Here is a 115,343-nt window from a genome sequence, read left to right as displayed (position 1 = left end):
TTGCAGGCCACGGGAGTGAGGCTGCCGCAGGCCCCACTGTAGAGCTCAATGATAGAGTCGCTGAATGGGCTGCCGCTTACCGAGCTGGTTGTCACGGTCAGGCCGCCGCCGGTGGGCACCACGATGCTGTACCAGATGTCGTTGAGGACCGTACTGGCACACGACGAAGTGGGTACGCCCGTGCTGGTCGTAGCGCCCACGTTGCTGACCGTAGTAGGCGTGCAGGTGGCGCTGGGGGTAAGGGCAATGGCACCGCTGCAGTTGTCGTTGGCCGGAACTGCGGGCCGGGCCACGGCGCAGAGTCCGAAGCTGCCCGCCGGACTACCGGCGAAGCTGAACACCCGCGCGTAGATGGTGCTGCCCACGGGCAGGTTGGCAACGGTCGTGCTGGAAAAGCCGTCGGGGCCGGCATCGTCGCTGCAGGCCAGGGGTGTGAGGCTGCCGCAGCTGCCCGCGTAGAGCTCCAGAATAGAATCGACGAAGGGACTGCCGCTGACCTGGCTGGTCGTGACGATAACCCCGCCGCTGGCCGGTACCACGATGCTGTACCACACGTCGTTGGTAACGGTGCCCCCGCACGGCGAAGTAGGTGCCCCGGTGCTGGCTGTGGCCCCCAGGTTGGTCGTCGTCGTGGGCGTGCAGGTGGCCGTAATTGGCAGGGCAATGGCGCCCGCGCAGTCGTCGTTGGCGGGGGCCTGGGCCCAGGCTGCCGGAGCCAGCAGCAGGACGGTAGCCAGCGCCGCCAGCCGGGCCCGGACCTTACCGAAAAGCCTGGAGGTAGTTGCGTAGATTGTTGTGCTCATGCGTACGGGAAAGGCTGTGGATGAATCAGTTAAAAGAAGGATTGAGTGAATCGGCAAAGCAAAAAAGAGGCTGGTAGCAGCTAGAGCCAGGTTGCCTGAGCTGCCAAACGGGGCATTAAAGCCGGCCTGACTGCGCTTCTCTGGCCGGCACTCGGGCTGCCTTGCTCAACCGTTGGGGGCAGTTACAACAAGGCCTTTCGCCGGAACCGGTGCGGCGCGGGTACGGCTAGCAGGCCTGCCAAGTGCGGCAGGTAGCTTGGGTTATCAGGAAATGAGAGCGACCTGGCGGTGGGGAATAGGGCCAGGAGGAGCAGGACGCAGAGCAGGGAGAATTGCCAGCCGGGGTGGCCCGGGACCGACTTCGGCCGCAGTTGCTGCCCGGAGTCGGTAGCTACTGGCAACTGGCCAAGTAGCTGAGCATTTGTAATAGCCCAAAATTGGCGGGGAAAACCGCCGCCTGCATAACAACAAACAAACAGATGCTTATAATAATCAAACCAGCTGTTGTTTAACTAACAAGGATTAGTACAAAAGCAGGACCAGCGCCGTTGGCCGGTGGCCCGAGCAGCTCCTTAGCTGCGGTAGGCCAGCGGGTTAACGCCGGTCTGCTTTTTGAAAAACGTGTTGAAATACGTTGGGTACTGAAAGCCGAGGCAATAAGCAATTTCGGCCACGTTGTGGCGGGTATTGCTCAAGAGCAGAATAGCCTCGCTGATCAGCTTTTCGGTAATGTGCTGGCTCGTGGTTTTGCCCGTGGCCGTACGCACCGCCCGGTTCAGGTGATTTACGTGCACGGAGAGCTCCTGGGCATAGTCGCTGGGCGTTTTCAGCTTCAGCGAGTACAGGGACGTGTCGACGGGAAACTGGCTGGCCAGCAACTCCAGAAACAGGGCCGCCAGCCGGGCTGCCGCGGAACTGTCGCCGTGCAGGGTTTCGCCGCGGGGCGGGCTGCCGGCTTCGGGGGCGGCGGCCGGCCCGGCTGCAGGCGTCACCGGTGGCGTCGTCAGAAAGCGGTGGTAGGCAATTTCGAGCGTCACCAGCACATCCTGCGGTCGAAATGGCTTGACCAGGTAGCCCTGGGGCCGGGTGGCCTTGGCTTCCTCAATAAGGGAGGCATTGGCAAAGGCGGAAATGAAAACAAAGGGAATGTTGTGTTCGTCCAGGTGCCGGGCCAGGTCCAGGCCGGTTTGCTCGCCCTGCAGGTAGATGTCGAGCAGCACGATGTCGGGCCTTTCGTGCTGCAGCAGCTCCCGGGCCTCGGCCACGGAAAACGCCTGCCCACAGACGCGGTACCGGGCCTGCTCCAGAATCATCTGCAGCTCGTGGGCTACCAGAAACTCATCTTCTACGACCAGCACGCTGGCAGTTGTCGGTACTACGGGGGAAAGCATGGCCGATAGGGGTCAGGTAAGCGCCAGGGAAGGTTTGGGGTGTTTGACGGGCGTAAACTGCAGGCTGATCTGCACGCCGCCGGTGTGCTGAATCTGCAGCCGCCCGCCGATTTGCCGGCTCAGCCCCCGAATCATGTGCAGGCCCAGGGTAGAGCTCTTGTGCAGGTCAAAGCCGGCGGGCAGACCGATGCCGGTGTCTTGAATGGTCAGCCTGCATTGCCCCTCGTGCAGCTGCAGGCTGACCGCCACCGGGCCGGGCTGCCCGGCCGGGTAGGCGTATTTAAGGGCATTGGTCAGCGCCTCATTGAGGATGAGCCCCACGGGCACGGCCAGGGAGGCATCCAGGCTCAGGGGCGCCACGTTCAGTTCCAGGCGCACCGAATCCTGGCGGTTGAAGGAATGCACCAGGTGGCGGGCCAGCTCCGGAATGTAGGCCTGCATGGCCACCAGCGAGGGCCCGGCCGACTGGTACAGGTTCTGGTGAATCAGGCCCATGGTGTGCACCCGGTTCTGGCTTTCGCGCACGGCCGTCAGCGCGGCCGGGTCCTGCAGGTACACGGCCTGAGAGGAAAGCAGGCTGCTGATAATCTGCAGGTTATTTTTGACCCGGTGGTGAATTTCCTTCAGCATCCATTCCTTTTCTTCCAGCAGCGTGTCTTTGTCGCGCAGCAGGCCTTCCTTGTCGCGCAGGACCTGCTCGAGAAACGCGTTTTTGCCGTTGATTTCGGTTTGCTTGGCTTCCAGCAGCCGGTTGCTGCGCTGCTTGAGCCGGTAGCGGTTATACACGGTCCCGCTGAGCAGCAGCAGCAGCAAAGTGCCGCCCAGCGTCGCGTTGCGCTGAAACTCCTTCTGCTGAATGCTGACCTGCTGCACGCGGTTTTGCTTGGTGAGCAGGGCAATGTTCTGCTCCTTTTCCTTCGTGGCGTACTGAATCTGCAAACTGGCAATCTGCAGGCTTTTCTTCTCGTTGAAAACCGAGTCGTGCAGGGCCTTGTAGCGCTGGTAGTGGGCCAGGGCCTGCCGGTAGCGGTGCTGGGCCGAGTCGACTTTGAATAGCAGCAGATGCAGGTTCCCGTTGCGGCGCAACGAGCCGCCCTGCTTGTTCAGGGCCAAGGCCTGATTGAGGTAGTGCCGGGCTTTGTGGTACTGCTGCACCGTCATGTAGTAGTTCCCGATTTTCTGGTAGGCCATAAACCGGTTCCGGTAGCTTTCCCCCATTTCTGCTTCCAGGGCCAATATCTTCAGGTACTGCCGCTCGGCTAGGTCGTAGCGCCTGAGGGCCATGTAGCACTCGGCCAGGGCAAGGGCGGCATCCAACTCGACCCGGGCCGTAGCCGGCGGGTACTGGCGCAGCACGTCCGAGTAAAACGCCAGGGCTTGCCGGGCCTGGCCCTGGGCTAGACGCGTAGAAACAATGTGCCGGGCCGCATTTAGTACCTGATCCACCTTGTTCTCCCGTTGGGCATGAAGCAGGGCCTGTTCAAAGTAGGCAGTTGCCTCCGGCAGCTGGTTTATTTCCTGATTGGCAATGCCGAGCCGGGCATAAAACAGGGGCAGGTCCGTCGTGTCGTGGCTGCGCCGGGCCGCTTCCACGGTGGCTAGCCCGTAGCGGATGGCTTCCCGGTAGTTGCCCATGCTGCAGTTGACCGAAGCCAGTAAGTCGTAGGTGTAGTGCAGGCGGGGATGCCCGATGGCGCGGTACGTGGCCAGGACCTGCAGCAGCTCGCGCAGGGCCAGCGCATAGTTGCCCTGGGTATAGTGCACGTCGGCCACGGTTTTGAGCAAGTAGGCGTCCTTTTCCCGGTTGCCCAGCTTCTGGTAAAGCCGCCGGGCCCGCTGGTAGCATCTGATTCGGCCCGCCAAATCGTGGTTGGGGCCGGTGTAGGCCTCCGCGGCATAGTACCAGCCCTCGGCCTCAAGCTGCCCGTAGCCGCAGCGCCTGCTCAGATTGATGGCCGCCGACAGCAGGCGCTGCGCTTCCGCGGGCTGGCCCGAGTCGAACAGCAGGTAGCTCAGCAGATAGCGGCTGCGGATTTGCCCGGGCTTATAACCCAGGGTCGTACTCAGCGCCTCCGCCCGGCGGCTGCAGGCGTAGGCGCTGTCTTTATCCGCGGGGCCACCCGGCCCGTTATACTGATGCAGATAGTACTCGCCCAGGCCCTGAAGGCGCTGTACCTGATGGGTATCCGCGGGGCTTTTTCGCACCAGGGCCCGCAGCCGGGCAACGGCCGCCGGGTGCAGGATTGGGTAGATGGGCTCGGCGTGCAAACCACTGCCTAGGTGCAGAAAAAGTACAAAAGCTGCCAGATAGCCACGGTGCATACGAAATCCGGTAAAAGGCTGCCTGCCAGGTAGCTGGCCCCGCCATTCTGTTTGGGCATAAACTCAGCCCCGGCACCAAGGCCGTGGGGGACTACATCCGCCCCGGCAAGGGGAGCAGGGTACTATGGGCGAAGCTGAATATACACTATTTGCCATAAACCCCTGCAACAGCCGGTATAATTTCGCAGCAAAAAAAGCTGCACTACCGGCAGCGCGACCTGGCCGGGCCCGCGTAGCGCGGCAATCTTACCCGGTCATGCGGTGCCCGTCGGCTGGCCGTGTATCTTCGGCACGGTTTCTATCCGCTACCGGCCTGGCGGTGCTTTTTGCCCGTTGAGCATGCCGCAGCCGGCTGGGCGGGTCTTTTAACGTTTTCGAAAAATAGCCGGCCAGGCTCATCAGCTCCATTCGCATGTCCTCCGACCTCCGCCTTTTCGGTATTCGTCACCACGGCCCGGGCAGTGCCGCCAGCTTGCTCAAGGCCCTGGACGAGTTCCAGCCCGACATTGTGCTCCTGGAATGCCCGGCCGACGCGGAAAAGGTGCTGGCCCTGGCTGCCACGCCCGATTTGGTTCCGCCGGTAGCCCTGCTTGTTTACAACCCCAAGCAGCACCAGCAGGCCTCGTTTCTGCCCTTTGCCGAGTTTTCGCCCGAGTGGCAGGCCGTCCGCTGGTGCCGGCAGCACGCGGCTCACCTGCGCTGCTTCGATCTGCCCATGGCCTTGCGCTTTGCCTTGCCCGCCGCCATTGAGCACGAACCGGCGCCGCAAACCGAAAGCCCCCCGGATGCGGCACCTGAAGCCGCAGATTCCGCCGAAAATACCGCCGAGTTGTCCCTGGAAGATACCCCGCTGCGCCTGGACCCCATTGCCCACCTGGCCCGCCTCGACGGCTACCTGGACGGGGAGCGGTGGTGGGAAGCCCGCATCGAGCACAGCGCTGGCCGCGCCGATGCGTTTGACGTAGTGCTGCAGATGATGACGGCCCTGCGCGAGGAACTGGCCCAACCCGAGTCGGAGGAAACCCTGCTGCGCGAAGCCTACATGCGCGAAACCCTGCGCGCCACGGGCAAGCAGGGCTACCAGCGCGTGGCCGTGGTCTGCGGAGCCTGGCACGCGCCCGTGCTCCGGGCCGAAACCTTGCCCGACTACGCCAAAGCCGACAAAGCCCGGCTTAAGGGCCTGAAAAAAGTGCCCACCCAGGCCACTTGGGTTCCCTGGACCTACGAGCGGCTGGCCTGGCAGTCGGGCTACGGGGCGGGGGTACTCTCGCCGGCCTGGTACGAACTGCTCTTTACCCAGCCCCACGACCGGGTCGTGACGCACTGGATGGTGCGGGCAGCCCACGTGCTGCGCGAGCAGCAACTGGATGCTTCCTCGGCCCACGCCATTGAGGGCGTGCGGCTGGCCGAGGCCCTGGCCGCCGTGCGCGGCTTGGCTTTGCCCGGCATCGAGGAGCTGGAAGAAGCCGCCGTGAGCATCTTTGGGGGCGGCTACGCCGAAGCTCTGAGTCTGGTACACGAACAGCTGGTAATCGGGCAGAAGCTAGGTGAGGTGCCCGAGGAGCTGCCTGCCTCGCCCTTGCAGCAGGATCTGGCCTTACAGCAGAAAACCTGGCGCCTCAAGCCCGAGGCGGCCCGCAAGCCCCTGGCCCTGGATGTGCGCAAAGACCTGGATTTGGGCCGCAGCCACCTCCTGCACCGTCTGGCGCTGCTGGGCATCCGTTGGGGCAAGCCCCAGCGCGTGAGCGGCAAAAGCGGCACCTTTCACGAGGTGTGGGACCTGCAGTGGAAGCCTGAAATGGTGCTGCAGCTGCTCGAAGCGGGCCGCTGGGGCAATACTGTCTTGGAAGCCGCCAGCGGCGCGGCCCGGCACCGGGCCGCCCAGGCCGGTCATCTGGGCCAGATCGGGGAGTTGCTGGAAGAAGCCCTGCGCGCCGATATTGGCCCGGCCTTGCCGGCTCTGGTGGCCCGCCTCGAAACGCTCAGCGCCGACACCCGCGACGTAGTGCACCTGCTCACGGCTTTGCCGCCGCTAGTCAATGTGCTGCGCTACGGCAACGTGCGGCGCACCGAAACCGCCCAGGTGGCCCAGGTGGTGCAGCATCTGGTGCCCCGTCTGTGCATTTCTCTGCCCCGGGCCACCACCGGCCTCGACGCGGGTGCCGCCGCCCAGCTGTTGGAGCAAGTGGAAGCCGCCCACCAAGCCGTGCGGCTCTTGCCCGACCCCGCTGCGCAGGCCGACTGGTACGCCGCCCTGCACGTCATCAGTCGGCAACCCGGCAGCAGCGGCTTGCTAGCCGGCGCCGCCACCCGCTTGCTCTTCGACGGGCAGCAGCTCGGCGCCGAAGACACCGCTACGGCGCTGGGTCTGGCGTTGGCGCCGGCCCAGGCCACCGAGTACGCCACAGCTTGGATTGAAGGTTTTTTGCGCGGTAGCGGCCTGCTGCTGATTCACCACCGCCCTTTGTTCGACTTGCTCGACGTCTGGCTTTCGGACCTCGACGAAGCCGTGTTTCAGGAAGTAGTACCGCTGTTGCGCCGCTCCTTCGCCGATTTCACCCAGCCCGAGCGCCAGCAGGTGCTGGCCCTGGCCGGCGGCTCGGCGGGCCGCAAAGCCGCGCCGGCCGCCGATATCGACCTGGAGCGGGGCCTTTACAGTCTGGCCGGGCTGCGGGAGCTGCTGGGCCTGGAAGCCTGAGCTGGAGTAGCGGGCAAGCCCACCCGAGTGGGCAGCTGATGGGCTGGTGAGAAAAGGCCGCGGCGGGTACCAAATAGGCTTTTATCGGCTACCTTCCGGCTCCGCTCTTGCTTTCCTTGTCGCATGAAATTTCGCCTCTTCTGCCTGACCAGTGCCCTGGCGGCCGTTTTCTTTGGTTTCACCGGGCCGAGGGTCCAGCGCTACGACCTCATTATTGCCCACGCCAACGTGGTGGACGTGGAAACCGGCCGGGTGCGCCCCGACCAAACCCTGGGAATCCGGGACGGGCGCATCGCCTACCTGGGCAAGGCCCGCCCCATGGCGGCTCCCAAAACCGTGGACGCCCGGGGCCGCTACCTGATTCCGGGCCTCTGGGACATGCACGTGCACTTTCGCGGCGGCGACTCCCTGGCTGCGGCCAACCGCAATCTGCTGCCGCTCTACCTGGCCCACGGCATCACGACGGTGCGCGACGCGGGCGGCGACCTGACCCCGCACATTTTCCGCTGGCGCGAGCAACTGGCGGCCGGGCAGCTGGCCGGGCCCCGTATTTTTACCTCCGGACCCAAGCTCGACGGGCCCAAGGCCTTCTGGGCCGGCTCCCTGGAAATCGAAACGCCCGCTCAGATAAACCGGGCCCTAGACTCGTTGCAGAAGCTGCGCGTCGACTACGTCAAGCTCTACGAAAGCACCATCTCGCGGGAGGCGTTTTTGGGTGCCATTGCTGAAGCCGAAAAACGGGGCCTGACTACCACCGGCCACATGCCCTACACCGTGACCCTGCGCGAAGCCGCCGAGCAGGGCCTCGACGCCACCGAACATTTGTACTACCTTCTTAAAGCCTGCTCCAACCGGGAAGACAGCATCACGGCGGCCGTGCAGGCCAGCCTCAAAACGAGCAAGCCCCTGGGCCTGTTTGCCGTGTTGCCCGCCGTGTACCGCACCTACGACCCGGCCGTGGCCGCCCAGACCTACCGCCTGCTCAAGCAGCGGCGCACGGCTGTGGTGCCCACGCTCTTCATCCAGAAGCTGCTCACCGAGCTGCCCTCCACCGACCATGCCCGCGACACCATGCTGGCCTACATTGCGCCCAGTATTCAGCGCACGTACGCCCGCCGTTTGGCCGGGGCCCGGGCCCAAAGTCCCGCCACCCGGGCTTTCAACCAGCAGCTCGGAGCCCGGTTTACGAGCTTGGTGCCCCAACTGCAGGCCGCTGGCGTGACGCTGCTGGCCGGCTCCGACAGCGGCGCTTCCAACTCCTACGTGTACCCGGGCACGTCTTTGCTGGGCGAGCTGGAGCTCATGGTAGCAGCCGGCCTGACGCCCACTCAGGCCCTGCAGGCGGCCACCATCAACGGAGCCCGGTTTCTAAAAGCCGACCAACGCTCCGGCACTATAACCGTGGGCAAGGAGGCTGACGTGGTGCTGCTTGATAAGAATCCGCTGGAAAATATCAGCCATCTGCGCCGGGTGCAGGCAGTCGTTTCCCGCGGCCGGCTCTACACCGCGCCGGAGCTGCGCCGCCTGGTGCAGGCCGTCAAGAATCCCTAACGTTTCGAGCCATGCCCGTTCGTACTATTCTCCAGCTGGGCCACCCGCTGCTGCGCCAAGTAGCCGCGCCCGTAGCCGACCCCACCGCACCCGAAGTGGCGGATATTGTAACCGACCTGACCGACACCGTGGCCCATTGGCGCGCAACGACTGGGTACGGCCGCGCCATTGCCGCCCCGCAGATCGGGGTGCTACAGCGCGTAATTCTGCTGCGCCTGCCGGGCCAGCCAGTCTGGCCGCTGATTAACCCCAGCATTATCGACCACAGCCCCGACACGATGGAAGTCTGGGATGCCTGCCTCTCGTTTCTGTCGATTTTTATGCGCGTCCGGCGCTACCCCTGGATTCAGGTGCGCTACCAGGACCTGCAGGGGCACTGGCACGAAGCCCACGCTGGGGCGGAAGACGACCTGGCCGAACTGCTCCAGCACGAAATGGACCACCTGGACGGCATTCTGGCCCTGGACCGCCTCACCGACGTGAATAGCATTTGCTCCCGCCAGGAGTTTGAGCGGCAGTTTAAGGCCGATAGCCCATACGGGCGGTAAATGAGGATCTTACCTCAGTAGTTTAACTTGGGTAGCCAGTGTTTCGGCTGGCATTCTGAGCAAACACTCACCGTCAATTAAGGCGTTTGGGCCAGCTTTTCAGCCCGAAACAAATCATCAGCCGCCTGCAGAATCTTGGCTTTGAGCTTGGGGTTGTACTGCGGGTGGGCGGCCAGAAACTCGCGCACGGTGCGGGCAGCCGTGGGCGTCTGGTAGCTGCTGAGCGTGGCCTGCAGCCAGGAGTAGGGAAAGAAAATGTCGCCGGTCTGCTGAATTTCCTCCAGTAGGGCCAGGCTCTGGGGTAGGTACTTTTCTGAGGTAGTTGCGCGCAGGGGGTGGTGCAGATACCCTAGGGCCGTGACAACCCAGGCCTCTTTTTCACGGTTCCGTTCCTGCGCCAGGGAGGCAAAAAATGCGTCGCGGGTACTGGCCTCGGGCGCCAGGGCCGGCATCAGGAACTGCAGGCGCTGTTGCCGGTCGGGATTCGGAATGCGGGCCAGCTGCGCGGGTAAAATGGGTTGAGCAGCGGGGTAGTCGCGCACGGCCAAGGCCAGGGCCAGGGCGGTGTAGTCGTCCTCGGTCAGCTTTACCCCGACGGGTGCTTGTTGCGCTTGCCAGATTTGGTAGAGCCGGTTTTGGGCCTCCTTGGTCAGGGCCACCGACTGATACGTTTTGAATAGCTGCTTCTTGGAATTGGGTACCGGGTTTTTCTGTATAGCCGCCCACAGGTCCTGCTCCAGGCCTGGCCCTACGGCCCGACGCTGTGCCGGGCTGAGGAATTGCCAGAAGATGACGCTGGCCTGGCCCGTGAGCAGCTTCAGATTTAACTCTTCCGGCTCACGGGTCAGGACCTGGCGGTAGGCGTCCAGCAGTTCCATGGGCTTGACAACCACGCCGCGAAGCATGTTCTCGTACAGGTTCACGTAGGTGGCAGCACGCGTCACGGGACTAGTCAGCTTGGTGAGTTCGGGCAGAAGGTCCGGCTCAACCGGAAATACGCCGTAGCCTACGCCCGTGCTGTTGAACACAATACGACGCGGTACAAACGGGAGCCAGACACGCTTTTCTCTGTCATCCATTTTCACGCTTAGCTGCCGCTGCTTGCCACTCGCCGATTCAATCAGGACTTCAAACTCCTGCGGCCAGAGTCGTTCTGAGCCGTCTTCGGCTTGTTGAGAGATAGTCAGAAGAGGCTTAAGCCGGTCACTGCCCTCATTCCTTAAGATACGGTAGTCGAATACGGGCCGGCCGGGCTGATTCACCCATACCTGGTTCCAGGCCTGCAGATCGGCCGGGGTGCGGGCGTCCAGGATGCGGATCAGGTCGGGCCAGGTAGCATTGCCGTAGGCGTAGGTTTTCAAGTACTCGCGCAGCCCGTCCCGGAAGGCGGCTTCGCCCATGAGCCGCTCCAGCTGCCGCATCATGATGGGGGCCTTATGATAGATAATGTTGCCGTAGAGCGAGCCGGCATCCTGCAGGTTGGCCAGCTCCTGCCGGATGGGGTTAGCTCCCTGGGTGCGGTCCACGCCGTAGGCGGCAGGGTAGTGGTCGACCACGAATTTGAGGTCGTAGTTGGAGCCAGCCACGGCCACCTGGGTGATTTTGTCGGCCATGAAGTTGGCAAATACCTCCTTCATCCACACGTCGTTAAACCACTGCATGGTTACCAAATCACCGAACCACATGTGGGCCGTTTCGTGGGCAATGAGGTTGGAGCGGGCCAGCAGCTGGTCCTGGGTGGCACCTTCGTCCAGAAACAGGGTGCTAGCCTTGTAGTCGATGGCGCCTACGTGCTCCATGCCGCCGTACTGGAAGTCGGGCAGCGCCGCGAAGTCGAACTTGCGGAAGGGGTAGGGCAGGCCGGTGTAATCCTGCAAAAACGTCAGCGCGTCGGCGTGAATCTGGAAGATGGGGTTCAGGCTTAGGCGCAGCTTGTCGGCGTCGGTTTCGCGGTGCAGCAGCTGCATCGGGCGGCCGTTTAGGGTTTTATTTACCGGGGTGAACCGGCCCGCCGCAAACGAGAACAGGTAGGTGCTGATGGTGTCGGAAGGGGCGAAACGGTAGGTTTTGCTCTCGGCCCTTACGGTCGAATCCTGCAGGGGGCCATTGGCTATTGCGTGCCAGGTTCTAGGCAAGGTCAGGCTTAGCGTAAACGTGGCCTTGAGGTTGGGCTGGTCGAATACCGGAAACACCGTGCGGGCCCGGTCGGGCACGAGCAGGGTGTAGAGAAATTCCTCGTTGCGGTTCAGGCTCTGGTTGCCGGCCACGAAGTCAATTCGAACTTCATTCCGGCCCGCTTGCAAGCAGGCCGCCGGCAAAATCAGGTGCTCGTCGTGGTGCTCAATGGCCACCGGTTTTCCATTAACCGTCAGGGTGCGCAGCGCCGCCGTTTGCTCCTTGAAGTCGAGCTGCACGGGCTGGGAGGCGTCGCCCAGCTGAAACCCGACGGTTTCGGTCGCCAGAACCGGCTCGGCCTTCCGGGCCGGAATGGTCAGCTGCAGCGCGTACGTGACCCGGGAAATACGCCGGGCCCGGTCCTGGGCCAGCTCCAGGCTCACGCCGGGCGCCACGGCGACGGGCGTGGTGGCGGCAGTCGGCGGGGCCAGCTTTGCGGTGCAGCCCAGCAGGCCGAGCAGCAGGCCGAAGCTGGCCCCGCGCGCCGTCGTGCTGTATAGCTGGCGGTTTGCCAGTAGGGGCCGGAGTAGGGTGATTTTTGGTGCTTTCACGCAGTTTTTGCCGGTAATTGGTCGGGACAGTGACTCTTTCCCAATCACCGGCAAAATAACACCGAAAGAAGGGTGGAAAGGAATAGTGTAGCGGGCATCAGCGCCCTGAAATGCCCGTCATTACGCTTCGGCTCACTAGTAGAGCCTACGCAAAAAGCCCTGACCGGCGGGGGTAGGGCTTTCTTGCAATAGCGGTCGGGGGGTGGGCTCCGGCGGCGAAAAGTTGCCAAGCTCCTTGAGCAAGAGGTGCTTATCCTTCGGCAGCAGGCGGGTTGCAGAGGTGATTCGATAGCACGGCAATTGTTGCCCCGCCTGTTACCACACTTTCGGGAAAAAGACTTTGTTGTAGAGGCTGGTTATGGGAGTGGTATGCACATCACCCCCGTTGAGCCAACCCACCAGGTCGAAGCGCGGCAAGGAGCGCTCAAACAGCTTAAGACCGTCTTCTACATAATCAGGTACCACAACGGCCGATTGAATGCCGGGCTGGGGGGCCCGCAATAAGGTTAGCCGGGGAAATTTGATTTGGTCAAACTGTTGCACCAACTCCGGAGTTGCCTGGTCTTTGCTGCCATCAAACTTGAAAAAGACGTTGTTCCAGTCTATACGCTGCGCCCGCCGGGTCCATTTGTCCCGGGCTTCCTCATCGGAGTGATAGTGCAGAAATTGAATTTCTACCTCCCCGCCCAGGGTGGCAATCGGAATATAGTGCGGCCATCGGGCCCGTAAGGCGGTTATGGATTCATAGCGTGACTCGGCCTGAAATTCCAGGGGCTGCGCCAGGTAATACTGCGGGTTGGATACGAGCTTCAAGTAGCAGGGGGCCGCCAGCATCAGCCCAATGAAAGGCGTATTGAAGGGCAGGTTAAAGTGCTTGTATACTTCAGCACCCCAGCAGTCATTGGAGATAATCGTAAAGGTTTTGTTTTTAAGGCGGCGACGGTTGATAATACGGCCCAGCCGCTCCCGGCGCTGGTCGATGAAGTAACTCATGAAGCTTACTTTGTAGGGGTGTAATGCTGCTCTTGTATCCTGGGCGAGTACTCGCCATTCTCACAATCACACTGGTTGATCAAACTCGGTTCGCCGCCAACTATACGTAAGCTCTAGGAAGTAGATGGTATGAATGTGCTTCAAACCGCCCCATGAACATAGCGGGCGGCAATTAGGGGTGGCAAATATAGGTATAACAGGTGCTTAAAATGTCGAGTATTTATTCAATCAGAATAGAGGCGTTAGGTTTGACGGCGGCCGTTGGCCGGCTGAATCAGTCCTCACGTTCAGGCTAGGAGATAAAACAAAGTAAAAAGCCCCGGTCTGCGGCAGGGCTTTTACTTTGCCGTTGGTAAGAGCGTTGTCCTGCGATTACGAAGCGTCTTGACGTAGTCAAAAACGCCAATACCTGCTAGTGCGGTAGTTCATCCGTACTTTCAAGGGCCCGTTTCGGTGAAGAGCCGGAAGTACCGCCAATCCGCCACTGCCAGTTCCCTCTTTTTCTCATGAGCAACGCCGCCCGCTGGAAGCTCGTGCTCGGCTCCCCTGCCGACGCCGACAACGACATCCCGCTTTCCCCCGACTACGGCCACATGGACCAGGTGCTGACCGCCCTCTACGACAGCGAGCAGGCCGAGCGCAAGGCCGGACTGGGCGGTTCGGCCCCCAAAGTCAGTCGCTGGCTGGGCGACATCCGCCGCTATTTTCCTTCCTCGGTGGTGGCCGTGATGCAAAAGGACGCCATGGAGCGCCTGGGTTTGCAGCAGCTGTTGCTGGAGCCCGAAGTGTTGCGCACCGTCCAGCCCGACGTGCACCTGGTGGGCTTGCTCATGTCCTTGGGCCGGGTGATGCCCGCCAAAGTCAAGCACACGGCCCGGGAAGTGGTGCAGCGCGTCGTCCACGACCTGGAGCAGCGCCTAGCCAACCCCCTGCGGCAGGCCGTGCAGGGCGCCTTGAGCCGGGCCGTGCGCAACCCACGCCCCCGCTACCAGGAAATCAACTGGGCGGCCACGATTCGGGCCAATCTTAAGCACTACCAGCCGGCTTACAAAACCGTGATTCCCGAGAAGCTGGTGGGTTTCGGCCGGCGCGGGCAGGCCCTGAAGGAAATCGTGCTCTGCGTAGACCAGAGTGGGTCTATGGCCGCCTCGGTGGTGTATGCCGGGGTGTTCGGGGCAGTGCTGGCCTCGCTCAAGGCCGTCAAAACCCACATGGTGGTCTTCGATACCAGCGTAGCCGACCTCACCCAGGAGTTGCAGGATCCGGTGGATTTGCTCTTTGGTATTCAGCTCGGCGGCGGCACCGACATCAACCGCGCCCTGACGTATTGCCAGCAGCTCATTACCCGGCCCGCCGATACGATTATGGTGCTCATCAGCGACTTGTACGAAGGCGGCAACGAGGCCGAAATGCTCCGGCGAGCCGCCGCCCTCAAGGCTGCGGGCGTCACGCTGGTGGCTCTGCTGGCCCTCAGCGACGAAGGCTCCCCCGGCTTCGACCGGCGTATGGCCGAACAACTGGCCGCCCTCGGGGTTCCTTCCTTTGCCTGCACGCCCGACCAGTTTCCGGCCCTGATGGCCGCCGCTATCCAGGGCCGCGACCTGGGCACGTTTGTGCGCTAAGCGGCCCGGGGGCTAATCCCCGGCCGGTTTTTGGTCGTATGCTCCAGCAACTCATTCGTAACGCTTATACTCCAATGGAATTTTCCTCTTCCCGCCCCGAAGACCTGCTGTTTGATGCGGCCCGCCGCGGCGACGTTGCCCAGCTGCAGCAGCTGCTCACCCAGGTCGACGTCAACACCCAGAACGGCAAAGGCTTTACCGCGCTGATTGTGGCCGCCTACGACGAGCACCTCGAAGCCACCCGCGTGCTGCTCGAAGCCGGCGCCGACCCCAATGTGCAGGACGTGAGCGGCAACACAGCCCTGATGGGCGTCTGCTTTAAGGGCTACCCCGACATTGCCCGCCTGCTGCTAGAGCACGGTGCCAACCTGGATTTGCAGAACGGCAACGGCGGCACGGCCCTGATGTTTGCCACCTTGTTTGGCCGCAACCAGCTCGTCAAGCTCGTGCTTGAGGCCGGCGCCGATACCAGCATCCGCGACGTGCGCGGCCTGACGGCCCTGGATTTGGCTGTGCAGCAGGGCAATGAGGAGGCCTTCCAGCTGCTGCAGGCCCAGCAGGCCTGAAGCCTGTATAGATTCTGCATCCTGCTACAAACAAAAAAGCCCGACCAGATGGCCGGGCTTTTTGCTGGAGTTCTTATGCCGCGCTGCTTAGTCGCTCGCGGGTGAGGATGGCCTGAATGGCCGGGGACTTCTGCACTTCCGGGGAGTAGGGCAGCTGGGCAATCTGCTCGATTGTCAGCTCCCCGTCGATATAGCGCTGCAGCTCGTGCAGCAGTTCTGGCTTGGGGCCGGCTCCTCCCATGGAGGCCACCGCAATACCCCATTCGGCGTGACGCTGGCGCTTGAGGCGGGCAGCAGCTTCCGTTTCGGGTAAGTCGGCAGGGATGGGTTTAAAATAAGGAGATTCCATCAGCTTACGCGGTTGGTGTTAGTAGCTATACGGTTCGGGCCCGGAAGGGGTAATGGAAAAGATGCTTTTACGGTTTCAGGCTTTCGAGTTGCTGTTCAGGTTACTAAACGGTTATGCGGTAGGACGTTGCCAGTAAAATAGGAGTTTAGGATGGCAACAGGCCGCTGCTGGGTATACAAGGAGAGCTCCGGTGGAAAATTTTCATTATTCCTTTACCTTTGTATCCTGGTTATCTTTAAATAGATTTAGAGGAAACAAATTACTTCGTTGTCCTGCCTAGGCCGAAGTATCCCGCTTTTATTCCGCGTTATGTCTGCTTCCTGTCCTGCCGAACCCCGCCTATTGACTTGTGCCATCCTGGATGATGAAGAAATCAACCGCTTTACTCTGGAACACTATGTAGCTATGAGCGGGCAGCTGCAGCTGGAAGCTTCTCTATCGGGCAGCGTGGAGGGCCTCAGTTTCTTCAGCACCGGCCGCCGCGTCGACGTCCTGTTTCTGGACGTGGAAATGCCCGACCTCAGCGGCCTGGATATGCTGCGCCTGCTGCCCGAACCCCCGCAGGTAGTTCTCACCACGGCCCACGAAACCTTCGCCTGGGATGCCTTCGAGCTGCGCGTGGCCGATTACCTGGTCAAGCCCTTCGACTACGAGCGGTTTCTGCAGGCCGTAGAGCGGGTGCGAGCCGTGGTGCTGGCCGACCCTAAGCAGGCCAACCGCACGTCGATGCGGCCTTTGGTATAATGTTCTGAATAAACCAGCAGCGGCCCGCTCCCAAGATTTCGGGAGCGGGCCGCTGCTGTTTCTGAGCTTTGGCGCTGTGCCCTTACGCCGGGTTTAGGGGCGGGTTGCTCACGTAGTGCTGAAGCTGCCATAAGAGCTGGGGCAACAGCTGCAGCAGCTGCTGAGCCGCCGCTTCCCGGGCATCGGGGGCCACGGCCGGGTCTTCGAGCGTGGCAATGCCGGGCAGCAGCTCCTGGGCCATGAGCAGCTTTAGGGAAGGCTTGATGCGGTGCGCCAGGGCACTGGCCCGGGGCCAGTCGGCGGCAGCGGCGGCATCCTGTAGCTGGCTGACGACGGCCGGCGTATGCGTCAGAAACGACTCCAGGATGCGTTGCACAAAGGCCGCGTTGCCGCGGGCCGTGCGCTCCAGGTCGGTCAGGGCAAACAGCGGGTGGGCGGGCCGGGCATCGGCGCGGTGCAGGGCCAGAATCTTGCGCACCAGCTCGGCCGCATCGAAGGGCTTGGCCAGGCAGTCGTTCATGCCCGCAGCCAGGTACTTTTCGTTATCGGCCAGGAAGGCGTTGGCCGTCAGGGCAATAATGGGCGTCTGGGCCCGGGCTACGTCGGGGTGTTGGCGGATGCGGGCCGTGGCCTCCAGGCCGTTCATGCCCGGCATCTGGATGTCCATCAGAATCACGTCGTACACGTTGCGCTCAAACAAAGCCAGGGCCGAGGCGCCGTCGGCAGCCGTTTCCACCACCGCCTCGTAGCTTTCCAGCACCAGCTGGGCCAGCTGCCGGTTCACGTCGTGGTCTTCCACCAGCAGCACCCGTAGGCCCCGCACGCTTTCCACGGCCGCCGCCAGATCCTCCTCAACGGTGGCCTGCTGCAGCGCCCGGATTTCCTCGGCCCCGGCCTTGGCAAAGGTCAGTGTGAAGCCAAAGGACGTGCCCTGGCCCGGCTCACTGCACATGAGCAGGTGGCCGCCGAGCTGCTCGACCAGGCTGCTGCTGATGCTCAGGCCCAGGCCCGAGCCGCCAAAGCGGCGGCTGGTGTCGGCGTAGGCCTGGGTAAAGGTCGAGAAGATGCTTTCCTGCTTGTCGAGGGCCACGCCCAGGCCGGTGTCGGTTACCAAAAAGCTCACGGTCAGGTCCTGGGCCGAGTCGGTGAGCACCTTGCCAGTGAGCGTGATGCCGCCGTGCTCGGTAAATTTGAGGCTGTTGCTGAGCAGGTTGAGCAGGACCTGGCTTAGGCGCTGCGGGTCGCTGAGTACCACTGGCTCGGCTGCCGTGGCCACGGCCTCGATGCTGAAGCTCAGGCCCTTGCTGGCCGCCTGGAAGCTGATGGTCTGGCCTACGGCCTGCAGGGTCTGGTTCAGGTTGAAGGGAATCCGCTCCAGCTCCAGCTTGCCTGACGTGATTTTGGCCACGTCCAGAATGTCGTTGAGCAGGCCCAGCAGGTGAGTGCCCGAGTTACGGATAATGTTCACGTATTCGAGCTGCTGCTCGGTCAGGGGCGTGCGGGTGAGCAGGCCGGCCATGCCCAGCACTCCGTTCATGGGCGTGCGAATCTCGTGGCTCATGTTGGCCAGGAAGTTTTCCCGGGCCGTGGCCGCCGCTTCCGCCTCGCGCTTGGCCCGCTTCAGCTCCGTAATATCGGTGCACACGGTCAGGACTTCCATCTCGCCGTGGGGGCGCCGCAAGGGGCGCTTCACCACCTGCAGCTGCAGCACCTGGCCATTGGCCAGGGTAAAGGGCAGTTCCCCCGAAATTTCGTCGCCGGTAGCCAGTACCACCCGGTTCCACTCGGTGAGCTGGCGCAGCTCCTGGGCTTCGGGCGTATCATCGGCTTCGCGCACCTGACGGTGGTTGCTGCGAGTCAGGATATCGGCAAAGCTGACGTTGCTGAATACAGCCTGGCCCTGCTCATTGGTCACGTAAAGCAGGTTGGGCGAGGTATCCACGACTTGGCGGATAAATTCCTGCTGCTCCTGTAGGCGCACCTCGGCCTGGTGGCGCTCCGTAATATCGAGGCCGTAGGCTACAATCAGGCGCACGGCTCCGTCGGGTCCGAACACGGGCTGCATCAGGCGCAGCATGTGGCGCGGCCCCTGGGGCGTCTGAATCGTTTCTTCCTGCGTGACGTGGCGCCGCTCGTCAATGACCTGGTCAAACATCTGCTTGCGCTGCAGGGCCAGCTCGATGGGGCGCTGCCGGTAGGCGCAGTATTCGAAGTGGTCCTTGCCGATAATCCAGGCCCGCACCTCCGGATTCTTGATGCCCACCGGATTGACGTAGAGGTAGCGGTGCTGGGTGTCAAAGACGCCGATGTCGGCGGGCAGCTCATTGAGGATGGTTTCGTAGAATTCGCGCTGCCGGGCCAGCTGCTGCTCGGCCTGGCGCCGCTCGGTCACATCCAGCCCGTAGGCTACCATCATGCGTAGGCTGCCGTCGGGATTGAACACCGGGTGAAACCGGCGCAGCACGTAGCTCGTGCCATTTTGGTCTTCCACCGTTTCTTCCCAGTGCACGTCGCGGTGGCTGGTCAGGGCCAGCTCAAACTGGCGCTGCCGCTCTTCGGCCAGAGCCCGGGGGCGCTGCCGGTACGCGGTTACCTCGTAGTTGTCCTTACCGATCAGCCACTGGCGCAGCTCCTCGTTCTGGGTCACGTTGGGGTTGGCAAACAGGTAGCGGTGCTGGGCATCAAACACGGAAACACCCACCGGCAGCTCCTTGAGAATGGCTTCGTAGAACTCCCGCTGCTCGGCCAGCTGCTGCTCGGCCTGGCGGCGAGCCGTAATATCGACCAGGTAGAGGGTGGCGTACTGCTCCCGGGGCACGGGGGCTACCTGCAACAGGTAATGCTGGGCGCCCACAGCTATTTCCTGGCGCTGGGTGCCGGCCGTGGCCAGGGCCGTCGTGACCAGGCTCAGCAATTGGGGGCGCAGCTCGGGCTCCGTATCGAGGGCCGCTACCAGCCCGACTGCCGCTGGGTTGGCGTAAATCAGCTCCCCGGTGGCCGTGAGGCGCACTACCGGGTTCGGGTTCTGCTCGGCAATCAGCGAGACGGTGCGCAGCTGGGCCTCGCGCTGGTAACGCTCGGTCACGTCGCGGTAGCACACCAGGCGCCCGGCCATCACGTTGTCGAGCACCAGATAGTCGCGCTCCAGCACCCGGCCGTCGGCCAGCTCTAGTTCCTCGTTCAGCACCGACTCGCCCCGCTGCCGAATGGCGCCGGCCTGGGCCAGGTAGTAAGCAGGGTCTTTGAAGTTGTGGCAAATGCGGGCCGCCACGGCCATGCCGGTGGTCTGGTGCAGCTCGCCGGGCACTTCGCTCAGGCCAAACAGCTCGCAGTAGCGCTGGTTGACCAGCTCCACCCGCCCGCTGTCGTCGACCAGCATAAAGCCCAGGCGCATGTTTTGCACCACGGCCGCCAGCTGGGTGCGGGAGCGGTGGGCCGTGGCTTGGCTGTCGGCCAGCTGCCGTTCCAGCTCGGCCACGCGGGCTTCGGCCCGCTGGCGGCGGGCCCGTTCCTGTTCTAGTTCGGCGGCAAGGGAATCGGGAGGAGCAGAAAGGGCAGACATAGAGCGGCGGGAGCGGAAGGAGAAAGGCGCAATAAAAGATAAATATACAAGGCAACAAATGCAGCAGCCAACTTCAAGAGACCAGTAGGCCCCTCGGAGCCAGGAACCGGCCAAAAGCGCGGGACCGAGTACGGCTAAACAATATTTTGCCGGCAAATGCAGTTTACCTCTTACACCAACCTTTTCTGTGATGAATAAAGTGCTGCTGCTGATTGGCGTTGTGTTGTTTCTGCTGACTGGGCAAGCCGAGGCCGCCCGACCCAGCGCCTATGCCCGGGCCAAGGCCCGGGGCCGGATGTACGTGCACCGGCCCAACTATAAACTCTACCGCGGGGCCAAGCGCCACCGGAGCAAGAAGGTATTTCGCCTGCCCCAGCTCACGCGCAAAGCCAACGGCAGCCGGAGCCGCTTCTAACCCCCAAAACGAGGCAAAGCGGGTACCTGCGCCGGCCGGCGAAACGGAGTTGGCTCTCTATATTTGGCAGAAGTTATATTCTGTCACCGGTTCCTGCCTGCGCCGCTTTGCCTCGTTTTCCCTCTTTCGTACTTACAAGCTGCCTGTCAGCCCTACTGACGGCTTCCTGTTCCCAACCCGCGGAGCACACTTCTGCCCCGAACCCGACGGCCCCCACTGCGGCGCAACCAACGCCTGAGCCTGCTGCCCCGGTACCAGCCCCGGCCCTCGATACGCTGGCAACCTACGTTTGGGAGTCCGACGTTTGCCGGTATACGGGGCAGTATGACCCACGCCGCTACACGCCGGCCCAGCTCCGGGGCACCTGGGACGTGCTCAACAACGAGGCGCTGCTAACTTACTATTCAACCGTCTTTAGGCCCGCTAGCCTGGGAAACCTGCGCCTGGATTCGCTGGAGGCCAACTACGCCAAGCGGCGCCGGCACTACCTAGCGCTAGAAGTAGTGCCGCAGCCGGTGTGGCAGCAACTCAAACAGGCCCGCCTGCGCGAGTTGGAGGCCGATTACCGCAAAACCCGCCTCTACATCCAGGGCTTTACCGAGCCGGAGCTGCTGCTGGGGGCCCCGTATCCGGCGGCTTGCCACCAGTTTGTGCGCGGTCTGGCGGCCCACAACGACAGCCTGATCCGCCACGACTGGCAAGAGCTGGTGGAGCAGAAACTCCGGAACAATGCGGACCCGGAGGCACTCAAGGCCACCTACCTGGCCCACGCCGCTGCCGCCGACTGGCTTACGTATGCCAAGATTGACCTGCTGACTTTCGGCTGGTCGAACTGCGCGAATCAATCGGTGCCCCGCGTGGAAGTTAGTGCCCGGCAGCACCGGCTATTCGACCAGCTTTTCGTGCGCATCGCCTCGGAGTGCGACGAGGTGTAGTTGCTTGCTCCCGGCTGCGGGCTAAGGGAGGGAGCAGCCGGACGGGTTCTTCGGGGCGGCCTTCGGGGCGCACCTTGGGTGCTTCGGGTGGGTTTCGGGCTGAACCCGGAGCTGCTTTCCGGGTTTCCAATGTGGGCCCGATGTCGTAAGTTGCTCGCCGGCCGCGGCGGTGCGGTGGCCCCTTGTGTATCCTAGCTGCTCTTCTATGTCTGTTTCCGCTTTCCTTTCCTGGCGTCAGCTGCTGCCTGCCAGCCTCCTGGCCTTGGCCCTGACCAACTGCCAGACTCGCCCAGCCGCCACGTCCATGCTGCCTTCGTCTACGGCCGGCTCTCAGCTCCCCGCCGAGGCGGCCGCTACATCTGGTACGGCCGCACCCGCCATTTCGGCCGCTACCATTGGCCAGTACCTGCAGGCCGTATCCTCCGACGAGATGCAGGGCCGCAAGCCGTTTACGGTCGGGGAGGAGCGCATCACGGCCTACCTGGCCCAGGAGTTCAAGAAGCTCGGGCTGCAGCCCGGGCCCGATGGCAGCTACTTCCAGGCCGTGCCCATGGTGGAGGTTACCGGCACGCCTTCCAGCACTCTGCAAATCAAGGGCAAGGGCCAAAGTCTGAGCTTCCAGTATAAGACCGACTTTGTGGCCTTTACTCAGCAGGAGAAGGAAAAAGTAACCGTCACGAACTCCCCGCTGGTGTTTGCCGGCTACGGCGTGACGGCCCCCGAGTACGGCTGGGACGATTACGCCGGCCTTGACGTGAAAGGCAAGACGGTCGTCATTCTGGTGAATGACCCCGGCAACGCGGGCAACGACACCACGATGTTTAAGGGCAAAGCCATGACCTACTACGGCCGCTGGACCTATAAATACGAGGAGGCCGCCCGCCACGGAGCCGCCGGGGTGCTCATCGTCCACGATACCAAGCCCGCGGCCTACCCCTGGAGCGTGGTGCTCAGCGGGGCCACCAGCCCCAAGCTACGCGCCCAGACCCCGAACAAAGGGGCCGACAAATGCGCCCTGGAAGGCTGGCTCACGATGGACGCGGCCAAAAAGCTGTTTGCGGCGGCCGGCCAGGACTACGACCAGCTCTATGCCGCTGCCAATAAGAAAGGCTTCAAGCCCCGGGCTTTGGGTGGCCTGACCCTTTCGGGTAGCATTCAGAACAAGCTGCGCCGCCAGACCAGCAAGAACGTGCTGGCCGTGCTGCCCGGCACTACCCGGGCCTCAGAGTACATCATCTATTCGGCTCACTGGGACCATTTTGGAGTTGGCAAAGCTATTGCCGGCGACTCTATCTACAACGGAGCCGTGGACGACGGTACTGGTCTGGCCGCCTTGCTCAGCATTGCCCAGGCGTTTCAGCAGGCTCCCACCAAGCCCCAGCGCAGCATCGTGTTTCTGGCCGTGACCGGGGAGGAGCAGGGCCTGCTCGGCTCGGCCTACTACGCCCAGCACCCGCCTTACCCGCTGAACAAAACCGTGGCCGACCTGAACATGGACATGCTCTGGCCCTACGGCCCGATGAAGGACCTCACCGTTATCGGCTACGGGCAGTCGGAGCTGGAGGACTACGCCCGCGCCGCGGCCAAGGAGCAGGACCGCTACGTGCTGCCCGACCAGACGCCCGAAACCGGCATGTTCTACCGCTCCGACCACTTCAACTTTGCCCACGTGGGTGTGCCCTCGCTCTACGCCAGCGGCGGTTTCGAGAGTCGCAGCGGCGGCAAGGAAGCCATTGCCAAGCAGCGCCAGAACTACACCACCAACATGTACCACAAGCCCGCCGACCAGATGGACCCCAGCTGGGACCTCTCGGGCATTGCCCAGGACGCCGAGCTGTATTGGCGCGTGGGGCAGCGCCTGGCCGCCGAGGCTACGTTCCCGCAGTGGAAAGCCGGTTCAGAGTTTAAAGCCGCGCGGGACAAGAGTATGGGGAAGTAGTGAAGTCGCTGCTGCTTATCCTGCTGCTGAGTTTGCCCGGCTTGGTTAAAGGCCAGCATAAAGGATATAAGAAGCCACAAAAGGTCACCCTCTTACGCATCGATGTGTTTGCCTATCTGGGAACGGAGCAGCACTACACCATTACGGCTGACTCATTGGTTGTAAAAGACCTTTCAATGGGAGCAACAGATACATTGTACACAAGAAGGCTGACCCCAACTGAACGAAATTGGCTTTTGGCACCCTTCGACCAAATCTATCTGTCCTCCATTCGGGATAAGTACGAACCTGCCCGCATCAGCAATTTGCATGACATCAGCTACCGTGTCGTGCTATATAAAGGTGAGTTCATGCGGGTGACGGATATCTACAAGAAGAAGGTCAGGTTCTTTGACACCTTCGTGCAGCGTTTCAATAGGCTGGTGCCGACGCCTTACCAGATGTATTATACGGCTGAGTATTTCAAGTAGGAAGAGAAGTTGTCAGCTAGTCCTTACAACTCAGGTACGCGCCCTTCTTTAATCCTTGTTGTCGGTACCGCCGCGCTTTTCCTCCGGGAAGGGCGCGGCGGTTTGCGTATCGGGCAGCCTCTACCTGGCAAGCTAGCCCCCCGTTTGAAGTTGACTTTCCTGCCCTGGTGCCGGAGAGTAATCTGCTTGATACTTGCTACGTATTCTCTGACAACGTTCCCGGCAACGTTTGCATTGATTTATAGTGGTATTCGCGGATTTAGTGTGGTTGTAAAGGCGTACGTTGATGGAATATTTTACATGTAGTTGGATTTGAGTAGGATACCGCGGCGCTGCGTTCCGGCCGGACAGCCCGAGGGAATTTCTAGCCAAGGTCAATCCGTGTGAAATGCCTATTGCCTCGCCCTGAGTACCCGCCATGACCGTGGCGGGCTTCCACCAACCACCAAAATTCCCCATGAAAACCAACACGTTCCTCGCGTCCGCGCTTTTATCCTTTTCCGGGCTGCTGGCCGGCTGCGACACGAGCAGCCCCACTCCGGCTGCTCCCGCTGCTGCCCCAGTCTCCTCCTCAGCCGATGTAGAAGCCACCTGCACGGCCAAAGGCTGGGCGGCCCAAAACGGCGGCACCAACGGCGGCGGTACCGCCACGCCCACCATCGTGACGACCTACGACCAGCTCAAAGCCGCCATTACCAACTCGGCCGTGAAGGTGGTGCAGGTCAACGGTACGATTACCATTCCCTCGGGCGGACGGATCTCCTTCCAGGACCAGACCAACAAAACCCTCTTCGGCTCGGCCGGGGCCCGGCTCGTATCGGCCGACCAGACCAAGGACGGGTCGGGCATCATCTACGTAAAGCGCTGCTCCAACATCGTGATTCGCAACCTGGTCTTTGAAGGGCCCGGGGCTTATGACGTCGACGGCTGGGACAATGCCACCGTCGACGCCTGCACCCGCGTCTGGATTGACCACTGCGAGTTCCGCGACGGGGTGGACGGCAACCTCGACTTCAAAAACACAGCCGACTTCATCACCGTCTCCTGGACCAAGTTTGCCTATCTGAAATCCCCCCGCCCGGATGGTCCCGGCGGCTCCGATGACCACCGCTTCTCCAACCTGATTGGCTCCTCTGATACCTCCACCGGCGACCGGGGCAAGCTGAGCATCACCTTCGCCCGCTGCTGGTGGGCCCAGGGCTGCGTGGCCCGTATGCCCCGCGTGCGGTTTGGCAAAGTTCACGTAGTGAATAACCTGTTTGGCAGCTCGGTGAGCACCTCGGGGGTAATGGCCGGCTTCGAGGCCAACCTGCTGGTGCAGAACAACGTGTTCGAGAACATGAACCGCCCCATCGACCTGATGGCTAATAATGCCACGGCCGTGCAGGTCACCGGCAACGTCTTTACCAACGTGACGGGCAACACTGCCGGCAACGGCAAAACGGCCTTCACTCCGCCCTATACCCTGTCGGTACTGGCGGCTTCGAACGTGAAGTCGGCCGTCACGGCTTCGAATGGCGCTGGCGCTACCGTGGGGGGCAATACCTGCGTCAACAGCGGTATCTAGGCTGAGGCCAGCTAGGGCGGTTGCCGCCTTCTGCCTAGCTCGTGAGAAAGATCTTCAGGCCGTCGGCGCAGTAGTTCGCCGGCGGCCTGAATGGCTGTTGGGCCCTGGCCGCTCCGGCCGGAACGAAGGAATAGTGCGCCGTTTGGTCTTTTTCTGCAACTTACGGCGGCCCGGCTGTAGTCGGCTCCTTACCCCACGGCTACCTTCCTGATATGAAGTTTCCTGTGCTCCTGCGCGTCAGTCTGCTGCTGCTACCTTCGCCCGGGCTGGCGGCCAAGCCCACCGACTACCTGGAAAAGTGCTGGCAGCAACAGGGCGCCGGCCTCAAGGACAAGTACGCCGCGTTTTCCTACCGCGAAACGACCAACGAGCTAGAGCACAAGCAGTACCCCTGGCAAGCCACGACGTACGACAAGAAGGGTACGGCCTGGCTGAGTGGCCAACGCTTCCTGCGCCAGGATACCCTGACCCAAGGCACCAAAACGTACTACTCCCGGACCCAGGTGGGAGCCGGGGAAGTGCTGTTTCAGGACTACGGGGAAAAGGATGTGGCCCCCGCCACGCCCGAGCGGCTGGCCGCCCAGCTGGTAAGCTCGGCCCGCTACTCACCGGTGCTGCTGCTGGGTTATTTGCGCGAGCACCACGCCCACGCCGAAGCTACGGCCCCCGCCGGCCTAGCAGCCTACCGCACAACTCTACCGGGCGCCCAGGTTACGGTCCTGATCCGTAAGGCCGACCAGCTGGTGGAGCGCGTGCAGGTACTCAGCCACGACGAGCTATTTGGCGACGTGCTCACCACCTTTACCTACCAGGACTATACCCCGAGCAGACCACTGCGCTTTGCCCGCACGGTAGCTGTGGCCAAAATCAACGGCAAGGTGCTGGACACGGTAACGGTACGCAATGTGACTGCCGTAGCAGCGGCCCCAGGGTTGCTAGAGCGGCCCGCCGGGTATCAGGTGGCCGCCGTGAAGCCCCCGCTGCCTATGAGCACCCTGGAGCACTTCCGGCCCAATCTGCACCTGCTCAACCTTGCCCACACGGATGACAGAGTGCTCATCGTGGAGTTTCGGGACTTTCTGGTGGTGGCCGAAGCGCCGTTGAGCAGCGAAAATGGAGAGTATATCATCCAGCAGGCCCGCAAAATTGCTCCCAGCAAGCCCATCAAGTACTTCGTGTTTGGGCACTACCACCCGCATTACCTAGGCGGGTTGCGGGCCTTTGTGGCCCAGGGCGCTACTATCCTCGGCGGACCCGGCACGGCCGATTACGCCCGCTACCTAGCCGGGGCCCCGCACACCCTGCAGCCCGACAGCCTGCAGCGCCGCCCCCGGCCCCTGGCTTTCGAGGAAGTCACGACCAGTAAAACTATTACCGACGGCCAGTTTACGATGCAGATTCACTGCATCGGCCAGCAGTCGGCCCACACCAACGACTACCTGATCTACTACTTTCCCAGCGAGAAGCTCTTATTCGAAGACGACCTGGTCTGGATCAAGCGGGAGGGCGGCCCGCGCAAGGCCAGCGCCCGGCAGGCGGGCCTTTACCAGGCCTTGCAGGCCCTGAAGCTGCCCGTCGAAACCGTGGTGCAGTCCTGGCCCGTCGCTGATTATGGGGTGAAGACCGTTATTCCCTTCGCCGAGCTGGAGCAGGCCATGCAGGTAAAGTAAGTAGTCCGACACTCCGCGCTACGGGCGCACTGCCGCAGTACGCGCGAAGCACGGCTGCCCGTCCTTGTAGGTTTCGGTCAGGCGGGGCTGGAGCTTGCCCCAGTACGTCAGCAGCTTGCCTTTGGGGTCTTTGTGCAGGCGGAAAAGCACGGCGCCGGGCTTGAGTTGCTCATAGCCGGTGCCCTCCAGGCCGCGCACGAAAATCACCTGGGCATCCTGGGGTGTGCCGCTTACCCGCACCTGCAGCTTCATAAACGTCTGCTGGCCTTTTACTTCCAGGTTGCCGCCGAGGCTGCCAGCCTGGGGCCGCAGCGTCAGGTTCCAGCTCATGGCCATGCTGTAATCGGCCAGGGCTTTCACCGGCTTTTCCTCGTAGGTGTAGGTTCCGGCCCAGCTCGGCAGACCTTGGTCCGGCGCAGGGGCAGCAATGAAGGGTAACCAGACGACCAAGCGCAGCAGGAAGGGCAGCATAAACAAAGCGGTGAGGTGAACTACCTCCAACGAAAAACCGCCGCCGTTGGCCGGGTTTAGCCCGGCTTTTACGACCAGTGCAAGTCCTTGCTCCTAGTGGTAAATCTACCGAAACCGGCCCTAGCTACCTCGGCCAGGGGCTTTCCTATTTAGCGCAGGCCCGTCACCCGGACTTCCACGCGGCGGTTGAGCTGGCGGGTGGCTTCGCGGGCGTTGCTGGCCCGGGGTTGAGCCCCACCCAGCCCGATACCCGTGATACGCGGGGACCCGACACCGTGCTCTACCAGATAGGTCTTGACGGCGGCCACGCGTTCCTGGCTGAGCACCACGTTTTTCTGCGGGTCGCCCTGGTTGTCGGTGTGGCCCCGCAGCTCGATGGTCATCGTCGGGTTCTTGCCCATGAGCGTCACCAGCTGGTCGAGAGCGGGGAAGGACGAGGGCAGCAGCACGGCCTGGCCCTGGGTGAACTGCACGTTGTCGAGCGGCAAGGTCGAGCCCACGGCCAGCGGATACAGCAGCACGTCCTGCACGTAGGGTCCGGCCGGGGGCGTGTAGGTGCTGTCGAGGGCCAGGTAGCCGGGCAGCTGAATGTGGGCCGAGTACGTCAGGCCGGGCTCGGCGGTAATGGCAAACGTGCCCTGGGGCGTGAGCGGTACCTTGATTTCACCCCCATCGGGCCGGCCCAGCCGCACCTGGGCCTGGGCCAGGGGCTGAAAGGTAATGCCATTGAGCACCCGCCCCCGCCAGATGGCCAGTGCCGGGGCGGACGGGGCCGGGGCTGCGGCAGTGCTGGGTGCTGCACTGGCCTTAAACAGGTTGCAGCCGGCCAGGTCGGTATAGGTACCGCGCCGTACCAAACGCACCTGCCGGCGTTCCTGATCCACCTGGTACAGGGCTTTGGGGCCGGCCAGGTAGAGGCGGCGGTTGCCCTGCTCGTCTTGTTGGAGCAGCAGGTCACTGTAGCCGCCACGCTTGGGCAGGCCCTGCAGGGCAATGGGCTCGGCGGCGGGCTGCAAGGTCTTTCCATCCACGCGCAGCAGGCTGCCGTCGGTGCTGTATACCAGCAGGATGTTGCCCGTATCATCGAGGCAGAAGTTGCCGTGGGAGCCCGCGCCGGCAAACCCGATTTGGGGATAATACGCGGCCTTGCGCAGCGGGTCCGATTCCCACACGACCGTTATCGTGCCGGTGCTCGGGTCAATCTTAACGAGCTTGCCCGCGTCGGCGGTGCTGAAGTAGAGGTTGCCCTGTTCGTCGGTGGCTCCGGATATCCAGACGGTTTCGGGGCCCTGGGCCGGCAGCTGCCAGGTGGTGTACTGGCCCTGGCGGGTGGCCGGGTTGTAGCGGTACACGTACTCGGGCGCGTCGGTGGGGGCCTTGGTTACCGAGTAGAGGCAGTTGTCGAAGCCCTTAGCCAGGGCATAGGACTGAAAGGGCAGCACGTTGCGGTGAATTCTGGGCGGCGCGCTCAGGTCGTTGGATCTAAACTCGTGAATCGTGCGGCAGTCATCTTCCCACAGGTCGCCGCGAATGCGCAGGGCCGCAATGCCGTACATCTTGTCGTCGCACTGCCCGGTAGGGGAAGCCGCGGCCGGGGCGGCTTGGGTAAAGTCGAAGGACTCAACCAGCTCCTCGGCCTCGGTCAAGTACCGGTTGTCCTGGTCGGCGGCCCGGTACTCCAGGTCAAACTCGGTTCCGTTGTGCCAGAGCCGGCGGCCCAGCACCCGGGTCCGGTCGGCCGAGCTCTGGTCGGGCGCGAAGGTGTAGTGGTAGCGGACCTCGGCGTAGTCGGTGGCCTCGTGCTGTTCGAGGCGCAGCACCTGGGCCCGGGAAAGGTGCTGAATGCGGCTCCACACCGAATCCTGACGGCCCAGTAGGGCGGCGGGCGGCCCGTCGGGGCGTATGGTGAGCGTTACGATGGGGTGCTGCCGGGCACTGCCGGCGTAAAAGGCCACCTGACGTCGGTCCTCGCTGCGCTGCCGCTGCCAGGCCGTGGGGTAGCTGAGCTGGAAGCGGCCTTTCCCGTCGGTATACGTCTGCCGGGATTCCGGAGCCTCCTGCGCCAACAGCTTCAGCCAGCCTACGGTCAGTACCAGCGTCAGCAAAAACTTCATAGGCAGGCAGAGAAAGGCCGAAGCCGGAGGAATGCAGGAGAAGAACCAATGGAAACCACAAAAGTAAGCAAGGTTACGCTACTTTACTTGCTGCTCTCCGGCTATAATCCTCTTTCCTAGCTGCTGATATTCTTTTTATACGGTATGCGTCCCGGATTATTTCAATGTGCAGCGGAGTTTACCCCCAGCAAGGCCAGCCTGGAAAACCGGTTTTGCCAACGCACTACGCCACGTTGGGTACAGCCGCAGCTTCGGGTACGCTGGGAGCCGGGTGCCCGTCTTCTCCCGTGTGCATGATGCGGTGGCGGTGCAGCTGGCCCCAGTTGTGCAGGGCCCCGATGACGGGGTAGAGCGTTGTGCCGTAGGGCGCCAGGGTGTAGGTCACGGCCACGGGCACCGTGTCGGCCTGGACGTGGCGGGTGAGCAGGCCGTTCATTTCCAGTTCTTTGAGTTCCTTGCTGAGCATTTTGGCCGTGATGCCCGTTACGTCGCGCTGCAATTGTTTGAAGCGCTTGGGGCCCTCGCTCAACCCCAGGATGATGGGCAGCTTCCACTTGCCGCCAAGTAAGTCGAGGGCGTCGCGCACGGAGCGCATGGCCGTGGTGCAGGTAGCGGCTGAGGTGTGGGGCGGAGGGTAAACCATGAGCGAAAGGTCGTTAGAAATCAGGTAGGTAGCTTCCAAGATACCGGTATCCTTTGGGAAACCACTATCCGGATTATACCCGGCTGGCGCCATCTTTACACTACTTCCCCGGCCATCGACGGCCGGAGACAACCGGGCATCTGCTGCCCTTTACTGCTATGCCACTCAACAAGAAAGCCCTGCTTACTGGCCTGGTTACGGCCGTACCCGCCCTGATGATTATTGCCAGCGGTATCATGAAGCTCACCGGCGCCGAAGAAGTGCGCCAAGGCCTCACCGCAGCCCACATGGTGGAGTACATGCCCGTGCTGGGTTTGATGGAGCTCATATTTACGGCCCTGTTTATCTACCCCAAAACCATGAAGCTGGGCTTGCTGCTGCTCACCAGCTACTTCGCCGGGGCCATTGCCGTCGACCTCTCGCACGCCCACACCGCCGTGCCCGCGGCCGTTATCCTGAGCCTGGTCTGGATTGCCGCCTTCGTGCGCGACCGGTCGGCGTTTCTGCCGGTGAGCGAGGCAGCGGTTTAAGGCAGTAAGCGCAAGCAGGCCGGCGGACAGCAGGAAAAAAGCCGGAGTCACGGTACACGAGGCCAGACAAGGCGGGTGGGGCCGGGGCAACTTTTGCTATGTTTGCGGCCTAGTTGGCCCCTATGCTCCCGCCCCGAATCCTTGTTGTTCTCGCTATCGTGCTTGGCCTGGTCAACTGCGAGTCCGGCGGCCGGAATGAGAGCTTCAGTGCGCCCCCAACTGTGCCGAAGCCCGCCGACCGGCGGGCTCCGGTCAACCCCCAAATTCCGCCGGGCCCCGGCGCGGCGGTGCGGGAGGTGTCCTTGCCGGATGGCTTGTGCCTGCAGCTGCGGAAGGCCGAAGAGCTGGAGGACTTTGTCCTATTCTCCTCGCTCACGCTGCTCAAGGATGGCCGGGTGCTGGTGCGGGATACCAGCGCCGATTACGAGCTCAACGAGAAATTCTACCCGATTCTGCTTCGCAACCCAGCCGGCGGCCACGACCTGCTGGTCGAAGTGAACGGCCGGCCGGGCATGAGCCGGGGCCGGGTTTTCCGAATCCGGGGCGGCAAGCTGGCGGGCCAGCACGACGTGCCGGTGTTTGTGGCCCCGGCCGCCAACCTTGACCAGGACCCCGCCCTGGAATTTGCCGGCTACGGAAGCTTTTTCGAAACCTGGGAGGAACCCTCGGGGCAGCCCGTGACCAGCTACAACCCGCTGCTGTTCTACGAGCACACTGCCCGCGGCCTGCAGCTGGATTCGGCCCTGACCCGGGAAGTCAACCAGCGCATTTACGGGCAGTTTCACGGCTTCGCCTTTCGCGAAGACCTGCCCCAGCCCGTCAGCATCGTGGGGCGGCTCGATGACGAGGTAGCCCAGGTCAAGCACCGGGCCGCCCGGCCCCAACCCCCTACAAAGCAATAGTGCGGGCCACGCCGATATCGGCCAGAAACGCCGCGTCGTGCGAGACGACCAGCAGGGTGCCGGCGTATTCGTTGAGGGCTGCGGTGAGAATGGCAATGTTCTGTAAGTCCAGGTTATTGGTGGGCTCGTCGAGCACAATCAAATCGGGAGCCTGCTGGCTCAGGGTGAGGCCGCACAAGGCCAGCCGCATTTTCTCACCCCCGCTCAGGCTCTGGCCGGGCTGGTCCCAGGTGTCCTTGCCAAACAGGAAGCGGGCCAGCCGGATCTTGACTTCATGCTCGGGCATGGCCGCTTGGTTGAAGTGCTGGGCCAGCTCGTAGAGTGTGCCTTGGGCGGGCAGTAGAGAGTAATCCTGGTCGATATACACAGCCCGGCAGGCGGCGCGCTGCACCGTGCCCTGGGTGGGCGCGGCCGGGCCCAGCAGTAGCCGGATCAGGGTGGTTTTGCCCGCGCCGTTGGAGCCCCGCAGCGCAATTCGCTCCCCGCTCCGAATCTGTAAGCTTAGTGGCTGGGGCCAGAGCGGCGGGCCGACAGGATACGTGAAGTTGACCGCTTCGGCCGTCACCAGCACTTTGCCCGCGTGCAAGGCCGAGTTGTCGAAGCCAAACTTCATTTTATCTGCGGCGGGCAGCTCCCGGCGCAGGTCGGTGAGTTCCTGGGCCAACTGGCCGGTTTTCTCGGTGTGCTGCCCCTGCAACCGGGCCGTGCTGTTCTCGGCGTTATTGCGCATGGTGTTGAGCACAATGGCGGGCAGGCCGGCCTTGTCCTGATTTTTGCGGCCCCGGGCATCCTGCTTCTGCTTGCGCTCCAGCGCCTGGCGCGCCACTTCCCGGGCCTTGCGCAGCTGCTTTTCCCGGCTGTGCACTTCCTGGGCCAGGGCCTGGTTTTCGAGCTGCTTCTGCTCGGCATAAAAGTCGTAGTTGCCGCCGTAGAGCGTCAGGCCGCGCGGGCTGAGCTCGTATACCGAGTCGAGCAGGTTGAGCAGCTGCCGGTCGTGGCTTACCACCAGCAGGGTGCTGCTAGTCGTTTGGATGTAGTCGTAGAGCAGCTGGCGGCCGGCCGTGTCGAGGTGGTTGCTGGGCTCGTCGAGCAAGACCAGCTCGGGCCGGTGAATGTTCAGGCCCGCCAGGAAAACCTTGGTTTTCTGCCCGCCGCTGAGCTCGGCCAGGGGCTGAGTCAGGGGCAAGGCCGCGAGCTGCCAATAAGCCAGGGCTTCGTGGCAGCGTTCCTCCAGCGTCCAATCGTCGTCGAGCACGGCCATAGCAGCCTCGGTGGCCTCGCCGGCCAGAATCTGGTGCAGGGCCGTAAGCTTGTCGGCCACGCCCAGGGCCTGGGCCAGGGTCAGATGGTTGTACTGGCCGAAGTGCTGGGGCACGTAATATGGCGCACTATCGGTGCTGATGCGCCCGGCCGTGGGCGGCAGCAGGCCGGCCAGGAGGCGGAGCAGCGTCGACTTGCCGGCGCCGTTGTTGCCCACTAGGGCACTCTTGTGGTGGGGTTCGAGGGCCAGCTGCAGGCCGTCGAAGAGCACATCCTGATTTGGATGGCTGTAGCTAAGATTCTGTAATACCAGCACGGTTTTCTTCGAAGGAGTACACGGATATAGCGCGGCCACAAAGGGCGGGCTACTCGGGTTGCGGCGGAAGAAACGGGCTATTACAAGTGCGAATCGTAGGTGGTTAACGGGCCAAAAGTAACTTTTTTCCGGAAATGCGGCACGGGCGTACTTAGCCGCAGGGTTTGAGGTGGACAGAGCGCAGGGCCTGCTTGGCCACTTGCCAGTCGGGCATAAACTGGTCCATCAACCCCCAGAAGCGGGCGTTGTGCAACCGCTCGTGCAAATGCACCAGCTCGTGCACTACCACGTAATCGAGGCAGTGCGGGGGCTGCTTAATGAGTTCCAGATTGAGCCAGATGCGGCGGGCCCGGATGCTGCAGGTGCCCCAGCGGGTGCGCATCAGCTTGATGCCCCACTCCGCCGCCTGCTTGCCCACCACCGGCTCCCAGCGGGCCGCCAGGGCGGGGAGCTGCTCTTTCAGGCGGGCCCGGTACCAGCTGTGCAGGGCTTTTTCGCGCTGCTCCCGCGTGCTGCCGGCCGGGGCAAATAAGTCCAGAAAGCCGTCTTCCAGCAGCTTTACCCGCAGCGGCCCGGCCGCCGTTTCGTGCACACGCAATTCGTAGGGCTGGCCCTGGTAGAAGTGGGTTTCGCCCGATACGTATTCCAGTTCGGCGGGCTGTTCCCGGGCGGCAAACTGCTCCTGATGCTTGCGAATCCAGGCACGGCGGGCCGATACGAAAGCGTGAATGGCGGCATCGGCTGTGCGCAGCGGGGCGGCTACCCGCACCCGCCCGTCGGGGGCGTATACGGTCAGGCGCAGGCTGCGAATATTCTTGCGGACGACCTCGATACGCAGGTCGTCGATAAGCAACTGGGGCATTCGGAAAAGAAGGAAACCAACAAAACGTAGCGCAGCCCAGGTGGTTGGCTGCGGCAACACACAAGTAAAAGTACGGCGGCAAACCCAGCCGGCGAAACTGCCGGGCCCGGTTTGCCGCCGTACGTGCTATGCGCTATGTTCTATGTTTACTCGACCCGCACCTGCTTGCTGGCGCTGCGGCCGAAGCGGGTGGGAAAGTACATGAGCTCGGCCTTGGCGGGATTGAGGGTGTAGCGGCCCCGGTAGCGCGGCTGCAGGGCAATGCGGAAGGTGTGCTTTCCCACGGGCAGCCGGTCGATGAAAATGCCGGTTTGGTGGCGCAAATACTCGCGGTGCACCTCGAAGTAGTTGCCGGCTTTGTTGTCGCCGTAGGAGCAGCCGGCCGGAATGGGTACTTCCAGCAGCACGTAGCGGGCCTCGGCTTGCACGTTTACCGTCACGACCAGCTCGGCGGGCTGCCCGGCCCGCAGGTTTACGCGCTGCCCGCTCTGGCCCGCCAGCTCGGTTTTCACCGTGAAGGGCGCGGCCGTAGCCTCGGGTGCCGGGTTCCAGCGCGTCTGGTAGGCTGTGGCGTACACCGGCAGCAGGCCGGTTTTGCGCAGCGTGAGTGGGTCGGCAGTGGCGGGCAGGGTCAATTGCTGGGGGAAGGTGCTGAGTTGCTGAGTGGTGGCCCCGGTGAGCTCCACCTTCGCTAAAGTAGCCGGTTGGCCGGCGGCCAGCAGGTCGGGCCCGATGGTTTCCAGAATCTGGGCCGCCTCGTAGGTGCTGGTCCAGTGGTCGGTGCGGCGCAGGTTGAGCAGGTAGAGGCGGATGCGGGTCAGCTCGGGCTCGTGGCCGCCCTGGGCGCGTAGCAGGCGGTAGGCCAGCAAGGTCGAGCCCACGCTGGTGCGCAGCAAGTAGCGGTAGTAGGAGCTCTGGTGCAGGGTATCGGCATAAAAGACCCCACCGAGCTGGGTGCGCAGGCGGTAGCGCCGCAGCGAGTCGAGCTGGTAGGGCAGCTGCAGCTGCTGGCGCAATTGGGTTAAAGCCAGGTAGCGGTCCAGGGGCTGACGGCCTTTGTAGGAGCGTTCCAGGCGGGTTACGTAGGTGCGGTAGTCGGTTGTCGTGCCCAGCTGGTGCAGCACCCGCAGCAGCCGGATCAGGTCGTCGTCCGACTGGTAGTACCACGTGCGGCGCAGCAGCTCGGGCGTGGGCTTGGCGGTCAGGTGGTTGTCCAGCTCCTGTAAGAGGTACTGCTGGAGCTTGTCGCGCTCCAGGCGCACCTTGTAGCCGGCCTGTTCGGCGGCCAGCAAGGCTTCCAGCACGTGCGTAGTAGCCCACGGACTCACCTCCGACTTAGCCCAGGTGCCCCAGAGCAGGTTCTCGGGCTGGTGGCGGCCGTCGAGCAGCTTGCGAATCAGGAAGTTGATGCTCCGTTCGCCCTTAAACGGCTCCTGGCGGACCGTCCGGATTTGCTTTTCCAGCAGCAGGGCCTTGAGCTTGGAGGCGGCCTGCTCGTTGCACAAATAGGCGTAGGCCTGCAGGTGCTGAATTTCGGACAAGAGCACCGGCAGCGCGTCACTTTCCAGGCGCACCGTCACGGGGCCCAGCTTCGGGTCGAAGGGCAGGGTCAGGGTCGTGTCGTTGGCCGCGAGAATAGCGAAGGCGCCGATATTTTCCCGGGTTCCGGCCCGCAGCACCGGAATCGGGCGTTGCTCCCCGTCGGCGTAGCCGCCGGCCTGGCGCAGGTCGTAGCTCACCAGGAGGGAATCCTGGCCGGTGGGCGCGGTCAGGCTGAGCGTATCCAGAATGGCGCTGCTTACCACGTGGCTGCGACGGGGGCGGGCCACGCCGGCTACCGAGAAGCCGGTGCTGACCTGGGTGGAATCGGGCGCGTAGTTCAGGGTTTTGCCCAGCACCTGGGTCTGGTCGCCCTCGATGAGGAAGCGCGGCACGGCCAGCCCGGCCAGCAGAGCCTTGAAGGAGCGCAGCAGCTGAGTAGCCGAGCCCACGCGGCCGTGGTTGTCGGAGCCCAGCACGAAGGTGTCCCAGCCGGTTATGTCGTCGGGCAACTGTACCTCGGTGCTGGCCCGGCCCTGGGCGTCGGTGACGAGCGTAGGCCGCCACCAGGCGTAGTCGCGGAAGTTGCGGCGCAGGGCCAGGCGCGTGTCCCGGCCGGCGGGGTCGTTGCCGGCGCTGCTGGCTTTGGTGGTAATGAAGAGGACGCCATTAGCGGCCTGGGCCCCGTAAGTGGCTGTAGCCGCCGGGCCTTTCAAGAGCTTAACAGCCGCAATATTATCAGGACTCACGTCTTCCAGCCGGCCGTTGAAAGGCAGACCGTCGAGAATAATCAGGGGCTGAGCTCCGGCCGGTTGCGCCACTATGCCCCGGATAGTGACGGTCGGGGAGTCGCCCGGCGCGGCTCGTCCAGGATGTACCCCGGCCGCCTTGCCCGCCAACTGATTCGACATCGTGGCTACCGAGTAGCTCACGCTCCGACGCTGCGTTTCGGTGCCGTAGCCTACCACTACCACTTCCGAAAGTTGCTTGGTATCCCCCGTCAGGCCCACATTCACTTCGTTGTAGGTAGCAGGTCTTTCAGCCGTGATATAACCAACGGAGCTAAAGGTCAGGATGCTGCTTTCATTCGGAACTTGCAGGGCGTACGTGCCGTCGGCATCGGTCGAGACGCCAAGGGTAGTACCCTTCACCAGCACCGTTACCCCGGGCAGCCCTTCCCCCGAGCTGCGGTCCGTGACCTGCCCGTGCACCGTGCGCCAGCCCGGCTGCGGCTGGCTGTACTGGGTTACGGCAATGGTGCGCTTCGCCTTTTTGAGCTCCTCCTCGGATGTTACCAAGCTCCAGTCTTTGACCTCAAAACCGGGCAGCAGGCGGCTGATACGCCGCCGCAGGGCCGCGCCGGGCTGGCGGTCGGTGAGGCGCAGCTGGAAGTAGGTCACGCCATCGGGCCTGATGGTTACGTCCTCGGCGGGGAGCAGACTGGTGCTGTCTTCGAGCAGCACGGCCACCCGGTAGCGGCCCGCGGCCAGGGCGTGTACCAGGCTCAGGTTGGGCTGCAAGCGGTAGAATGTGGCATTGCCGGGCCGGGTGAGCAGCAAATAGGCCACGTTGGGAAACCGGTAACTGGGTCCGGCGTCGGCGGGGCGCGGGGGCAGGCGAACTTCCAGGCGGCCCTGCGCGGCGGGCGTTGTCAGCGGGGTTTGGAAATTGTAGCGCGGCAGGCGCGGGGCGGGTGTCCAGGTCGTGTTGGCGGGCAGGTAGCGGGCCTTGAAGGCGGCTTCGGTCAGGGCAAAATCGGCCAGGGGCAGGACCCCGGGAAAGCCGGCGCTGTGCAGGGAATTAAACAGTCGGGAGTGCGTATTGGGGTCCAGGCTAGTCATTTTTACCAGACCGGGCGCGAAGTAATAGTGGTAGAGCGGCTCAAACAGGAAGCTGCGCCGCAGCCCGTCGGAGCGCCGCAGTAGCACCGAGTCGGGCCGAAACGGGCCGCTCAGGCTGTAGGAGTCCACGGAATGGTAGGAGTTGCGGCTGACGGGCCGCAGCACGTTGCCCTGGCGCAGGCTGCCGTAGCTGTAGGCAGCATCCATCACCAGCAGGGAGCGGGTCAGGGCCAGCTTTTCCTCCGGTGTCAGCAGCGGCCGGCGCTTTTCCACGGTCAGCTCGGCGCAGGGCTGGTTGAGGTCGATGCTGAGCGTGAGCTTGTGCAAATGGCGCACATACACATCGTGCATAGTCACAAGGCGGGTGGCGGTCCGGATGCTGAGCGTGTGGAACCCCGGCTCGGCTACCAGGGCGTAGGGCTCGTGCTGGTTGACCTCGTGCACGTACACCGGCACGCCATCCAGGTACACGGCCACCGGGGGCTGCACCCGGCCCGAGTCCACGACGAAAGGGGCCAGCTGGGTCAGGCCGCCGGGCGCGGGCTCATACTGGTAAAACGCGCCCGACTCGGGGTAGAGAAACTGGTAGAACCGCAGCGAGTCGAGGCCCAGCTGGTGCCGCCACTGGGCCCAGGGCAACAGCTGCCGCCCGGCGGCCGACGACGAGTTTTCGAACCCGTCTTTCAGGGCAAACCGGCGCTTGGACCGGCGACCCACTACCCGCGGCTCGAAGCTGGGTATTTCCTGCTCAATCTTGGCCTGCCCAAACTTGCTGGTATAGGCGTAGGAAGTCAAATCAACGCCGGAAAGGGGCCGCCCGCCGCCATCGGTGACGGTGTACTGCAACCGGATTTTCTGGCCGGGGTACGCTACTTCGGGCTGCTCGGCGCGTACTACCAGCTGACGCTGGGGCAGGGGGATGCTATACTCGGCCGTGCGCAGCTTTTCGCCCCAGAGGTAATGCACTGACACCGACCAGGCCTCCGGGCCGGGGGCGGTGGTGTTTAGCTGCAAATCCGTGCCGTAGCCGCGCCGGGCCAGCGTATTGCCGCGGTATACAAAATACCAGAACGGCAGCCGGCGCGGATTCTCCACGCTGATAAAAATGGAGTCGTGGGTCCGGTCGGAGCGCACCGCCAGGCCGGCGTTGATTTCGTCCAGGGTAAGCTCAGTCGAGCGGTTTTCGGCATCGGTTAGCTCGTAGGTATCGGCCCGCGGGTCGACGGGCAGCAGCAGCGGCAGTTGCACGGAACCGGCAAACAAGCTGCCGGACCCCAGCTCCCGGCCATTGCTAATCTCCAAGTGGGCCGGGTGGGGAACCGATTTTCCCTGGACGAGGTAGGTCATCCGCACCGAGTCGCCGACCAGCTCTACGTGCAGCTTGCCCGGGTCGAGGCCGTAGGGCACGGTCGTGGTTTCGACGCGCCGCTCGTTGTCGGCGTTCAGGAACACGGCCCGCACGGCGTAGGAGAATTCGGCGGCGGGAAAAATGGTGGCCGGCAGGTTCAAACGGGTTTCGCCGGTGGCGTCCAGGGCCTGGCTGCGGGTCCAGAGCGTGTCGGGCAGAAAGGCCTGGCGCTGGGGGAAGGGGCCGAGCGGCGAGCTGGGCGTCACGCTCAGACGCACCCGGGCGTCGAGCAGGTTGAGCTCGTTGGAGTCGGTGCCGCGCAGAAACACGGCCTGCGGCTGGCCCCGGCGGTGCTCTTTCTCGGCCAGGCGCAGGGTGTAGCGGGTGCTTTTGAGCTCATAGTCTTCCAACTGAAAGTTGCCGCTGGCCAGGGTTTGTTCCCGGCGGTTTTCCAGCCGGAAGCCCACCCGTGTGTCGGCCCGCAACCCCAGCGTATCGGTCAGGGGCAGCGTGTATTCGTAAGAGCCGGGCCGCCCGGGCCGCAGCAGGGCTATTTTTTTCTCTGGTTGCCCGTAGCCGCCGCCCAGCCACAGCGTAAGCGCCTCCCGGCCGGGCCGACCGTGGGGGCGGCGCAACAGGCGCACCTTCAGGCGCAGCGTGTCGCCGGTGGGGCGATATTTGGGCTTGCTCAGGGCCACGTAGCTGGTCCAGCGCTGCTCCTCCTGCTCGTCGCGCCGGCGCTGCCGCTCGTCGCGCACGTCTTCGCTAAAGGCCGAGCGCAGCAAACCCACCGGCCCGAAATACGCATGGGAAGCATGTTTCAAATCCCGCCCCAGGCTCCAGACGGGCTTGGTGAGGTAGCCCAGCGGAAAGCCGAACACGATGCGCTGACTCCGCCACCAGATTCGGCGGGCCAGGGGCTGTTGTTGCTGCCAGTAGCTGCTCGTGCTGGCCTGATTTTCCACCACGTGAAAGGTGGTGCGCCCGGCCTGGGTGACGGCCAGCAGGCCGCTGCGGCGGGTATTGGCCAGGCGGTAGGCGCGGGTGGCGGGGTCGTAGGGCACCGGGCGGCAGGCCAGCTCCACGCGGGCATCGTCGAGCAGGCGGCCCAGGGAGTCGCGCACCACCAGGGTCAGGTCAATTTGGTTGTCGACTACTACCACTTCCCGGTCGGTTTCGGCGCGCAGCCAGTAGACCAGCTGCGCGCCTTCGGTGTGGGCCACCAGGTAGTAGCCCGGGGCCAAAGGGCGCGCCTGCCGGGCCGAGTCCGAGGGAAAGGAGTCGACGGGCTGGGTGAAAAAGTCGGGCCGGGCTGCCGCTAGGCTGTGGGTGTAGAGGTGGCGGGTTTGCTCGTCGGTCAGCCGGAATACCTTAGTCAGGTAACTGCGCTGCCGGGCGGTGGCCAGGCGCTGTTGGGCCTGGGCGGCAATAGGCAGCAGGAAATAAAGCGCGAAAAGTAGCAAACGAGGCATAGGCGGATGGAATAAGAAGCACGGTATACTAGCTGGATGCAGCAGGGCCACCGGATTCCACACGGCGCACTGGAAAATTCCGGGCGGCTTGGACGCAATGGGGCCCGCACAGCGCCGGCCAAGTCCCGGCTGCTTACCTTCGCGCCAGGTTGGGCCGAGTAAAAGCTCTTTTTTCACCGCCCTGGTTTCACCTGCTAGTTCCTGTTTAGCCAACTTGCTCATGCCCGACGGCACCCTGCTGCTCATCGACGACGAAGGCCCCCTACGCCAGGCCATTGCCCGCATGCTGGAGCTGGAAGGCTACACCGTGCTGCAAGCCCAGGATGCCCGGCGCGGCCTGGAAACCCTGCAGCAGCACGCCGACGACATCCTGGTCATCTTATCCGACGTGAAGTTGCCCGACGGCTTCGGCCTCGATTTGCTGCCCCGCTACCAGGCCAAGGCCCCGCTGGCTGAAGTCATCCTGCTCACCGCCTTCGGCACCATTGCCGATGGGGTGCAGGCCATGAAGCAGGGCGCCTTCGACTACCTGACCAAGGGCGACTCCGATGACCAGCTCGTGGTGGTCGTCGACCGGGCTGTGACCAAAGCCCGGTTACAGCGGCGGGTGGCCGAGCTGGAAAAGAGAGTCGGAGCCCAGTACAGCTTCGAGAGCATGATTGGCCAGGCCCCGGCCCTGGAGCAGGCCAAGCGCACGGCCCGCCAAGTAGCCCAGACCGACGCGACGGTGCTGCTGGAAGGCCCCACGGGCGCGGGTAAGGAGCTGTTTGCCCAGGCCATTCACTACGGCAGCCCCCGCCGGAGTAAGCCGTTTGTGGCCCTGAACTGCTCGGCCTTTCCCAAGGATTTGCTGGAAAGTGAGCTATTTGGCTACCGGAAAGGCGCCTTTACCGGGGCCCAAACCGACAAGAAAGGCTTGCTGGAAGAAGCCTCGGGCGGCACGCTGTTCCTGGACGAAATCGGGGAACTCGACGTGATGCTGCAAGCCAAGCTGCTGCGGGTGCTCGAAACCCAGGAATTCACCAAAATCGGGGATACCCGGCCCACCCGCGTCAACGTGCGCGTAGTGGCCGCTACCAACCGCAACCTGCGCCAGGAAGCCGAGCAGGGCCATTTCCGGGCCGACTTGTACTACCGCCTCTCGGTGGTCGTAGTAGCCGTGCCCCCACTCAGTGCCCGCCGCAGTGACGTGCCCCTGCTGACCCGGTTTTTCCTGCAGCACTTTGCCGCCAAGCTGCGCCGCCGGCCTCTGGAGCTCATGCCCGAAGCCCTGCAGGCCCTGGAAAATTACGGCTGGCCCGGCAACGTGCGGGAGCTCAAGAACGTGTTGGAGCGGGCCTCCATCCTGACTCCACCCGACCAGCCCCTGACCGTCGACGACCTGCCCGTGGAGCTGCAGCTGGCGGCTTTGAACAGTGCTAGTCCCGATGCGCCTCCGCTCGATGAGCGCAACCTGCGCAGCGCCGAAAAGCAGCACATTCAGCGCGTGCTGCTGGAAGAGCACGGCAACAAAACCGAAACCGCCCGGGTGCTCGGCATTGCCCTGACCACGCTCTACCGCAAAATCCAGGATTACGGCCTCTAGCTGACGCCTACACCTAGCTGTTACCCGACGACCCCGCCCATCCAGCGGGGTCGTCAGCGTTTCGGGGTCTAGTGTTTTGCGAAACACCCTAGCGTTTCGCTAGGGTCGGCTCCAGGTCATGCAGGGCTGAAAGAACGTGAATGAAAATTATTGGCGCTGACTGGTAGTGGTTTACATAAAAGGTGAGCAGGAGAGAGGCGCTTAGGGTCCGGGCTTGCTAGGGCTGGGGCGCACCGCAAGTGCTTCACCTTTTACCCGCTTTTATGACTGCTCTGATGATTCCCCTGCTTACGGGTGCCGGCCTGGCCGGCTTCTGGCTTTTTTACAAGTCCGTGGACTTTTTCGACCACATCTAAGCCCGCCCCGAAGATGATGTTTGCCTTGTTTCTGCTGTCCCTGGCCACGTTTGGCTACCTGAGCTACGTGCTGCTGCGCCCGGAAAAATTCTAACCAATGAACCACGAACTTCTCAGCATTCTCGTCATTTTCTTTGCGACGCTGCTGCTGGCCCTGCCCCTGGGCCGCTACCTGGCCACCATCTACCGCGGCGACCCCAGCTGGAGCGACTTTCTGGCTCCCCTGGAGCGCCTGATATACCGCTTCGGCGGCATCGACCCCGGCAAGGGCATGAGCTGGCAGCAGCACTTGGTGGCCTTGCTGACCATCAACCTGGCCTGGTTTGTCTGGGCCATGCTGATTCTCTGCACCCAGGGCAGTTTGCCGCTCAACCCCGACCACAACCCCAGCATGACGCCCGATCTGGCCTTTAACACGGCCATTTCCTTTCTGGTCAACTGCAACCTGCAGCACTACTCGGGTGAGTCGGGGGCCACGTATTTCTCCCAGCTCTTCGTCATTACCTTCCTGCAATTCGTGACGGCCGCTACTGGTATGGCTGCCTGCGTGGTTGTATTCAATGCCCTCAAAGAAGGCACGACCGAGAAGCTGGGCAACTTTTACCAGTACTTCGTCAAAAGCATTACCCGGGTGCTGCTGCCCATCGGGCTGGTCGTGGCCCTGCTGCTCGTGTTTCAGGGCACGCCCATGAGCTGGGCCGGCAAGGCCAGTATCGTGACCGTGCAGGGCGACTCGGTAAGCGTGAGCCGGGGCCCGGCCGCGGCCATGATTGCCATCAAGGAGCTGGGCACCAACGGGGGCGGCTTCTTCGGGGCCAACTCGGCCCACCCGCTCGAAAACCCGACCTTCCTCAGCAACGCCGTCGAGAACATTGCCCTGGTGCTGATTCCGCTGGCCCTGGTCTTTGCCCTGGGCCACTACCTGCGGCGGCCCAAGCTGTCCTACATGGTGTTTGGGGTGATGACGGCGGGCTTCCTCATGCTGCTGGCCCCGACGGTGTATTACGAGATGCACGGCAACCCCGCCATTACGGAGCTGGGCGCCGACCAGCATCTGGGCGCGATGGAAGGCAAGGAAGTGCGCTTCGGGGCGGCGGCCTCGGCCTACTGGGGCATTACCAACACCGTTATCAGCTGCGGCTCGGTCAATTCCATGCACGATTCGCACATGCCGATTTCGGGCATGGCCGAGCTGCTGGGCATGATGACCAATGCCTTCTACGGCGGCGTGGGCGTGGGCTTCCTCAACTTCTTCGTCTTCGTCATCATTGCCGTGTTCATCTCGGGCCTGATGGTGGGCCGCACCCCGGAGCTGCTGGGCAAGAAAATCGAGGCCCGGGAAATGAAGATTGCCGTGCTGGTGGCCCTGCTGCACCCGTTGCTGATTCTGGCCGGCACGGCTATGTCGGCCCACCTCTACGCCAATAACCCCACCGAATACGCCGGCTGGCTGGCCAACCCCGGCTACCACGGCTTCTCGGAAATGCTCTACGAATTCACTTCCTCGGCCGCCAACAACGGTTCGGGCTTCGAGGGCCTGGGCGACAATACGCCGTGGTGGAACATCAGCACGGGCCTGGTAATGCTGCTGGCCCGCTACCTGCCCATTATCGGCCCGGTGGCCATTGCCGGGTTGCTGGCCCGCAAAAAGTTCATTCCCGAATCGGCCGGTACCCTGCGCGTCGACACGGCCACCTTCGGTATCATGGTCTTCTTCGTGATTTGGATTATTGCCGCCCTGGCCTTCTTCCCAGCCCTGGCCCTGGGGCCCCTGGCCGAGTATTTCACGCTGTACTAGAAGGTAGGACTCGGAGGTAAGAAGTTAGAGATAAGGCTTTTCCTGGTTTGGCCAGTCTCGTTCTAAAACCTGCACCTCGAGCTCCTAATGGCCTTTTTACTCCTTCTTCTAAGCTCTGAGCTCTCACCTCTAAGCTCTATATCCATACCCTTCTAAGTTCTGAGCTCTGAGCTCTAAGTTCTACATCATGCCTTCTCAATCCCAATCTTTGTTTCAACCCGCGCTGGTGGGCCAGGCCGTGAAGCAGGCCTTCGTCAAGCTCGACCCGCGGGTGATGTTCCGTAATCCGGTCATGTTTACCGTGGAAATCGGCACGGTGGTGATGCTCTTCGTCACGCTGGGGCTGCTGGTCCGGCCCGACGCGGCCCAGGGCAGCTTCGGCTACAACTGCACCGTGTTCGTGGTGCTGTTTCTGACCCTGCTCTTCGCCAACTTCGCCGAGGCCATTGCCGAGGCCCGCGGCAAGGCTCAGGCCGATTCGCTGCGCAAAACCCGCCAGGACACCCCCGCCCGCCTGCGCACTGCCGAGGGCAGCTTCGAGGAAGTCAGCTCGGCCCAGCTCCAGAAAGGCGACGTATTCGTAGTTGAGGCCGGCGAAATCATTGCCACCGACGGCGAAATCATCGAGGGCCTGGCCACCATTGATGAGTCGGCCATCACGGGCGAATCGGCCCCGGTTATCCGCGAAGCCGGCGGCGACAAATCCAGCGTCACGGGCGGCACCAAGGTCTTGTCCGACCGCATCGTGGTGCAAGTGACCACGGCCCCCGGCGAGTCGTTTCTCGACAAGATGATTGCCCTGGTGGAAGGCGCCTCGCGCCAGAAAACGCCCAACGAAATTGCCCTCACCATCCTGCTGGCGGGCTTCACGCTGGTCTTCGTGATTGTGTGCGTGACGCTGGCACCCTTCGCGGCCTATGCCAAGACGCCCATTGCCATTGCCGCCTTCATTGCCTTGTTCGTGTGTCTGATTCCGACTACCATTGGCGGCTTGCTCTCCGCCATCGGCATTGCCGGCATGGACCGGGCCCTGCGCGCCAACGTCATTACCAAGAGCGGCAAGGCCGTGGAAACCGCCGGCGACATCGACGTGCTCCTGCTCGACAAAACCGGCACCATCACCATCGGCAACCGCAAAGCCACCCACTTCTGGCCCGCCCCGGGCGTGCCCATCAGCCAGTTTATCGAGGCCGCCACGCTTAGCTCCCTCACCGACGAAACGCCCGAGGGCAAGAGCATCGTGGAACTGGCCCGGGACAACAAAGTAAGCCCCGAGCAGCTTCAGGCCCGGTTGCAGGGCGCCGAGCTCATCAAGTTCACGGCCGAAACCCGCAGCAGCGGCGTGACCCTCTCGGACGGCACCCGCCTGCGCAAGGGCGCCGCCGACGCCATCCGGCAGCTGGCCGAGCAAACTGGCAACGCTTATCCTGCCGAAGTAGCCGAGCGGGTAAAAACCGTGGCCAGCAACGGCGGCACCCCGCTGGTGCTCAGCCACAACGACCGGGTGCTGGGCGTAGTCGAGCTGCAGGACATCATTAAACCTGGCATTCAGGAGCGGTTTGCCCGTCTGCGCAACATGGGCATCAAGACGGTGATGGTAACGGGTGATAATCCGCTGACGGCCAAGTTTATTGCCGAAAAAGCCGGAGTCGACGACTTCATTGCCGAGGCCAAGCCCGAGGACAAGATGCACTACATCCGCCGCGAGCAGGAGCAGGGCAAGCTGGTGGCCATGATGGGCGACGGCACCAACGACGCCCCGGCCCTGGCCCAGGCCGACGTGGGAGTAGCCATGAACTCGGGCACCCAGGCCGCCAAGGAAGCCGGCAACATGGTCGACCTCGACAACGACCCCACCAAGCTCATCGAGGTGGTCGAAATCGGCAAGCAGCTGCTCATGACCCGCGGCACGCTCACCACCTTCAGCATTGCCAACGACGTGGCCAAGTACTTCGCCATCGTGCCGGCCCTGTTCATGGTGGGCATTCCGGCCCTGGGCGCGCTGAATATCATGGGCCTGAAGTCGCCGCAGTCGGCTATTCTCTCGGCCGTCATTTTCAACGCTATTATTATTCCGGCCCTGGTGCCGCTGGCCCTGAAAGGCGTGGCTTACCAGCCGGTGGGTGCCTCGGCACTACTGCGCCGCAACCTACTCATCTACGGCCTGGGCGGGGTGCTGGTGCCCTTCGTGGGCATCAAGGTCATTGACCTGCTTGTGGGAGTGTTTTTGTAGGCTTCAAAGCTCTACGAAACGAAAGTCCTGCGCAATGACATATCCCTTGTCACCGACGAGAAGCAAGTGAAACGTAGGGCTTGCCAGTGGAGAATTCTCAATCTCGCCAAGAAAATAAGCCGATACACCGTGTTCGGTACACGCATTCATAACGGCTTGAGCAACAGAAAGTGGCGCGCCCGACAAAAGTAATCCGGACCCATCGAGCAGGTTTCGTCGGAGGTGACTTTCACCGAATGCCCCTCTTCCAAATAACACGCAACGCCAATCGCGCCACTCCTGAAACACAAGCTGAATTCGCTTACGAATCTCAGCAAGCAGTTGCCGCGGGTTTTGAGGCCGGGAAGTGATGTATACATCAACCAAGCGGCTATTGAGGCTTAGCAGCAAGGGATGCTCTGAGCAACTCATGGATTCTCCCCGCATTCCCGGCTTAAGACGCGCCTCGGCTTTTTCTACAAAGTCAACCCGAAACTTTCTGCCTGGCATGGTCAGAACCGCAAACGTGGTTTCGGCCACCATCACGGTGACCATCTGATTATCGGGAATCGGGCTGTCAGGCATACCTCAAATGTACCAATTGCGAAAACCAACCATGAAAAATCAACTCATTCCCGCTTTGCGCCTCACGCTGGTGATGCTGCTGCTGTGCTGCGGCTTGTATCCGGCCCTGGTGTGGGCCGCCGCCCAGGTGGCGCCCGGCCGCGGACAAGGCGAGCAAATCACCCGTCAGGGCCGGGTCGTGGGCTTTGCCAACGTGGGCCAGAAGTTTGACCGGCCCGAGTACTTCACCAGCCGCCCCTCGGCCGTGGACTACAATGCCAGCGGCTCGGCCGGCTCCAACAAGGGCCCGTCGAACCCCGAGTACCTGGCCGAAGTCCACACCCGGGTGGAAGCCTTTCTAACCCAGAACCCCACGGTGAAACGGGGAGAAGTGCCCGCCGAACTGGTTACGGCCAGCGGCTCGGGCCTCGACCCGCACCTGTCGCCCGAAGGCGCCTACGCCCAAGTGGAACGGGTGGCCCGGCTGCGCCGCCTGCCCGCCGAGCGGGTTCGGCAGCTGGTAGCGGCCCACGTGGAAGAGCCCATCTTCGCCTTTTTCGGACCGGCTAAGGTCAACCTGCTAGCCTTGAACCTGGCCCTGGACGAGCTGGCCCCGCTGCCGCAACGCTAACGGGCAACTCACTTTTTCCTTTTTCTATTCACCCGGGCGGGCCTGAATTCTTGGCGGCCCGCACCACTCCCTTCGCCCCACGGGCGACTCCATAATGAAACACTTCTTGACCTTGGGCCTGCTGCTCACCACTGCCGGCGCCGCGCTGGCCCAGGCTCCCTCGGCCGCCGATTCGGTGGCTGCCACCCCACCGCCTGCTGCCAATCCGCTGACCTTTTACGGCTTTGTGGATGGCTATTACGGCTTTGATTTTAAGCACCCGGCCACCAACACCCGCCCGGGCTTTCTGTACTCGCACAACCGTCAAAACGAGTTTACCGTCAACCAAGGCCTGGTCGGGCTGCGCTACGACGACGGGCGGGTGCGCGGGGCCGTGGGCCTGCACGCGGGCAGCTACGTGGCGGCCAACTACGCCGCCGAGGACCCCGTGTTCAAGCACATCTACGAAGCCTACGCCGGCTTCCGGCCGTTCCAGAAAGCCTGGCTGGACCTGGGTATTTTCAGCTCCCATATTGGCTTTGAGTCGGCCCTGAGCAAGGACAACTGGACGCTGACCCGCTCGTTGATGGCCGAAAACTCGCCCTACTACGAAGCCGGGGCCCGCTTTACCTACGAAGTAGCCCCCCAGCTCACCCTAACCGGCCTGGTGCTCAACGGCTGGCAGAACATCCGCGAGACCAACCAGGGCAAGGCCCTCGGCACCCAGATTCAGTGGAAGCCGACGGATAAACTCCTGATCAATTCCAGCACCTTCCTGGGCAACGAGCAGCCTCAGGACTCGCTCCGCCGCCGGCGCTACTTCCACAATTTCTACCTCACCTACGCGGCCACCGAGCGGCTGGCTCTGGCAGCGGTATTCGACGTGGGCAAGCAGCAAAGCGCCGGCCGCCGTGGCTACGACACCTGGCACACGGCCGCCGCCTTTGTGAAGCTGAAGCTGGCCGACAAGCTTTCCGGCACGCTGCGCGGTGAGTACTACTACGCCCAGCGCGGGGTCATCATCAGCAGCCTGCAGCCGGCCCGCACCGACGCGGATTTTCGGGTGGCGGGCGGCTCCCTGAACCTGGATTACGCCCCGGCCGCCAACGTGCTGTTTCGGGTGGAAGGCCGCTACCTGCAAGCCCAAGACGCCATTTTTCAGCAGCGCGACGCCCAGACGGCCGACGGCTACGGCAACCTGACGACCAGCGTGGCGCTTTCGTTCTAACCCACTTCTTCCTGCTTTCGCCATGAGTTCATCTTCCGAGCAGGACCAGCGCGACCAGTCGGCCGAGCGGTTTCTGCGCCTGGTGCAGGGCAAGCGGCGCGGCACGCTCAAGGTGTACCTGGGTTTGGCTGCCGGCGTGGGCAAAACCTACCGCATGCTCCAGGAAGCCCAGGATTTGCACCAGCACGGCGTGGATGTGCTCCTGGGCTATATCGAAACCCACGGCCGGGCCGGCACGGTGGGCCAGCTTATCGGCCTGCCGCTGCTGCCGCGCAAGCAGCTGTTTTACAAGGGGCGGGCCCTGGAGGAAATGGATGTGGAAGGCATTGTGCAGCGCCGGCCGCAGGTGGTCGTAGTCGATGAGCTGGCCCATTCCAACGTGCCCGGCTCCCGGCATGAAAAGCGGTGGCAGGATGTGGCGTTTTTGGTAAGTCAGGGTATTTCGGTAATTACGGCCCTCAACGTGCAGCATCTGGAAAGCCTGCACGACCAGGTGCTCAAAATCACCGGTACCGACGTGACCGAGCGAGTCCCGGATCAGCTCCTCAAGCAGGCCGACGAGGTGGTCAACGTGGATTTGACGGTGGGAGAGCTGCGCACCCGCTTGGAAGAAGGCAAGATTTACGACCCGGCCAAGGTGCCCACAGCCCTGCTCAACTTTTTCCAGGCCGAAAATCTGCTTCAGCTGCGCCGTCTGGCCGTGCGCGAAGTAGCCCAGCTGCTCAGCCGCCAGGTCGAAACCGATGCCGGCGGTGCCTGGCCCGTCACGCCCCAGCGCCGCAACGACGACCGGCTGCTGGCCTGCATCAATGCCAACGACCAGGCCGCTAAGGAAATTATCCGCAAAACCTCCCGCCTGGCCGACCGGTTCGGGGCCGCGGCCTGGTACGTGCTCTACGTGCAAACCACCCCCGAAGCCGCCGACCGGATCAACCTGGCCACCCAGCGCCGCCTGCTGGGCAATCTGCAGCTGGCTACCGAGCTGGGCGCCCAGATTCTGCGCGTCAAGTCCGACGATATCGTGGGTGCCATCCGGCAAGTGGCCGCCGAAAAAAACGCCACGCTACTGGTGTGCGGCATCACTCGGGAGAAAAGCCTCTGGGAGCAACTCAGCCGCCGCGGCGTAACTCAGGATCTGCTGCGCGCCGTGGCCCGCACCGACCAGGACCTGGACGTGTACCTGGTTACGTATTAGCCTACGGGTGAAGGAGCCAAAACAGTAATGTCGTCTCAAGCGGCGCAAGCAGCACAGAGGTTGACGCTGTTGGAAATAGAACGTCATTTCGAGCCCCGCGAGGAACCTCGCATGCTGGCGTTGTTGAGGAAAGAACCTTCTGCTTTACTAGGGCACAAGTCAGCTCAAGCGTCTCCGCCACTTCTTTGCCAGGGCCATTGATTACCATTGCACGCGAGATTCCTCGCCGGGCTCGACATGACGTTCTTAATTGGCCCTTGCCGAGCTCACTCAACCTCCGCCTTCCGGCGCTTCGCGAATGAATTTAAAAACCAAAATCAACCTGGGGTTTCTGGCCATGCTGCTGCTGCTACTCAGCATCGGCGGCTACGGCTACTACTCCCTGCGGCAGCTCGACCGCAACTCCCGGGACGTACTCACGGCCAACCTTTACTCTGTTACCCTGGGCCAGCAGATGCTGCGCAGCCTGGATGAGCTGGCCCGCCAGCCTTTAGCCGATACGGTAGCCACAGCCCGCTTTGCCACCGCGTTGCGCAAAGAAGCCGGTAATGTGACCGAGGCCGGGGAGCAGGAGGTCGTTGAGGAGTTGGGGCAGCGCCTACGGGTGCTTCAGCAGCTGCAACGCGCCGCGCCGGGTTCTGCAGCCTTGGTGGCCGCCCCGCCTACCGTGGCCGAACTGCGCCGCCTGACCTACCAGATGGTCGAGGTCAACACGGCTGCCCTGACCCGCAAAACCGCCCAGGCCAACCGCCGCGCCGACGAGGCCAACCGCAACCTGCTCGTCTTCCTGACCCTGGCCACGCTCTTGGCCCTGGGCCTGGTGGGCAGCGTGCCCGAAGCCGCCGTGCAGCCCCTGCGCCGCCTCACCGCTGCCCTCAACCACGCCACCGAGCGCGACTTTTCGGCCAGCATCCCCCAGGAAAGCACCGACGAGTTTGGGCAGGTGGCCCGGGCCTTCAACCGCATGCTCAGCCAGCTGCGCGAGTACCGCACCTCCACGGCCGCTGAACTAATCACCGAGCGTAACCGGGCCGCCAGCATCGTCAACACCCTGGACGAAGGCCTACTGCTGCTCGACGAGCACCGCCGCATTCTGCTGGCAAACCCCGTCATGTGCGAGCTGCTGGGGTTGCAGCCCGAACAAGTTGTGGGGCAGCCCGCGCCGGTGTTGCGCCTGCACAACGACCTGCTCCAAACCATGCTCAGTCCGCTCGACGCGCCTAACCGGGCGGCGGCCGTGGCCGAAGCCCCGCTGCTGCACATCAGTCAGCGCGGCGAGGAAGCGTTTTACCGCCTAGCCGTGCAGGATTTGGTGTCTTTCAACGAGGCCACCGAGAAAACCGAGTTTGTGGGGCAGATCCTGACTCTGCGCAACGTGTCGGACTTCAAGAAGCTGGATCAGGTCAAGTCCAACTTCCTGGCCACCGTCTCGCACGAGCTCAAAACTCCGCTTTCGAGCATGAACATCAACCTGCGCCTGCTGCTTGACGAGCGACTGCCGGCCGAGGAGCGCCTGCGTATTACCGGCGACGTGCGCCAGGAAACCCAGCGCCTGCAGCGCATGGTGGCCGAGCTGCTCGATGTATCCCGCCTCGACGCCGGGGCCGGCATCCAGCTCGACCTTCGCCCCACTAGTCTCGCCGACGTGGTGGGCTATGCCACTGCCACGGTGCAGGCCCAGCTCGATACTAAGCAGCTGCGCCTGGATGTGCACTTGCCCCAGAATTTGCCCGCCGTGCGCGCCGACGTCGAAAAGACTACCTGGGTGCTCATCAATCTGCTGGCCAACGCCACGCGCTATTCGCCGGTCGGGGAGGTCCTGACGGTGCGGGCCAGGCCGGCCGGTAGCTTCGTGCAGGTTAGCGTGCAGGACTACGGCCCCGGCATTGCGGCGGATAATCACGAGCGAATCTTTCAGCGCTTTGCCCAGATCCCCGACAAAACCGGCTACCGAGGCGGCTCCGGCCTGGGCCTGAGCATTGCCCGGGAGTTTATTACCTCCCAGGGTGGCCGGCTCTGGGTTGAGAGTGAACTGGGGTCGGGCAGCATATTTCTGTTCACGCTGCCGGTCGTCGGCTAGCAAGCAGTCGGCTGAAAGCAACTGTTACACCCCCGGGTTGCCCTGCAGCGCAAGGCGACCCGGGGGTGCTTGTGTTTGCACAAAAGGATATATCCAAATGTGTAAAAATGGTTTGAGCTACTGCGTGGGGCCGGTATCCGTTTTGGCTTCCAGCGGAGCCTGAATGCCCACTGGCACCCGCGACATGATGTCGTAGCCGGTAGCCGCTTCGATGGCGTCGACGGTGGTACGGTAGCTGCCCCAGCTGGTGCTAAGGGTATTGTCATTGGGCGTATCCACGGCAATGATCCGAGTAGTGCTGCCGACGCGGCTCACGTCGTCGTTGCCCTGGGGCAATACCACAATGACCTTCCAGATGCGCTGAGGCACCGTAATGCGGCCGTTGTCGAGGGTTTCCTTGTAGCCGCTGGAGCCAGTGCCGCCTTTGCCATAATTACCCATAAGGATATACAGCTCATTGCCCTGATTAACCAGGGTGCGGCAGTAGTCTTCCAGGTTAGCCCAGGTCTGCTGGTTGTTTCGTGGGGCCTGGGGCACCATGTTGGTCATCAGGAAAGTCGCCGAGTTGTCGGCTACAGTCTTGGTGCGGTCGGCGGAGGGACAATTATGGCCCCGGTCGAAGCCCGAGCCGGTGTAGCTGCTGGTGCCTACCTGATACCACCCGGCCGGTAACGTGGCGTCGGGGCGGAAGTCGTCCTGACGGGGAGCCGAGCCCAGCCACTCAGGGCTGAGGTGCCAGCTTACCCAATTGGGAATGCCCCGGTCGCGGTGGTACGACACGGCATACTGGCTTTTCAGCAGCAGGTAATTAGTGGGCTGATTAACGTCGGCCGTGGCCCCACTGGGGTTGCCCAGCGTGATGTGCTCAGGCAGCGGTGCTTCGGGGACGACGGGCTTTGCTTCTTCCGTTTCCTTGGAGCAGGCAGCCGCGAGCAGGCCCAGCGCCAGCAATGCGGCGGTAGAAAATCTAGTGGTACTCATGAAGGCAATAGGAGGTGAGGGTAAGAGCAGAAAACAAAGAACGGAAGTTGGCCGCAAACAGCCGCTGAACTCCCGGGCCACCTTGTCCGGGAAGGCTGCCCGTCGTCTTCCTTCTGGTGGCCGATCCGAAAGCGCAGCGGCGGCGGTAAGCAGGTATCGGCTCTGGCCTGGCCGTTTGCATCGGTATATACGGCGGCCGGTACTCTGTTTTGGCAAACTGCCCTACCAAAATGGAAAGGTTTCGCGCCCATCGAACGGCTGTTAATAACTGATTGATATTTTTAGTAATTGATAATCAGGGTATTGGGTAGTGTTTCTGAAAATGCGCCCGGCGGCGGCACTGGTCTTGGCAACAGGGCCATATCCCCAATCAGCTAACCTGCCGCTCGCATGGACCTTTTCGACAACCTCGCCAAAGCCACCAAAGACTTCTTCGTTGAAGCCGACAGCCCCAGCGCCCCGGGTAAGGCCAGCAAAGGCCCTACCCAACCAGTACTGCCCCTGCCAACGCCGGTCCCCCAGCAATTGCCCGTAACGCCCGGAATCGGCACGTTCGCCCTCAACCAGCCCGCGGTAACCCAGCCCGAGCAGCGTCACCTCGACCACATTGCCTCGCTGCTGGCCGGCGACGGCAAAGACTTCGTGGCCTACACCAAAATGGTAAAGAGCATGGCTGCCAGCGGACTTGCCGGGCCGGTGCTCTACCAAACCGCCTTTCACGCCTTTGCCGCCGTCACGGGCCTCGACGCGGCTACGCTGCTAACCACGGGTGAGCAGCTGGAACAGAAGCTGGTGGCCGACCGCAATAAAGTGCTGGAGCGCCACCAGGAAAAGATGGGGGAGCTCAAAATTGCCAACGCCCAGCCCAGCACCATCGTGCAGCTCACGGGCCAGGAGCAGCGCCTGCAGGCCGAGCTAACGGAGCTGACCAAGCAGCTAGAAGCCAAAAGTCAGCAGCTCCAGGCTACCCAGCAGCAGCTCGTAGCCGAGCGCCAGAAGGCCCAGTCCTCGCTGGCTTCCTACGAACTGGCCAACGCCAGCGCCGCCGCCGACCTGAAAGCCCACCGTCAGGCCGCCCAGTCCTTCCTCTTAGGGGTGAACTAGTGAGGTGGTGAAATGGTGAGTTTTTCAGCGCCACCATTTCAGCTGCCAACTATCAACCTCCCTCTAAAACATCAAGCTCACCACCTCACTAGTTCACCATCTCACCATATGAATACGTTGCTTCCTGCCGGTACTTCTACGGATTTACCCAAATGGCAAAAGCCCGAAAAGGCCGCGGGCTGGGTTTTTCTGACCGCCGCCGCCGGGGCCGGCGTCTACTTCTGGGGCCAGATCGTGCCCTATCTGGTCGACATTGTCTTCGACACGGTCAAGCTCGGCTTCGGGCTCGGGGTGCTGTTCGTCCTCTTTTTGATTGTCACCAGCAAGCGGATCAAGGCCGGGCTGTGGTACGCCGGGCAACGCATCTTCCGCACCGCGGCCGGCATCTTCGTCGAGACGGACCCCATCGGGATTATGCAGGACTACATCCGCAATACCGAGAAGGAAGCCCAGAACATGGAGTCGGAAGTGGGGCACATTGAAGGGGCCCACGAGCTGGTGAAGCGCAAGATGGACGCCAACAAGCAGCAGCTCCAGGAGTACCTGCGCCTGGCTGACTCGGCTGCCCGCAAGGGCGAAAAGGACTTCGCCGAATCCTACGCTTCCCGGGCCGCTCAGCTGGAAGACTACAATAGCCGTCTGCAGCCCATGCTGACGACCACGGCCAACGTGACGCTGGTGATGCGCCAGATTCTGAAAGCCGCCCTGCGTCAGATCGACAACTCCAAGTTCAAGGTCAACCTGCTCAAGGACGAGTACGAGCTGGTGAAGCGCACTTCCTCCGGCATGCGGGCCGCCATGAACATCCTGCGCGGCGACCCCGACAAGAAGTACTTCTTCGACATGGCCACGGACCGGGTAGCCCAGGACATGGCCCAGCAGCTGGGGCAGATCAAGCAGGCCATGCGCTACAGCCAGGAGTTCGTGAAGGAAATGGACATTCAGAACGGGGTGATGAGCGAGAAGGGCCAGCGCCTGCTGGAGAAATACCAGCAGGGCGACTTCAACACCTTGCTTAATGAGCAGCCTAGTTCCAGTGCCCTGAGTGGCGCTGCCGCCACCGCTAAAGCTACTAACGATGCCTATTCTAATCTGCTGGATTAACCTGCTGCTTGCCCTCGGTCTGGGCTGTCTGCTCGGCTAAGCAAAGCCCGACCAATTCCCCTCCTTCCTTTAAGGAGGGGAACTCGACCAACCAAACAACTGACAACGAACAACCAACAACTACCATGACAACGCGCGGTAAAATCGTAATCGGTGCCCTGATTGTGGCGCTGCTCTACTTCGGCATCAACAAGCTTATCGGCAGCGGCCTGCTGTTTAAAAAGGCCGCTACGGAGTCGGTGCTGCTTAATTCTATTGAGCTGCCAACCCAAACGGCCGGCACCCGCACCAACCAGGCCGTGCCGCTAGCCCCACTACCGGGCAGCACACCCACCGAGAAGGGTGCCCCGGTGACCTGGGAAGTAATGGCCTGGAACTCGCAGATGGCCGGTATGCTGGCCAACGGCGGCCCCCGCACCACCGAGGGCTCCAGCATGGCCGCCAACGGCATCAACCTGCAGATCGTGCGCCAGGACGACGTGGCCAAAATGCAGGCCGACCTGGTCAAAAACGCCCTGGATATGGAGCAGAACCCCGAAACGCCGGGTTTGATTGTGAGCATTATGGGCGACGGGCTGCCGGCCTTCTCGGCGGTGCAGAGCCAGCTGGAAAAAGCCGGCACGGGCTTACAGATTCTGCCCTACAGCTGCGGCAAGTCGTTTGGCGAAGACAAGCTGATGGGCCCCAAGGAATGGCTCGACAACCCCAAGGCGGCCCTGGGCAAAACCATTGCCTGCTACCTGCGCGACGGCGACCAGAACATTGCCCTGAAGTGGTGCGCCGACAATGGCCTGAAAGTAAACCCCGACGAAACCACCTACGACCCCGAAGCGGTGAACTTCATGGCCGCCCCCGATTTTTTGGCTGCCGCCGAAAAGTACATTACCGGCAAGCCTGAGCAGCGCACCAAGGTGGTGAAAGGCAAGGACACCGGCGTGAAAGTCGACGTGCCCGCCGATGCCGTAGCCACCTGGACGCCCGGCGACGTGAATATTGCCAAGCAGAAAGGCGGCCTGGTCAACATCGTCTCGACCAAGGACTACAGCAACCAGATGCCCAACATCATGGTCACGACTAAGCGCTGGTACGACGCCCATACCAAAGAGGTGGAAGGCATGATGATGGCCCTGGCCGTGGCCGGCGACCAGGTGAAAAGTCACCCCGAGGCCCTGAGCCGCGCCGCCGATATTTCGGCCGAAGTGTACGGCGACAAAGACAAGAATGGCGGTTACTGGCTGCGCTATTATAAAGGAGTAAGTGAGGCCGACCGCACCGGCGAAGTCGTGGAGCTGGGTGGGAGCAAGGCCTTCAACTTCGCCGATAACCTGGCCTTGTTTGGCCTGGAGGAAGGCGGTACCAATGTCTACGCCTCGGTATACAAAACCTTCGGCGACGTGCAGCACAAGCTCTATCCTAAGGAACTGCCCAGCTACGTGCCCCTGGACCAGATGCTGGACCTGAACCTGCTCAAGAAATTGCAGAGCCAGTACAAGGGCAAGGCCATTGCGCCGGCCGACAAGCAGCAGTTTGCCGCCGACGATGAAATCCGCCGTAGCGTGAGCAAGCGGGCCTGGAACATCGAGTTCGAAACCGGCCAGAGCACCTTCACCCCGGCCGCCGAGCGGGATTTGAACCAGCTCTTCGACGACCTCGTAGTAGCCGGCCGCCTGAAAGTAGCCGTCCACGGCCACACCGACAACCAGGGCGACCCGCAGAAAAACCAGCAGCTCAGCGAAGACCGGGCCCTGGCCGTGCAGCAGTGGCTGAGCCGCAAAAGCTCCAGCGCCTTCCCTGAGGGCCGGGTGCAGATCTACGCCCACGGCGCCACCGAACCCCTGGCCAGCAACGCCTCGCTCGACGGCCGCGCCAAAAACCGCCGGGTGGAAATCGTGCTGGGCAACTAGGTGAGATGGTGAACTAGTGAGATGGTGAGTTTACCCTTCGAGCTGCGCGAATGGGTCAAACTACACCAGCAGAACATTGACTCACTAGGTCACAAACTCTCTATCCATCGTGCCTTATCCTAGCCGACTTATCCAACGTGTCCTATTCTAATGCATAGCGAAGAAGAAGTCCCGCCCGGAGCGGGGCTTCTTCGGGCTGTGAAGTAAGTCTAGTCCTTCCTCAACCAAGTGAGTTGAGCGCCTGCCGCTTCCCCAGCGCCATTTGCGCCAACAGAACAAAACTCACTAAGTCACTCATTCACTAACTCACAGTATGAAAGAGCTATTTGCCCCCAATGCCCAGCCCAGCCGACCGGTGTTTGCCACCATGGTGGGCGCCCAGTTATTGGTGCTGGTGCTGCTCTGGGTGTTTTTTCCCCTGCAGCTGTTCCCCAGCTTGGGCCAGGTGCTGCGCGCGTTGGGCGACCTAATCACCTCCCAGGGCTTGTTGCAGGAGCTTTGGGCCAGCATGACCACGGCCCTGCAGGCGCTGGCTATCGGCACGGTGCTGGCCCTGATTATATCCTACCTCACGGCCCTGCCGTTTTTTCGGCCCATTGCCTACGCGGCCACCAAGATGCGCTACCTCACGCTCACGGGCCTCACCTTTTTCATGGCGCTCATGCTCAGCTCGGGCCATCAGGTCAAGCTCTCGGTGCTCGTGTTTGCCACCACCGTGTACCTGGTCACGGGCATGACCAGCGTGATTCTGACCACGACTCAGGAGGAAATGGACCACGCCCGCACCCTGGGTTTGGGCGAGTGGCGCAGCTTTCTGGAAGTGGTGGTGCTGGGCAAGCTGGATTTGATGCTGGAAGTGGTGCGCCAGAACTTCGCCATCATCTGGACGATGATTACGCTGGTCGAAACCCTTTACCAGTCGGAAGGCGGCATCGGGCTGCTGCTCTACAAGCAGAACCGCTACCTCCACCTCGACGGAGTGCTGGCCATTCAGCTGGTCATCCTGGCTACCGGGGCCCTGCAGGACTATGTCTTCGTGCTCCTGCGCCGGGTGTTTTTCCCCCATTCGGCTTTGACTGCGGCCAGCTAGCTAGGTGTGATAATGAGGCGTGGTAATTTTTCCAAAGTATGAAAAAATACCACACCCGTTTCCCTCAGAAGCGTGGTAAATTTTTCATCCTCCGCAAAAATTACCACAAGAACAGTGCATTCACCGCTCAGTCACCATTTCACTGTTTCACCGCCCATGACTCCTTACTTTCATAAAGAACCGGTACTGACCCTGGAGGGCGTATCGATGCGCTATAACGGCGAGCTGGTGCTGCGCGACATCAGCGCCCAGGTGCTGAACGTGGTACGGCCCAATATGACCCAGGGGCAGGTTGTGGGCTTCTACGGCCGCTCGGGCATCGGCAAGTCGGTGCTCTGCCGCATCATTGCCGGCCTCACCCACCCGGCCACGGGCGCGGTGCGGGTCGGGGAGGAGCAGCACCCGGTGCAGGCCGGCGACGTGGGTTTGGTGCAGCAGCGCTACCCGTTGTTCAACCACCGTACCCTGGCCGACAACCTGCTGCTGGCCGCCGCCCGCAAGCACGAGCCCGAAGCCGCCCGGCGCGAAGTGCAGGCCTACCTGGAGCGGTTCCGGCTGGACTTGCACGGCAAGAAGTTTCCGGCTCAGCTCTCGGGCGGGCAGCGCCAGCGGGCCGCCATTGCCCAGCAGCTTCTGTGCTCCGACCACCTGATCCTGCTCGACGAGCCCTTCTCCGGCCTCGACGTAGCCATGATTGACGAAGTGAAGAAAATTATCCTGGAAGTCACCACGATGGACGAACTCAATACGGTCGTCATCGTTTCCCACGATATTGCTACTACCACGGCCTTGTCGGACACGCTCTGGCTGATGGGCTACGAGCGGGATGCCAGCGGCCAGCTGCTACCCGGCGCCACCATCAGCAAAGACCACCAGTACGATTTGGCCGGCATGGGCCTGGCCTGGCACCCCAACGTGGAAGCCGAGCCCGAATTCAACCGCTTTGTAGAGCACTTGAAAGGCGAAATCCGGCGGTAAATAAGTAAGAATAAGTGGCAGTAGTTATGCAGGTAGCCATCCTTCGGGGTAAGAATAAAGAAGTATGAAAGGCTCGGTTCCGGGGCGCGTCTACAAATCAGGTATCAGCCGGGGGCTGGTGCTGTTTTTAACGGTCGTGCTGGGCGGCGTGGCCCTGCTGATGGCCTATGAGCAGATATGGCCCGGGCTGGGCTTGGTTCTGGCCGCGGCGGGGTTTATTGCCCACGTGCTGGTTACCACCCGCTACACCATTGCCGGCGACTCGCTGCGCATCGAAAGCGGGGTGCTGTATACGGCCACGCTGGCCATCGGCTCCATCCGCCGAATCGCCGAAACCAACAGCGTCTTTTCCTCCCCGGCGGCTTCCTTCGACCGGCTCGAAATTGCCTACGGGCGCTACGACACCGTGCTGATTTCGCCCCGCGAAAAGGCCGACTTCATTGCCCACCTGCAGGCCCTGAACCCGGCTATTGAAGTAGTGTACAACGCAAAATAGCTGGCGGCAGGCCCCCGCGGAGAACCAAAGTTCGGCCTTCCCTCTACTTTTGACCTCCCGTATCTTCCTTTTCTACTTCTACGCCTGTTATGCCCACCGGTACTCTGCTCATTATCGACGACGAAACCCGCCTGCGCCAGCTCCTGAGCCGGGTCCTGGAGTTGGAAGGCTACACGGTGTTGCAGGCCGCCGATGCCCGGCGCGGTCTGGAAACATTACAGCTGCACGCCGATGAAATCCTGGTCGTGCTCTCCGACGTGAAGCTGCCCGATGCCCACGGCGTAGAGCTGATTCCGAAGCTGCGGGCCCGCTGCCCCGAGGCCGAAATCGTGCTCATGACGGCCTTCGGTACCATTGCCGACGGGGTGCAGGCCATGAAACAAGGCGCCTTCGACTACCTGACCAAGGGCGACTCCGACGACCAACTGCTCGTCATCGTGGAGCGGGCCGCCGACAAGGCCCGGCTGCAGCGCCGGGTGGCCGAGCTGGAACGCAAAGTCGGGGCCCAGCACAGCTTCGAGACCATGATAGGGGAGTCGGCGGCGCTGCGGGCTGCCCAAAACCTGGCCCGGCAGGTGGCCGTGACGGACAGCACCGTGCTGCTGGAAGGGCCCACGGGCGCAGGCAAGGAGCTCTTCGCCCAGGCCATTCACCAAGCCAGCCTGCGCCGGCTCAAGCCGTTTGTGGCCGTCAACTGCTCAGCCTTTCCCAAGGATTTGCTGGAGAGTGAGCTGTTTGGCTACAAGAAAGGCGCCTTCACCGGGGCCCTGACCGACAAGAAGGGCCTGCTGGAAGAAGCCAACGGCGGGACGCTGTTTCTGGACGAAATCGGGGAGCTGGAGCTCAATGTGCAGGCCAAGTTTCTGCGGGTGCTCGAAACCCAAACCTTTACCAAGCTCGGGGCCACCACGCCCACGGCCGTGCAGGTGCGCATCGTGGCCGCCACCAACCGCAACCTCAAGCTTGAAGCCCAGGAAAGCCGCTTCCGGCCCGATCTGTACTACCGCCTCTCGGTTTTTACCATCGACGTGCCCCCGCTCAAAGCCCGGGTGGCCGATGTGCCGGTGCTGGCCCAGTACTTTCTACAGTACTTTGCCGCCCGCCTCAAAAAGCGCCTACCGGGACTCGATGCCGAGTGTTTGCGCCTGCTGCAGGCTTACGACTGGCCCGGCAACGTGCGGGAGCTCAAAAACGTGCTGGAGCGGGCCGCCATCCTCACCCCTGACAATGAGCTGGTAGCGGCCGGCCTGCTGCCCACCGAGTTCTACACCCTGCCCGACGCCCTGCGCGCCACTGACGACCCCCACGACCGGAGTTTGCGCGCCGTAGAAGCCCGCCACATTCGGGAAGTGCTGGCCGAGGTGGAAGGCAACAAAACCGAGGCCGCCCGCCAGCTCGGCATCGGCCTGACCACGCTCTACCGCAAGCTGCAAGAGTACGGCCTTACGGCCTGATTTCTCTCTTTTTTCTACCTTCTCAATGCCCTGCCCGCAGCCGCTGCGCGGCGCAGCCGGTACCCCATACGTATGAAATTCGCCTCCTTTTTTGTTGCCGCTCTGTTGCTATCCGCTACCGGGCGGGCCCAGACCCTGGCTGCCGCTGACTCCGTCGAGGCGGTAGAAACCCCCACGCTGCTGCCCGCGGGCCTGCGCGTGTACGGCTTTGCCGATGCCTATTATGGCTACGATTTTACCGGTAAATCCCCGCAGCGGCCCGGGTTTTTGTATTCGCACAACCGGGCTAATGAATTTGCCCTGAACAACGCCGTGCTGGGGGTGCGCTACGAGGAGACCCGGGTGCGCGGGGCCGTGGCCCTGCACACGGGCACGTACGTAGAGGCCAATTACGCCAACGAGCCTACGGTGCTGCGCAACATTTACGAAGCCTACGCCGGCTTCCGGCCCACGGCCAAGTCTTGGCTGGATTTGGGTATCTTCAGCTCCCATATTGGCTTTGAGTCGGCCCTGAGCAAGGACAACTGGACGCTGACCCGCTCCTTGATGGCCGAAAACTCGCCGTACTACGAAACCGGGGCCCGCTTTACCTATGAATTTAGCTCCAAGCTCACGGCCACGGTGCTGGTTCTCAATGGCTGGCAGCAAATTCGGGACGTAAACCGGGCCAAAAGCCTGGGTACCCAGCTCCAGTGGAAGCCCACCGACAAGCTCCTGCTCAACTCTAGCACCTACTATGGCAACGACCAGCTGCCGGGTACCAGTCGGCGCCGCCGCTTTTTTCACGATTTTTATGTGACCTACAACGCCTCGGAAAAGCTCTCGGTAGCCGGCGTGTTCGATATTGGGACCCAGCAAACCGAGGAAAAGCCGAAGGACGACAATTGGGTTGCCGCAGCCCTGCTGGCACGCTACAAGTTCAGCCCGTCCTGGGCCGTTGCCGGCCGCTTGGAAGGCTATTCCGCCCGCGATGGGGTTATTATTCAAACAATCCGGCCCACACCAGCCAACTCGAACACCCAACTGAAAGGAGCTTCTTTGAACCTGGATTATGCGCCAACTTCCCACCTCACGGCCCGCCTCGAAGGGCGGGTGTTGCACAGCAGCCTGGAGTTGTTCGACAACGGCGGCCGTCTGCCGGGCCACACCTACGGCAACGTGACGAGTAGTATTGCCCTGAGCTTTTAATGCTCAACGACTATGACCTTAAAAAACCGTATCCGGCTGAGCGTACTCACCATGCTGCTGCTGCTGCTGATTGTGGGCGTCTACAGCTACAGCGTGCTGCACGGTCTGGACCACCGGGCCCAGCACGTGCGCCGGGCCAATCTGCACTCGGTGGAGCTCGGCCGGCAAATGCTCTGGGCCCTGAGTGGCTTGACCCAGCAGCCGGCCCGCCCCACAGCCCTCTCCGAGCTTCGCCGGGCCCTGACCCGCGAAGGCGCTAACATCACCGAGCCCGGCGAGGCCGAGTTGGTCGACAGCCTGACCCAGAACCTGGCCGACTACCAAAGGCTGCTCGACCACCAGGCGTCGCTCGGGGCCCAGCAGGCCGAACTGCTCCAACTCCAGGCCCAAACCAACCGCCTGCTGACGATGAACCTCCAGGCCTCGGGCCGGCAGGGCGAGGACGCGGCCCGGCTGGTGCGGGCCGCCAAAACCACACTCTTGCTGATTCTGGTGCTGAGCACGGTGCTGGGCGCCAGCCTGGTGCTGCGCCTGCCGCGTATTGTGGTGCGCCCCTTGCGCCGCCTCAGCGCCGATATTGAGCTGGCCACCGACCCCAGCACCGGCGTCCGCCTGCCCATTACCCAACAGGATGAAGTCGGCAACGTGGCCCAGGCCTTCAACCGGGTGCTGGGCCAGATGCAGGACCTGCGCACGGCCAGCCGGGCCGAGCTGCTGACCCAGCGCAACCGTATGGAAAGCATCGTGCAGGGCCTCGACGAAGGCCTGTTACTCATTGACCAGAACCGCCGCATCATCCTGGTGAACCCCGTGGCCAGTGAGCTGCTGGGCCAGCCGGCCGAGGCCCTCATTGGCCAGCTGGCCACCGACGTGGCCCAGCACAACGAGTTTTTGCAGAAGCTGCTCACGGCCGAAGCCAACCTGCCCCAGCGCGACACCCCCGAGCCGCCCGAGTACACCGTTACCCGCCACGGCCAGGAAGCCTACTACCGCTTGTCGGTCAACCCCATTCTGTCCTACAACGAGCTGACGGCCCAAACCGAGTTCGTGGGCCACATCCTGTCCTTGCGCAACGTGTCGGACTTTAAGAAGCTGGATCAGGTCAAGTCTAACTTCCTGGCTACCGTTTCGCACGAGCTCAAAACCCCGCTGGCCAGCATCAACCTGAGTTTGAAGCTGCTCCAGGACGAGCGCACCGACACGGCCGAGCGCCAGCGCATTGCTGGCGGCATCCGCCTCGAAACCCAGCGCCTGCTGCGCATGGTGGGCGAGCTGATTGACGTGTCCCGGCTCGACGCGGGCGTGGGCATCAAGCTCAACCCCGAGCCCGTGGCCCTGGCCTTGGTCATGGATTATGCCGACGACACCATCATGGCCCAGCTCGAAGACAAGCAGCTCGAACTCCGCTACGAACTGCCCAACGACCTGCCTGCCGTGCGCGCCGACCTGGAAAAAACTACCTGGGTCGTTATCAACCTCATGGCCAACGCCATCCGCTATTCGCCGCCGGGTGAGCAAATCTGCATCAGCGCCGAGCAGCGCGGTGACGTGGTCCAGGTGAGCGTGCGTGACTGCGGCCCCGGTATTCCGGCCGAGTACCACGAGCGAATTTTCCAGCGCTTCGCCCACATTCCCAACAAAAACGGCGTGAAAGGCGGCTCGGGCCTGGGCCTGAGCATCTCCCAGGAGTTTATTACCTCCCAGGGCGGACAGCTCTGGGTCGAAAGCCAGCCCGGCAGCGGCAGTATATTCCATTTCACCTTGCCGGTGATGAGTTGATTTCTAGTTGTCAGTTGCTCGTTGGCAGTTGTTAGGAACCGAAAGGCCTAACAACTGCCAACGAGCAACTGACAACTAAAACGACACCTGGTACTGGGCTACCACGGCGCTGCGGCGGCGGTCCACCACGTTTTCGCCGCGGCTGTTGGTAATGTAGAAGGGGCGGTTCTGGTAGCTGAGCGTGAGCTTGGAGGTGTGGCCGGCCAGCAGCCAGTTTACCCCCGCGTCGTAGTAGTGCAAGTCGTCGGCCAGGCGCTTATAGTGCGAATACTGGTAGCTCACGTAGGGCATAAAGGTGGTGGAGCCTACCAGGTTGTCGCGCAGCTTGTAGCCCAGCTGAGAGTAGAGCACGTTGCCGGTGCCGTACTGCGGAAACTGGTTGCCAAACTCGCCGAGCAACGCGTTATTGGTATACGCGGGCGTGTTGGGGCGGGTGCCGGTGGCCGGGTTCATCGGGCCGTTGGTGCGCAAGTAGCCCGGGCCGTAGTCCAGGTGCATGCCCACGGCGTAGAAGTGCACGCTGGGCGCGCCCTTGGCCGTGTCCAGGGGCGCGTCGTAGTACACATCGACGGCCACCTGCTTCATGGCCTGGGTGAGCGTGTCGCGGCCGTTGTCGGCCAGGTACCACATGGCCTTGGGCTGTACGATGGCACCGGCACCCACGTTGAGCACGTTCTTTTTGCCCAGGTAAGTACCCGTGTTGTAGGCCGTCAGGTTACTTTCCTGGTCCCGGAACTGCCACATCAAATAGGCCTGGTACTGGGGCTGGCCGGGGCGGCGCGAAAAGTTGGCGTTGCGCGTCAGGGCCGCTGTGCCGGCCGAGCCGCGGGTAATATCCAGCGGGTCGGAAAGGGCCACGCGGTAGTCGAGCTTGCTGAGCTTGCCCTTGGCGTAGATGCTGAGCTTGCGCCCGAACTGGTCATTCACGTCGTTGGTGGTTTCGGCTACCAGCGGCAAGTCAATGCCCATGATGCTCCCCGTGGCCGAGGCCGTGAAGCGCGACAAGCCGTTCCAGGCCCCCAGGCCCGTACCCAAGGACAGCTTGTTTTTCACCACCGCGTATTCGCCCACCGCGTCGTGCAGGAAGAAGCCCGCCTTGCGCTCCGAGAGGTAGCTATAGTTGTTGATGCCAATCTGGGAGTAGATAAACACCCGGTCGGTGAGCTGTCCGAAAAACTGCATGCGGAAGCGCCGGATGCCGATGTCGTAGGTTTCGGGCTTATTGAAGCCATTGACCTGGGTGCCGGGGTTGCTTTGGTTGTAGCGGGCCCAGACCTGGTTGAGGAGCGTAAACTTGATGTAATGACTGCCGTCGGGGTTTAGGGTAAGCTTACCGTCCTTGAAGCTTTGGGCCTGCGTGTGCAGGGCACCGGCTAGCAACGCGGGTAAAAGCATCCCGCTGCGCCACCGTAATTGTATCATGCGTACTGGTTGAATAAAAGAAGGAGCAAAGGTAAGGCTGGGTCCGTCCCCGAAGCCAGTTGTGGGGCAATTCACGCAGTTTTACCTGGAATAGGTAAAAACAAAACAGGGCGCCTCCCGTGAGAAGCGCCCTGTTGTAAGCGGATTTTGTTTGAAAAGTTATGCGTTAGCTTAAAAAACAGCCCGGATTAGTTCAGCCATACGGTGTGCAGCAGCTCGAAGCGGTGCGGGGCGTAGGCGTTGTAGTAGGGCGCTTCGGCCTGAAAACCCAGCACGTGCACCAGGGGCATCCCTTCCAGATGTGACTCCACCACCCGCACGGGGTAGAGCTGGCCTTCCTCCGGCCAGTCGCCCACGTGGTTGAAGGGGCGGTTGCCGGCGTCAATGCAGCGGGCGTAGTCCACGAAAGGGGCGTGGGTGGTAGCTTCGGCCAGGGTCAGGTTAGCAACTTCGTGCGGCATAAGTCAAAACAGTGAGAACCGGGCACGGTTCGATGGGAAATAACGGCCGGATAGGGTGAGAAAGCCACCCGAAAAACAGGAAAGCCGGCCGCAATAGATAACACTTTGTGGGGTATTCCAATTCCGAAGTTAGAAAAATACTTGAGTTTACCACCGGCGGCGCCACAAAAGGCGTAAGCCTTTATTTTGCGTCCAGCAACTTGGCGGCGGTTCTAACGCCGCCGTTACTACTCTTTGTATGGATAAGGCCCAGCTTACTCACCTCAGCAAATTCCTCAGCCTGCACCTGCGTCACCAGCCCCAGGAGCTGGGCCTCACGCTGGCCGAAGGCGGTTGGGTGAGCGTCGAGGAGCTGCTAGCCGGCTGTGCCCGCCGTGGCCGGCCCATCACCCGGGCCGAGTTGGCGGACGTAGTGGCCGATAACGACAAGCAGCGCTTCGCCTTCGACGCCACGGGTACGCGGATCCGGGCCCAGCAGGGGCACAGCGTCACGGTTGATTTGCAGCTGCCGCCGGCCTTGCCGCCCGCTCTGCTTTTCCACGGCACGGTGGCCGCGGCCCTGCCTGCCATTCGCCAGGAAGGCTTGCAAAAGCGCCAGCGTCACCACGTACACCTCTCGCCCGATGAGGCCACGGCCCGCCGGGTGGGGCAGCGCCGGGGGCAGCCCCTTATTCTGGCCATCGATGCGGCCGCCATGCAGCAGGCTGGGTTCGTGTTCTACGAGTCCGGCAACGGCGTCTGGCTCACGGATCAGGTGCCGCCACAGTACCTGCGGGAGCTGTAAAAGCTGCTGACGTTATTTGGCGCCGAGTTCAGGCTTAAGCCGGGCGTCGAAGGGGTGGGGCTCCAGGGCCACCACGCGCAGCTGCTGGTGGTCGGGGTGGAGCGGGTTGAGCAGGTAGTTCCACTCGGTGGGCGCGTGAGCCGAGGGCACGCGCATGATCCAGAACGTGCCTTCTTCCATCCAGGCCCGGGTCAGTTGCGCCAATTCCAGCGGGTAGGGCATTTCCTGCCAGTTGGCTGGCAGCTGGTCCACGGCCACTTTCTTAAAGGGCGTTGCCTCGGGCACTTCCAGAGTCAGGGCAAAGTAATTGCGCGGCAACGAGGGCGAATTGGCCAAAACTTCCAGCTTGGCCAACGACAGATGCTCGGAGGTGTACAGAATCTGGACGCCCTTTTCGTGCCAGCGCCCCGAGTAATATAGGCCGCCCTGGCCGGTCGTGTCTTGAATATAGGGAAACTTCCCCAGCCGGTACAGGCGCATGCAGCAGGTGTAGTAAGTGGTGTTGGTTGTCAGTTATTAGTTGGCAGTTGTTAGTAACAAGGCAGTAAAAGGCCTGACAACTAACAACGAGCAACTGACAACTAAGAATAAATACCGTACTCAATCCGGCCTAGAATTTCGCGCACCTGTTCCCGCCCGATGGCCGACGACAGCAGTTCCTTGGGCCGCACGCCGCCTAGAGCCGGGTTCTGGGTGTCGAGCCAGTGGTGAAAGTCGTCCTGGTCCTCAAATACGTCGAGGCCTTTGGCCAGCACGGCCGAGAGTTGAATAGTCTTCTCGGCTTCGTCTAGGGTCAGGGCGCGGTTGGCCTGCTCCCGTCGGGCCAGGGTGCTTTCCGACACGCCCAGCACCACGCTGATTTCCTTGTTGGAAAAGCCCAGTCGCTGTTGCAGCGCCCGCAAGGCCTGCACCGACAAGCCCTTCAGGGCCACGGCCAGCAAATCCAGCTCGTTGTGCACCAGTTGCGGAATGACGGCTCCACCGCCCATCAGATCAACCATGGTGGCTACCGGAGTTTTACGCATGACAGTCATTTGCTTATTCTTTAGTCGTCATTTGACGGCAATATACGCAATAACTTCCCAAACGGCCGAAAAATTCAATGCCTACCTATCAGCCCGGCCGCCCGGCTGAGCTGAACTTGCTAATTTGCCGCTTCAAGCCCGTCCCGTATGTCCGATCTTGTTTGCTTACCCATCAGTCTGGCCACTGCCGAGCACTACCGCTGGGGAGAAGGCTGCGACGGCTGGCACCTGGTCAAAACGCCCGTCCTGAGCATAATTCAGGAGCGCATGCCCTCTGGAGCCCAGGAAGTACGGCACTACCACGAGCGGGCCTACCAGTTCTTTTTCGTACTGGCCGGCGAGGCTACGCTGGAAATAAACGGCGTAGCGCATCGGCTGCAGGCCCAGCAGGGCTTGGCCGTGCCGCCACGGGCGGTGCACCAACTGCGCAATGAGTCGGGCCAGGAGCTGCACTTTACCGTCACGTCTCAGCCGCCCAGCCACGGCGACCGAATTTTAGTCTAAGTCTTTTTCAATGTCAATAACCCCGCTACCTACCGAGCAGATCATTGCTCAAACCGCTGACTTCGTGCGCGACAAATTTCTGGGCGAAGGCTCGGGCCACGACTGGGAGCACATCCGCCGGGTGTGGCACACCAGCCGGGCTCTGGCCGCCACCGTGCCCGCCGCCGACCAGCTCGTAACCGAACTGGCCGCCCTGCTGCACGACGTGGCCGACTGGAAATTCCACGCCGGCGACGAAGAAGCGGGTCCCCGCGCCGCCCGGGCCTGGCTTAGTGGCCTGCAGGTCGAGGAAGCCGTCATTCAGCGCGTCGAGACCATTATCCGCGAGATTTCCTTCAAGGGCCTGGGCGTGCCTACGCCCATGAGCACGCCGGAAGGGGAGGTGGTGCAGGATGCCGACCGCCTCGACGCCATCGGCGCCATCGGGGTGGCCCGGGCCTTTGCCTACGGCGGCCACAAGGGGCGCCCCCTGCACGATCCGGCCGTAGCGCCCATCGTGCACGAGTCTTTCGAGAGCTATAAGAAGAACACGGCGCCTACTCTAAACCATTTCTACGAGAAGCTGCTCCACCTGCGCGAGCGGCTGCACACGCCGGCTGCCCGCCGCATTGCCCAGGAACGCCACCAGTTCCTGGAAACCTTCCTGACGCAATTCCTGCGCGAATGGGAAGGCCAGGACCTGCCCGCGTTGCACACCCCCGCCTAACGCCTACCTTTACCTTATGAACTTTCGCCTGCTCGCCCTGCGCTTTTTTGTGCCGCTTTTGCTCCTGATTAGCGCCGCCGGGTGCCGTACCTGTCCCATGGCGTCCTGCCACACGCGCAAGGTCCATTTCCACAACGGCAACAAATACCGCGGCCAGCCGCTGTGGAAAAAACAGAACCCGGCCGTGGGCGAAAAAATCAAGACCTACAATCCCAAGTCGGGCACGCATAAGGCCGACAAGAGCAAGTCAAAAGAATAGGCTGGATTAGGCAAAACGGGCCTTTTTTCGTATCTTGCGGGCTTCTCGCAGTACTCATTCACTGGTGCCGAAAGCTCCTCTTTTCCGGGGCCTAGGCCGACTTAGATTTCCCTATGGCGGAAGGCGAAAAGATCATTCCGATTAACATTGAAGACGAGATGCGTGGCGCCTACATCGATTACTCGATGTCGGTCATCATCTCCCGGGCTCTGCCCGACGTGCGCGACGGCCTGAAGCCCGTGCACCGCCGCGTGCTCTACGGTATGTCGGAGCTGGGCGTATCCTACAACAAAGCCTATAAAAAGAGTGCCCGTATCGTGGGCGAAGTGCTGGGTAAGTACCACCCGCACGGCGACTCCTCGGTTTACGACACGATGGTGCGCATGGCCCAGGACTGGAGCCTGCGCTACCCGCTGGTTGACGGCCAGGGCAACTTCGGCTCCATCGACGGCGACTCGCCGGCGGCCATGCGTTATACCGAAGCCCGGCTCAAGCGCCTGGCCGACGAAATGCTGGGCGACCTGGACAAGGACACCGTGGATTTCCAGCCCAACTTCGACGACTCGCTGGAAGAGCCCAGCGTGATGCCCTCGAAGTTTCCCAACCTGCTGGTCAACGGCACGACGGGTATTGCCGTGGGTATGGCCACCAACATGCCGCCCCACAACCTGACCGAAACCGTCAGCGGCATCATTGCCTACCTCGATAACCCCGAGATTACCATCGCCGAGCTGATGGAGCACGTTACCGCTCCCGACTTCCCGACGGGTGGTACCATCTACGGCTACGAGGGTGTAAAGCAGGCCTTCGAAACCGGCCGGGGCCGTATTGTGATGCGCGCCAAAGCCCATTACGAAACCCTGCCCAGCGGCAAGGAGCAGATCGTCATCACCGAAATTCCCTACATGGTGAATAAGGCATCGATGATCGAGAAAACGGCCGCGCTGATCAACGAGAAGAAGATCGAAGGCATTTCGGACCTGCGTGACGAGTCCGACCGCGACGGTATGCGCATCGTCTACGATCTGAAGCGCGACGCCATGCCCAACGTGGTGCTCAACCAGCTCTACCGCTACACCCAGCTCCAATCCTCGTTCGGCGTCAACAACGTGTGCCTGGTCAAAGGCCGCCCGATGACGCTCAATCTCAAGGAGCTGATTCACTACTTCGTTGAGCACCGCGCCGACGTGGTCGTGCGCCGGACCCGCTACGAGTTGGCCGAAGCCCAGAAGCGCGCCCACATCCTGGAAGGCCTGCTCATTGCCCTCGACCACCTCGACGAGGTTATTGCCCTGATCCGTGCTTCCCGCGACGGCGACGTGGCCCGGGCCCAGCTTATCGAGCGTTTCGCGTTGAGCGAGATTCAGGCCCGCGCTATTCTGGATATGCGTCTGCAGCGCCTCACCGGCCTGGAGCGCGACAAGATCGTAGCCGAATACGAGGAGCTGATGCGCCTGATTGACCACCTGAAAGCTGTATTGGCTTCGGATGTGCTCCAGCGCCAGATCATCAAGGACGAGCTGATCGATATTCGGGAGCGTTACGGCGACAAGCGCCGCACGATGATCGAATACGCCGGCGGCGACTTCTCGATGGAAGACATGATTGCCGACGAGAGCATGGTGATTACCATCTCCCGCGAAGGCTACATCAAGCGTACCGCTCTCGACGAATACCGTACCCAGGGCCGGGGTGGCGTGGGTGCCCGGGGCGCGGCTTCTAAGCAGGACGACTTCACCGAGCACCTCTTTGTGGCCACCACCCACGAATACCTACTGTTCTTCACCGAGCTGGGCCGCGTGTTCTGGCTCAAGGTATACGAAGTGCCAGAAGGAGGGAAGAACGCCAAAGGCCGGCCGATTCAGAACCTTATCGAGATTCCCCGCGAAGACTCGGTGCGCTCGGTCCTGAACGTACGCGGTCTGCGCGACGCCGATTATCTGGAAAATACCTTCCTGATGTTCTGCACCGAGCAGGGTACGGTGAAGAAAACGCCGCTGGAAGCCTATTCCCGCCCGCGTACCGCTGGTATCAACGCCATTACCATCAACGATGGCGACCGGTTGCTCGACGTGCAGCTGCTCACCCCGAATGCCGAAGTGGTGCTGGCCTCGCGGAGCGGCCGCGCGGTTCGCTTCAACGAAAGTGATGTCCGCTCCATGGGTCGTTCTGCGGCCGGGGTGCGGGGTATTCGACTCGAGGAAGAAGACGGCAACCGTGTGGTAGGCATGGTCTGCGTGGCCGATCCTTCGCAGGAGTTGCTGGTAATCAGCGAGAATGGCTATGGCAAGCGTAGTCAGCTGGAGGAGTACCGCGTGACCAAGCGCGGGGGCAAAGGTGTACGGGCCATGAAGCTGACCGACAAAACCGGTTTGCTGGTCGCCATCAAAGACGTGCAGGATTCCGATGACATGATGATTATCAACAAGTCGGGCATCACCATTCGTTTGCGGATGAGCGACTTGCGGACCATTGGTCGGGCTACGCAGGGCGTGCGACTGCTGAAAATCAGTGCCGGCGACGAAATTTCCTCGGTAGCCAAAGTGGCTTCCGACGATAAGGAAACTGAGGCGTTGGATGGTGACGCAGCTGAAAACGGCACGCCGGATGGGGCAGGGGAAGTAGCCCTGGGTACCACCCTGGCTACCGATGAAACGGCAGCACTAACCGAGCCGGATACGCTGAGCGCAGATTAAGTTTCCAAAAGGCTTGAGTACTTTCGGGCACGGTATTCGTTTTGAATGGCCGGACTGAGCGTATTCAAGCCTTTTTCTTTCCCGCCGGCAAGCTGAACCAAGTACTTCTTCCGGTGGTTTCTTTCCTAATTCCTTCCACTCATCCACCATTATTCTTCGGCAAAAACCATGAAGAAGATTTTTCTGACGCTTGTAGCTGCGGCGGCACTGCACACGGCTTCGGCCCAAAACTCGGCGGTAACCAACGCTATTTTGAACCAGCGCAGTGGCTTGCTCGATAAGGCGCAGGCCGAAATTGACAAGGCCATTGTAAACGAGAAGACTTCCGGTAAAGCCAAAACCTGGTATACCCGCGGCGAGATTTACGAGCAGATGATAGGCAGCCCCATTTATGGCAAGTCGCTCAAGCCCGGCGAAGGCACCAAGGTGGCTTTCGAATCGTATAGCAAAGCCGTGGAGCTGGACGGTAAAACCGGTGAATTCGGCAAACTGGCCGTTGCCAAGCTCGATAACCTCTACGGTCTGGCCCTGAACGCCGGAGTTGAAGGCTATAATGCCAAAAATTACGACGCGGCCCTGGAGTCGTACCGGATGGCCCAACAAATCCGTCCCCAGGACACGACAGCGTTCCTATACGCGGCGTACGCGGCCGAGGCCAAGCAGGATTTTGCTACGGCCAAGGATACGTACGGCAAGCTGCTGGCTATGAACTATAAGTCGCCGGCCGTGTATGGTCGGATGCTACAGATTGCCCGGCAGGAAAAAAACGATGCTGAGGCCCAGAAAGTAATCCAGCAGGCTTTGGCGGCGTATCCAAATAATAAAGCCTTCATGCTTGAAGACTTGAACATGGAACTTAGCGCTGGTCGCGGAGCCCAGGCCATCGGCAAAGTGGAGAAAGCCCTTGCTGCTGATCCAAACAACGCCAACCTGTATGCCGTGCTCGGTTCGCTCTATGATCAGAGCAAGCAGTCGGAAAAAGCAATGGCCGCTTATAAGAAGGCCGTCGAAATTGATCCGAACAATTTCGACGCTCAGTTCAACCTTGGCGTTTACAACTACAACAAGGCGGCTGACCTGGTGACCAAAGCCAGCAAGATGGATTTGGCCACGTACCAGAAGGTGGGCAAGAAGATTGATGCTGACAGCAAGAAGTACTTCCAGGATTCGCTACCGTACTTCGAGAAGGCTCTGCAGTTGCAGCCTAATGACCGGGCCGTAATCACCTCGCTGCAGAAAGTATATGTACGCGTGGGCCGTACGGCTGATGCGGAGAAAATGAATTCCCGCCTGAACTCCCTCAAGTAAGAGCAGCAGGGGGATAGAAAAATACGCCCGGGACCTATCCCGGGCGTATTTTAGAAAACACTACTTAACATAATATAAATTATAAGACAAATACAGTTTTTGTTTTGCCCAGCCACCAATGTCATTATTCGCCGCACCGTTGTTAGCTCGCCGGACAATCCGACTGCTTGGACAGCAGATGATTGGTAGTAGCAGTTGCGCTGGCTTGGACGATATAGACTCATTAAACTCAAGGAAGCCCGGGGCATTTGCTGCCGTCTAATGAGATGCTCAAGGTTCTTCTTGCTGACACGCGGCCTTTGTGTGCTTGACCTGATTGTGGTCTCACCTCGTCTCACTAATAAACCGAGGTGTATCAGCAGTAGCCAGTAACTGTTTTACAGTGTTTCGACCTCCGCAGCCTACGATGAATCACAACTGTGGCCACGCGCTGTTTGAATAGCTAAAGCTAGGCCAAGTTAGATTCGGTTTAATGGGCCGTTGAGTTAAAAGCATACAATCCAGTACAGCGCTAGTAAGCTTTACTTAAAGCTGCTTGCCTTTAACGTCCTGATTGAATACCGAGATATAGTTTGAGGAAGCTACAGTTGCAGCTTGATATATCTGGGTGCCGCTTTTTCTAAATGCATTCGCGACAGACATCTCCCCTAGCGTTTATTTGCTCTTATAAGGCCTGTGCATTTTGCAGAGGTTCTGAAGTGGTTTATAGATAGATATGCTCGCTCACGTCTTAAGAAGCCATAGAAACCATCGCTCCTGCCCTGGCGGCCTTCTGCCGGCCTTATTGTATGAGTGGTATTTTTATACTCATTTCTAAGGATGGTTAATGTATTTCAATAATTAGTTATCTTAAGTATTATGAAGTATAAAAAAGCATAAAAAAGTAATTGAATTTAGTACTTTTTTATACTATGAACAACTTTTATGTACTTACTTATCTTTATACTTGCCCATCCGTAATCATGTTCTTACTACTCTTATTATGCCTAAGACCATTGACTACCCACGCACCAGTTACATGAGTGCCTGGGAAATTGCTGAAGTAGTAGATGACACTGGTGGAAAGTGTGCTATTGAAACCTGTGCCCGCAAGCTGAATCGTAAAGTGAGTGGCTCATTTAAAGCCATAATAGGTTCAGCTGTGAAGTTTGGGCTGGTTACCAGCAAGCGGGAATTGCTTACTACTACAAATCTGTTCCGACGCATTAAACACGCGTATGACAAGCAAGAAGAGAAAGTATTCCACCGGGAAGCGTTTCTGCATCCGCCTTTGTTTACCCAGATCTGTCGGAAGTTTCGCAACCGGGAGTTACCCGTGCACATGTTTGACGTAATGCTGATCCGGGAATTCGGTGTAGAAGAAATAAACGCCCAAGTAGTGGCCAAGGCCTTCGTGGACGGGGCCCGCATGGTAGGCGTGATGGACGAGCGGAACGTAGTGGCCGATATTGACCAACTGGCGGCCCAGCAAACTCCCCGGCGGGAACTGGCCAGCACGGAACTCCCCCAGAACTTATTCCGGGCGATGCCGCACACTCCTACTGTACCAGCTGCTGATGCTACCCCAGCTGCAGGATCAGCGCCTAGTAATAAACCTGCCGGTGGGTTTGTACCATCAGTAGCCCCGGCAAGAACCCAGGACGCCGTATCCAGTTTGTTTGGACTAGATACAGACGACCTGGAAGCAGAACACCATTCTCTCGATACAACCTATCCAACGGAGGCGTACGCGGGACCCCAGGCCGTATTTACCCCATCCAGTGCACCCACCCCAGCCGTAGCTTCCGACACTTCAGTAGCGGCGCCCTTGGATAGTCCTCAACCCGGGCGTGAGCCAGTGCCGCAGCAGGCGCTGGTTGGCTCTACTACGAGTCCAACGGCTACAGTAGAAGGCTATTTTATCCGCATTAGTGGCCCAGGTATTGACACTCAGCTTAACATTCAGGACGTAGATGACCTGCAAATCGTAAGCATCCTGCTCGAAAAGGTCCGAAAGCAATTAAGCCGCTGACAATTTGACGCAGCCCTCCTGCTGCTTTTCAAAGTTGAAGAATAGTCTTGTTTATTAATTATGTTAAATAAAAACTGCGTTGGAACGTGCTAATAGGCACCCTGGAGGCTGGGCTGGTTGACATTTCCCCTGGCCTGGCCTCCGGGGCCGGATGGAGACTGGTTTATTGACCAGGTCATTATTCTTATCCCACCGCCTGCTGCTCGCGGCGTAGCAGCAGAATATTGCGGGCATATACGACCGTGCCGAAGACGTTGCCCAGCAATAACACATAGTCGAGGCGCAGGACCGCGTAAAGCAGAATCAGCAGGGAGCCGGCCAAACTCACCACCCAAAAGCCCAGCGGCAAAACCGAGGTGCCCCGGCGCTCAGAATACAGCCATTGGTAAACAAACCGCAGCAGAAAGATGGTCTGCCCTACCGCCCCTAGCACCAGCCAACCGCCGGGAATGGCCGGGTGCAGCAACGTTGAAAGGTTCACCGCAGAGGTGCCACTGGCAAACCAGCTGAGCAGCCCCAACGGAAATCCGTAGGCGGCCGCCCGAAACCAGCGGCTTAGCTTCTGCCACTCGCCCAGCAACTGCAGGTTGCGGATGTAAATGCCGTAGCTCAACAACTGCGCGCCCAGGATAACCGGGTCATGCCGCAGCATGCCGTAGAGAATCATCAGAAACGAGGACAACAGACTAACTTTCCAGAACAGCGTGGGCACCAGCACCCGGCGGGCCCGTTCACTCTGCACCCACTGCAGCACAATCCGGCTGGAAAACAGCAGCTGCGACACCAGCCCAATCAACAACGCCAGGGTTTGCGTACTCATTCTCATCTGGGCCCTACCAACTACTGGATGTCAGCCGCACGGGATTCGGCGCGCAGGGTCTCCCCGATTTCGTAGTTTTTCCAGCGGCTCCGGATCCAGCGGAAGCCGAAGGTATCAACCAGGGGCTTCCAGGCCCGGTTCCAGAGCGTGTACTTGGCCGTACCGGCAAAGCGCGGGAAATGCTGCACGGGCAGCTGCTTGACCCGCCCGCCCTGCAACTGGACCAGAGCGCCCAGGAAACGGTGCATGCCGTGAAACAGCGGCAGCCGACGGGCATACTCCACCTTGAGAATCTTCAGCGGGCAGCCCGTATCCTGGATACCGTCGTTGATCAGGGTGCGGCGCACGGTGTTGGCCAGCTTCGAGGAGAGCTTCTTGACCAGCGTATCCTGGCGCTTGGCCCGGATGCCATTGACCATATCGTACTCGGGAAAAAACTCCAGGAAGCGCAGAAAATCGAGCGGGGTCGTCTGGATGTCGGAGTCGATATAGCCTACCAGGGTGCTGTGGCAATGGTCGATGCCGGCCTTAATGGCCGTGCTCAGGCCCTGGTTGCGGGAAAGGGAAATAAACTCGTAGCGAACGTCCTGGGCGCAGATACTGCGGAGCAAGGCCAGGGACCCGTCGGTACTGCCATCGTTGATAAAGAGCACGGTGGTAGGCAGCGGCGTTTGGGCTAGAAACCGGTTCATCTCGACCACAAATTGCGCCAGGCTTTCCTCCTCGTTATAGACGGGAACCAGCACGGTCAGGGTTTGGGTGGTCAGATACGACGCAGTAGAAGACTCGGACATGGGGCAGATGAGGAGCTAGGAAGCGTAAAGTAGCAACAAAAAAACCGCCCTGGGGCAGTACCCCAGGGCGGTTTACGATTGACAGGAGGTCCACCCCGGACCGTTGCCCAGGTAGAACCGGGCTTATTCCCGCCGGGTGCCGGCCGAAATCGTGGAATGGCGCTGCCGCAGTACGGCTACCACGTCTTCCAGCGTGAGGCCCGAGGCGGTGAGCAGCACCAGCAGGTGGTAAAGCAAATCGGCAGCCTCTCCGCTCAAGCCGGCGCGGTTGCCGGCCACGGCATCGATGACGGTTTCGATGGCCTCCTCTCCCACTTTCTGGGCTATTTTGGGCATGCCCTTGGCAAAGAGCGACGCCGTGTACGACTTGGGGTCTTCCTGCGGGTGCTGGTAGCGGCGCTGCACCAGGCGCTCAAGCTCGGCCAGAAACCCAACCGGCGCCGCGGGCACAGCCGCCTGTTCGGGCTGCTCGAAGCAGCTGACGGTACCCCGGTGGCAGGTCGGGCCGTCGGGAATAGCGCGGATGAGCACCGCGTCCTGGTCGCAGTCGGGATGCAGGCTCACGACCCGCAGGAAGTTGCCCGAGGTTTCGCCCTTGGTCCAGAGCCGGTTTTTGGAGCGGGAGAAAAACGTCACCCGGCCTTCGGTCCGGGTCTTTTCCCAGGCTTCCTCATTGACGTAGCCCAGCATGAGCACCTGCCCGGTAGCTGAGTCCTGCACGACGGCGGGAATTAGCCCATCGGGCATTTTGTTAAAATCGAGTTCCATGATGTTGGTGCTTGGTGCTTGGTGCTTGGTTGTCGGGACTCTCTTCTCAATCCGAAGCCCCAGGTACTACCTACTATGATTAAAGCCGCATGGGAATGCCTTCGGCCTGCAGGTGCTCCTTAAGCTCCCGAATACCGATTTCCCCGAAGTGAAAGATGCTGGCCGCGAGGCCAGCGTGGGCCTGGGCCTGCTGGAATACCTGGGTGAAGTGCTCCATCTGGCCGGCCCCGCCCGAGGCCACCACGGGAATAGTTACGGCCCTCGCTACGGCCCCGGTAATATCCAGCGCAAAGCCGTCCTTGGTGCCGTCGTTGCTCATAGACGTGAGCAACAGCTCCCCGGCGCCCCGGTCGGCAGCTTCCCGGCACCAGGCTACGGCATCCCGCTCGGTGTTGTGGGTCCCGGCCCGGGTGTATATCTGCCAGCCGGCCTCCGCAGTGTAGCGGGCATCGGCGGCCACGACGATACACTGGCTGCCGAAGCGCCGGGCCAACTCGTCGATCAGCTCGGGCCGGTGCAGAGCCGCCGAGTTGATGCTGACCTTATCGGCGCCATTGAGCAACAGGGCTTCCACATCGGCCACCGTGCCGATGCCGCCGCCCACGGTGAAGGGAATATCCAGCTCCCGGGCCACGTCGCGCACCAAATGGATAAGGGTCGTGCGTTTCTGGTTCGTAGCCGTGATATCGAGAAACACCAGCTCATCGGCGCCTTCCAGGGCGTAGCGGGCGGCCAGGGCCACCGGGTCGCCGGCGTCGCGCAGGCCCTCGAAGCGGACCCCCTTGACAGTGCGCCCATCCTTGACGTCGAGGCAGGGAATGATTCGTTTGGTTAGCATAGTATGGGCTAGAGAAACTTCTGCAGATCCTGCAGGGTAATGGTGCCTTCGTAAATGGCTTTACCGATAATGGCGCCATGCATGCCTACTTCAGCCAACGCTTCCACATCAGCTAGGGTCGTGACGCCCCCGCTGGCCACCAGACGGGCCGCGGGCAGTTGGGCGCGCAATGTGCGGTAAGTAGCCAGCGAAGGGCCCTGCAGCTTGCCGTCCTTGCTCACATCGGTACACACGAAGGTAGTAGCCCCGGCCTGCAGGTAGTCCTGGATAAACTCGGCCACCGTCCGCTCCGACTGCTCCGCCCAGGCATTGATGGAAATGTGGTTGTCGCGAAAGTCGGCCCCCAGCAGAATCCGTTCGGAGCCAAACTCCTGCAGCCACTGCCCTACCGTGGCCGGTTCGCGCACGGCAATGCTGCCGGCCGTAATCTGGGCAGCCCCGGCGTCAAAGGCCGCGCGCACGGCTGCGTCGCTCTGCAAGCCGCCCCCGAAGTCAATGAGCAGGCTGGTATGGCGGGCAATGCGCTCCAGTACGGGCAGGTTAACCGGCTGCCGGGCCCGGGCCCCGTCCAGATCCACCAGGTGCAGGCGCTTAACGCCGGCCGCCTCGAAGCGCTGGGCTACGGCCAACGGGTCGGCATCGTAGGTGGTTTGCTGGGCAAAGTCGCCCTCGGTCAGGCGCACGCACTGGCCGCCGATAAGGTCAATTGCGGGTATTATCTCCATGTAGTCTTAAAGCTTAAGGAAGTTTTCCAGGATGCGCGTGCCCACTGGCCCGCTCTTCTCGGTGTGGAACTGCACCGCGTAGAAGTTCTGGTGCTGCACGGCGGCACTAAAGGGCGCGGGGTACTCAGCTTCGGCAATGGTGTACTCGCCCACGGGAGCGTAGTAGCTGTGCACGAAGTAGACAAAGTCCTGCTCCCGCAACCCGGCGAAGAGCGGGGAACGCAGGCGCTGCAGGTTGTTCCAACCCATGTGGGGTACCTTGTACTCGGCCGCGGCCGGGAAGCGCTTTACCTCGAAGGGCAAAATGCCGAGCATGCTGGCATCGTTCTCCTCGCTGTGGGTCCCCAGCAGTTGCATGCCCAGGCAAATTCCCAGGAAGGGCTGTGTCAGGGTGGGCAACACCTGATCGAGGCCCTGGGCCCGCAACTCGTGCATGGCCGAAGCCGCTTCGCCTTCCCCAGGAAAGAGAATCTTATCGGCCCGCCGAATTTGTTCGGGGTCGGCCGTAAGGGTGGCCCGCACACCCAAGCGCTCCAGGGCAAACAGCACCGACTGTACGTTGCCGCCCTTGTAATCAATTACTGCTATTTCCATTTGAGTATATCCATTTGTTTACTCATTTGTGAAGTACCTCTGCCGCACAAACCTACTGCTGGACTTCTTTAGAAAACATTTGAGTTGCCGAGAGCCGCACAAACACGGACCTATTACTTTACCCAAATGTTTTAACATTTGGGTAAAGACTACAATACCCCTTTAGTACTGGGAATTTCCATCTTGCCCGCGTCCCGAACCAGGGCCATTTTGATGGACTTGGCTACGGCCTTGAAAATGGCTTCAATCTTATGGTGCTCGTTCTGCCCCTCACACTTAATGTTGAGGTTGCAGCGGGCCGCGTCGGAGAAGCTCTTGAAGAAATGGTAGAACATTTCGCAGGGCATATCTCCTACCCGCTCCCGCTTAAACTCAGCATCCCATACTATCCAGGGCCGGCCGGAAAAGTCAATGGCAGCCTGGGCCAGTACATCATCCATGGGAAGCAGAAAGCCGTAGCGGGCCAGGCCACGCTTGTCGCCCAGGGCTTGGTGGAAAGCTTCGCCCAAAGCAATGGCCGTATCTTCGATGGTGTGGTGCTCGTCGATGTGCAAGTCGCCCTGGACTTCGATTTTCATATCCACGCCCGAGTGCTTGCTGAGCTGGTCGAGCATGTGGTCGAAGAACCCCAGGCCGGTGTGCATGCTGGGGCGACCGGCACCGTCGAGGTTGAGTTCGATACGGATTTTGGTTTCGTTCGTGTCGCGCTGTACCACGGCCGTGCGGGCGGGTAGGCGCAGGAACTGATAGATGGCCTCCCAGCTGGTCGTCGTCAGAGCGGCCCGCTCGTCGGCCTGCTCCCGAATCAGGATGGACTGGCAACCCAGGTTCTGGGCCAGCTCCACGTCGGTGAGCCGGTCGCCGATGACAAAGGAGTGTTGCAGGTCGTAAGCGCCGGGTACCAGGTACTGCTGCAGCATGCCGATGCCGGGCTTGCGGGTGGGCAGGTTATCATGGGGGAAGCTGCGGTCGATGTGCTCGCGCACGAACTCCACTCCTTCCGAGCGCAGCACATCGAGCATCATGGTGTGGGCCGGCCAGAAGGTTTCCTCGGGGAAGCTCTCGGTGCCCAGCCCATCCTGGTTGCTGACCAGCACCAGCTCGTAGTCCAGCTCCCGGGCAATGCGGGCGAGGCCGGTGATGGCGCCGGGTACAAACTGGAATTTCTCCCGGGTCAGGGCGTCGACCTGGAAATCCGTCGGCGGCTCAATCAGGATGGTCCCGTCGCGGTCAATGAAAAGAACTTTCTTCATGGTATAAAAATCGGAAGCCGGGGCTTCGGGCGTAGAGCGTGAAAAAGAAAACGGGTTGGGGAGGTGGAAGGAGCAATTACTCTTCGGGTAGCAAAGAGCGTAGCAGCGTGGTGTACTCTTCCCCCAGGGGCAGCTCGGCATCGATGGTCAGCTGCTGACGGGTGGTTTCTACGGGCTGCTGGCTGAGGGGATTAAACCCCGTCTTTTTATACGGCTGCCAGTACAAGCCGACGCCGCGCTTCTGCCAGCTCGGCAGCTCGTTGAAATTGATACCCGCGCTGAAGAGTAAATCATGCTTGGCCGCCCGGCTCCGGCCCTTGACCTGGGCCGTAGCCTCGGCCACCGAGCGGCCTTGCTTGCGCAGCAGCCAGTAGCAATGGGCATTCAAAGAGTTGCGGGCGGCATCTTCCTGGCGCCAGCGGAAGTAGTCGAGTACATCCGTGCGACGGGGCAGCTGGGAAATCCGGCAGTCGAAGATACCCGGGCTACCCAGGGCCAGGGAAAACGTAGCCGAGGCCTCCCCGGCCAGCAGCGACGTGTACTTGCGCAGCTTGCGGCCAAAGGAATTTTCCTCGGGGTGAAGCAGCAGGGAAATTTCGTCGCTCTGCGTGTAGCCGTATACCATCCGAAAGCCCGAGCTGAGCAACTGCCGGGTGGTGTGTACCATCAGGTCCCGCATCCGCTCATCAAACGGCGCTTCGAATGCGTGGACCTCTTTGGTTAGGCGGGTAAAGCCCCGGCCGTCGAGGCGGACCACCAGGTAGAGCCCGGGCAGAGCGCAATGGTCGTGGGCCGTTTCGAAAACGCGCAAGCGCGCGTCGAGCTCGTCAAACTTCATGTTGCCAGGGGCTAATGGTGAATGTATGGTTGCCCAGGGGCCGCACGAAGTACAGCTCATCGAAGCCCTCCTCGTAGCGGGGCAGCTCCAGGCGGTTGCGGGTGGCGCGCAGACCGACGGCGGGCACCTGCCGCTCTACCGGGCGCTGCTGGTTGCGTACCAGGGCTTCGGCCACCGCAGCCTGAAAGAAGTACCCGGTAACGGTAAACCCCGCCCGCCGGGCTGGTTCGATATAACGGGCCCGCTCGGCCCGGGTCGGGTTCGTGTTATCAATCACGCACCGCATCTGCGTTTCCAGGCACAGCTCCAGCAGGCGCTGCTCCCGGTTCCGGGTCCGCAGCAAGTCGAGGCTGATCCGGACGTGGGAATGGAAAAAGTGCTGCTGGTAGAAGGTTGACTTCCCCGTGGCCTGAATTCCGCAGAAGACGATGAGCTGCATCAGGATGTGGATTAGACGGCGGAATAGTCCCGCAGGGCTGTAACCAGCTGCTCATTCTCGGCCGGGGTGCCCACCGTCAGGCGCAGCGTGCCGGCGCACCCGGGCTGGCTCGTACGGTTGCGCACCACAATGCCCTTGCCCAGTAAGTAGTCGTACACGGCCGTGGCATCGGGTCGGAACCGGACCAGCAGGAAGTTGGCATCCGAGGCAAACACGTGCTCCACGATGTCGACTCCCGGCAGGTGCTGCTGCAGCCACTGCCGGCCCTGGAGCAACTCCTGGCGCATTTGCTCGAAGTGCGGGGCATCGGCCAGGGCCGCCAACGCGTGCTGCTGGGTGGCTTCCGAGATATTATAGGGCGGCTTAATCTTGTTGAGGTAGCCGATGAGCTCGGGCGAGGCAAAAGCCATACCCAGGCGCAGACCAGCCAGGCCCCAGGCCTTGGAGAAGGTTTGGAGCACGACCAGGTTGGGAAACTCCGCTAGGCGCGTGGTCCAGCTAGGCGCGGCGGCAAAGTCGGCGTAGGCCTCATCCACCACTACCAGCCCACGGAAGCCGCGCAGCACCTGCTCGACTGCCGCGGCGTGCAGCAGGTTGCCGGTTGGGTTGTTAGGCGAGCAGACAAAGACCAGCTTGGCGTCGGAGGCCAGAATTTGGGCCACGGCCTGGTCGGACAGCTGAAAGTCAGCCGTGAGCGGCAGGCGCTCCAGACGCACGTCGTTGAGGTTGGCGGCCACTTCGTACATCCCGTAGGTGGGCGGCAAGATCAGGATCCGGTCCTGACCGGGCGTGCAGGTCAGGCGCACCAGCAGGTCAATGGCCTCGTCGGAGCCGTTGCCCAGGAAAATCTGGCTGGGCTCCACGCCTTTCAGCTTCGCCAGCTCAGCCTTCACGGCCCGCTGCTGGGGGTCGGGGTAGCGGTTGAACTGCTCGGGGCCGGCGCTGCCCAGGCTGTTTTCGTTGGCGTCGAGCATCACGCGGGCTTCGCCCTGGAATTCGTCGCGGGCCGAGGAGTACGGCTGCATAGCCCGGATATTGGGCCGGATAAGATTGGAAAGCTCAAACATGAACCGCGGAATGGTCGGCCGGGCCCTTATTCCTCCTAGTAGGATAAGGTTGCCCGGCCGGGATGAGAAGTGAACTTAGGCTTCGGCACTCAGGCTTTCCAGGCGCAGCGTCACGGCCCGGGCATGGGCCCGCAGGCCCTCAGCCTCGGCCATGGTTTCGACGACCGGCCCCACGTTGAGCAGGCCCTCGGCGGTGATGCGCTGGAAGGTAATTTTCTTCAGAAACGAATCCAGCGACACCCCGCTGTAGTTGCGGGCGTAGCCGCCGGTGGGCAGCGTGTGGTTCGTACCCGAGGCATAGTCGCCGGCGGCTTCGGGCGTCAGGTGACCCAGAAACACCGAGCCGGCGCTGGTTACGCCCTCGGCGTAGTCGTCGGCGTTGCGCACGGCCAGAATCAGGTGCTCGGGCGCATACTGATTCGAGAAGAACAGCATTTCCTCCGGCGTGCGCAGCAGCACGGCCCGGCTTTCGCGCAGGGCCAGGGCCGCTACTTCCCGCCGGGGCAGCTCGGCCAGCTGCCGCTCTACTTCGATCGTTACCCGGGGCAGCAGCTCCACCGAGTCGGTCAGCAGCACCACCTGGGAATCGGGACCGTGCTCGGCCTGGCTGAGCAGGTCGGCAGCCACGAAGGCGGGGTTGGCCGTTTTGTCGGCAATGACCAGCACTTCCGACGGGCCGGCGGGCAAATCGATGGCGACCCCGCGCTGGGCGGCCAGCTGCTTGGCGGCCGTTACGTAGCGGTTGCCGGGTCCGAAGATCTTGTCCACGGCCGGAACGCTCTGCGTGCCGCCGGCCAGCGCGGCCACTGCCTGGGCTCCGCCGGCTTTGATGATGGTGCTAATGCCCAGCAGCTGGGCCGTAAACAGAATCACCGGATTCACCGAGCCGTCTTTCTGGGGCGGCGTGCAGAGCACGACCTCCGGGCAGCCGGCCAGGCGGGCCGGCACGCCCAGCATGAGCAGGGTGCTGAACAACGGTGCCGTGCCCCCGGGAATATACAGGCCCACGCGCTGCACCGGCACCGATTTGCGCCAACAACTCACGCCCGGCATGGTTTCAACCCGCACCACTTCTTCGCGCTGGGTTTGGTGAAACTTCCACAGGTTGGCGTGAGCCTGCCGGATGGCCGTTTGCAGCGCGGCTGGCACCAGGGCTACGGCCGCGGCTACTTCCTCGGGCGATACGCGCAGCTCGGTGAGCGTGGCCCCGTCCAGCTCCTGGGCATAGTGACGCAGGGCCTCATCCCCGCGCTGGCGCACGTCGTCGAAAATCTGGCGGACCCGCTCGGCTACCTGCTGAGCTTCGCCGGCCGCGGGCCGCTGCTGCAGCGCGGCCCATTCGTCCTGGCCAGGATAGTGAACTACTTGCATATAGAGTACTGTGCTAATGGGTTGAAATCTGCTGAGCTACTGGCCGTACTTAAGAAATCATCTTCTCAATGGGCAGTACCAGAATGCCTTCGGCGCCGACAGCCTTGAGCTGGCCGGTGATGTGCCAGAAGTCGTCCTCGTTCACCACCGACTGCACCGACACCCAGCCTTCCTCGGCCAAAGGCGTCACCGTGGGCGACTTGATACCGGGCAGCAGGGCCTTCACCGCGTCCAGGGCGGCCACGGGGGCGTTGAGCAGGATGTACTTGTTGCGGCGGGCCCGGCGCACCGACTGCATCCGGAACTGCAGCTGCTCCAGCAACTGCTGCTTTTCGGCCGTCAGCTGCTGGTTGGCAATGAGCACGGCTTCGGAACGGAACACGGTTTCGACTTCGCGCAGGCCGTTGCCCAGCAGCGTGGAGCCCGAGGAAACAATGTCGCAGATGGCGTCGGCCAGGCCGATGCTGGGCGCAATTTCCACCGAGCCGCTAATCGTGTGCAGATTGGCCTGCACGCCTTCGCCGGCCAGGTAGCGGCCCAGAATCTGGGGGTACGAGGTAGCAATGTTCTTGCCCTGCAGGTCGGCCACCGAGTTGTAGCCTTCCGAGCGCAGAATGGCCAGCGAGAGGCGGCACTTGCTGAAACCCAGCTTTTCTACTTCCAGATCGGGAAAGCCCGCTTCTACCAGCACGTTCTGGCCCACGATGCCCAGGTCGGCTACGCCATCCTGCACGTAGCCGGGAATGTCGTCGTCGCGCAGAAATAGGATTTCCAGGGGAAAGTTAGTGGCTTCGGTTTTGAGCTTGTAGGAGCTGCTGAGAAAGGAAATACCGCACTCACGAATGAGGTTGAGCGAATCCTCGCTCAGGCGGCCCGACTTCTGAATGGCCAGACGAATCATAAGAATTGAATTGGGAGGGAAATTGGCGACCAACCGGCCTGGTGGACGGCTCTTGCCAGTGTGCGAAGTGATACGCAGAGAAGGGAAAAACGCCGGCCAGGGTACAGCAAGGGCAATAGCGAGCGGGGCGGCCTTTTCGGGGCGGCCAGGCACTTAGGGAATACCAAGTGCCCCACGGGGTCAATATGCTTGTATAGTTCCTCTCTTAAGAGGAATGATGCCCGTGCAGATGATGATGCGCCGCGCGCAGCCAGCCAGTAGCCTGGCCCGAATGGGCGGCCTGGGAGCTGAAGGTGCACAGGGAAAGCGCGGCGAAGGGCATAAAGGCGAATTGCTGGGCAAAAGTACGCGCGGCCGGGTCGAAACAAAATTATTCAAGCAAAAAATATTGGGAACCCTGACCTTTGTGGTTTCCTGCTCAGCCAACCGCGTTTTTGGCATCATTGTTTCGGACCCGCTGTTCGTTGTTGTTGCCCGTCGCCGCTCCCACCTCTTGCTGCTTATGATTTCACGCTGTTCTTTGTTTGCCCTGACCGCTCACCTGGGTCTGGGGCTGGCCCTGCTCACCGGAACCATTGCCCCGTCCCGCGCCCAACAGGCCGACTCCACGGTGCTGACCAAACCCACGCCCGAGGCCCTGCCCAAAGTACCCGAACTGCCCCTGCCCCAGGCCAGCCCCCGGGCCCTGGTCATGCAAACCATCGGACTCAGCGACGTGACAGTGGACTACCATACGCCCGCCGTGCGGGGCCGTGCCATTTGGGGCCAACTCGTGCCCTACGGGCAGGTGTGGCGGGCCGGAGCCAACGAAAACACGGTCATTACCTTCTCCGACGGGGTTATGCTCAACGGGCAGGCCGTGCCGGCAGGTAAGTACTCCTTCTACGTGCTGCCCAAAGCCGACCAGGACTGGGAATTGATCCTTAACCGCGTCATCAACCACTGGGGCGCCGAGGGCTACGATGCCCGCGCCGACCAGATTCGCCTGCCAGCCGTGCCAGAATCGGGGCCCATGCACGAAAACCTGCTCTACTGGTTTTCCGAAGTGAAGCCCGGCACCGGTAGTGGGCGCCTGAACCTGTCCTGGGAAAAGCGCACGGTGAGCCTGCTCATCGAAACCGACGTGCACACCAAAGCCCTGGCCGGAATTCAAAAAGTGCTGGCCGCTAACCCCGAAAACTGGCAGCTGCTGGCCCAGGCCGCCGACTACCTGGTGCAGCACAACATTCAGGCGGAGCTGGCCCTGCAGTACATCAACGAGTCGTTGCGGCTGAAGGAAGCCTACACCAACACCTGGATTAAGGCCCGGCTCATGGCCTCTAAGCAGGACTACGGCACGGCCATCGTCTACGGCCGGCGGGCTCTGAAGCTGGGCGAAAAAGAGGATCCCGACTTCAAGCAGCGGCAGCCCAACATGCGCATCACCCTCACCGAGTGGCAAAGCAAGGCCTATTAGGATACAGAGGGCAGTGCTTGATGCCTAGTGCTTAGCAATCAGTAGCCGGCAACGCACAAAAAAGCCCCGTCAGAATCTTCTGACGGGGCTTTTTTGTGCGGTATCCTCTCCTTACAAGTTGAACAGTCTACGTTTTCAACCCTAAAACCGGGCAATGACGCGCAGGTTGACGACCCGTTGCGAAAGATAGTTGGGCACGGCGTAAGTGCGGGCATTTACATCCTGCACGTAGCTGTAGCCGGCCACGTTGTTGGCGGCCAATACATTGAGCACTTCCAAACCCAGCCATAAGCTTTCCAGATGGCCCGGGCGGCGAGCTTCACCGGTGTTATTGAGCGAGAGCACCTTGGAAAAGCCCAAATCGACGCGCTTGTAGGAACGGGTAAGCTTGGTGGTACCGCGCTCCTCGGGCAGGCCGGGTGGGCTAAACGGCAGGCCAGTGCCGAAGACAAAGTTCACGTAGCCTTTCACCGAGGGATTGCCGGGCAGCTGGTCCTGGAAGAAGATGCCGAAGTTCACGCGTTGGTCGGACGGGCGGCGGATGTAGCCCTGGGCTGTGCGCCCGATGGTGTCGCCGGCGGCGTTGAACTGCGTCAGCGAGTCGCCCACGATGTTTTCACGGGTGGTCAGGATGCCCAGGCTAAACCAGGACTCTACGCCTTTCACAAACTCCCCGCTGACGCGCGTATCCAGGCCGGCGGCGTAGGCCGTGGCGTTGTTCTTGGCAAAGTAGCGCAGCCGCACGTTGTCGATGTCGTAGGGAATTACGTCGGTCAGGTACTTGTAGTACAGCTCCCCGGTAAAGACAAAGGGCCGGTCCCAGCGGCGGAAGCGCACCTCGTTGCCGGCAATGACGTGCAGGGAGCGCTGGGCCCGCAGCTCCGGGTTCAGAGCCGCCGTCTGCACCGTCACCGACTGCGGGGTGGCCTGGGTGCCGCGGGTTTGGTCGCGCAGCTCCCGGTAGAAAGGGGGCTGGTAGTAGAGGCCGGTGGCAAACTTAAACGAGCGGTTCGGGTGGCGCCGGCTGATAACCGAGTACTGCACGCGCGGACTCACGGTCAGCTGCTGATTCACGCTCCAGTAGTTGGCCCGTACCCCGTAGGTGAGCGTGCGCAGGCTATCGAATTCCAGGCTGTGCTGCACGTAGCCCTGGGTGCGGGTGCTGCTCAAATCCAGGTTCGACACCAACCGGGTACGGCGGTAGTCAGGCACGAAGTCGGCCGAATCCACGAAGCTGTACTCGTTGAGCTGGTCTTCGATTTTCTCCCGGCCCACCTTCACGCCCCAGCGCACGGTGTGCTGGGTGCCGGGCGTCCAGCGGCCCCGGGCTTCGAGCGTAGCCACGCGGGCCAGCAGGTTGTTGCGCGAGTGGTCGAAGCGCGAGCCCACGTCGCGCTGCCGCACGGGCTTGTTGTAGTCGGGTGAGTTCGGATCCCGGTTGATTTCGGCAAAGCTGTAGGCCGCCTCCACGTCGCGATACTCAAACTCGCGGGAAAGCATGGCCCCGGCCAGCAGCTCGCCCTGCAGGCTGCGGCTGAAGTTGTGGCGCAGGTTAAGCCCGCCCTGGTAGGTGTCGTACTGCATCCGCTCCCGGCCGTCGTAGGTAATAAAGAGGCGGGTCAACTGATTGGTTGCCGTACTGAACGTGGCCTGCCCCGACTCGGGGCTGAAGCGAAAATCGTTGTGGGCAAACGTGGTCAGCAAGCCCAGGCTAGTCCGGTCGGGATTGTCTTTGGGTCCCAGCGCAGCGTTGATGTAGGCCTGCCCGTCGTAAAACGTCGGATTGTAGCCACCCTGTTGCTGCTTTAAGGAGCGCAGCACGTAGGTGGCATTCTTGTAGCGAATCCCGGCCAGGTAGCTAATGCGCTTGTTGGGCGAGGTGGCTTCGACGTGCACCGTGCCGCCCACCAGGCTGCCCGTGGCCGAGCCGGCAAACTTCCGGGGCTTCTTGTACTCGATGCTCAGCACCGAGGAAAGCCGGTCGCCGTACTTGGGCTGCCAGCCCCCCGACGAAAACTCAATCCGGTCGACCAAATCGGGGTTCACGAAGCTTAGGCCTTCCTGCTGGGCCGAGGTCACCAGAAAGGGCCGGTACACTTCGATGCCGTTGACGTAAACCAGGTTTTCGTCGTAGTTGCCGCCGCGCACAGTGTAGGTGCTGGTCAGCTCGTTGTTGGCCACCACGCCCGGCAGCGTGGTCAGAATCTTGTTGAAGTCGCCGAAGGCCGAGGGCAGCTCCTTTACCGAGCGGGGGTCGATGCGAATCATGCTGACCTGCTCACTGGTGTTGGCGTCGTCGTTGCGGGCCCGCACGGTCACGTTTTTCAGGGCCCGCGGGTCCAGCACCAGCGTAATGGTCAGGTCACGGGTGTCGGCTAGGTTGAGCACCAGCCGCTGGGCCTGGTAACCCAGGCGGCGGGCCACCAGCGTGGGCGCCTTACCGCTCAGAGGCCGCACCACGTTCAGGGCAAAGCGCCCCTTGTCGTCGGTATTGGTGCCGCCGGGCTGGCCTTCTATCCCAACACTGACCTGCTCCAGGGTGGCGCCCGCCGCATCGCGCACGGTGCCCGTAATCAGCACCCGCGCGCCCGACTGTGCCCAGGCCGGGGCCGTCAGCGTCAGGAGCAGCCATACGCTCAGCAGAGAAATCTGCCAGGCGGGACGGGAATAGTACAGGTGCGGCATTAGCGGGACGACTGCGCTTCTTCCGCCTGAGCAACCTGGGCATTAAGCAGCTGGCGCATGTCGGCCAGCGTAGCCACCGGGTCGGGCGAGTTGAACACGAAGCTGCCAGCCACCAGCACATCGGCGCCGGCCTCCACCAGAGCCGCCGCATTATCGAGGCTCACGCCCCCGTCAATTTCAATCAGGGCGCTGGAATTATAGTCCACGATGAGCTCCTTGAGCGCGGCCACTTTGCGCAGGGTATTGGGAATAAACGACTGTCCGCCGAAGCCCGGATTCACCGACATAATGCAGACCAGGTCCAGATCGGCAATAATATCCTCGAGCAGGGCTACCGGCGTATGGGGGTTCAGGGCCACGCCGGCGCGGCAGCCCAGGGTCTTGATTTGCTGCACCACGCGGTGCAGGTGCGGGCAGGCTTCGTAGTGTACGGTGATGTTGGCGGCACCCGCGTCGCGGCAGGCAGCCAGGTAGTTCTGGGGCTCCTCAATCATCAGGTGCACGTCCAGAGGCTGCTGGGCGTGGCGATGAATAGCCTGCAGCACCGGAATGCCGAAGGAAATATTGGGCACGAAGCGGCCATCCATGATGTCGCAGTGCAGCCAGTCGGCGGCGCTGCCGGCCAACCGCTCGGTTTCGGATTGAAGATTGGCAAAGTCAGCCGCCAGCAGAGAGGGAGCCAGTAAGGGCGCGATACGACGAGTAGGATTCATAGTGCGAAGGTAACGCTTTGGGGGGCAGGTTTTGGTATACTGCCGAGCCCGGAAACGGCTACTTTTCCGCCGGAAGCTTCCCTACAACGGCTGGTACTGCCCTAAAGCAACGAACCGTAGCCCGGCTGCAGGGCAGCCCAACCACGGTTCGGGAGTAAGCAGAAGTGCGAAAAACAAGCCGCCTCAGCAGGCCGGCCGGAGTTTATTTTTCCGCTTTCTTCCAGGCCTGCCAATCCAGGTGGCCGTCCTCGCGCTTGCGCAAAAACACGGTCTGGTCGTCCTTCTGGGTTTTGCCAAAGGTTACGTCGCCGCGGCAGTCGAGGCACTTGACGGAGGTGTACTTAAACTTATCCTGAGCCACGCGCGACGACAAATCCAGGTTGTCGGAGCCGCACAGGCCGCAAGCCAGTACGTCGGGGAAGCTCAGCCGGTCGTATTCGGATACCACTTCGTGGAAGTTGGTGCCCTGAACGGTGAAGTGAAACTGGCGGCGCCCAATGCGCTTGGTAATCATTAACTGTAGCATGCGAAGGAAATGTTAGAGTCGTAATGCAGGTAGAAAGATACTAATATTTTTAACATTACTAAAGTTCACAAAGTAAATTATCTTGGTCGATGCAAATAAAAAAGGCTCCCAAATTACCCTGGAAGCCTTTTTACACACCAACTAATTAAATTAGCAATCTACATTCTCACGAAGCGCACCGTTTGCTGGCCTTTGCGGCCGATGAGCGTACACTGGTAGACACCTTTGGTAAGCGCGCCGGATTTGAGCGACAACTGGGCCTGGGTCGTGGCCGGCAGTTTCTGCTCGGTTACCAGCGCCCCGCGGGCATCGGTGATGCGCACGGTCAGGGGCTGGTTCTGAAAGTCGGGCGTGAGCTGCACGTACAGCTCGTCGGACTGGCTGGGATTAGGATACACCAGCAGCTTTTCCGGCCGGGCATCGGGGCCGGCCGCGGCCAGCGGCTCGTTGGGCCGGGCCAGGTTGTAGGCGCGCACGAAGTTGGGAATGCCATAGCCCACGCGGGCATCCGGGGCCGCGACCTGGGAGCCCGAGCGCTGCAGAAAGCTGATAACCTGCTGGGCCGTCAGGTTGCGGTTGGCCTGCCAGAAGCCCGCCACCATGCCAGCCGTAATCGGGCAGGCAAAGGAAGTACCATTGCCGCGGGAGACTGCGCCCGACGGCGTCACGATGGCCGATTGCACGCCTAAGGCTGCCACGTTGGGCTTCACCCGCCCGTCGGCCGTTGGGCCAAAGGAGCTGAAGCCGGCCGGCTCCCGCGAGGCATCCACGGCCCCCACGGTCAGAATCGAGTCGGCGTCGGCGGGAGCCGTGATGTAGCGCCAGCCGTTGGCCCCCTCGTTGCCAGCGCTACTAACGACCAGCATGCCCACGCGGGCCGCACCGGCGGCGGCGCGGGTCGAAATGGCCGTGCGCCCGTTCATGTCGGCGTAGGTGTAGTCCCGGGAAGGAGAATCGAAGGTGTTATAGCCCAGCGAGGAGCTGATAACGTCCACGCCTGCCGAGTCGGCGTATTCGGCCGCAATCAGCCAGTTCATTTCCTCCACGGGGTGCTCGGAGTAGATGTCTTCGGTGATGCAGAGATGGAAGGTGGCTTTGGGGGCCGTACCGATAAAGACGCCCGTCTGGTTGGCGGCAATGGTCGACAGGCAGTTGGTACCGTGGTCGTTGCGCTGAAACACGTCCCCGCTTTTATCGACAAAGTTGAACGTGCTGGCCAGGCGGCGCTCCTGAAATAAGGGCGTGAAGGCCGGAATCTGGTCGACGCCGGGAAAGCCCGCGTCGAAAACGGCAATCTGAATGCCTTCCCCGCGGAAATTGGCGCTGTGCATGGCCACCGCCCCGATCATCTCGGCCTGGCCATAGGCACTGCCGTAGTCGGCGGGGCCGGCCGTGCCGCGCTGCGGATTCTGGGGCACCAGCACGGGCTGGGGCCGGCTTTTGCGCGCGCCGGGTAGGTTGCGGTTGAGCGTTACCACGCTGTGCACAAACGGCAGCGCCTGCAACGTAGCCAGCGTGGTCGAGTCGCAGGCCACGACGGCGGCGTTAAACCAGCGCGAGGTGTACCAGAGCTGGGCGCCGGGCACAGCCTTAAGCTGGCTGACGTAGGCGGGGGTTACCGGCAGGTCGCGGGGCTGCACGCTGATGTTTTGCCGGGTGCGCCGCTCCAGGGCCCGGGCCGAGAGAAAGGCCTGGGGCTGGCTGGTACTAAAGGGGGTGTTGGCTTTGTCGCGGAAATAAACCAGGTGCTTGCGCACCGTGCCCGTCGTTTGGGCGGGTGCAGGCCCCGGCTTTGGGCGAGTGGAGCCAGCCATAACAGGAAGAGTACCCAGGGTCAGGCCCGCGAGCAGCAGCAGAGGAGAAAGGCGCATGGGGAAGGAAGTTGAAGCGTGCGGGAAGATACGTAAATACCAGTTTGGAAGCAGGGCCCTGCCAGTGGCCGGCCTGAAAGCAAAACGGCGACAGGTGTAGTACACCTGTCGCCGGAAATGCGTTGCAGCCGCAGCCCGTTTTGCCGGGAGCTAGGCTCTACATCTTACCCTGCTCAATGAGAACTTCCACCAGCGTGCGCCCCTTGTAGATGCGGGTATTGGAGCGCTTGCAGCTTCCGACCTGCTCCGGGCAGTAAGAAAAGCGCCGCCGGGCCCGATATACCGGGCCTACGCCCTTGGCATACACCTGCTCGTAGGTGGAGCGGTAATAATCATCATCGGCCCCGTAGGCGTTGTTGTTGTTGACTACCAGCGCCGTGGTCAGGGTTTGGTCGTAACGGTAGGTTTTGCCGCCGGCCGAGGCGGCAAAGGGCTGGGCAACGTCCTGGTAGCGGCGGTTGTCCAGATTCATGGTATAGAGGGCCGTATCGACCAGGGAAAAGGCGTACATGTTCCAGCTACGGTCGGGCTGCACCGGAAATACCAGCTCCACTGACCGGCGGTTGTTGCGGGTCAGCAGCAGGGCGTTGTCGGTGGCAGCCACGAACATCACGCTGTCGTCGCGCCAGAGGTCAGTGGGCAGCATGCGCTTGGCCCGTACAATCCGGTAGCCGGGCTGCCCGGTGGCGTCGTTGATCCGGTCGGTTATCATTTCCCGAAACTGGTAGCTGGTAGCCGTGCGCTGGAAATTGGTCCAGAGCGTATCCGATACGGCGTAGATACGGTAGCGTCCTACTTCCAGGGGGAAATAATCGGCGCCCGACTGCGGGCCGGGCACCGAATCAGTTTGGCAGCCGGCTACGGCCAGCGCCAGGACGGGCGCCAGCCAGGTCAGCAGGTTGGGAAACGAATAACGTCGGATCATACGGTAGCGGTAGAGAAGGTACGTTCGGGCACTTCGGCAATGGTGTGGCGCTCAATCCAGCCCCCGCCGAGCACGTCGTTGCCGTCGTAGAAGACGGCGGCCTGCCCGGGGGTAATAGCGTGAACAGCTTCCTCGAAATATACGCGGATTTTGTCGCCGACCTGTTCCAGAAACGCCGGGGAGCCGTTGTGGTTGTAACGCACCTTGGTCACGGCCGGTACCAGCCCACGGCCTTCCAGGGAAGCCAGCTTGCCCATGTTGAGCTTGCCCACGTAGGTCGTGGTGCTGGCCAGCTCGTCGTAGTTGCCGAGCACGACCTGGTTGGTATCAGGCCGGATTTCGGTGACGTAGGCCGGAAAACCCAGGGCAATGCCCAGGCCTTTGCGCTGCCCGATGGTGTAGAACGGGTAGCCCTCGTGGCGGCCCAGCACCGTGCCGTCGCGCATGATAAACTCGCCGCCGGCTACGCGGGCCTCCAGCCCCTCGACCCGGCGGCGCAGAAAGCCGCGGTAGTCGTTGTCGGGGATAAAGCAAATTTCGTAGCTCTCGGGCTTGTTGACCAGCTCGGTGAAGCCGCGGCGGCGGGCCTCCTCGTAGATTTCGGTTTTGCGCATGCCGCCCAGCGGAAACAGCGTACGGGCCAGACTCTCCTGCGACACGCCCCAGAGCGCGTAGGACTGGTCCTTGTTTTCGTCCAGGCCCTTGCTAACCACGTAGCGGCCGTTTTCGTGGCGCACGTTGGCGTAGTGGCCGGTGGCAATAAACTGGCAGCCGAGCTGGTCGGCCCGGCGCAGCAGGGCATCCCACTTGATGTGCGTATTGCAGAGCACGCAGGGGTTGGGCGTACGCCCGGCCAGGTATTCCTCCGTAAAGTTGTCGATGACAAAGTCGCCGAATTCGTCCCGGATGTCGATAATGTAGTGCGGAAAGCCGAGCTCCACGGCAATCTGGCGGGCGTCGTTGATGGAATCCAGGGAGCAGCAGCCGGTTTCTTTCTTGCTGCCGCCGGCCGAGGCGTAATCCCACGTCTTCATTGTCATACCCACCACTTCGTAGCCCTGCTCGTGCAAGAGCACGGCCGCTACTGAGCTATCAATGCCGCCGCTCATGGCGACCAGCACTCGTCCTTTTGATTCGGATGTATTCATATTCATTGGTTGAAAGCCAAGAGTGCTACCGAAAAGTTTCCGATGCCCATCCTGCAAAGGTAAGAACTCTAGGCTAGTTCGCGGGGCCGCTTCTGCTCCGGCCAGCAGCAGGGCCTCCCGGCGGGCTGGCCCCGAATTGGGGCCGGTTCGCGGGGTTTTGCGGCTTTCCGGCGGCCAGTGTTGGTACGCACTGAGTTTTTATGCCGAATATTACCGCGGCATCTTTCTTTTTTACTGTTTCACTCCTGCCTCATGCCTTTGCTTACCTCCGTGCTGGTGCGCGGTATCAATAACCTGTCGGACGCCCGCTACTGCGCCGGGATGGGCGCCGATTACCTCACCTTTCGCCTCGACCCCGCCCTGCCCGGCTATTTGGAGCCCGCCCTGGTGCAGGAGCTCAGCGGCTGGGTGGCAGGCGTGCAGCTCGTCGGCGAGTTCGACAGCCTGTCGATTCCGGAAATCAATGCCCTGGTCAGCAGCTGCGGCCTGCACTACGTGCTGCTGCACCGCCGCCGTACCCCCGAGGAGCTGGCCCAGCTGCGCGTGCCCGCACTCAAGCTCATCAAGTGGATTCCCGACATGCTGGCCGAAGACGTGGAAAAGCGCTTCCGCGACCAGCAGGACCACGTGGCCGGCTTCGTGCTGGCCCAGGCGCCGCCCGAGCCGCTCACGGCCATGCAGCGGGCCCAGCTCACCCAGCAGGCCCGCAGCTACAAGGTGTGGCTGGGCACGGGCTTTGCCGACACCCAGACGGTGCGGCAGCTGGTAGAAGAAGTACAGCCCACGGGCATCGTGCTGGAAGGCGGCCAGGAAATCAAGCCCGGCCTGCGCGACTTCACGGAGCTGGAAGCCGTGTTTGAGCAATTAGAGGAAGAATAGCCTCGCCGGCGTAGGGGCGGCCCGAACCAGGCCGCCCGCAATAGCTGCCTGATGCATCCTGCCGAGCGACGCCCGGCAGGATGTTTCTTTTTTAGCGCCGTCTCATTGCGGCAGCTTAGGCCATAACGGTCAACAGATCGAACACCGGCTCGCCCAGCCGCGCGTCGCCTTCCAGCTGAATATGGGCCGACGCTAGTTCGCGGGGCAGGCTTTTGGTAAACAAGCGCCAGGCCACGGCCCCGTCGATGGTAACGGAAGCCGCCAAGGCGCTGGCAGAATGCTGCTGGCTAAGCTGCCAGCCGGTATCGGTCTGCACCAGATACCACGTAGCTCCTGCTTCGCCCGTGATGGTAAAAGCAATGACCTGCCCGGGTTCGGCCGCTACGGCGCGGTAGTGGTGGGGCAGGGCCCGCAGGCAGGTGGCCAGAAACGGTAGGTACAGCTCCGGGCTCAGCAGCGGGCCCTGCTCCTGCCCTACCGCCTGCCGGATCTGCTGCTGGTGGTGCCATTTCTCGGTATAGTCGCGGGCAATGTGAAACCAGTTGAGCGACTCTGCTTCCCCGGCCCAGGCCACGGAAAACGTCGCTGGCGCCAGCGGGTCGAGACTGGCCAGGTAGCGGTTGTACTCCGGCCCCGATACTTCCAGCAGCCACCGAATCACGCCCGGGCTCAGGCGCTGCCCGGCCCGCACCCAGTCGGCGTTGAGTTCGTTGAGAAAGGCCACGATTTCTCCGTACGAAAAGCCGGCCGGCTGCTGGCCAAAATACCCGTCGCGCAGCATGGACAAGGCCCGCAGGTTGCCGTCGAGCAGGTGCAGGGCCACGTCGCGCACCCGCCACTGCGGGGCCAGCGTGGGCAGCTCCCATTGCGCCGGATTCAGGGATGCTAGAAGCTCAAACAAGTGCTGATCCAGCACCGGAAACAAATGAATGGTCTGAATCGGTGGCAGCGGGTGCGGCATAGCGGCAAAAGTCAGCTCAGGCGAAACTGTAGGTACTTAATTGGAATGCCTTCGGCGCGGAAGCGTTTTTCGTAGTGGGTCTGGATGTCCTCGGCGTGGGGCAGCAGCTCGGCAGAGGCGTACAAATCCTTGGTATGGGCCAGCACGGTAGCGCCGGGGCGCTGCTGCACCGTTTCCAGGGAGTAGTCGAACAGGGCCTCATCGTCGGTTTTGAGGTGAACCAGACCGCCGGGCTGCAGAATCTGCTGGTAGCGTTCCAGGAAGCGCGGGGCCGTCAGACGGCGCTTGGCATCCCCGAGGCGGGGCCGCGGGTCGGGAAACGTAATCCAGATTTCGCTCAGCTCCCCGGGCCCGAAATGGTCGAGCAAGTCCAGGGCCCGCATGCGCACAAAGCCCACGTTGGTCAGCCCCTGGGTCTGGGCCTTGGTGCTGCCAATCCAGATTCGGTCCCCCTTGATGTCGAGGCCCAGAAAATTACGCTCGGGGTAGCGCGCGGCCAGGCCCACGGTGTAGTCGCCCTTGCCGCAGCCGACTTCGAGCGTAATCGGGTTCTGGTTCTTAAAAAAGTCGGTTTTCCAGCGGCCCACCAATTGCTGGTAGGTGGCTTTGCCTGGCTCTACAATGTCGGCCCGCTCGGCATTTTCCGAGAAGCGCTTTAGTTTAATTCGACCCATTCTGGTTGGTTACGCGTCAATACAATTCTTCAATTTCGGCCACAACAAACGTGCTGCCTCCGATAAAGACCACGTCGGCGGGGCCGGCGGCGGCGCGGGCAGCGGCCACGGCGACGGGCACCGTACCGTACACGCGGCCCTGCAGCCCCAGGGCCGCGGCCCGCTCGGCCAGCTCAGTAGCGGGCAACGCCCGCGGGATGTTGGCCTGGCAAAAGTAATAGGTTGCCGTCGTTGGCAGCAGGGCCAGCATCTTGGTCACATCCTTGTCGTTGACGGTACCGAGCACGAAATGCAGCTGCTGGTAGGGCAAGCGGGCCAGCTGGGCAGTGATAAAGCGGATGCCAGCCTCGTTGTGGCCCGTGTCGCAAATCAGCAGCGGGCGGCGGCCCAGAATCGTCCAACGACCCCGAAAGCCGGTCAGGCGGCGCACGTCGCGCAGGCCTTCCCGCACGGCCGTTTCGGTGATGGATACGCCTTGGCGGCGCAGCTCGTCGAGCACGGCCAGGACGCCCGGCACGTTGAGCCGCTGATAGTCGCCGACCAGGCCCAGTTCCAGGGTTTGGGTTTCGGCAGTACGCTGGTTGGTGACGGTCAGCAACTGAGTTTCGGCATCCGGGGCGGGCGGCTCGGCCAAGGCCGTGTGGTAGAGCTGGTCGGCAAACTGCAGCGGGGCCTGTACCTCCCGGGCTTTCTGCTCAAATACGGCCTGCACCTCGGGCTGGGTCTGGCTGACGACGACGGGCACTTGGGGCTTGATGATGCCGGCCTTTTCGCCTGCAATCAGCGGCAGCGTATCACCCAGCAGGTTTTGGTGGTCGTAGCTGATGTTGGTAATCAAGGACACCAGCGGAGTAATGATGTTGGTCGAATCCAGACGTCCGCCCAGCCCCACTTCCACCACGGCAATATCCACCTGTTGCTCGGCAAAGTACGAGTAGGCCAGGGCCACGCACATTTCGAAAAACGAGGGCTGCACCTGCGCAAACAAGGGCCGCCATTTGCCCACCCATTGCACCAGGTAGTCCGGGTCCAGGTCCTGGCCGTTGAGCTTGATTCGCTCGGTGAATTCGCGCAGGTGGGGCGACGTATAAAGCCCGACTTTATAGCCGGCTGCCTGCAGCGTAGCGGCCAGCAGGTTGGAGGAGCTGCCCTTGCCGTTGGTACCGGCCACGTGCACGGCCCGAAACTGCCGCTCGGGGTGGCCCATGGTTTCGGCCAGCGCCAGCGTATTGCCCAGGCCCGCCTTGAAGCCGGCCGCCCCCACGCGCTGAAACATCGGGAGCTGGTCGTAGAGGTAGGCTAGGGTTTCGGCGTAGTTCATGCGGGGAGTACTGGGTGGGTAAAGCACAAAGGTAGCGGAGTCGGGCGCCGAAAAGCAGCCCAACCTAAAGCAAAAGCGCCGCTCCCGTACGGAAGCGGCGCTTGGCCCGGGTCAGCGGCAGCCAGTTACTGCACCGCCACGCGGAAGGTAACAAAACCGGTGGCCCCACCTTCCGCGGAACTAGTCCGACGAAACTCCGCATTTTCCAGCGCATCCCGGAAGGCTTTCTCCTGGGCGGGCGACACGTTGCCCGACACCTTGCTGATGGACTCCACCTCGCCATCAGCATTAATTTTTATTTTAAACCGCACAAAGCCGGGGTTATTATCAATCGGGGGCGCACTCGGCTGTTTCACCCAACCCCAACCCGACATTTCCAGGCCGCCCGAGCCCGGACTTCGCCCGCTGCCCCCACTGCCGGGCTGCCCGTAGAGGGCCTTGGCGTCGAGCGAGCCGTTGGGGTTGCCCTGGTCGCCGACGGAGCCGGGCTTGTCGCCATTGTTATTACCGGTGGGCGCGTTGCTGGTGCCGTTTTCCCCGTTGCCGCCCCCGTTGGCACTACCCTTAGGCGTGTAGAGCGTGCGGGGCTTTTCCGCCGAGGCCTTGGGCACTTCCTTCACCTCTTCCTTCCGGGGCGCTGGCTTTTCCACGGGGGGCAGCTTCACCGGGCTTTCCTCGGCTTCACTAGTCACGATTTTCTCCTCCGCCGCCTCCTGGGGCACGGGCGGGGCAGCCTGCTGCACGGGCCGGGGCTCAGGGTCGGGCGAAGAGGCCGGCGGGCGGCTGTCCTCCCGGTTCGGCGACTCATTGGCCACGGCTTTGCTCTGCACGTCGCCCGAGCCGGCTTCGTCGACGCCGTAGTTGAGCTCTACCCCGTCGCCGCCCAGGCCCAACAGCGGCGGGTCAGGGCCTTTGAAGACGGTGAAGACGAACAGGGCCAGCAGCAGCGCGTGGACCGCCACCGTGCCGATAATTGCCTCGCGGCGGTGCTGTTCGCGGTATTCGATGGGCATGATCTTCGTTTTTGATTTACTGTTTTTGGTTGTTGGCCGCGGCTGAGCATTTGCACGGGGCGTCTTCGGCGCCTACCCAACACCTAACAAATTACCTTCCACAAGGCACTAACGCAAAAAATGTGGGGAATGTGCTAATGGCTATTTGCACATAGCGCATTACTCACATTCCCCACATTTCCCGCATTATCTACCTATTTGCCGCCCGACTGCTGGGCCTGGGTGGCCATCACCATCTTTACTTTCAGACGGTTGCCGATTTCGAGAATATCGACCAGCTTCTGCACGTTCAGCGAGGAGTCGACGCGCAGTACGACGGTGGGCGCTTCCAGGCCAGCTACGCGCTGCTGCAGGGCCGTTTCCAGAGTCGCGGCCGTCACGGGCTGCCGGTCCAGAAAGTACTGCCCGGCGGCATCCACTGAGATGTTGATGGTTTCCTTCATGACGGCCTTGCCCGAGCGGGCATTGGGCAGCATGAGCTTGATTACGTTGGGATTGACCATGGTGCTCACAATCAGGAAGAACAACATCAGAAAGAACATGATGTCGTTCATCGAAGACGTCTCGACGTGCGAGGAGAGCTTACGGCGCCGGCTAAGGTCCATGCGGTGAAGTAGTGAGTTGGTGAAATTGTGAAATTGTGAGTTTGAATGTTCTGTTTGCGCAAGCTGCGCGGATGAAACGACAACTCACACGTTCACTATCTCACTAGTTCACCTTTAATTGTCCTGAAGGATGTCCATGAATTCGATGGCCGAGTTTTCCATGCGGAAGATCAGGCGCTCTACCATGATGCTGAGCCAGTGGTAGCCCACGTGGGCAATGATGCCCACGATCAGACCGGCGGCCGAGGTGACCATCTTGGTGTACAAACCGCCCGAAATCTGGGCAATGCCAAAGTCGCCGGTGGTAGAAATGGCGTAGAAAATCTTGATTACCCCGATGATGGTACCCACGAAGCCGAGCATGGGCGCAATACCGGCGATAATGCCCAGGATGCTGATGTTCTTTTCCAGGCGGGCAATTTCAATCTTGCCCACGTTCTCGACGCTGCTTTCGATGTCCTTGAGCGGCAGGCCGATGCGGCGGATACCTTTCTCCACCATGCGGGCCAGCGGCGAAGGGTTCTGGGCGCAGAGCATTTTAGCACCCTGCAGGTCGCCCTTTACCATCAGCCCGCGGATGCCGGCCATAAAGGAATCAGGATTTACGGCTGCCCGGCGGATGGTCAGGTAGCGCTCAATGATGATGTAAATCGAAACGAAAGACAGCAGGAAGAGCGGCACCATAATCCAGCCCCCCTTCAGAATCAAATCAATCAGGGAAAGGTCGCCGGTAGCGGCAGCGGCATCAGCCGCCTGGTTGGCGGCCGCAGCGGCGGTATCGGCGGCAACAGTAGCGGCGGTGGTAACCTGCAGCAGGAAAGAGGTCATGCTAGTAATTGAGAACCCAGAGTGATGAGCCTAAGTGCTTGCGCAGCACCGGCAGTTGTTTTTGCGCTTCAGCCTTATTGGCGTAATCAATGGCCGAGAGGCGAAACTTGCGGCTGCCCGGAGCCGGCATCACGATGCGGGCGTGGCGGTGGCCGTGGTTGACCAGCGCCATCCGGCCTTTCTCGGCGTGGGCCAGCGTATTATAAGCCCCCACAATGACGTAGGCCCGGCCCGTGCGGCCTTTAATGGTTGTGCCACCATCCGTGGCTACAGCCGGCTTGGCTACCGACACGGCCGCGGCGGGCTTGGTTGCAGCCGGAGCTTTCACGACGGGCTTGGCAGCTACGGCCTTGGGCTTGCGCACCACCGGCTTGGCCACTACGGCAGCGGGGGCGGCGGGCGCCACCGGCTCGGCGGCACTCGCTACCGGGGCCGAATCATCCCAGTCGTGGGCTGCCAGGGCGGCGGGCTGCCGGGCTACGGCGGGCGCGGCTTCCTCCGGCGCGGCCGACTCAGCGGTGGTGGGCTCCTGGCTCGACGTTATTTTCCAGCTTTCGGGCAGGTAGCCCAACTGGGAAGCAAACTGATAGTTGGCCGACAAAATCAGGCCGGTAATAACCAGGGTAGCGGCAATACGGAACGTTTTCATCGCGCGACGGGAACGGCTTACGGCTAAGATGGGGGCCGACTGCTGCCGGTCACGGGCCAGCAGGGCATCGGTGGCCCGGATAGGGCGCGAAACCAGCTCGGGCAGGCCGTAACTGGCCGTGAGCAGGTTCTGATTGCCGGTGTACTCGAACTCCAGCCCCCGGCCGGCCGACTGCCGGAAAATCCCGATACCGGGCAGCTCGGTGCGCTGGCTGGCGTCGAGCTCAGCCTGCAGACGGCCTACGGCGTCGCGCACGAGCAGGCGGGCCTGGGCCGTGGTCAGGTTCAGGGAGCGGCTCAACGCATCGACCAGCAGCCCGTCGTTGCGGGTCAGCGACTGGTTGAAGGCCACGCGCTTGGCGGGCGGGGCCAGCGTGTGGCGCACGGGGTGCACCTGGGCCGGGGCGTAATCGGCAATCAGGCCCCCAAACTCGGGGATGATAACGCAGTCGTGGTCGCGCAGCAGGGTGCGGATATGGTCGGAGAGCTGCATCAGCGGCAAAGGTTACGTGGCGTGAGCCCGGGCGGCGGCGACTGGTACGCAAAAGACCTCCAGACCGTAGGCCACGCTTCCCAAGAAGAAACATGGCGGGCGACCTGGAGGCCTTGGGCGGTACTAGCTGATTGGCAACTCGGGCATCAACTCAATTATGTTCAAAAATCATACGTTACGCCCGCCAATACGTTGAATCCTTTCACCGGATAGTTCAGGAAACGCTCGTATTTACGGCCCAGCAAATTATTGCCAAGAGCAAATATGGACAGATTTTCCATAATACGGTAATCGGCCCGCAAGTTCAGGTCGATGACCGAGTCGGTGGGCCGCACGACTTCACCGAGCGGACGCCCGTTTACGAGGCGGCGCGAGTAGCCCGAACCATAGCTAGAGCTGTAGGTATATAACTCAGCTCCCAGCAGCAGCTTATCATACATATTATACGTTCCGAACAGCGTTGTCTGGAAGGCCGGGCGGTGGAAGGCTTCGGGCAGCGAATGGGTCTTGTAACCGTTGTAATCCGCCTTGAAACCAATACGCACCTGCTCGGCAGCATTGTAGAGCAACTCGCCGTGGACGTTGATAAACTGGGTGGCTTTCTTGTCGTAGACCAGGTCGAACTTGGTGGAGTCGCGGCGGCTGTTGTTATAGAAGTACAGATTCCGGTCGTTGGCCAGGGTCACCTTGGCATTTACCGACAGGGCCCGGGCCGGTGTGGCGTTGAAGCCGAAGTAGACTGTGGGCCCGCGGTGGGTGTCGGCTACGCGCTGGTTGGGCGCCAGCCAGGGGTTTTCGGTGGTCAGATCGTACATCGTCACGCGCTGTAGGGCCCCGCCCAGGCCGGCAAAGACCACGAACTTATCTTCCGAGACGGTATAGCCCAGGCGGATAGCCGGGTACACATTGAACTGCGAAGCCCGGCGGATGGTGTCGCCGGTGTAGCCCAGGGTAGCTCCCACTGACAGGGCCAGCCGGTCCAGGGTCAGCTCGTAGGCGGGCGTCAGCTGCAGGAAGGGCCGACTGGTCTTAAGCGAGTCCTTGTAGGAAATCAGCGACACGTCGCCGTTGACGGCCACCCGGCTTTTCTCGCTCAGGGTGTAGGCCGAGCGCAAGGCCACGGTGAAGTTGCTTTCCGAAGCCTTGAAGTTGTCGGCCCAGTAGTTGAAGCCCAGGCCCAGGTCGTACTGAAAGGGCGCGTCGGTGCTTTGGTTGCGCATGTACACCTTGGCCGCGGCGCGCTTAAAGACCTGCTTGAGGCTGTCGGCATTGGGGGGCAGGCGGCGGGTTTCGCGGTTGTAGCCGTAGAAGTTGTACCGCTCCCGGCCCAGGTCCAGCTTGGCGCCCAGGGTTACGGGGCCATTGTAGGTTTCGCCGCTCAGCCCCAGGCGGGTCTGGCTGGAGCCCGAGTTCTTCTTGTCGACGGGGCCCGAAGACGAGGAAAGGTGGCTGAAGTCGAGGCCGTAGGAGGCCGTTTCACTGCGGGTGTTGTGCAAATACGCTTTGGCGTAGAGCGTACCGTAATTGCCAACGGCACCCTTGAGGTAGTTGCCGGTTTGCGAGGCCAGTTCCTCCTGCTGAATCGACAAGACGCGCACGGCGGGGTTGAGCCGGTCGGCGGGCAGGCGGAAATCGGGGTACGTATACGTGACCGGGGTGGTTTGCTTGGCCGGCGGGTCAATCTTGATTTTCTCGAAGTTGCGGGTGGCTTCGGGCAGCTGGTTGACCCGCTCCTTCACAATCTCGATTTCGGCGTCTTCAATCTTGCCGCCCGTTTTGCCGGTCTTCTGAGCCTGCGCCAGCACGGGCGCAGCAGCCAGCAGAACCGCCAGGGGCAGCATTTTAGGGGAACGAAGGGTCATAGCGGAGGGTCTGGGATGGGGACCCACGCTGTGGGGCCCCAATCCTGGTTGTCTGTCAAAAATACGTTACGGGCCGGGCTGCTACTTCTGACTCTCGGGCATGGCCGTGGAGTCGGCCGGAGCCGTTTCGGTGGGCTGCAACGCGCTGCGCACGGAGGTTTTGCCCTTGGTAGTTGGCGTTTTCGGCGTCGGCGTGCTCGCGCCGGTTTTGCCAGTAGGCGGGGTTTTGGTGGGCGGCGTCTTGGCCGGCGGAGTTTTGCCGCCGCCCGTGGTGCCGCCGCTGCCGGCGTCCGTCGACAAGGCCGCCAGGCGCTGCTTGGCTCCTTCGATGACCTCGGGTACCGGGAATTTATTCTCGATGATGGAGTTCAGCGTGGCCTTGGCCTGGAACGTTTCGCCCTGGGCCGTGTAGATGTCGGCAATCAGCAAAAAGCCCCGGCCCTGCCACAGCTCGTAGTTCGAGGAGTTGGTCTTATAGGCCGCGTCGAGAGCCTCGGGGTACTTTTTCTGCTGAAACAGCACGTCGGCCAGCAGGTACTGGGCTTCGGCCCCGGTTTCGTCGGTGGCAGCTGCGGCCTTGGTCAGCTCGGGCAGGGCCAGCTCGAAGTTGCCGGTCTTGTGGCTGGCTTTCCCCAGATACAGGTTGGCGGCATTGGTGGCGTTGAGCGAAGCCCCGGCCACGCTGCGCAGCTCCTCGGCCACGCGGCGGGTGCTGGGGTAGTCGGCGGTTTCGTAGTAGCTTTTCATCAGCCCGATGCCGGCGTTGGCCACCTCGCGCTTGTTCTGCGACACTTCCCGCAGGCGGGTGTAGTACTTGATGGCCTCGGGGTAGTTTTTGGCCTCAAACTCCAGGTCGGCTACCCGGCCCACGGCCCGGTTCACGAATTCGCTCTTGCCCTCCTGCACCACGGCCCGCATCCGGGTCAGGCCCTCGGCCTTTTTGCCGGTTTTGAGGTAGGAATCGGCCAGAAAAAAGCGGCCGTCGGCGGCCAGGGCGTTGCTGGGGTACTGTTTCAGGTACGACTCCAGCCGGGTAATGGCCTGGGGATACTTTTCGGCCAGGTACAAGGATTTAGCGGCCTCAAACTCGACGCTTTCGGTGGCCTTGCTTTCCGGGTTCTGGGCCTTAAACTGGGCCAGGTACTGGTCGAAATCTTCAGTTTTGCCCGTAGCCGCGAGGCTCTCCTGCATGCTGTAAATAGCGCTGCTGGCCGCTTTGGTGCGCGGGTACTGGTCGAGCACCTGCTTGAAGTCGGCAATGGCCTTGTCGTGCTGGTTGAGGTTGGCGTAGGCCACCCCGCGCTTCTGCAAAGCTTGCGGAATCAGCTGGCTGTTGGGCCGGTTGGTAATAAGCTTGGTAAAGCCGTCGACGGCGGGCTGGAAGTCGCCGGCCTCGAAGTCGAACTGGGCCTGTTGATACACGGCATCATCGGCGTAGCGCGACGTGGGCGAGGTTTTGAGCAGGGTGCTCAGGGTCTTGGTGGCTTCGTCGCGCCGGCCCATCAGGCCCAGGGTTACGCTTTTCTGATAGTAGGCGTAGTCCTTGTCGGCTGCGTTGGCGGCAATAACCTTGTCGTAGAGCTCCAGGGCCTGGGCGTAGTTTTTCCCCACGTAGTAGGTGTCGGCCACGCGCAGGGTCACGTCGTAGTAGTTCGGGTCGGTGGGCTTGGCCACCGGGTCGTTGAGGTAGGCCTGAAACTGGGTCCGGGCCGGGGCGTACTGCTGGGTGTTGTAGTAGGCGTAGCCCAGGCCATAGCGGGCCTTCTGGTCGAAGTCGGTTTCGGCCGCCGAGCCGCTGCGGGCCGTACGGGCCGCGGCGGTGTAGGCCTGAATGGCTTCGGGGTACTTCTGCCCTACTGAGTAGATTTCGCCCTTGAGCACCTGAGCGGCAGCCCGCAAGGCATCGTCCTGGGGGTACTTCAGCGACTTATCAACCAGCGGCAGGGCCTGCGAGTACTGGTTGTTGTTGTAGAGCGTGGCGGCCTGCAGGTAGGTCACGCGCTGGTAGGTGGCGTTGAGCTTGTTGCTGCGGTCGTCGAGGCCTTCGAGGTAGCTGATGGCCTGGGTAAAGTCGCTCGAATTGAGGAAGCTCTCGCTCAGGATGTCGTCGGCGGCGGCGCTGTTCTTGGAGCGCGGAAACCGCTTGTTGAAGCCCTGAAGGGCCGTAATCACCTCCTGGGTGTTGCCCAGCTCGTAGTTGATCTGGGCGTACTTGATGGTGGCGTTTTCGGTGATGGTCTTGTCGAAGGTGGTCTTGCGGGCCGCGTCGAACGAGTTCAGAGCCTGCTGCTTCTGGTTGGTTTTGAGGTAGCTTAAGCCCAAGTGGTAGGCCGCATTCTGCCCGAGCGAGTCGCGCTGGGCCGCCACGCCCTTCAGGCTGCCGATGGCGCCCTTGTAGTCGCCCATCTTGAAGTTGGCGTAGCCGATTTTGTACTGCACCTTGGGCTCAATCTTCTTGCGGCCGGCGGCGTACTTGTCGAAGTACTCGGCGGCCTGCTTGAAGTCCTGCTTCTGGTAGAAGGCGTCGCCCACAAGCAGCTGAATTTCGTCGGCGCTCTGCGGCGGCGGGGTCTGGGCTAGGGCCTTGGTGCCGTAGTCAATCAGGCCGTCGAAGTTGCCTTCCTTATAGTAGATCTGGCTCATGATGGCCGGCACCACGAGGCGGTAGGCATCGTTTTGCTCGGCCACGCTCAGGTCCTGGCGGGCGGCGGCGTAGTCGCCCCCGCGGAAGGCCAAATAGCCCGCGTAGTAGGAGCTGGCGTAGCGGTACTCGTGGTTGCCCTGCTTGTTGCGGTCAAAGAGAAGCTTGGCTTTGTCGAACTCCTTTTGGGAAAAGTAGCTGTAAGCCAGCTTAAACTCGGATTCGGCCCGCTGCTCGGTGCTCAGGTTGTCGGCCCCTACGCGCTGCAGGTAGTCGATGGAGCGGGCGTAGTCCTTCTTGTCGAAGTAGAGCTTGCCCAGCTCGAAGAAGGCCTGGGCCGCTTTGGGGTGGGCCGGGTTGTTGGCCGCAAAGGCCAGGACCTGCCCCTCGGCGTCGGGGTGAAACAGGTAAAGGCCACTGATGGCGCGGTAGTACTCCGCGTCGGTGGTCCGGTCGCGCAGCTCGCCGGTGCGGCGCTGGGTTTGTTCTAGGTAGCGCTGGAAGGCCTGCTGGGCGGCGCCGTACTTGCCGCGGTCAAAGAGTTCGAGACCTTCCTGAAAGTGTCGTTCGTCGGAGGCAAAAACCTGCGTTTGCTGGGCTGAAGCGGCCACGGGAGCCGCGGCGCTGAGGGAAGCGGCCAGCGCAATCCGGGGAAATATCTTCATTAACGGGGCGTTACGGGAAAAAGGGCGCTGCCGGCCCGGTACTGGTCAAAAGTAGCGAAAAAAGGCAATGGGTTGCGCAGTTTTGGCCTTTTAGACTCTGGTAACGCCGCAACGGGCCGGTTTGGTGTATACCGGCCCAGCAACCTACTGCGGCTGCCCCTTCCGGCCGCATTGTCCCGGTTGCGCGCCGCGCAAGTGCAGTTCCACACCGGAACCTTGCGGTTTAGCGCCTAAAATAAACGCTGAATGTGGAGCCCACGCCCATCTGGCTGGCTACCTCAATCCGCCCGCCGGCGTTTTCCACAATTTTCTTGACCATGTAGAGCCCGATGCCGGTGCCCTCGACGTGGTCGTGCAGGCGCTGAAACATGGCAAACAGCTTTTTACCATCGTGTTTCAGGTTCAAACCCAGGCCATTGTCTTCCACCCGCAGCACGGCGTAGCCAGCCTCCACGGCGCAGCTGACCCGCACCCGGGGCGGCCGTTCGGGGCTGCGGTACTTCAGGGCGTTGCTGAGCAGGTTGTAAATAATACTGCGCAGGTTTTTCTCCGAAAAGGAAATCGTGGGGCAGGTGCCGACCGAAATGTCCACGGTGGCTTCGGCGGCCTGCACCAGGGGCTGCAGATCGAGCCGGACTTCGTGAATGAGCCGTTTCAGGTCCACGGTGGCGGCCGTAGAGCCATGCTCCTTCTGCAGCTTGGTCACTTCGGTGAGGTGCTCGATGGTGCGCTTGAAGCGGTCCACCGAAGCCTGCATCATCCGCAGAATCTGGGGTACCTGCTCGGCCTCCTGGGCCGTGTGGGCGGGCAGCTCCAGCAGCAGGGCCTGCAGCAGGCCTTCAATGTTGCTGATGGGGGCCTTCAGGTCGTGGGAAGCGGTGTAGATGAAGTTGTCCAGGTCCACGTTGGCCCGGGTCAGCTGCTCGTTGTTGACCTGCAGCTCGCGCTGGGCCTGGTCGATGCGCTCCAGGGCCAGCTTGTGCTCGTGAATATCGGTGAAGGTGCCAATCCACTGCACAATCTCGCCCCGCTCGTTGCGGGAGGGCAAGGCCCGGCCCAGCATCCAGCGGTACTCGCCAGCGTGGTTGCGGAAGCGGTACTCGATTTCGAAAGCCTGCCCGGTGCGCAGGCACTCGGCCCAGCGGGCGTTGCTGGGCTCGGCATCGGCCGGAAAAATGTGCTCCTGCCACTGGCTGCCCAAATCCACGAAGCTACCGGCCCCGGTGAAGTCAAACCAGCGGTGGTTGAGGTAGGTGGTCACGCCGTGGGCGTCGGTGGTCCAGGCAATCTGCGGGATGCCTTCCAGCATGCGGCTGGCTTCGGCCGCCACCCGCTCAATGGCCTGCCGGGCCTGCTGCTGGCGGGTAAGCTCCTCGTTTTTGCGGGCAATAACGGCATTCTGCTCCGTGACGCGGGCCTGAATGGCTTTAACGGCCTGCTGGGCCGATAAGTCGGTGGCAATAACGGCCAGCACCGGCGTTTCATGAAACGTCAGCATGTTCATCGACAGCGACAGGGGCCGCAACGAGCCATCCTGACTGCGCAGCGGCAGTTCGCCCTTGCCCTTGCCTTCGTCCCAGGCGCTGCCCAGCAGCGTTTGCCAGTAGCCGTGAAAGTCCAGAGGGATAAAGGCGTCGAGCTTGCCGCCGATAACTTCTTCCAGGGCCCGCCCCAACCAGCTGGCCAGGCAGGCATTGCCGTAGAGGATGGTTCCGTCGTCGCTTAGCAGCAACGCCCCCTCGTTCATCTGCTCAATCAGGGTGCGGTAGCCATGGTCGGCGCCCTCCAGGGTGAAGATGCGCGGCCCTTCCGGGCTCTGAATGGCCAGGGCATCGACGGCGCCGGTACGTACGGCCTCAATCAGCTCTTCGGCTTCCTCAAGGCGGTAGCGCAGCTCCTCATTCTCGCGGGCTAGCTCGGCCGCCGTTTTCCCTGCCGCCTCCCTCATTGGCTCGTGGTTTGGTCTTGCGCCGCGGGCGGAGTAATGCCCAAGGCCCGCAGCACCCGCGCCCGGTCCGAAAGGTCGCCGACGAGGCGGCGCACCAAGCCCGGGCTGCGCTTGATGAGCGTAGGGGCGCCGATGAGCTGCTCGTGCTGGGCCAGTTCGGGTTGCTGGTAGATGTCGATGATCAGCAACTCGTAGCGGCCCGGTAGGTACTGCTCACAGATATCCTTGATGTTGCGTACGGCCCGCGTCGAGTTAGGAGTAGCTCCCGTAATATACAGGTGCAACACGTACTCGGCCCCGGTAGTTGCCTCCGCCCCTTCTTCTACTTCCATCTACTACTGGTTTTTACCGCCTACGACCCGAATATCAAGTCCAACCAGCACCTTTTCCTCGTTCGACAGGTCGCCGATGATCTTGCGGATGGGCTCGGGCACTTTGCGCACCAGGGTGGGAATGGCCAGGATCTGGTCCCCTTCGGCTAGCTGGGGATTCTTGAGCAGGTCGATAACCTCGATGGAATAGCGGCCCTTCAGGTACTGCTCACAGTACTTCTTCAGGTTGGCCAGGGCCATGACCGATTTGGGCGTTTGCCCGGCTACGTACAGGCGTAGTTCCCAGGATTCTTCGTCCATAAATAAAGCCGTTTTGGCAAGTGTTGTTTCCATTACGGACTTATGAAGATTGTGATGGGGAGCCGGAGGGCTGCAGAGGCTGGGGCTGGCTAAACTGGGCCCGGCCCTGGGCCAGGGCCTGCTGCCGGGCCTGCTCCTCGTGGTTGATCTGGCGCAGCTCCTCCTCCACCGACTCAAACTCGGTGCGCAGGTTGCCGATGGTGGCTTCCAGGACGCGGCGGCGGCGCTCCAGTTCCCGGTCTTTACGCTCCAGTTCCTGCTGGGCGGCCAGCAGTTGAGCTTGCTCCTGCAGCTGCTGGGTCAGGCGGCCGGCGCCCGTGACAATGCCCGTGGGCCCAATAACGACGTCGAGCAGCTGAATGCCCTGCTCGGTAACCAAAAACTCGCGCACTTTATTGGAATGGCTCATGCCGCGCGACTTCAGAATGCTGATGCCGCGGTTCCGCTCACCCATGCCCTCCAAATCACGCACGCTCACCCAGGTATCAACCAGCGACGAAACGCCTTCCTCGGTCATTTCCTGCTGGATGTTGCGCCCACTGATAAGAGAGGTAAACAGGGCGGTGATGCCGTTGACTTTCAGAAAGTCGATGAGGCGGATGAGCATGCTCTTGACCTCGCTCAGGTTGCCTACCGAAATCAGGTTGCTGATGGGGTCAATGATAACGGCCGCGGGCTTAAAGTCCTTGATCAGCTTGTGAATGCTCACCAGGTGGCGCTCCAGGCCGTTGAGCGTGGGCCGGGTGGCCTCGATGCGCAGCTGCCCGCTGGCCACGAAAGGCGCCAGGTCGATGCTGACGGATTGCATGTTGCGCACCAGCTGCTGGGGCGACTCCTCGAAGGCCAGAAACAGGCAGCGGCCGTGGTTGCGGCATACCTCGGCGGCAAACGTAGCGGCCAGCGTGGTTTTGGCCGTGCCGGCCGTGCCGGTTACCAGCACGCTACTGCCCTGGTAAAAGCCGCGGCGGCCAAACATTTCGTCCAGGGCCGGAATGCCCGACGACACGATTACGTCCGACACCTCGTGGTTGAGCTGCAGCGAGGTGACGGGCAGCACCGAAATACCAGATTCCATAATCAGGTACGGGTACTCGTTGGTGCCGTGGGTGCTGCCGCGGTACTTCACAATGCGCAGGCGCCGGGTGGTTATCTGGTCAATCACGCGGTTGTCGAGCAGAATCACGCAGTCGGACACGTACTCTTCCAGGCCCTGGCGGGTGAGCGTGCCCTCGCCCCGCTCGGCGGTAATGATGGTCGTGACGCCCTTATCCTTGAGCCAGCGAAACAGGCGGCGGATTTCCGAGCGCAGCACGCCTTCGTTGGGAAAACCCGAAAACAAAGCCTCAATCGTGTCGAGCACCACGCGCTTGGCCCCGATAGAGTCGATGGCGTGGCCCAGGCGGATGAAAAGGCCTTCGAGGTCGTACTCGCCGGTTTCCTCAATTTCGGACCGGTCGACGTGGACCTGGTCGATGCGCAGCTTTTTGTCGGCCTGCAGCTGCACCAGATCAAAGCCCAGGGAGGTGACGTTGGCCGCCAGCTCAGCCGCCGACTCCTCAAAGGTCATCAGCACGCCGGGCTCGTGGTAGTCCTGGATGCCGCGCACCAGAAACTCGATACCCATCAGGGTTTTGCCGCAGCCGGCGCTGCCGCAGATCAGGGTGGGCCGGCCCAGGGGCAGACCGCCCTCCGTTATTTCATCCAGCCCATCGATGCCGGAAGGCGCTTTGGGCAGCTGGGGCAGGGCCGCGGACGGGTGAGCGGAAGCAGAAGCAGGAGTAGTTGACATGCAGCAAAATTTTCGGCACAGGCAATGCCTGGTCCAAGGTACGGCTTTCTGGTGGCCGGTATGGTTGAGCTTGACCAAAAACTGGGTTGCCGGGCCCTGTTGCGGGGTTTACAAGCTCAACCTTGGAGTTAACGTATTAAGCGGAGCGGGGGATTAGCCAAGGGGATAAAAAGCCTAATACATTGGCGGACAAGTAGTCTTTGACTAGCCGCCCACCACGGCGCTCAGGGGCACGGGGTGCAGAATAAGAAAGACCAGTTCCCGCAAAATTTCTCCGTCACTCATCGAGCCGCTTTCCACGCCCTTGCTCTGCAAATCGGCCCGGCGCAAGAGGTGAATAATGTCGCGGGTGCGGCCGAAGTCGTACACGCGCAGGGCCTGACTGTACTCTTTCTGGGCAAAGGAGTTCATGATGCCCAGCTTTTTAAAGTCGGCGTCACTGGGGTTGCCGCGCTGGTGGAGCACGAGCAGCTTGGTAAAGAAGCCGAAGAGCAGCGTCAGGTTCGGAATCAGTGGGTTGGCTTTGGGGTTGGCCTCAAAGTAGCTCAGGATACGGTTGGCCTTGAGCACGTCGCGCTGCACCAGGGCCTTCTGCAGCTCGAAGATGTTGTAGTCCTTGCTGATGCCTACCATCTGCTGCACCAGCTCCTCGTCGATGCCCTGCCCGGGCTTGACGTTGAGCAGCAGCTTGTCGATTTCGTTGGTCAGCCGGCCCAGCTCGGTACCGATGTACTCGGCCAGCATAGCCGTGGCCTGACCCGTAATCTGCTGCTTTTTGCCGCGCACGTAGCTCGTAATCCAGGCCGGCACCTGGTTGTCGTAGAGCTTTTTGCTGGTCATTACCACGGCCTTTTCGGCTAGCAGCTTGCCCAGCTTCTTGCGCGCGTCCAGGGTTTTGTGCTTGTAGCAGAACACGAGCACGGTCGTCGTCAGCGGGTTTTTGAGGTAGGCTTCCAGAAACGGAAAAGCCTTTTCCGACTCCAGGTCGGCCACGGCCTGGGCTTCCTTGACAATGACCACCGAACGTTCGGCCATCATCGGGAAGCGCCGGGCCTGCCCCAGAATGGCGGCTACGTCGGTGTCCTTGCCGTAGAGCACCACCTGGTTGAAGCCCCGGTCGTGCTCGGGCAGCACGTGTTTTTCCAGGATGTCGGCAATGTAGTCCACATAGTAGGGCTCCTCCCCTTGCAGGAAGTACACGGGCGCGTATTGCCGCTGACGCAGCTGCTGCAGAATTTCGTCGGGGGTGGAAAGCAAGGTGGTGAACTGGTGAACTAGTGAAATGGTGAGTTGACCTTCTTATGGCCTCCTCTTTTTCTCCGCGCAAATGTACCACCGTACTTTTACCTTTGCAGCCTTCCTTCTGGTGAGCGGGGTCGGTGCGTACACCCATTGGCCCAAAAAACTCACCATCTCACCATTTCACCTTTTCACCACCTTGGACCTACTAGAAGAGCTCCGCTGGCGCGGGATGTTTCACGACATGATGCCCGGCACCGATGAGCATTTGCGCCAGAACGCGCCTATCACCGGCTATATCGGCTTCGACCCTACTGCTTCGTCGCTGCACATCGGCAATTTGGCCACCATCATGCTGCTAGTCCACCTGCAGCGCGCCGGCCACCGCCCCCTGGCCCTGGTAGGCGGCGCCACCGGCATGATTGGCGACCCGTCGGGTAAGTCAGCGGAGCGGAATTTGCTCGACGAGGAGGCTCTGCGCCGCAACCAGGCCGGTATCAAAGCCCAACTAGAGAAGTTCCTGGACTTTAACGAAGGCCCTACCGGGGCCAAAGTGGTCAACAACTACGATTGGTTCAAGGACTTTGGCTTCCTGCAGTTTCTGCGCGAAGTGGGTAAGCACCTGACCGTAAACTACATGATGGCCAAGGACTCGGTAAAGCGTCGCATCAGCGGCAACGAGGACTCCGGGGCCGAGGGCCTGAGCTACACCGAGTTCAGCTACCAGCTGCTGCAGGGCTACGACTTTTTCCACCTCTACAAGGAGCTGGGCACGACCCTGCAAATGGGCGCCAGTGACCAGTGGGGCAACATCACGACCGGCACCGAACTGATCCGGCGCATGAGCAACGGGGAGGGCAAAGCCTACGCCCTGACCGGCCAGCTCATTACCAAAGCCGACGGCACCAAGTACGGCAAGAGCGAAACCGGCACCGTCTGGCTCGACCCGACCATGACCTCGCCTTACCAGTTCTACCAGTTCTTCCTGCGGGCCGAAGACGTGGACGCCCCACGCCTGATCCGCGTATTTACGCTGCTTTCCCAGCAGGAAATTGAGGCCTTGGAAGCCGAACATGCCCAGGCTCCCCACCTGCGCGTACTGCAGAAAGCCCTGGCCAAGGACGTGACTATCCGGGTACATTCGCAGGAAGCCTTCGAGGCCGCGCTGGCCGCGTCCCAGGTGCTCTTCGGCGGCGGTGATTTGGCTTCGCTCGACGAGGCTACCCTACTCGACGTCTTTGCCGGCGTGCCACAGGTGGAAATCAGCCGCAGCGAAGTAGCCGACCTCGACGCCCTGACCCTGCTGAGCACGGCAACGAATGGGGTAATTTTCGCCAGCAAAGGCGAGGCCCGCAAGATGGTCCAGAATAACGGCGTGAAGCTAAACCGCCAGAAAGTTGCCCTCGACCAGTCGGCCACGGCCGTGGCGCCCCTGCTGGACAAGTACCTGGTGGCCCAGAAGGGCAAAAGCTACTTCCTGATCAAGCTTATCTAAACCACACCACGGGTTCGACGGACTATTCGGATTTCACGGATTGTGTGGACGGCTCAGCAGACTTTATTAAGAATTACTGCTAGGTGAGATGACAAACAAAAAGGCCCCGCCGTGCTGGCGGGGCCTTTTTGTTTGACCCAGGAGTCGACTACACAATCCGTCGAATCCGTGGTTCAGGGCAACCTACTTCTTCTTGGCAGGAGCAGCTTTCTTGGCAGCGGCCGGAGCAGCAGCTTTCTTAGCGGGAGCCGCTTTAGCCGGAGCAGCACCAGCATCGCCAGCGGCGCTGTTCTTGGTGTTCTGCACTTCCGTACGGATGGTCTGGGCCAGGTTTTTCAGTTCCTGCATGCCTTTACGCACGCGGGTACCAGCGGCCGAGTTCTGCTTGTCGTAGAACTTCTCGAAGTCCGATTCCAGGGAGAGTACGAGGTCTTTCAGTTGGCTATAATTGCTCATGTGAAAAAGGTTGATTGGTGTGGGTTTGATGTTATTGAACGGGCCTAATATACAGGGATTTCAAATACAAGCAATAGTTGTAATTTTTTTTCAAAATGCCCCTAGCAGCTAATGAAGCTAGGTTTTACCAAAATCAAACCCCATTTCCAGAATATAGTTTTTATTGAATGTTGCAGGAATAATACCAAAACCAAGGGGCGCTTCTCTCACGAAAAGCGCCCCTTGGTCATTCGGTTCAGAAAACCGGCCTAGCTGGCCGGAACAGCCTCCGTTTTGGAATAAAGGCCCTTATCGAGCTTCTCGGCCACTACCTCAAAGGCCTTGATGGTCTGATCGACGTCGCTTAGCGAATGCACGGCCGTTGGAATCAGACGGAGCATGATAACGCCCTTGGGAACTACCGGATACACC

General features: G+C 61.7%; 93 protein-coding genes and 2 pseudogenes (2 of these 95 running past the window's edge). 41 read left to right on the top strand and 54 right to left on the bottom strand.

Annotated features, from left to right (window positions below):
• The 3 genes from MUN80_RS18315 to MUN80_RS18305 all read right to left on the bottom strand — a co-directional run.
• A protein-coding gene (locus MUN80_RS18315; protein WP_244715001.1) for a T9SS type A sorting domain-containing protein crosses the window boundary here: on the bottom strand, positions 1 to 803 show its beginning. Its footprint begins 2,332 nt before the window's first position; the window shows 803 of its 3,135 coding nt (coding positions 1-803); its start codon is at positions 801 to 803; its stop codon lies off the left edge, out of view.
• Positions 804 to 1,375: 572 nt separating this feature from the next.
• Positions 1,376 to 2,194: a response regulator transcription factor gene (locus MUN80_RS18310; protein ID WP_244714999.1), complete on the bottom strand. Its 819-nt coding sequence runs from the start codon at positions 2,192 to 2,194 to the stop codon at positions 1,376 to 1,378.
• A gap of 12 nt (positions 2,195 to 2,206) precedes the next feature.
• A complete protein-coding gene (locus tag MUN80_RS18305) occupies positions 2,207 to 4,516 on the bottom strand; it encodes a tetratricopeptide repeat-containing sensor histidine kinase (protein ID WP_244714997.1) in 2,310 nt (769 codons plus the stop codon).
• A gap of 412 nt (positions 4,517 to 4,928) precedes the next feature.
• Between MUN80_RS18305 and MUN80_RS18300 the strand changes: the two genes are divergently transcribed.
• The 3 genes from MUN80_RS18300 (at position 4,929) to MUN80_RS18290 (ending at position 9,313) form a co-directional block, all read left to right on the top strand.
• Positions 4,929 to 7,214: a DUF5682 family protein gene (locus tag MUN80_RS18300; protein WP_244714995.1), complete on the top strand. Its 2,286-nt coding sequence runs from the start codon at positions 4,929 to 4,931 to the stop codon at positions 7,212 to 7,214.
• Positions 7,215 to 7,337: 123 nt separating this feature from the next.
• Entirely contained in the window at positions 7,338 to 8,765 is a 1,428-nt protein-coding gene (locus MUN80_RS18295; protein WP_244714993.1) for an amidohydrolase family protein, read from the top strand.
• 11 nt (positions 8,766 to 8,776) lie between these two features.
• Positions 8,777 to 9,313 carry a peptide deformylase gene (locus tag MUN80_RS18290; RefSeq protein ID WP_244714991.1) on the top strand — a complete coding sequence of 179 codons (537 nt, stop codon included), beginning with the start codon at positions 8,777 to 8,779 and terminating at the stop codon, positions 9,311 to 9,313.
• Positions 9,314 to 9,390: 77 nt separating this feature from the next.
• On the opposite strand, the gene MUN80_RS18285 is transcribed toward MUN80_RS18290, so the two are convergent.
• Together MUN80_RS18285 and MUN80_RS18280 are read right to left on the bottom strand one after the other, a co-directional pair.
• Positions 9,391 to 12,039, bottom strand: coding sequence for a M1 family metallopeptidase (locus MUN80_RS18285; RefSeq protein ID WP_375373962.1), 2,649 nt, complete (start codon positions 12,037 to 12,039; stop codon positions 9,391 to 9,393).
• Between the two features lie 315 nt (positions 12,040 to 12,354).
• Entirely contained in the window at positions 12,355 to 13,032 is a 678-nt protein-coding gene (locus tag MUN80_RS18280) for a DUF1919 domain-containing protein (RefSeq protein ID WP_244714989.1), read from the bottom strand.
• A 506-nt stretch (positions 13,033 to 13,538) separates the two neighbouring features.
• Here MUN80_RS18280 and MUN80_RS18275 point away from each other — a divergent pair.
• A complete protein-coding gene (locus MUN80_RS18275; RefSeq protein ID WP_244714987.1) occupies positions 13,539 to 14,654 on the top strand; it encodes a VWA domain-containing protein in 1,116 nt (371 codons plus the stop codon).
• A gap of 74 nt (positions 14,655 to 14,728) precedes the next feature.
• Positions 14,729 to 15,220: an ankyrin repeat domain-containing protein gene (locus tag MUN80_RS18270; RefSeq protein WP_244714985.1), complete on the top strand. Its 492-nt coding sequence runs from the start codon at positions 14,729 to 14,731 to the stop codon at positions 15,218 to 15,220.
• 73 nt (positions 15,221 to 15,293) lie between these two features.
• Here the strand turns inward: MUN80_RS18270 and MUN80_RS18265 are convergent, their stop codons facing one another.
• On the bottom strand, positions 15,294 to 15,569 hold the full coding sequence (locus MUN80_RS18265) for a hypothetical protein (protein WP_244714983.1): 276 nt from the start codon (positions 15,567 to 15,569) through the stop codon (positions 15,294 to 15,296).
• Positions 15,570 to 15,878: 309 nt separating this feature from the next.
• Between MUN80_RS18265 and MUN80_RS18260 the strand changes: the two genes are divergently transcribed.
• Entirely contained in the window at positions 15,879 to 16,313 is a 435-nt protein-coding gene (locus MUN80_RS18260; protein WP_244714981.1) for a LytR/AlgR family response regulator transcription factor, read from the top strand.
• Between the two features lie 82 nt (positions 16,314 to 16,395).
• Here MUN80_RS18260 and MUN80_RS18255 read toward each other — a convergent pair whose 3' ends face one another.
• Positions 16,396 to 19,875 carry a PAS domain-containing hybrid sensor histidine kinase/response regulator gene (locus tag MUN80_RS18255; RefSeq protein WP_244714979.1) on the bottom strand — a complete coding sequence of 1,160 codons (3,480 nt, stop codon included), beginning with the start codon at positions 19,873 to 19,875 and terminating at the stop codon, positions 16,396 to 16,398.
• A 190-nt stretch (positions 19,876 to 20,065) separates the two neighbouring features.
• On the opposite strand from MUN80_RS18255, the gene MUN80_RS18250 reads away from it, so the two are divergent.
• The 6 genes from MUN80_RS18250 to MUN80_RS18225 all read left to right on the top strand — a co-directional run bounded on the left by MUN80_RS18250 (position 20,066) and on the right by MUN80_RS18225 (position 26,871).
• Entirely contained in the window at positions 20,066 to 20,290 is a 225-nt protein-coding gene (locus tag MUN80_RS18250) for a hypothetical protein (RefSeq protein ID WP_244714977.1), read from the top strand.
• A gap of 107 nt (positions 20,291 to 20,397) precedes the next feature.
• Positions 20,398 to 21,225 (top strand): hypothetical protein, encoded by an 828-nt coding sequence (locus MUN80_RS18245; RefSeq protein WP_244714975.1) that lies wholly within the window; start codon positions 20,398 to 20,400, stop codon positions 21,223 to 21,225.
• 205 nt (positions 21,226 to 21,430) lie between these two features.
• Complete coding sequence (locus tag MUN80_RS18240) at positions 21,431 to 23,164, top strand: M28 family metallopeptidase (RefSeq protein ID WP_244714973.1); 1,734 nt, start codon at positions 21,431 to 21,433, stop codon at positions 23,162 to 23,164.
• Positions 23,164 to 23,634, top strand: coding sequence for a hypothetical protein (locus MUN80_RS18235; protein WP_244714971.1), 471 nt, complete (start codon positions 23,164 to 23,166; stop codon positions 23,632 to 23,634). The genes MUN80_RS18240 and MUN80_RS18235 overlap by 1 nt, the downstream gene beginning before the upstream one ends.
• A 457-nt stretch (positions 23,635 to 24,091) precedes the next feature.
• The gene (locus MUN80_RS18230) at positions 24,092 to 25,201 is read left to right on the top strand and encodes a pectate lyase family protein (protein ID WP_244714969.1); all 1,110 of its coding nucleotides are present in this window, start codon (positions 24,092 to 24,094) and stop codon (positions 25,199 to 25,201) included.
• 212 nt (positions 25,202 to 25,413) lie between these two features.
• A complete protein-coding gene (locus MUN80_RS18225) occupies positions 25,414 to 26,871 on the top strand; it encodes an MBL fold metallo-hydrolase (RefSeq protein WP_244714967.1) in 1,458 nt (485 codons plus the stop codon).
• A gap of 18 nt (positions 26,872 to 26,889) precedes the next feature.
• On the opposite strand, the gene MUN80_RS18220 is transcribed toward MUN80_RS18225, so the two are convergent.
• The 3 genes from MUN80_RS18220 to MUN80_RS18210 all read right to left on the bottom strand — a co-directional run bounded on the left by MUN80_RS18220 (position 26,890) and on the right by MUN80_RS18210 (position 30,099).
• A complete protein-coding gene (locus MUN80_RS18220) occupies positions 26,890 to 27,342 on the bottom strand; it encodes a DUF5991 domain-containing protein (protein WP_244714965.1) in 453 nt (150 codons plus the stop codon).
• A 149-nt stretch (positions 27,343 to 27,491) separates the two neighbouring features.
• The gene (locus MUN80_RS26025; protein ID WP_262922017.1) at positions 27,492 to 29,456 is read right to left on the bottom strand and encodes an OmpA family protein; all 1,965 of its coding nucleotides are present in this window, start codon (positions 29,454 to 29,456) and stop codon (positions 27,492 to 27,494) included.
• Between the two features lie 223 nt (positions 29,457 to 29,679).
• Entirely contained in the window at positions 29,680 to 30,099 is a 420-nt protein-coding gene (locus tag MUN80_RS18210) for a winged helix-turn-helix transcriptional regulator (protein WP_244714963.1), read from the bottom strand.
• Between the two features lie 158 nt (positions 30,100 to 30,257).
• On the opposite strand from MUN80_RS18210, the gene MUN80_RS18205 reads away from it, so the two are divergent.
• Positions 30,258 to 30,629: a DoxX family protein gene (locus tag MUN80_RS18205; protein ID WP_244714961.1), complete on the top strand. Its 372-nt coding sequence runs from the start codon at positions 30,258 to 30,260 to the stop codon at positions 30,627 to 30,629.
• 122 nt (positions 30,630 to 30,751) lie between these two features.
• A complete protein-coding gene (locus tag MUN80_RS18200; protein ID WP_244714959.1) occupies positions 30,752 to 31,531 on the top strand; it encodes a hypothetical protein in 780 nt (259 codons plus the stop codon).
• Here the strand turns inward: MUN80_RS18200 and MUN80_RS26275 are convergent.
• The 4 genes and pseudogenes from MUN80_RS26275 to MUN80_RS18185 form a co-directional block, all read right to left on the bottom strand.
• Positions 31,518 to 32,144, bottom strand: a complete 627-nt coding sequence (locus MUN80_RS26275; protein WP_445991642.1) for an ATP-binding cassette domain-containing protein — start codon at positions 32,142 to 32,144, stop codon at positions 31,518 to 31,520. The genes MUN80_RS18200 and MUN80_RS26275 overlap by 14 nt on opposite strands.
• A gap of 471 nt (positions 32,145 to 32,615) precedes the next feature.
• Positions 32,616 to 33,107: pseudogene (locus MUN80_RS26225) on the bottom strand (ATP-binding cassette domain-containing protein); the annotation flags it as partial.
• Positions 33,108 to 33,258: 151 nt separating this feature from the next.
• Entirely contained in the window at positions 33,259 to 33,969 is a 711-nt protein-coding gene (locus tag MUN80_RS18190) for a M48 family metallopeptidase (RefSeq protein ID WP_244714955.1), read from the bottom strand.
• A 146-nt stretch (positions 33,970 to 34,115) separates the two neighbouring features.
• A complete protein-coding gene (locus MUN80_RS18185) occupies positions 34,116 to 40,169 on the bottom strand; it encodes a carboxypeptidase-like regulatory domain-containing protein (protein WP_244714953.1) in 6,054 nt (2,017 codons plus the stop codon).
• A gap of 220 nt (positions 40,170 to 40,389) precedes the next feature.
• Between MUN80_RS18185 and MUN80_RS18180 the strand changes: the two genes are divergently transcribed.
• The 4 genes from MUN80_RS18180 to kdpB all read left to right on the top strand — a co-directional run bounded on the left by MUN80_RS18180 (position 40,390) and on the right by kdpB (position 46,141).
• Positions 40,390 to 41,754 (top strand): sigma-54-dependent transcriptional regulator, encoded by a 1,365-nt coding sequence (locus MUN80_RS18180; RefSeq protein ID WP_244714951.1) that lies wholly within the window; start codon positions 40,390 to 40,392, stop codon positions 41,752 to 41,754.
• A gap of 369 nt (positions 41,755 to 42,123) precedes the next feature.
• Complete coding sequence (locus tag MUN80_RS26220; protein WP_375373990.1) at positions 42,124 to 42,204, top strand: potassium-transporting ATPase subunit F; 81 nt, start codon at positions 42,124 to 42,126, stop codon at positions 42,202 to 42,204.
• Positions 42,205 to 42,207: 3 nt separating this feature from the next.
• A complete protein-coding gene (gene kdpA, locus MUN80_RS18175; protein ID WP_244714949.1) occupies positions 42,208 to 43,908 on the top strand; it encodes a potassium-transporting ATPase subunit KdpA in 1,701 nt (566 codons plus the stop codon).
• Between the two features lie 187 nt (positions 43,909 to 44,095).
• Positions 44,096 to 46,141, top strand: a complete 2,046-nt coding sequence (gene kdpB, locus MUN80_RS18170) for a potassium-transporting ATPase subunit KdpB (RefSeq protein WP_244714947.1) — start codon at positions 44,096 to 44,098, stop codon at positions 46,139 to 46,141.
• 3 nt (positions 46,142 to 46,144) lie between these two features.
• Here the strand turns inward: kdpB and MUN80_RS18165 are convergent, their stop codons facing one another.
• Positions 46,145 to 46,705 carry a hypothetical protein gene (locus tag MUN80_RS18165; protein WP_244714945.1) on the bottom strand — a complete coding sequence of 187 codons (561 nt, stop codon included), beginning with the start codon at positions 46,703 to 46,705 and terminating at the stop codon, positions 46,145 to 46,147.
• Between the two features lie 31 nt (positions 46,706 to 46,736).
• Between MUN80_RS18165 and kdpC the strand changes: the two genes are divergently transcribed.
• The 4 genes from kdpC to MUN80_RS18145 all read left to right on the top strand — a co-directional run bounded on the left by kdpC (position 46,737) and on the right by MUN80_RS18145 (position 51,797).
• Entirely contained in the window at positions 46,737 to 47,315 is a 579-nt protein-coding gene (gene kdpC / locus MUN80_RS18160; protein WP_244714943.1) for a potassium-transporting ATPase subunit KdpC, read from the top strand.
• A 94-nt stretch (positions 47,316 to 47,409) separates the two neighbouring features.
• The gene (locus MUN80_RS18155) at positions 47,410 to 48,522 is read left to right on the top strand and encodes a porin (RefSeq protein ID WP_244714941.1); all 1,113 of its coding nucleotides are present in this window, start codon (positions 47,410 to 47,412) and stop codon (positions 48,520 to 48,522) included.
• Positions 48,523 to 48,544: 22 nt separating this feature from the next.
• A complete protein-coding gene (locus MUN80_RS18150) occupies positions 48,545 to 49,717 on the top strand; it encodes a sensor protein KdpD (RefSeq protein WP_244714939.1) in 1,173 nt (390 codons plus the stop codon).
• Positions 49,718 to 50,015: 298 nt separating this feature from the next.
• Complete coding sequence (locus MUN80_RS18145; RefSeq protein WP_244714937.1) at positions 50,016 to 51,797, top strand: sensor histidine kinase; 1,782 nt, start codon at positions 50,016 to 50,018, stop codon at positions 51,795 to 51,797.
• A gap of 117 nt (positions 51,798 to 51,914) precedes the next feature.
• Here the strand turns inward: MUN80_RS18145 and MUN80_RS18140 are convergent, their stop codons facing one another.
• Positions 51,915 to 52,778, bottom strand: coding sequence for a DNA/RNA non-specific endonuclease (locus tag MUN80_RS18140; protein WP_244714935.1), 864 nt, complete (start codon positions 52,776 to 52,778; stop codon positions 51,915 to 51,917).
• A gap of 390 nt (positions 52,779 to 53,168) precedes the next feature.
• Here MUN80_RS18140 and MUN80_RS18135 point away from each other — a divergent pair, with 390 nt between their 5' ends.
• The 9 genes from MUN80_RS18135 (at position 53,169) to MUN80_RS18095 (ending at position 63,875) form a co-directional block, all read left to right on the top strand.
• A complete protein-coding gene (locus tag MUN80_RS18135) occupies positions 53,169 to 53,882 on the top strand; it encodes a hypothetical protein (protein ID WP_244714933.1) in 714 nt (237 codons plus the stop codon).
• Positions 53,883 to 53,990: 108 nt separating this feature from the next.
• Positions 53,991 to 54,986 carry a PspA/IM30 family protein gene (locus MUN80_RS18130; protein WP_244714931.1) on the top strand — a complete coding sequence of 332 codons (996 nt, stop codon included), beginning with the start codon at positions 53,991 to 53,993 and terminating at the stop codon, positions 54,984 to 54,986.
• Positions 54,987 to 55,111: 125 nt separating this feature from the next.
• Positions 55,112 to 56,890: an OmpA family protein gene (locus MUN80_RS18125; RefSeq protein WP_244714929.1), complete on the top strand. Its 1,779-nt coding sequence runs from the start codon at positions 55,112 to 55,114 to the stop codon at positions 56,888 to 56,890.
• Positions 56,891 to 57,203: 313 nt separating this feature from the next.
• On the top strand, positions 57,204 to 57,980 hold the full coding sequence (locus MUN80_RS18120) for an ABC transporter permease (RefSeq protein WP_244714927.1): 777 nt from the start codon (positions 57,204 to 57,206) through the stop codon (positions 57,978 to 57,980).
• A 156-nt stretch (positions 57,981 to 58,136) separates the two neighbouring features.
• Positions 58,137 to 58,958, top strand: a complete 822-nt coding sequence (locus MUN80_RS18115) for an ATP-binding cassette domain-containing protein (protein ID WP_244714925.1) — start codon at positions 58,137 to 58,139, stop codon at positions 58,956 to 58,958.
• A 64-nt stretch (positions 58,959 to 59,022) separates the two neighbouring features.
• Positions 59,023 to 59,454, top strand: coding sequence for a PH domain-containing protein (locus MUN80_RS18110; protein WP_244714923.1), 432 nt, complete (start codon positions 59,023 to 59,025; stop codon positions 59,452 to 59,454).
• 89 nt (positions 59,455 to 59,543) lie between these two features.
• Positions 59,544 to 60,908, top strand: a complete 1,365-nt coding sequence (locus tag MUN80_RS18105; RefSeq protein ID WP_244714921.1) for a sigma-54-dependent transcriptional regulator — start codon at positions 59,544 to 59,546, stop codon at positions 60,906 to 60,908.
• Between the two features lie 72 nt (positions 60,909 to 60,980).
• Positions 60,981 to 62,096: a porin gene (locus tag MUN80_RS18100; protein ID WP_244714919.1), complete on the top strand. Its 1,116-nt coding sequence runs from the start codon at positions 60,981 to 60,983 to the stop codon at positions 62,094 to 62,096.
• A 12-nt stretch (positions 62,097 to 62,108) separates the two neighbouring features.
• The gene (locus tag MUN80_RS18095) at positions 62,109 to 63,875 is read left to right on the top strand and encodes a sensor histidine kinase (RefSeq protein WP_244714917.1); all 1,767 of its coding nucleotides are present in this window, start codon (positions 62,109 to 62,111) and stop codon (positions 63,873 to 63,875) included.
• Between the two features lie 75 nt (positions 63,876 to 63,950).
• Here the strand turns inward: MUN80_RS18095 and MUN80_RS18090 are convergent, their stop codons facing one another.
• Positions 63,951 to 65,297 carry a hypothetical protein gene (locus MUN80_RS18090; RefSeq protein ID WP_244714915.1) on the bottom strand — a complete coding sequence of 449 codons (1,347 nt, stop codon included), beginning with the start codon at positions 65,295 to 65,297 and terminating at the stop codon, positions 63,951 to 63,953.
• A gap of 188 nt (positions 65,298 to 65,485) precedes the next feature.
• On the bottom strand, positions 65,486 to 65,758 hold the full coding sequence (locus MUN80_RS18085; protein WP_244714913.1) for a hypothetical protein: 273 nt from the start codon (positions 65,756 to 65,758) through the stop codon (positions 65,486 to 65,488).
• Between the two features lie 238 nt (positions 65,759 to 65,996).
• Here MUN80_RS18085 and MUN80_RS18080 point away from each other — a divergent pair, with 238 nt between their 5' ends.
• On the top strand, positions 65,997 to 66,542 hold the full coding sequence (locus MUN80_RS18080; protein WP_244714911.1) for an RNA 2'-phosphotransferase: 546 nt from the start codon (positions 65,997 to 65,999) through the stop codon (positions 66,540 to 66,542).
• A 12-nt stretch (positions 66,543 to 66,554) separates the two neighbouring features.
• Here MUN80_RS18080 and MUN80_RS18075 read toward each other — a convergent pair whose 3' ends face one another.
• A complete protein-coding gene (locus MUN80_RS18075; RefSeq protein WP_244714909.1) occupies positions 66,555 to 67,022 on the bottom strand; it encodes an RES family NAD+ phosphorylase in 468 nt (155 codons plus the stop codon).
• A 101-nt stretch (positions 67,023 to 67,123) separates the two neighbouring features.
• A complete protein-coding gene (locus MUN80_RS18070; RefSeq protein WP_244714907.1) occupies positions 67,124 to 67,567 on the bottom strand; it encodes an Xre family toxin-antitoxin system antitoxin in 444 nt (147 codons plus the stop codon).
• 147 nt (positions 67,568 to 67,714) lie between these two features.
• Between MUN80_RS18070 and MUN80_RS18065 the strand changes: the two genes are divergently transcribed.
• The 6 genes from MUN80_RS18065 to MUN80_RS18040 all read left to right on the top strand — a co-directional run bounded on the left by MUN80_RS18065 (position 67,715) and on the right by MUN80_RS18040 (position 75,051).
• Positions 67,715 to 68,071 carry a cupin domain-containing protein gene (locus MUN80_RS18065; RefSeq protein WP_244714905.1) on the top strand — a complete coding sequence of 119 codons (357 nt, stop codon included), beginning with the start codon at positions 67,715 to 67,717 and terminating at the stop codon, positions 68,069 to 68,071.
• Positions 68,072 to 68,081: 10 nt separating this feature from the next.
• Complete coding sequence (locus tag MUN80_RS18060) at positions 68,082 to 68,777, top strand: HD domain-containing protein (RefSeq protein ID WP_244714903.1); 696 nt, start codon at positions 68,082 to 68,084, stop codon at positions 68,775 to 68,777.
• Positions 68,778 to 68,793: 16 nt separating this feature from the next.
• Positions 68,794 to 69,036 (top strand): hypothetical protein, encoded by a 243-nt coding sequence (locus tag MUN80_RS18055; RefSeq protein ID WP_244714901.1) that lies wholly within the window; start codon positions 68,794 to 68,796, stop codon positions 69,034 to 69,036.
• 113 nt (positions 69,037 to 69,149) lie between these two features.
• Positions 69,150 to 71,732 carry a DNA gyrase subunit A gene (gene gyrA / locus MUN80_RS18050; RefSeq protein ID WP_244714899.1) on the top strand — a complete coding sequence of 861 codons (2,583 nt, stop codon included), beginning with the start codon at positions 69,150 to 69,152 and terminating at the stop codon, positions 71,730 to 71,732.
• A gap of 168 nt (positions 71,733 to 71,900) precedes the next feature.
• Complete coding sequence (locus MUN80_RS18045; protein ID WP_244714897.1) at positions 71,901 to 73,040, top strand: tetratricopeptide repeat protein; 1,140 nt, start codon at positions 71,901 to 71,903, stop codon at positions 73,038 to 73,040.
• A gap of 982 nt (positions 73,041 to 74,022) precedes the next feature.
• Positions 74,023 to 75,051: a hypothetical protein gene (locus MUN80_RS18040; protein WP_244714895.1), complete on the top strand. Its 1,029-nt coding sequence runs from the start codon at positions 74,023 to 74,025 to the stop codon at positions 75,049 to 75,051.
• Between the two features lie 184 nt (positions 75,052 to 75,235).
• On the opposite strand, the gene MUN80_RS18035 is transcribed toward MUN80_RS18040, so the two are convergent.
• The 12 genes from MUN80_RS18035 to hisG all read right to left on the bottom strand — a co-directional run bounded on the left by MUN80_RS18035 (position 75,236) and on the right by hisG (position 85,459).
• The gene (locus tag MUN80_RS18035) at positions 75,236 to 75,871 is read right to left on the bottom strand and encodes a lipid-A-disaccharide synthase N-terminal domain-containing protein (RefSeq protein ID WP_244714893.1); all 636 of its coding nucleotides are present in this window, start codon (positions 75,869 to 75,871) and stop codon (positions 75,236 to 75,238) included.
• Between the two features lie 20 nt (positions 75,872 to 75,891).
• A complete protein-coding gene (locus tag MUN80_RS18030; protein ID WP_244714891.1) occupies positions 75,892 to 76,665 on the bottom strand; it encodes a glycosyltransferase in 774 nt (257 codons plus the stop codon).
• Positions 76,666 to 76,788: 123 nt separating this feature from the next.
• A complete protein-coding gene (gene hisIE / locus MUN80_RS18025; protein ID WP_262922084.1) occupies positions 76,789 to 77,436 on the bottom strand; it encodes a bifunctional phosphoribosyl-AMP cyclohydrolase/phosphoribosyl-ATP diphosphatase HisIE in 648 nt (215 codons plus the stop codon).
• Between the two features lie 76 nt (positions 77,437 to 77,512).
• On the bottom strand, positions 77,513 to 78,271 hold the full coding sequence (gene hisF, locus MUN80_RS18020; protein ID WP_244714887.1) for an imidazole glycerol phosphate synthase subunit HisF: 759 nt from the start codon (positions 78,269 to 78,271) through the stop codon (positions 77,513 to 77,515).
• An 8-nt stretch (positions 78,272 to 78,279) separates the two neighbouring features.
• On the bottom strand, positions 78,280 to 78,996 hold the full coding sequence (gene hisA, locus MUN80_RS18015; protein ID WP_244714885.1) for a 1-(5-phosphoribosyl)-5-[(5-phosphoribosylamino)methylideneamino]imidazole-4-carboxamide isomerase: 717 nt from the start codon (positions 78,994 to 78,996) through the stop codon (positions 78,280 to 78,282).
• Positions 78,997 to 79,002: 6 nt separating this feature from the next.
• On the bottom strand, positions 79,003 to 79,590 hold the full coding sequence (gene hisH, locus MUN80_RS18010; RefSeq protein WP_244714883.1) for an imidazole glycerol phosphate synthase subunit HisH: 588 nt from the start codon (positions 79,588 to 79,590) through the stop codon (positions 79,003 to 79,005).
• A 149-nt stretch (positions 79,591 to 79,739) separates the two neighbouring features.
• On the bottom strand, positions 79,740 to 80,843 hold the full coding sequence (gene hisB, locus MUN80_RS18005; RefSeq protein ID WP_244714881.1) for a bifunctional histidinol-phosphatase/imidazoleglycerol-phosphate dehydratase HisB: 1,104 nt from the start codon (positions 80,841 to 80,843) through the stop codon (positions 79,740 to 79,742).
• A gap of 76 nt (positions 80,844 to 80,919) precedes the next feature.
• On the bottom strand, positions 80,920 to 81,681 hold the full coding sequence (locus MUN80_RS18000) for a tRNA(His) guanylyltransferase Thg1 family protein (RefSeq protein ID WP_244714880.1): 762 nt from the start codon (positions 81,679 to 81,681) through the stop codon (positions 80,920 to 80,922).
• Positions 81,671 to 82,120 carry an ATP-binding protein gene (locus tag MUN80_RS17995; RefSeq protein ID WP_244714878.1) on the bottom strand — a complete coding sequence of 150 codons (450 nt, stop codon included), beginning with the start codon at positions 82,118 to 82,120 and terminating at the stop codon, positions 81,671 to 81,673. Before MUN80_RS17995 ends, MUN80_RS18000 begins: the two co-directional genes overlap by 11 nt.
• An 11-nt stretch (positions 82,121 to 82,131) precedes the next feature.
• Positions 82,132 to 83,187: a histidinol-phosphate transaminase gene (hisC, locus tag MUN80_RS17990; RefSeq protein ID WP_244714876.1), complete on the bottom strand. Its 1,056-nt coding sequence runs from the start codon at positions 83,185 to 83,187 to the stop codon at positions 82,132 to 82,134.
• A 75-nt stretch (positions 83,188 to 83,262) separates the two neighbouring features.
• Positions 83,263 to 84,558, bottom strand: a complete 1,296-nt coding sequence (gene hisD, locus MUN80_RS17985) for a histidinol dehydrogenase (protein WP_244714874.1) — start codon at positions 84,556 to 84,558, stop codon at positions 83,263 to 83,265.
• Between the two features lie 49 nt (positions 84,559 to 84,607).
• On the bottom strand, positions 84,608 to 85,459 hold the full coding sequence (hisG, locus tag MUN80_RS17980) for an ATP phosphoribosyltransferase (protein WP_244714872.1): 852 nt from the start codon (positions 85,457 to 85,459) through the stop codon (positions 84,608 to 84,610).
• A 502-nt stretch (positions 85,460 to 85,961) separates the two neighbouring features.
• On the opposite strand from hisG, the gene MUN80_RS17975 reads away from it, so the two are divergent.
• A complete protein-coding gene (locus MUN80_RS17975; protein WP_244714870.1) occupies positions 85,962 to 86,915 on the top strand; it encodes a DUF2911 domain-containing protein in 954 nt (317 codons plus the stop codon).
• 141 nt (positions 86,916 to 87,056) lie between these two features.
• On the opposite strand, the gene MUN80_RS17970 is transcribed toward MUN80_RS17975, so the two are convergent.
• From MUN80_RS17970 to mnmA, 6 genes are all read right to left on the bottom strand, one after another.
• Positions 87,057 to 89,600 carry a TonB-dependent receptor gene (locus MUN80_RS17970; protein WP_244714868.1) on the bottom strand — a complete coding sequence of 848 codons (2,544 nt, stop codon included), beginning with the start codon at positions 89,598 to 89,600 and terminating at the stop codon, positions 87,057 to 87,059.
• Entirely contained in the window at positions 89,600 to 90,313 is a 714-nt protein-coding gene (rpe, locus tag MUN80_RS17965; RefSeq protein ID WP_244714866.1) for a ribulose-phosphate 3-epimerase, read from the bottom strand. Before rpe ends, MUN80_RS17970 begins: the two co-directional genes overlap by 1 nt.
• Positions 90,314 to 90,515: 202 nt before the next feature.
• Positions 90,516 to 90,839 (bottom strand): hypothetical protein, encoded by a 324-nt coding sequence (locus MUN80_RS17960; RefSeq protein ID WP_244674277.1) that lies wholly within the window; start codon positions 90,837 to 90,839, stop codon positions 90,516 to 90,518.
• Between the two features lie 158 nt (positions 90,840 to 90,997).
• A complete protein-coding gene (locus MUN80_RS17955) occupies positions 90,998 to 92,710 on the bottom strand; it encodes a S8 family serine peptidase (protein ID WP_244714864.1) in 1,713 nt (570 codons plus the stop codon).
• A gap of 157 nt (positions 92,711 to 92,867) precedes the next feature.
• On the bottom strand, positions 92,868 to 93,635 hold the full coding sequence (locus MUN80_RS17950) for a hypothetical protein (RefSeq protein ID WP_244714862.1): 768 nt from the start codon (positions 93,633 to 93,635) through the stop codon (positions 92,868 to 92,870).
• Complete coding sequence (mnmA, locus tag MUN80_RS17945) at positions 93,632 to 94,783, bottom strand: tRNA 2-thiouridine(34) synthase MnmA (RefSeq protein WP_244714860.1); 1,152 nt, start codon at positions 94,781 to 94,783, stop codon at positions 93,632 to 93,634. Before mnmA ends, MUN80_RS17950 begins: the two co-directional genes overlap by 4 nt.
• Positions 94,784 to 95,035: 252 nt before the next feature.
• On the opposite strand from mnmA, the gene trpF reads away from it, so the two are divergent.
• A complete protein-coding gene (trpF, locus tag MUN80_RS17940; protein WP_244714858.1) occupies positions 95,036 to 95,662 on the top strand; it encodes a phosphoribosylanthranilate isomerase in 627 nt (208 codons plus the stop codon).
• A gap of 115 nt (positions 95,663 to 95,777) precedes the next feature.
• On the opposite strand, the gene MUN80_RS17935 is transcribed toward trpF, so the two are convergent.
• The 14 genes from MUN80_RS17935 to holA all read right to left on the bottom strand — a co-directional run bounded on the left by MUN80_RS17935 (position 95,778) and on the right by holA (position 112,999).
• Positions 95,778 to 96,623: a maleylpyruvate isomerase N-terminal domain-containing protein gene (locus MUN80_RS17935; protein ID WP_244714856.1), complete on the bottom strand. Its 846-nt coding sequence runs from the start codon at positions 96,621 to 96,623 to the stop codon at positions 95,778 to 95,780.
• An 11-nt stretch (positions 96,624 to 96,634) separates the two neighbouring features.
• Complete coding sequence (gene trmB / locus MUN80_RS17930) at positions 96,635 to 97,297, bottom strand: tRNA (guanosine(46)-N7)-methyltransferase TrmB (protein ID WP_244714854.1); 663 nt, start codon at positions 97,295 to 97,297, stop codon at positions 96,635 to 96,637.
• 16 nt (positions 97,298 to 97,313) lie between these two features.
• Positions 97,314 to 98,618: a bifunctional folylpolyglutamate synthase/dihydrofolate synthase gene (locus MUN80_RS17925; protein ID WP_244714852.1), complete on the bottom strand. Its 1,305-nt coding sequence runs from the start codon at positions 98,616 to 98,618 to the stop codon at positions 97,314 to 97,316.
• 125 nt (positions 98,619 to 98,743) lie between these two features.
• Entirely contained in the window at positions 98,744 to 99,631 is an 888-nt protein-coding gene (locus MUN80_RS17920; RefSeq protein WP_244714850.1) for an NADH-quinone oxidoreductase subunit E, read from the bottom strand.
• Positions 99,632 to 99,825: 194 nt separating this feature from the next.
• Positions 99,826 to 100,236 carry an ExbD/TolR family protein gene (locus MUN80_RS17915; protein WP_244714848.1) on the bottom strand — a complete coding sequence of 137 codons (411 nt, stop codon included), beginning with the start codon at positions 100,234 to 100,236 and terminating at the stop codon, positions 99,826 to 99,828.
• A 114-nt stretch (positions 100,237 to 100,350) separates the two neighbouring features.
• A complete protein-coding gene (locus tag MUN80_RS17910) occupies positions 100,351 to 101,064 on the bottom strand; it encodes a MotA/TolQ/ExbB proton channel family protein (RefSeq protein ID WP_244714846.1) in 714 nt (237 codons plus the stop codon).
• Position 101,065: 1 nt separating this feature from the next.
• The gene (locus MUN80_RS17905; protein ID WP_244714844.1) at positions 101,066 to 102,205 is read right to left on the bottom strand and encodes an HU domain-containing protein; all 1,140 of its coding nucleotides are present in this window, start codon (positions 102,203 to 102,205) and stop codon (positions 101,066 to 101,068) included.
• 161 nt (positions 102,206 to 102,366) lie between these two features.
• A complete protein-coding gene (locus MUN80_RS17900; protein WP_244714842.1) occupies positions 102,367 to 104,067 on the bottom strand; it encodes a TonB-dependent receptor in 1,701 nt (566 codons plus the stop codon).
• An 81-nt stretch (positions 104,068 to 104,148) separates the two neighbouring features.
• Positions 104,149 to 107,373: a tetratricopeptide repeat protein gene (locus tag MUN80_RS17895; protein ID WP_244714840.1), complete on the bottom strand. Its 3,225-nt coding sequence runs from the start codon at positions 107,371 to 107,373 to the stop codon at positions 104,149 to 104,151.
• Between the two features lie 223 nt (positions 107,374 to 107,596).
• Positions 107,597 to 109,321 (bottom strand): PAS domain-containing sensor histidine kinase, encoded by a 1,725-nt coding sequence (locus MUN80_RS17890; RefSeq protein WP_244714836.1) that lies wholly within the window; start codon positions 109,319 to 109,321, stop codon positions 107,597 to 107,599.
• The gene (locus MUN80_RS17885) at positions 109,318 to 109,653 is read right to left on the bottom strand and encodes a circadian clock KaiB family protein (RefSeq protein ID WP_244714833.1); all 336 of its coding nucleotides are present in this window, start codon (positions 109,651 to 109,653) and stop codon (positions 109,318 to 109,320) included. Before MUN80_RS17885 ends, MUN80_RS17890 begins: the two co-directional genes overlap by 4 nt.
• 3 nt (positions 109,654 to 109,656) lie before the next feature.
• Positions 109,657 to 109,986 (bottom strand): circadian clock protein KaiB, encoded by a 330-nt coding sequence (gene kaiB, locus MUN80_RS17880; RefSeq protein WP_244714830.1) that lies wholly within the window; start codon positions 109,984 to 109,986, stop codon positions 109,657 to 109,659.
• 7 nt (positions 109,987 to 109,993) lie between these two features.
• Positions 109,994 to 111,742, bottom strand: a complete 1,749-nt coding sequence (kaiC, locus tag MUN80_RS17875) for a circadian clock protein KaiC (RefSeq protein WP_244714827.1) — start codon at positions 111,740 to 111,742, stop codon at positions 109,994 to 109,996.
• Between the two features lie 204 nt (positions 111,743 to 111,946).
• Positions 111,947 to 112,999, bottom strand: coding sequence for a DNA polymerase III subunit delta (gene holA, locus MUN80_RS17870; protein WP_244714824.1), 1,053 nt, complete (start codon positions 112,997 to 112,999; stop codon positions 111,947 to 111,949).
• Positions 113,000 to 113,180: 181 nt separating this feature from the next.
• Here holA and tyrS point away from each other — a divergent pair, with 181 nt between their 5' ends.
• Complete coding sequence (gene tyrS, locus MUN80_RS17865; protein ID WP_244714823.1) at positions 113,181 to 114,476, top strand: tyrosine--tRNA ligase; 1,296 nt, start codon at positions 113,181 to 113,183, stop codon at positions 114,474 to 114,476.
• A 285-nt stretch (positions 114,477 to 114,761) separates the two neighbouring features.
• On the opposite strand, the pseudogene MUN80_RS26135 reads toward tyrS, so the two are convergent.
• Both MUN80_RS26135 and MUN80_RS17855 read right to left on the bottom strand, forming a co-directional pair.
• A pseudogene (locus MUN80_RS26135) lies at positions 114,762 to 114,932 on the bottom strand (BF3379 family histone-like protein); the annotation flags it as partial.
• A 248-nt stretch (positions 114,933 to 115,180) separates the two neighbouring features.
• On the bottom strand, positions 115,181 to 115,343 hold the end of the coding sequence (locus tag MUN80_RS17855) for an aminotransferase class I/II-fold pyridoxal phosphate-dependent enzyme (protein WP_244714821.1). It continues 1,082 nt past the right edge of the window; the window shows 163 of its 1,245 coding nt (coding positions 1,083-1,245); its start codon lies off the right edge, out of view — the gene reads right to left on this strand; it ends in the stop codon at positions 115,181 to 115,183.

The organism is Hymenobacter cellulosivorans (genome assembly GCF_022919135.1).
GTDB lineage: Bacteria > Bacteroidota > Bacteroidia > Cytophagales > Hymenobacteraceae > Hymenobacter > Hymenobacter cellulosivorans.
The sequence above is the reverse complement of the archived record's forward strand: the minus strand, read 5'-3'. Positions and strand labels throughout refer to the sequence as shown.

Coding starts and splice junctions, on each gene's coding strand:
- MUN80_RS18310 (WP_244714999.1), bottom strand. CDS start 2,194: ATGCTTTCCCCCGTAGTACCGACAACTGCCAGCGTGCTGGTCGTAGAA.
- MUN80_RS18305 (WP_244714997.1), bottom strand. CDS start 4,516: ATGCACCGTGGCTATCTGGCAGCTTTTGTACTTTTTCTGCACCTAGGC.
- MUN80_RS18300 (WP_244714995.1), top strand. CDS start 4,929: ATGTCCTCCGACCTCCGCCTTTTCGGTATTCGTCACCACGGCCCGGGC.
- MUN80_RS18295 (WP_244714993.1), top strand. CDS start 7,338: ATGAAATTTCGCCTCTTCTGCCTGACCAGTGCCCTGGCGGCCGTTTTC.
- MUN80_RS18290 (WP_244714991.1), top strand. CDS start 8,777: ATGCCCGTTCGTACTATTCTCCAGCTGGGCCACCCGCTGCTGCGCCAA.
- MUN80_RS18280 (WP_244714989.1), bottom strand. CDS start 13,032: ATGAGTTACTTCATCGACCAGCGCCGGGAGCGGCTGGGCCGTATTATC.
- MUN80_RS18275 (WP_244714987.1), top strand. CDS start 13,539: ATGAGCAACGCCGCCCGCTGGAAGCTCGTGCTCGGCTCCCCTGCCGAC.
- MUN80_RS18270 (WP_244714985.1), top strand. CDS start 14,729: ATGGAATTTTCCTCTTCCCGCCCCGAAGACCTGCTGTTTGATGCGGCC.
- MUN80_RS18265 (WP_244714983.1), bottom strand. CDS start 15,569: ATGGAATCTCCTTATTTTAAACCCATCCCTGCCGACTTACCCGAAACG.
- MUN80_RS18260 (WP_244714981.1), top strand. CDS start 15,879: ATGTCTGCTTCCTGTCCTGCCGAACCCCGCCTATTGACTTGTGCCATC.
- MUN80_RS18255 (WP_244714979.1), bottom strand. CDS start 19,875: ATGTCTGCCCTTTCTGCTCCTCCCGATTCCCTTGCCGCCGAACTAGAA.
- MUN80_RS18250 (WP_244714977.1), top strand. CDS start 20,066: ATGAATAAAGTGCTGCTGCTGATTGGCGTTGTGTTGTTTCTGCTGACT.
- MUN80_RS18240 (WP_244714973.1), top strand. CDS start 21,431: ATGTCTGTTTCCGCTTTCCTTTCCTGGCGTCAGCTGCTGCCTGCCAGC.
- MUN80_RS18230 (WP_244714969.1), top strand. CDS start 24,092: ATGAAAACCAACACGTTCCTCGCGTCCGCGCTTTTATCCTTTTCCGGG.
- MUN80_RS18225 (WP_244714967.1), top strand. CDS start 25,414: ATGAAGTTTCCTGTGCTCCTGCGCGTCAGTCTGCTGCTGCTACCTTCG.
- MUN80_RS18220 (WP_244714965.1), bottom strand. CDS start 27,342: ATGCTGCCCTTCCTGCTGCGCTTGGTCGTCTGGTTACCCTTCATTGCT.
- MUN80_RS26025 (WP_262922017.1), bottom strand. CDS start 29,456: ATGAAGTTTTTGCTGACGCTGGTACTGACCGTAGGCTGGCTGAAGCTG.
- MUN80_RS18210 (WP_244714963.1), bottom strand. CDS start 30,099: ATGGTTTACCCTCCGCCCCACACCTCAGCCGCTACCTGCACCACGGCC.
- MUN80_RS18205 (WP_244714961.1), top strand. CDS start 30,258: ATGCCACTCAACAAGAAAGCCCTGCTTACTGGCCTGGTTACGGCCGTA.
- MUN80_RS18200 (WP_244714959.1), top strand. CDS start 30,752: ATGCTCCCGCCCCGAATCCTTGTTGTTCTCGCTATCGTGCTTGGCCTG.
- MUN80_RS26275 (WP_445991642.1), bottom strand. CDS start 32,144: ATGAAGTTTGGCTTCGACAACTCGGCCTTGCACGCGGGCAAAGTGCTG.
- MUN80_RS18190 (WP_244714955.1), bottom strand. CDS start 33,969: ATGCCCCAGTTGCTTATCGACGACCTGCGTATCGAGGTCGTCCGCAAG.
- MUN80_RS18185 (WP_244714953.1), bottom strand. CDS start 40,169: ATGCCTCGTTTGCTACTTTTCGCGCTTTATTTCCTGCTGCCTATTGCC.
- MUN80_RS18180 (WP_244714951.1), top strand. CDS start 40,390: ATGCCCGACGGCACCCTGCTGCTCATCGACGACGAAGGCCCCCTACGC.
- MUN80_RS26220 (WP_375373990.1), top strand. CDS start 42,124: ATGATGTTTGCCTTGTTTCTGCTGTCCCTGGCCACGTTTGGCTACCTG.
- kdpA (WP_244714949.1), top strand. CDS start 42,208: ATGAACCACGAACTTCTCAGCATTCTCGTCATTTTCTTTGCGACGCTG.
- kdpB (WP_244714947.1), top strand. CDS start 44,096: ATGCCTTCTCAATCCCAATCTTTGTTTCAACCCGCGCTGGTGGGCCAG.
- MUN80_RS18165 (WP_244714945.1), bottom strand. CDS start 46,705: ATGCCTGACAGCCCGATTCCCGATAATCAGATGGTCACCGTGATGGTG.
- kdpC (WP_244714943.1), top strand. CDS start 46,737: ATGAAAAATCAACTCATTCCCGCTTTGCGCCTCACGCTGGTGATGCTG.
- MUN80_RS18155 (WP_244714941.1), top strand. CDS start 47,410: ATGAAACACTTCTTGACCTTGGGCCTGCTGCTCACCACTGCCGGCGCC.
- MUN80_RS18150 (WP_244714939.1), top strand. CDS start 48,545: ATGAGTTCATCTTCCGAGCAGGACCAGCGCGACCAGTCGGCCGAGCGG.
- MUN80_RS18145 (WP_244714937.1), top strand. CDS start 50,016: ATGAATTTAAAAACCAAAATCAACCTGGGGTTTCTGGCCATGCTGCTG.
- MUN80_RS18140 (WP_244714935.1), bottom strand. CDS start 52,778: ATGAGTACCACTAGATTTTCTACCGCCGCATTGCTGGCGCTGGGCCTG.
- MUN80_RS18135 (WP_244714933.1), top strand. CDS start 53,169: ATGGACCTTTTCGACAACCTCGCCAAAGCCACCAAAGACTTCTTCGTT.
- MUN80_RS18130 (WP_244714931.1), top strand. CDS start 53,991: ATGAATACGTTGCTTCCTGCCGGTACTTCTACGGATTTACCCAAATGG.
- MUN80_RS18125 (WP_244714929.1), top strand. CDS start 55,112: ATGACAACGCGCGGTAAAATCGTAATCGGTGCCCTGATTGTGGCGCTG.
- MUN80_RS18120 (WP_244714927.1), top strand. CDS start 57,204: ATGAAAGAGCTATTTGCCCCCAATGCCCAGCCCAGCCGACCGGTGTTT.
- MUN80_RS18115 (WP_244714925.1), top strand. CDS start 58,137: ATGACTCCTTACTTTCATAAAGAACCGGTACTGACCCTGGAGGGCGTA.
- MUN80_RS18110 (WP_244714923.1), top strand. CDS start 59,023: ATGAAAGGCTCGGTTCCGGGGCGCGTCTACAAATCAGGTATCAGCCGG.
- MUN80_RS18105 (WP_244714921.1), top strand. CDS start 59,544: ATGCCCACCGGTACTCTGCTCATTATCGACGACGAAACCCGCCTGCGC.
- MUN80_RS18100 (WP_244714919.1), top strand. CDS start 60,981: ATGAAATTCGCCTCCTTTTTTGTTGCCGCTCTGTTGCTATCCGCTACC.
- MUN80_RS18095 (WP_244714917.1), top strand. CDS start 62,109: ATGACCTTAAAAAACCGTATCCGGCTGAGCGTACTCACCATGCTGCTG.
- MUN80_RS18090 (WP_244714915.1), bottom strand. CDS start 65,297: ATGATACAATTACGGTGGCGCAGCGGGATGCTTTTACCCGCGTTGCTA.
- MUN80_RS18085 (WP_244714913.1), bottom strand. CDS start 65,758: ATGCCGCACGAAGTTGCTAACCTGACCCTGGCCGAAGCTACCACCCAC.
- MUN80_RS18080 (WP_244714911.1), top strand. CDS start 65,997: ATGGATAAGGCCCAGCTTACTCACCTCAGCAAATTCCTCAGCCTGCAC.
- MUN80_RS18075 (WP_244714909.1), bottom strand. CDS start 67,022: ATGCGCCTGTACCGGCTGGGGAAGTTTCCCTATATTCAAGACACGACC.
- MUN80_RS18070 (WP_244714907.1), bottom strand. CDS start 67,567: ATGCGTAAAACTCCGGTAGCCACCATGGTTGATCTGATGGGCGGTGGA.
- MUN80_RS18065 (WP_244714905.1), top strand. CDS start 67,715: ATGTCCGATCTTGTTTGCTTACCCATCAGTCTGGCCACTGCCGAGCAC.
- MUN80_RS18060 (WP_244714903.1), top strand. CDS start 68,082: ATGTCAATAACCCCGCTACCTACCGAGCAGATCATTGCTCAAACCGCT.
- MUN80_RS18055 (WP_244714901.1), top strand. CDS start 68,794: ATGAACTTTCGCCTGCTCGCCCTGCGCTTTTTTGTGCCGCTTTTGCTC.
- gyrA (WP_244714899.1), top strand. CDS start 69,150: ATGGCGGAAGGCGAAAAGATCATTCCGATTAACATTGAAGACGAGATG.
- MUN80_RS18045 (WP_244714897.1), top strand. CDS start 71,901: ATGAAGAAGATTTTTCTGACGCTTGTAGCTGCGGCGGCACTGCACACG.
- MUN80_RS18040 (WP_244714895.1), top strand. CDS start 74,023: ATGCCTAAGACCATTGACTACCCACGCACCAGTTACATGAGTGCCTGG.
- MUN80_RS18035 (WP_244714893.1), bottom strand. CDS start 75,871: ATGAGTACGCAAACCCTGGCGTTGTTGATTGGGCTGGTGTCGCAGCTG.
- MUN80_RS18030 (WP_244714891.1), bottom strand. CDS start 76,665: ATGTCCGAGTCTTCTACTGCGTCGTATCTGACCACCCAAACCCTGACC.
- hisF (WP_244714887.1), bottom strand. CDS start 78,271: ATGCTAACCAAACGAATCATTCCCTGCCTCGACGTCAAGGATGGGCGC.
- hisA (WP_244714885.1), bottom strand. CDS start 78,996: ATGGAGATAATACCCGCAATTGACCTTATCGGCGGCCAGTGCGTGCGC.
- hisH (WP_244714883.1), bottom strand. CDS start 79,590: ATGGAAATAGCAGTAATTGATTACAAGGGCGGCAACGTACAGTCGGTG.
- hisB (WP_244714881.1), bottom strand. CDS start 80,843: ATGAAGAAAGTTCTTTTCATTGACCGCGACGGGACCATCCTGATTGAG.
- MUN80_RS18000 (WP_244714880.1), bottom strand. CDS start 81,681: ATGAAGTTTGACGAGCTCGACGCGCGCTTGCGCGTTTTCGAAACGGCC.
- MUN80_RS17995 (WP_244714878.1), bottom strand. CDS start 82,120: ATGCAGCTCATCGTCTTCTGCGGAATTCAGGCCACGGGGAAGTCAACC.
- hisC (WP_244714876.1), bottom strand. CDS start 83,187: ATGTTTGAGCTTTCCAATCTTATCCGGCCCAATATCCGGGCTATGCAG.
- hisD (WP_244714874.1), bottom strand. CDS start 84,558: ATGCAAGTAGTTCACTATCCTGGCCAGGACGAATGGGCCGCGCTGCAG.
- hisG (WP_244714872.1), bottom strand. CDS start 85,459: ATGATTCGTCTGGCCATTCAGAAGTCGGGCCGCCTGAGCGAGGATTCG.
- MUN80_RS17975 (WP_244714870.1), top strand. CDS start 85,962: ATGATTTCACGCTGTTCTTTGTTTGCCCTGACCGCTCACCTGGGTCTG.
- MUN80_RS17970 (WP_244714868.1), bottom strand. CDS start 89,600: ATGCCGCACCTGTACTATTCCCGTCCCGCCTGGCAGATTTCTCTGCTG.
- rpe (WP_244714866.1), bottom strand. CDS start 90,313: ATGAATCCTACTCGTCGTATCGCGCCCTTACTGGCTCCCTCTCTGCTG.
- MUN80_RS17960 (WP_244674277.1), bottom strand. CDS start 90,839: ATGCTACAGTTAATGATTACCAAGCGCATTGGGCGCCGCCAGTTTCAC.
- MUN80_RS17955 (WP_244714864.1), bottom strand. CDS start 92,710: ATGCGCCTTTCTCCTCTGCTGCTGCTCGCGGGCCTGACCCTGGGTACT.
- MUN80_RS17950 (WP_244714862.1), bottom strand. CDS start 93,635: ATGATCCGACGTTATTCGTTTCCCAACCTGCTGACCTGGCTGGCGCCC.
- mnmA (WP_244714860.1), bottom strand. CDS start 94,783: ATGAATACATCCGAATCAAAAGGACGAGTGCTGGTCGCCATGAGCGGC.
- trpF (WP_244714858.1), top strand. CDS start 95,036: ATGCCTTTGCTTACCTCCGTGCTGGTGCGCGGTATCAATAACCTGTCG.
- MUN80_RS17935 (WP_244714856.1), bottom strand. CDS start 96,623: ATGCCGCACCCGCTGCCACCGATTCAGACCATTCATTTGTTTCCGGTG.
- trmB (WP_244714854.1), bottom strand. CDS start 97,297: ATGGGTCGAATTAAACTAAAGCGCTTCTCGGAAAATGCCGAGCGGGCC.
- MUN80_RS17925 (WP_244714852.1), bottom strand. CDS start 98,618: ATGAACTACGCCGAAACCCTAGCCTACCTCTACGACCAGCTCCCGATG.
- MUN80_RS17920 (WP_244714850.1), bottom strand. CDS start 99,631: ATGCCCATCGAATACCGCGAACAGCACCGCCGCGAGGCAATTATCGGC.
- MUN80_RS17915 (WP_244714848.1), bottom strand. CDS start 100,236: ATGGACCTTAGCCGGCGCCGTAAGCTCTCCTCGCACGTCGAGACGTCT.
- MUN80_RS17910 (WP_244714846.1), bottom strand. CDS start 101,064: ATGACCTCTTTCCTGCTGCAGGTTACCACCGCCGCTACTGTTGCCGCC.
- MUN80_RS17905 (WP_244714844.1), bottom strand. CDS start 102,205: ATGCAGCTCTCCGACCATATCCGCACCCTGCTGCGCGACCACGACTGC.
- MUN80_RS17900 (WP_244714842.1), bottom strand. CDS start 104,067: ATGACCCTTCGTTCCCCTAAAATGCTGCCCCTGGCGGTTCTGCTGGCT.
- MUN80_RS17895 (WP_244714840.1), bottom strand. CDS start 107,373: ATGAAGATATTTCCCCGGATTGCGCTGGCCGCTTCCCTCAGCGCCGCG.
- MUN80_RS17890 (WP_244714836.1), bottom strand. CDS start 109,321: ATGAGGGAGGCGGCAGGGAAAACGGCGGCCGAGCTAGCCCGCGAGAAT.
- MUN80_RS17885 (WP_244714833.1), bottom strand. CDS start 109,653: ATGGAAGTAGAAGAAGGGGCGGAGGCAACTACCGGGGCCGAGTACGTG.
- kaiB (WP_244714830.1), bottom strand. CDS start 109,986: ATGGAAACAACACTTGCCAAAACGGCTTTATTTATGGACGAAGAATCC.
- kaiC (WP_244714827.1), bottom strand. CDS start 111,742: ATGTCAACTACTCCTGCTTCTGCTTCCGCTCACCCGTCCGCGGCCCTG.